Origin of the sequence: Pelagicoccus sp. SDUM812002 (assembly GCF_031127835.1) — a bacterium.
Classification (GTDB): domain Bacteria; phylum Verrucomicrobiota; class Verrucomicrobiia; order Opitutales; family Opitutaceae; genus Pelagicoccus.
This window is the reverse complement of record NZ_JARXHX010000004.1, coordinates 57,672-173,014: the sequence shown is the minus strand read 5'-3', so window position 1 is coordinate 173,014 and position 115,343 is coordinate 57,672. Positions and strand designations below refer to the sequence as shown.

Sequence of the window (115,343 nt, the reverse complement as noted above, 5' to 3'; positions counted from 1 at the left end):
CAATCGTATCCTTGGCAAGGATACGGTAAGCGATTACCTGGTTCGTCTGTCCAATTCGATGGGCTCGATCAATTGCCTGAGCTTCCACCGCCGGATTCCACCATGGGTCTAGCAAAACCACATAGGAGGCAGCCGTGAGCGTGAGGCCAGAACCAGCCGCCTTGAGCGACAGCAAAAAGACCTGTTCGCCACCCTCTTTCTGAAACCGTTCAACCATTTGACCACGGTTCTCGGTTTTACCGGTCAAGCAGAGATTGGCGATACCGCGATCCTCCATCTCGGCCTCGACAATCTCAAGCATGCGAACGAATTGACTGAAAACGAGCACTTTATGCCCTTCCGCTACCAAGGGCTCGAGCAGATCAAACAAGGCCTGCACCTTAGCCGATTCGCAGAGGTCATCAACCTCGCTACCCTTGAGTAATTTGGGATCGCAGCAAATTTGACGGAGTCGCAACAATGCCTGTAGCACATTCAAGCTGCCGCCCTGTCCTTTCGCTGCTTTCAGAACGCTCCGAGCATGTGACAACTCCTCGTCGTAGCGTTCGCGCTGGATGCCTTCAAGTTCGCAATAAATGTCCTTTTCAATCCTTTCCGGCAGTTCCTTGGCGACGTCTTGCTTGAGTCGACGAAGCAAGAATGGCCGCATCCGCTGACGAAGGTCCGCCATTGCTTCGCTGCCGCGAGCGGCGCTGTAATTGGCCTGAAACGACGGTAAAGGACCGAACAGTCGCGGCATCGCGAAACGCATAATACTCCAAAGATCGATGAGAATGTTTTCGATTGGCGTCCCGGTCAGTGCCAACCGATACCGCCCATTGAGGCGGTAGGCGACCTTGCTCGTCTGCGAACTCGGGGACTTAATATACTGCGCCTCGTCCAGCACCACCGCATCCCACTCCTCCGCCAGAAAGTACTCTGCATTGATTCGCAGCTGAGCGTAGTTGACGACAATGACATTCGCCGCTCTAAGGTCATCTCCGGTAGAACGAAACAGAACTGACCGGAGCCCCGTTGCGAATTTCGAGGGCTCCTGTACCCAATTATCTGTTACAGACTTGGGACATACGACAAGTGCGCGAAAGGGTTCCTTTCTGCTTTCCGCGAGCCAAAGCATCCATGCGATAGTTTGCAGCGTTTTCCCCAGACCCATGTCATCTGCCAGAATACCCCCGAATCGCAAACGGCTGAGACGGCAAAGGTAGAGGAAGCCCTCGATCTGGTAGGGACGTAACACCGATTTCAATACTACGGGAACAGACGGTTCGTCTTGCGACCGCAGTTGACTTGCCCGCTTGCGGAGCTCTTTCCAGCTAAGCTCCACCAGCATCTCTTCGGGCAAAAGGTCCTCAACTTGGCAGAGATGGATTCTCTGCGTGTTTCCGCGATCAGGATCGAGACCAAGTGAAGACAAGGCTAGCTTCTCTTCACTCGGCAATTCGCTTTCCAGACGAAGCCACCCCTTCCCTTCTAGTTTAACGAGTCCGCCGTCCGCTTCGCGCAAACGGTTGATCTCTTCCGCTGAATATCCACCGCCCTCGACCTCCCAAACCGCCCGGGCCTGAAACCAGTCGCGATCAGGCGATTCTTCAAGCCGAATTTTCGCCTGAAGCTTCAAGGCTGGCCGATCCCACGACGGGGCTTTCGTAGGTAGCTCGAAACGATCGGCTCCCTTGTTATGTCCAGCCGGGCGTTCGTAACCCTCCATCGGAACGATGCCCTTGAAGGCAAAGTAGTCGAACAAGACTGCTGAGAATTCGTCCAGCGACCTTGGGCTTTCTCTCTGCAACGCGCGTTTTAGTTCGCGAATCGGTTCCCTTCCCGAAATGCCTAGGCTAGGCTTGTCGGCCACAACCTTGTAAAGGTCCTTTGGATACAAGAGATTTCCCGACTGTTTTGCCAATCGCCAAATACGAGCGAGCTCATCTTCGAATGGGCTCAAGGCAGGTTCCATCGGTTTTACGTCTCGCTTCACGGGCGAGCTCAACCCTACCAAACGGTCGCGTGCCACTCTCGCCAAAGCGTATGCATGGGCGCAATTGAAGAAGACGTCACAGGTGCAACTCCCGCTGAAGCCTCCTAGGTCGTTGTCCTCCAAGCGGACTTGAAACGCCCCTTCACGCTTCTCGATCACGCTGCCGCGGATCAGTGACTTACCTAGCGCATCCAGCCGCGCCGCGTGGGACTCGTACAGTTCCGTTCCCTTCGCCAGCGCCGCCGAATCCACTTGTCCCACGAACTTGGCAAACTTCTGGTCGAATACGAAAGGATCCACCCGCCCAATCAGAATTGCCAACACCTCTTTTGCAATAACGAGTACCGATCCGCACGGTTTTCTGACAGAAATAGCCCGATTTCCCACGCTAATATGACCCTTGATTTTTCTCCACCGGGCAGCATCTTTGAAAAAACCAATGACGCACGCCCAACACGCCGACAGTAGCCCTGGCTCCGCCTTTCTCCCATTCGAGGGAGAATTGGATGAGGAGCCTGACTCGCGAAGTTCGAGTCTCTTCCCCTGCCCTATCATCCCCTCACGAGCTCTCGTTAACCGCTCGCAAATTCCCTCGAAGCGCCGCAAATGATCACGCAATTCGTGCTCGCTGTCGTCTTCACTGTAGGCGTCTCATTCGTATGCTCGATGCTGGAAGCCCTCATTCTTAGCACCACCATTGGCGACATCGAGTCCCTCAAGAAGCGGCTGCCACCCAAAGGCGAGCTTCTCGAAGCCCACAAGACTGAGCTTTCCGACACTATTTCGGCGATCCTCACCCTCAACACGATCGCAAACACAGCTGGTTCCACCTTGGTCGGCTCTCTCGCGATTCAGATCTGGGACAGCAACATCATCGGCTGGGTTACCGGCCTGCTCACGCTGAGTATCCTCATTTTCTCGGAAATCATCCCAAAGAACTTGGGAGTCACCTACCGCATTCAGCTCCAGCCCTGGGTGGTAAGCCCACTTCGCTGGATGAAGATCGCTCTCTGGCCCGCTACCACCTTGACCAATATCTCGGTTCGTTTCGTCGTGCGCGAGGAGCAAAACAGCGAGGATTCCTCCTCGAATGAAGAGGAAATCATCCTACTCGCCGAGAAGGGAGCCAAAGACGGGACGCTGACAAGTAGCGAATCCGACATGGTCACCAACGCCCTCAAGCTCGACGACGAAATGGTGAGCGCCATCATGACACCGCGTGTCGTGGTGACAGCCTTGGAAAAAGCCCTCACGATTGGCGATATTTTCAGGACCTATCCTAACATTCCATTCGCCCGCCTCCCGGTCTACGACGAGGAAATTGACCAAATCGTAGGCCTTGTTCGCCGTCGCGACCTTCTAAAATACGTAGCCGAGGACCAGGATAGAATCTGCGTCGGCGAAATCATGAACGAGGTACATTTCGTACCCGAAACCGTAACCGTATCCGCTGCCCTTCAATCCATCCTCAAGACGCACCAGCAGCTCTTGGTGGTCGTGGACGAGTTCGGCTCCATGGCGGGAGTGGTCACCATGGAAGACATAATGGAATATATCCTTGGCCGCGAAATCTTCGAGAAGGACGACGTCGCTATCGATATGCGGGAATTCGCCCGCTCCGAGGCCAAGAGCAAAGGCGCGGAGAAGACCGCAGAAGACGCTGCCGCCGCTGAATCTGAAAGCGAAAATCGGCCCCATTAGGCTTTCTCAATGCACGTCATCGACAAAGCGACCCACGACGGTAGCTGCTTGAGAATACTCGGTTGGTGCTTCAAGCCCTCGACAGAAGTCAAAGCGGTGCACGCGATTTTCGCAGACAGACAAGATTCTATCGAAGGATACGGGCAAGAGAGTCCTGATTTGATTCAGCACTTCGGCGAGGTGGCCAGGGACGCCCGCTTCGCCTTCTCGATCGAAACGACAGAGAGAACCTGCACTTTGGATTTCAAATTTACAGATGGTTCATCCGCTCGCGCGGACATTGACTTAACTAGTCAAGAGCCACCCTTGAAAGCGATCGAGCACCGAATCCAAAACGGCACGTACACAGGGAAGTTTCAGGTATCCAATCCAGATCCAGATCCAGTACAGAGGGTTCACTTCCTCGTAAAAACCGACAACCCCGCTAAACGGGCCGAGCCAATCGATTTCGCAATTACGAACGTCGACCTCGCGGAAATCCATATCGACGAGTATCCAGCCTAACGTTTCATTACCTACTTCCCAAAAATCGAACGATGCTTTTCTCTCCGCCTTGGACCCACGACCTCGATCCCATCATCTACCAGTTCACCGAATCGCTCGCGATCCGCTGGTACGGCCTCGCCTACGTGCTGGGTTTCATGATCGGGGCCTGGCTGCTGCACATTTACTACAAGAAGGGACTGTCTCCACTCGATACCAACCAGCAAAGCGATCTCTTCCTAGGAGTCATTGCCGGAGTCATCGTGGGCGGTCGCCTCGGCTATTTTATCTTCTACTCTCCTGATACTCTACTCGAGGACCCGTTCGCATTCTTCAAGTTCACAGATGGCGGCATGGCCAGTCATGGCGGATTTGCGGGTGTTACGGTGGCTGGTTGGATCATGTCGAAACGCTTCAAGGTTAGCTTTCTTAAAATCGGAGATATCCTTGCGACTCTCGCCCCTCCCGGCCTCCTGCTGGGCCGCCTCGCCAACTTCCAAAACGGGGAGCTCTGGGGCAAGCCTACCGACGGATCATGGGGCGTCATCTTTCCGGGGGGTGGCTTGATGCCGCGACACCCTTCGCAGCTCTACGAAGCAGGCCTCGAGGGCCTTTTGATGCTGGTCTACACCCAAGTCCGGATCTGGACCACACCGGTACTCAAAAACCATCCAGGCCAAGTTGGCGGGGAATTCCTGCTCGGCTACTCCATCGTCCGCATCATCGGAGAGCAATTCCGCGAGCATGACGCAGGCATACTTCCGGTAATGGGCCTCAACCGCGGAGCGATTCTCTCCATCGCCATGGCTGTCGCAGGACTTGCTCTCATCCTTTACGCCCGCAGCAAAAAAGGCGAATCAACAGCACGCTAAATAGTTCTAAGGGCTTAAGGCGAAAACGGAATATTGCCAAAAACTAGGCCGTGTCGCGTCTTCCTTCTCAAGTATCTAAGGCCGATAATTTCAGCGACTAGACCGATACTACATCTCACCGACGTATTCGCTCATCTACTACTGGTAAGAAGACGGCTAACGCCAGAGTTCAAGGAGTGACACGTTTGCCCAGTCCTCGGAATTAGGTGAAGGTGCGAATCGGCGGCCGGGGCTGGCAAGCGTTCCAGGCACCGGCCACGAAAGGCGGCGTGCGCCTCGGAGCCCCCACACTGCGTGTGGGAGGACAGGGATCGGGTGCCCCGTGTCGCCGCTTGCGGCGAAAGCTCGCGGGGTGGGTCCCGGGGAGGAAGGGAGGCAAGCAGCAAGCGTGACCCCGACTTGTCGGGGGCGGGCTGGTTGCTGACACCCTGACCGGTGGGGCACTAGTATTATGTAAGGAGGCGAAGAGCTGGCTCAAGTTGAGACAGCGTGCCGACGAAGCAAAGCACTGGCATGACAGACTCGAAGCGGCTGGCGTGAGTGCGAAGCACCGACGAGCTTGCCGAGGAGCATGTGCCGCAGTGCGGGAGTTGAACGCAAGTTGAGTATCCAGAAGTTGGAGCAAAGGACGCGGATCAAGTATTGAGATTCGACTTTGTTCTGCCTGCACTCTTCTCCCTGCGAAGTTTCCGCTTTCGGATGCCAAAATAGAGGTAAACCAAAAAATAGATGAAGCAAACACAAGAAGCCAAAGTTGACGTCCGGTAGGTTGCTCGCTGCCAGCAAACACAACGAATAGCATGCCTACAGAAAGAAGTAGGAACAGAACAGCCCCGCCAAAACCCTTCAGCATTTATCAGTCGTTGTAAGCATTGGCGAGTCCGTGCAGACCTTGACCAGCGATAACCTCTGGTTCCTGCAGTCCTAAGGCTCTCGTCCAGATTTCCCTAGCACCCGATCCAGCAAATTGCCCTGGAGTTAGCTGCATACTTCCATCCCCTCCAAAGAAGTTAATCACAGCCTCAGCTCCTTGCTCAAATCTGATTGGATTCTTAGCTGCTTGATAGCTGAGAACGCGTCCTATTTCCTTGCCAGTTCTAAAATGCCATACAGCTTCCTTTGCCAGATACCTCGCGCTAGGCTTTGCCTCCAGCAAGAAGGTAAGGCGATCCGTAAGCAATCGCTGGCGGAGCCGCCATTGACACGGCCATAACTTTAAGGCTTTCCTTCGCTTGAGATCCTACATTCAAGTTAGCCTTCGCCGAGTCTGCGTTCGTATACTTCGGGCCAGAAGATGAATTCATCAAGGTGTAGGCTGGGTGGTCGTACGTTTCTGCTAAAGCCGACCGCCTTTTTTCTTCGAAGGTCGCCGTTTGACGTGCTAATCCAGATAAATGCTCCGGACTACGATTAGTACCATGCTCTTCTCTTGGGGCTCTGTAACCAGTTGACATACCTGAGAGTTCGAATACCGGCAACGCCGCATACTCCTGTTGCTCACGATAGAGTGCTTGGATCATGGGATCGTTGAGATATGAATCGACGACTTTGGAGTCAGTTGTCAGATGACCTGCCTTACTAGCTTCCTTATCACAAATACTCTTAGCCGTTTGACTTCCAAACAGCACTGCAAAAGTACCAACTATGAACTTTTCAGTTGGTGCCACATAGCACTTGCCTACAACGTTCTCTGAGCAACAGGTAGCTACCTGAACAGCCCATTTTACCATGGCCTCACCCCAGCCAGAAATGTACGCCGACATTCATAATCACAGCCACGACTAAACCTGCCGCCACGTCGTCGGCCACGACTCCGAACCCGCCGTGGTAGCGCTGGAGCTTCTTGATTCCGAGCGGCTTTAGGATGTCGAAAAAGCGAAACAGCAAAAAGCCCGCGAGCAGGATAAGGAAATAATGCGGGTGATAGTTCACCCCACTTAATCCTAGGAAGCAGATCGGCATCGCCACGAACTCGTCGAGAATGATCTCACCTGGATCCACCTTCTTGAGTCGCTTCTCCGCCTCACCGCAAACACCTATCGCGAAGTAAGACGCTGCCGCTAGGAACAAGACGGCAGCGAAGTCGCTCAGGTGAGCAACGAACACCACGTAGAAGACGATGCCCATGGCCGAGCCCCAAGTTCCCGGAGCCTTGAATTGCCCCAAACTACCTATGGTCGCCAGATTCACGACTGCTCTGTCCGGCCAGAAACGGGCCCATCTTGGATTCTTGATCATCTGAAAATTATCTCAGTCCTTAAAAACAAGCTCGCCGTACTTCCGGAAGTATTTGGCGCCTGAATACAGGGTCATCACCGTGCAAATCCAGAAAAAGCCTCGGCCAATCCACTCCACCCAATAAGCGATATCGGCGGAATATGCTGCTCCCCAACGCACGCAGTCAACGTGGAAAACCATCGCCAAAAGGAATCCTCCCAACGCGATGATTTGCGTGACCGTCTTTTGCTTTCCCGCGCTCTCGGCTGCCATGACGACCCCTTTGGTGGCAGCTACCAGACGCAACCCTGTAATCATGAATTCGCGACAGAGGATCAGCAGGAAAAGAAACATGTGAATGCCTCCCGCATCCGGCCCCTTGTCTACGAGAGCCACCATGATTCCGAGCACCAAGATCTTGTCCGTCAACGCGTCCATCAGGATGCCGAAATTCGACACCTGATTCAACTTACGAGCAGCATAGCCGTCCGCCCAATCAGTAATCCCAGCGATCACGAATAGCACGAATGCCGCCGTCGCCGCACCCGTAAACGACTCACGCATAAGCCACACGATGAGGAACATCATGGGAATCCGCGATAAGGTAAGGACGTTGGGCAAGTTCATTTGCCGCACTCAAGAACCTAAGCCACGCAAAGTAAAGCCCGCTTCGCTCCCAAGTTTGAATCTGGACCGGCAATCGCAAGCGAACGGCTTCGACACCCCGCGGAGCGCTCCCAGACTTCCCTCTGCCGCTTCTCAGGACACGTTTTTACCGCCCGCGAAACGTCCGATTTGCACCTGCAAGACTCATCTCTCCCAGGCCAAACAACGCTCCACCGCTTGACTCCATTTGACCATCCTATGGCTACGTTCATCTTCGCTCATCACAGGCACGTAAAGGCGATCCGGCTCCACGAGTTCGACCAAGGCGTCCCTCGATTTCCAGTATCCTACACCCAGCCCCGCTAGGAATCCTGCTCCTAAAGCCGTGGTTTCCAGGATCTTAGGACAGCTCACGGTCGCACCTGTCACGTCCGACTGGATTTGCATGAGCAAACTATTAGCTGATGCTCCGCCATCCGCTTTGAGCTCCTTGAGCTCGCGGCCAGCGTCGCTGGCCATAGCCCGCACCACGTCGCAGACCTGGTTCGCGATTCCATCCAGAACGGCCCGGGCGATATGCGCGGCTGAGCTTCCCCGCGTCAGTCCCATGATCGCGCCGCGAGCGTGCGGATCCCAGTAAGGAGCGCCCAATCCCGTGAAAGCGGGCACTACCACCACGCCGTCCGCGTCATCCACGCTTGCTGCTAGCTTTTCGATATCGCTGGCGGCCTCGATCACTCCCAGCTGGTCTCGCAACCATTGCACCGCAGAACCACCAACAAATACGCTCCCTTCCAATGCGTACTCTGTCTTTCCCTCGATCCTCCACGCTAAGGTGCTCAGCAGCCGGTTGCGCGATACGGCCGGGCCTCGCCCGACGTTCATCAAAACGAAACAGCCCGTTCCATAGGTGCTCTTCACCATTCCTGGCTCGAAGCAGAGCTGCCCAAACAATGCCGCTTGCTGGTCTCCCGCGATTCCCGAAATCGGCACCTCTAAACCACCGCTTCGCTGCAGTGAAGTTTTGGCCAAATCTCCGCTAGAATCCACAATTTGCGGAAGCATGGATTCATCTACACCAAATAGTTCGCATAGTTGTCTGTCCCATTCGCAAATCCGAAGATCCATCAGCTGGGTCCGCGAAGCGTTTGTGACATCCGTCACATAGCAATTTCCCTCGCTCAATTTCCATACCAACCATGTATCGATCGTGCCAAAACGAAGGCGTCCCTTTTCCGCCAAGGCTTTGGCTTCCTCCCGATTCTCCAGGATCCACTTCATCTTACCAGCAGAGAAGTATGGATCCAATAAAAGTCCTGTCTTCTCCTGTATCCAGGATTCCTTACCCGCGTCTCTTAACTCTGCGCAAAAGTCGGCCGTGCGCCGGTCTTGCCATACAATCGCATTTCCAATCGCTTTCCCCGATTCTGCGTCCCAAGCAACAACCGTTTCACGCTGGTTGGTGATGCCGATCGCCCGAACGGAATCCCATCCACAACTCGCTGCGGACAGAGCTTTCTCGATGGAGCTCCACTGCGAAGACCAGATCGCCTCCGGGTCATGCTCGACCCAACCGGGCTTCGGAAAGATCTGCTGAAACTCCTCCTGACCCGACGCTACAACTTGTCCACGCTCATCGAGCAAAAGCGCTCGCGAACTTGTGGTACCCTGGTCCAACGAAAGTATGAATTTCACAAGGGGAAACTTAGCCCGAGTTCAGCGCGGAGAAAAGATAGAAATCTCAAGCCCTTACCACCGCATTTCTGTGTAACAATAAACGCAGTGACCGCTCACAAGAAGAGTATCCACCTTTTTGGCACCAAAACGGCGACGCAGCCACTGAGCGTGTTGAGCAGCACGTCGAGCTGGCTCGAATCGCGATGCACCTGGTAACTTTGCATCCACTCGATCGTAAAGCTGAGACAAAACGAGGCGATCCCGACCCAAACCAACACAGCGATCACAGACTTCACTCGGCGCCGTGCCGCAGCCGCGAAACAGATTCCTACCGGTATGAAACCGAGCGAGTTTACAACCACATCGTTTCGATAGCCCGGCTTGTCCATGTTGGCAGCATTAACTGGGTTGAGTCTCTTCCGCTTAGCTGGCTCGAAGGATTCAGGAATGTAAAGGCCTGCCGGCGTCGCTCTCGAGCTAAGGTCGAAAGCATAGACAGGCGTAGCGCTAGCGAAGTCACTCGAATTAGTCCTGTGGAAGGCATCGAAGATTTCGACCGTGCGGATTTCTCCCGTGAAAGGGTGTGTGCCATCGGCGCTGTTTCCGATCGCGAGTCGACCCACGAACCTGTTGTCCTCTCCCAGCAGGCTGAAATCGTTGCGCCTCTCCACGACCTGGCCATCGACGTAGACATGCGTCCTTTGCCCTTCCGAACTCACGATGAGCTCCACGAAATCCCCACTCGAGAAAAGCCCTCGATACCCGATTTCCGAATAACCACGTTCGACCTTCGATGTATTCCGTCGGCTCCGCATCGCCAGATGCTCCTGCCACTGGGAAATGAGCAAAGCCGGCAAGCCGTCACCTTCTTCGAAGAACTCTAAGAACGCGCCTAGACCGCTCCCATTCGAGCGGCCCTTTAGGATCACGCGTACTGTAATCCCCGACCAAGCTCGAGTATCAATCTCTGATTCGCAGTACACGATTCCTCTAGCGGAAGTATCCCCCTCTTTGTAACCGCTGTTGAACGCCCAGGCCGCAGTGTTCGCATCGAAGCCCACATCATTGTCCGGCGAGAAAGTAAACGGCCACCAACCAAACGACAAGGTAATCAAAACGAGGAGCAGCATTACGCTACGCCGGAAAGTCGGCTGCAGCTGCATCGCTAAGCAATCGCTCCTCTTCTAGCTGTAATATGGCGTCTCTCTCTCATGAAACGCCGAACAAAAACAGCTCATACTCCTTCGTGCAAGCCTACGACTGCCCCTAACAGATGACGTTCGAGATCACGCCGAATACCGCTTAACCTTTAATGAACTCCCCGATAATTTCAGAAAACGTCCTCCATGAGGCTACGCAGGCAAGGCTTTCCGCTATAGTCGTACTCGTGGTCGGTGCTGTCCTTGTTGACAGGATCATAGACCCAATACCGCCGCATCGGCAGTAAGTCTTTGGCTCGAAGTGCCGTCTCCATGCTGGAACTCGACCAATCGAGACGAGTAACCTGGTCCATATCGACTAAATACTTGCGGGAAGGAATTCCGTGCCGCGTATCCAAAACCAAATACGCAATCTCCCAATTTTCCGCGTCCAAGATTAAATCGCCTACGAGACCTAGCGTCTCTTCCTTACCGACTACATGGTAGCCTATCACTGCCTTGGCGGAATGTAGGTGCTCGCCAGCTAACTCTCCCATGCGATCGAGATGACTGCGGATCTCCTTGTCCGAGTGCTCGTAGGCCGTCACCGGTGGCATGTATCCCGAGATACCGAAACTGCCAAACAGGGGACGCTCATCGTAGATCGCATGCCGGAAGAAACGCCGGAACTCCATTTCATACTTTTCTTCGGCTGACAAATGGGAACCGAACCCCTCGCATTTACTGACCTCGTCGACCGTCAAGTCCGTCGGAATCTCCCGCCGATCGATTCCCAGCTGCGGCAGACCTAGATGCTTCCGCTCAATCAAGCGTCGCGTCACCTGATCATCCTCGGATTCGTCCTTGCTCAGGTACCGAAGGTTCAAGTGCAGTCCTCGGCGCGTCTCCACATCCAGGTAGCGAACTCTCCAGTGTAGGTCGCCAAACAATACATCCTTAACTTTTCCCGCTTTGCCATCTTTCGCCGAAACCGGGTACCCCATCAGATCCTTAATACTCCGTAACATCGCAATCACTCTCCTCCTTTAACGTTAGATGAAGACCGAAACCCCACGGCCCTCGCTTATGCTTAACGGTACAATTGACAGCCGAAACAGCAACTTGCCTGGATGCCTATTCAATCAACTGATAATGCTATAAGATTTTCTAAAGCTCAGCGCCGCTGCCTACCCCAGCTCGCACAAAAGAGCCCCGCTGGGACTTTCGGCAGGTCCAAGCGAGGCTTTGCTGACTATCTCTAATGCGAAATTACTTTTGCCCGTAATACGCGCCGGGGCCGTGCTTTCGATCGTAGTGTTTCTTGAGCAGGTGCGCTGGCGCTCCCGCTGCCGATGGATTAAGCGCCAAGGTTTTGGCTGCCATATCCGCGACGATCTCGAGAGCGAACGCTGTCTCGACCGCCTTTGCCCCATTCTTTCCCCAGACAAACGGTCCGTGGTTGCGCACGAGCGCCGCTGTGATTTCGAGCGGATTTACCTCAGAGAAAAGCTCCACGATCACATTGCCCGTTTCCCACTCATAAGCGCCCTCAACCTCTTCCACCGTCATAGCTCGCGTTACTGGAACTGCTCCACGAAAGTAGTCACAATGCGTTGTACCCAAACACGGGATACTGCGCTCCGCTTGAGCAAAACCAACCGCGTTGCGAGAGTGAGTGTGCACGACTGAGGTGATGCCCTTGTCGCCTAGTTCGATGAAGAGTCGACGGTGCGTTGGCTCGTCGGAAGAAGGACGCAAGTCGCCTTCGACGGTCTTGCCCTCGAGATCGACGATAACCATTTGTTCCGGAGTCAAGGCATCATAGGGAACGCCGCTTGGCTTGATCGCAAAAACCCCCACCGTGGGATCCAACACACTCACGTTTCCGAAGGTGATGTCGATAAGCCCGAGCGACTGCAGCTCCTTGTTCGCTGCGACGCACTCTTCTCTAATGTCTTCGTAATTCATTTTCAATTACAGTCCACGAATTCCGTAGGCAGCATTGTTCCAACGGATCTCATTTTTGAACTCGCGAAGTCTGGTATCCTGATCGATGAGCAAGTACTCGATACCTGCCATGCCAGCAAACATTTCCATATCCTTGGCATTGACCGTATAGCTGAAGCCAGTGTGGTGAGCACCTCCTGCGTAGATCCATGCGGCAGCTCCATCTTCGAGGTTTGGCAACACTTCCCAAAGTACGCGAGCAACCGGTAGGCTCGGTAGGTCCTGCTCTGGAGGCATGGCATTAACCTTGTTGACGAGTAGGCGGAAGCGGTTGCCCATATCTACGACCGACGCGTTGATAGCAGGGCCTGGCTTGCCATTGAATACGAGGCGAACTGGATCTTCCTTGCCCCCGATCCCGAGCGGGTGAATTTCGCAAGACGGCTTCGCGGCTGCGATAGATGGACAGATCTCCAACATGTGAGCGCCGAGGCAGCGATTGCCCGCTGGATTAAAGTGATAGGTGTAGTCTTCCATGAAAGACGTACCTTCGTCTACTCCGCTCGCCATGATCTTCATGGTGCGCACGAGGGCGGACGTCTTCCAGTCCCCTTCGCCACCGAAGCCGTATCCGTCAGCCATCAAGCGCTGAACAGGGAGACCCGGCAACTGCGCCATGCCATGCAGGTCCTCGAAGGTGTCCGTGAATGCGCCAAAACCACCGGCTTCAAGGAAGGAGCGAAGCCCTAACTCGATCTTGGCTGAATCCCGAAGCGATGACCTCATAGAACCTCCTTCGACCAGTTTGGAAGCGAGCTCGTACTCGTCGGCGTATTGCGAACACAGGTTGTCGATCTCCGCGTCGCTGATACCATTGATCACTTCCACGAGATCTCCAATGCCATGCGTGTTGACTGCGTATCCAAAAACGGATTCGGCTTCCACCTTGTCACCGTCCGTGACCGCTACTTGACGCATGTTGTCTCCGAAGCGTACCACCTTGAGCTCTTGGCTAGCGGCCCATGCCCCCGCCACCCGCGTCCAGCGAGCGAACTTGCCTCGAACCGATGGATTTTCCCAATGCCCCACGATCACCGTACGCTCCTTCTCGAGACGAGCGCAGATGTGGCCGAACTCGCGGCCACCATGGGCAGATTGGTGCAAGTTCATGTAATCCATGTCGATGCTAGACCAGGGCAGGTCACGACCGTACTGCGTGTGCAAGTGGCAAATCGGCTTAGTAAGCGCTTTCAAGCCGCGTATCCACATTTTGGATGGAGAGAAGGTGTGCATCCAAAGCGTTACGCCAACACACTGAGTAGCCGCACTTGCTTCGCGACAAACCGCAAGGATTTCGTCCGGTGTCGTAACCAGAGCTTTGAAGATGACCTTAACGGGTACGTTCGAGTCAGAGTCGAGAGAATCGGCCACGACTTGAGAGTCGGCCGCAACTTGCTTAAGGGTCTCTGGACCGTAGAGATGTTGGCTACCTACAACCAACCAGACTTCCTTTGTATCAAATGCAGATTTCATGTATTTTTTCGGGGATATTTTAAATTTAAAACAGAGGGAACAGGGATCGCCTACTTGCCTTCCTTAATGTTGAGAAGCTCTTTCATCACAGGAGCGAGATCGACCGCTTCGACGCCACCAAAGTTGTCATGGACTTTCTTATACAGAGCGAAGAGCCGGTTGTATTGTGCGTGGCGCTCAGGGTCTGGCTGGTAGCGGTCTGGTTTGAGACCTGTCATCGCCTTTTGGGCTGACTCGAAGTCTGCATGACCGCCCTTAGCTTTTCCGGCAACGACTGACGCAGCGATAGCAGCTCCGAGCGCGCAGCTTTGGGAGGAAGCGGAGACCAGCATTTCGCGACCGGTGATGTCCGCATAGATCTGCATGAGCATGGAATTCTTTTCGGCAATGCCACCAGCGCAAACAATGCGATTGACGGCGATGCCGTAGTCGCTGATGCGTTCCAAAATCATACGCGCTCCGAAGGCTGTCGCTTCGATGAGGGCACGGTAGATTTCAGCGCGGCTGGTGTGAAGCGTCTGTCCAAGTACGAGACCAGTTAAGCGCTGGTCAACCAGCACGGTGCGATTTCCATTGTTCCAATCGAGAGCGAGCAACCCGCTTTGGCCGGGAGCAAGCTTAGCCGCTTCCTCAGTTAGTTCGATATGCGTCGAGTCGTTGCCTTTGCAAACGCCTTCGACCCACCACTTGAAAAGGTCGCCGACCGCAGACTGCCCTGCTTCTACGCCGAAGTAGCCAGGAAGAATCGAACCTCTAACGATGCCGCAGATCCCGGGAACGTCCGGGACGTCGCCAGTCGCCTTCACCACAGCGCAGTCGCAGGTGGAAGTTCCGATGACTTTGACAAGCGTTCCTTCTTCGACGCCGCAACCGATAGCTCCGTAGTGAACATCGAACTCGCCCATCGCGAGGGGAATGCCCGCCGGCAAACCAAGACGCTTCGCCCAATCTTCCGAAAGCGTGCCAGCAATTTCGGATGCGTCATAAGCTTTTGAATACAGCCGATCGCGAAGGTCCGCGATCTTGGGATCAAGCATGGAGAGAAATTCCTTGTCGGGAAGTCCGCCCCACTCTTCTGCGTAAAAAGCTTTGTGACCTGCCGCGCAAACGCCGCGCTTGATTTCCCTTGGATCCTTGACGCCAGCGAGCTGAGACGGAATCCAGTCCGCGATCTCAACCCAAGAATACGCAGCGTCGAAGACATCCGGAGCCACCTTCAAGCAATGCCAAATCTTGGACCACCACCACTCGGAGGAGTAAGTGTTGCCGCACTTGGCCACGTATTGAGGGCGTTCCTTGGAGGCGATCTCTGTTATCTTCGTCGCCTCTTCGTAGCTGGTGTGGTCCTTCCAGAGCCAGCACTGAGCAGCGAGATTGTCCTTCCACTTAGGATAGGCCGAGAGGGCTTGGTTCTTCTCGTCGACAGGTAGTGGGCTCGAGCCCGTGGTGTCGACGCCGATGCCTATCACATTGGCCGGGTCGAAATTTGGGTAGCTGTCCTTCGCGATAGCGATCGCATCAGTCGTCGCTTTAGCAAGGGAGTCGAGGTAGTCGGAGGGGCTCTGACGAGCGAGGTGGTGGTCGCTTGGGGAAAGCAAGATACCTTGGTCACCTGAGGGGTAGTTGACGACAGCTGAGGAAACTTCGCCTTCGCCATCTGTTCTCACGATCAGACAACGCACAGAGTTGGTACCAAAATCGAGGCCAATAGAAAACTTCATAAGCAAAGTTGTACTCATTCGTTTTAAGTTGCAAAAGATGACGACTCCTTAACCGTTAAACAAAAGTCAGGTCGACCCAATCGGCCCTTTGAATCTACGTCAAGTCCTTGCCAGAAATGCCCTCTAAAGTCTCTATGAGCACGATCGCCGCGGAAATTGGCGTCTCCAAAGCGACTGTATCGCTCGCTCTCCGCAACAGCCCCGAGGTTTCCACAGCCATGAAGGAGAAAATTCGCAAGACCGCGGATCGACTCGGTTATCAGCTAAATCCGGCTCTCGGCCAACTGCTTTCGCAAATACGCAATCGAGACAGCTACCGAGCTACCATCGCCCTGATCAACGCCCACTCGGATAACAACTCTCTAAAAAAGCACCCCACCATTCCCGAATACGTGGAGGGCATCAACCAACGAGCAGATTCCCTCGGCTACCGTCTCGACTATTTTTGGCTTAACGATCCCGATCTGAAAGCCAGACGTCTCAAGTCCATCATGTTGGCTCGGGGAATCAAAGGAGCACTCGTGGTAGGGTTGATGAACGACTGCAATTTCCCGGAGAAGCTACTGCCGATAGCCGAGGCGTTACCTCTCGTGATCACAGGCGTACGCACGCGCAACCCTACCCTTCCCTACGTCTGCGTGGACCATCACGGGCTCGCCCTGCAAGCTGTCGAAAACGCCTTGAGGCTCGGCTACCAGCGGCCCGGTCTCGTGCTTGACCAAAAGATCGACCGCCTCGTCGAAGGCCGCTTTTCCGCGGGCTATCTCTACGGGCAAATGAGGCTTCCCGGGGATTCGCGACTGCCTCCGCTTTACCAGACTGCAAACGAGGACGCAGACTTCGACAAATTCAAGGTTTGGGTGGAAACGCATAAGCCGGATGTCATTTTCACACTCTACAACGACGTTTCTCATTGGCTGCATCGGCTCGACTTGCACGCCCCAAGAGATATCGGACTCATCCAACTAGAGTGGCGCAAGAGCGCCCCCGACTGGTCTGGCATGCGGCAGCACAACGACCACACCGGAGAAGCCGCAGTCGACACACTCGTCGGCATGGTCCACCGAGGCGAAACAGGCCTGCAAGCCGAACCGCGTGCCCTCCTGATCGCCCCGTCCTGGCAAAGCGGCAAAACCACAGCCATGCAAGCGACTTCGTAGCTCATAGAGCCGCGCAAAAAAAGAGCCGCCTCTCGATTGGAGAAGCGGCCCGAAAAAATCTATTACAGCTCGCGACTAGCTCTCGGCGCGCTCGCCGGCATCGTCGAGGATAGCCTGCTTCAGTTCTTCCAGAGTTTCCTTCGTCTTGCCTTTGGTTGCTTCCAATTCGTCCGCGCTGGCGACATCGCCTTTGGCAAAAATATAGAATTTGATCTTCGGCTCGGTGCCGCTGCCACGTACCGCGTAACGGTATCCATTTTCCAACTCCACGAAGTAGAGGTCTTGCTTAGGCACTTCCTTGCCGTCTGGGTCCAGCACAGTTTCGATGCCAAAGTCAGTAAACTTGGATACCTTGCTACCGAGAAATTCAGTCGGTGGAGTCGAACGGTAAGTCTCGAGGATGCGGGCAATCTTCGCCGCCCCGGCAGCTCCCTCGTAGACAAGCTGGCCAAGTCCTTCGAGAAAGTAGCCATTCTTCAAATAAATAGCATCCAAGTATTCAAGCATCGATGTGCCCTGAGCCTTCAGGCTGGCGCCGATCTCGCAGAAGAGCGCGCACGCCGCATTGGCGTCCTTATCGCGCACCGTATCGTTGGGAAGGTAGCCGTAGCTCTCCTCACCGCCAAAAACGTAGAAGGTGCTGTGCTGCTGCAGGAGCTCCGCGCGCTCCTTGAGAGATAGAGAATCGTAATCGGATACGCCGCTTTTCTCGCATGCTTCGCCCTGGTAGATGCGAAGCTTTTCTCCGATCCACTTGAATCCAGTTAGTGTATTCACTACCTTAATACCGTGACTGGTAGCGATAGCGTCCTGCAGCGGCGAGGTGACGAAGGTTTTGACGAGGGCGCAATTGTCTCCACCCTCCTGAGGGATCCAACCCATCTCCTTGAGCTTGGAGATGCGATACTCAGCCATGATGGATCCAATTTGGTTTCCAGTGAGAAGAACCATCTTCCCATCCGGACCCTTCACTGCCACGCCCATGCGGTCAGCATCAGGATCGGTCGCCATGAGCAGGTCGCAGTCGTTGGCTTCGGCTAGCTTGGTTGCTAGGGCAAGAGCTTCGGAGTTTTCCGGATTTGGAGACTTGACTGTCGGGAAATTCGAATCGAAAGCTCGTTGTTCTTCGACCACCAGCGGATCGAGGCCGAGCTTCTGGAGAGCTGGCAAAGTCGCAACCGCACCGGTACCATGAATCGGAGTGAATACAGCCCTGAGATCCGTCTTTTTGAATACGTCTTGATCGATGACGCAGTTCGCAACGCACTGGTTGTAGGCTTCGTCGAGATCTGCTCCGAGGACGGTAACATTTGATAGGTCGACCTCGATGAACTCCTGTAGGCCTTCGAGCGGAATCGCATTCACTTGATCGATCACACCCGTGTCATTTGGAGGTACCATTTGACCGCCATCCGAGAAGTAGGCTTTGAAGCCGTTGTCGTGAGGCGGATTGTGGCTGGCGGTGATCACTACGCCACAGGTCGCACCGAGGTGTCGGACCGAGAAACTGAGTTGAGGAGTGGAACGAGGCCCTTCGAAAATGAAAGCGTCGCCACCCTTCTTCGCCCAAACCGATGCGGCCAGCTCGCAAAAGAAGCGCGAGAAGTGGCGAACATCGTGAGCGATGACAAATTTTGGGGCAGCTTCGATACCCTCGCGATCATGGTGTGCCTTGGCGTAAGCGAAAAGACCGAGGGTCGCCCGCACCACAGTGTATTCATTGAGCATGTTAGAGCCGACTCCAGGATTCGCGGGCGAACCGCTGGCATCCATATCGCCTTTCTCGAGCTCGGTCGCGGTCAATCCGATGGTGCGCCCACGCATGCCGCCAGTACCAAATGCAATCTCGCGATAGAAACGGTTGTTGAGCTCGTCAGCGTTTCCAGCGTCGAGCAATTCAGCAATGCTCGACAGCGATGTTTCTGACAGGAACCCGCCCTCGAGCCAGGTTTCCATGTTTTTTGCGGCAGATGGCAACAATCCACCGCTTTCCTTCAGAGTTGCTACTTTCGCGATAAGATCCTGATTCATCGGCGCCCAATAGATTAGCTTGCCTGCTCGGCTTCAACCACTTTCGAAACCCGAAACCAACGAAAGCGCAAAATTCTACTTTATCGCGCTTTCAGTCGGTTAAATTAACATTTGGGCATTGAACGAGCTACGTATCGGAGCATCTTATCGCAAGCCCTCTCATCATGCCTAGTCCAACTAAACAGGAAATAACCTACGTTATCGGCCACAAGAACCCGGACGCAGACGCTATCTGCTCCGCCATCGCCTATGCGAATTTCAAAGTGCTGACGGGGCAAAAAGGCTACATACCCGCACGGTGCGGCAACACAAACGCTCGCATCGACACCATCCTTGCGAAGTTCAGCCAACCAACGCCTCTACTCATTGCCGATGTGTCGCCGCGAGTCAGAGACATGATGGTGAGCGACGTCGTCAAGGTACATGAAGACGCCACCATGTCGGAAGCACTCCAGCTGGTCGACGACCACGATGTACGTGTGCTTCCGGTGGTTGACAGCCAAAACATCCTAAAGGGATACCTTTCGATCTTCCAGATGGGAGACTACTTCATACCGAAGTTTAGCGAACCGCGTTCAATGCGCCACGTGTACACGAGCATCAATGACGTGGCCCGAGCGCTCCAGGCTGACGTCAAAAACCTGCGCGACGAAGACGAGCTCGAGGATATGTACGTCAAAATTGGCGCCATGGATATCCGGTCTTTCGGCAAATTCAACGGCTCAGACGCGATCCGAGCAGACCAAACAATCATTATCGTCGGCGACCGCTGGGACATCCAACAACGCTCGATCCAAATCGGCGTTCGGCTTCTCGTCATAACCGGCGGACTCGGCGTGGACTCCGAAGTGCTGGAGCAAGCAAAGGCAAAGGGCGTCTCACTCATCATTAGCCCGTACGACTCAGCGACCACCGCATGGGCGATCCGTACCGCTTCCAAGATCAAGAACATGATCGAGACGAAGTATACGACATTTTCCGCGACAGATCGCCTGTCAGGCGTCAGCCGGCGCATTGCCAGCTCGAACGCTCAAGCCTTTTTCGTGACCGAGGACAACGGCCGCCTCTCGGGAATATTCACCAAAACAGACGTCCTAAAACCCAGCTCTACCAACCTCGTGCTCGTAGACCACAACGAGATGACGCAAGCAGTTCCCGGAGCGAGCGAGGTGAACATCACAGAGGTCATCGACCACCACCGCCTCGGGTCGATGACCACTCAGCAGCCTATCCTGTTCATCAACGAACCCGTGGGCTCTACCTGCACCATCGTGGCAGACCTGTTCCGCCGAAACCAGATCGAGCCCACTTCCGAAATGGCCGGCATCATGATGAGCGGTATCATCACCGACACGCTCAACCTCAAAGGGCCGACCGCTACCGAGAAAGACGCGGACATCGTAGAATGGTTGGAAAAAATCGCTGACCTAAGGGCCGAGGACTTGGCGTTGGAGGTCTTCTCCAGCGGTTCCGTTATCCTCTCCATGAAACCGGAAGAAGTGATCGTGGCGGACCAAAAGTTTTACGAAGAAAACGGCGTACGTTTTTCCGTATCGCAAATCGAGGAGCTCGGATTCCAAAACTTCTGGAAAAAGTCCGAGGAGTTGTCGGAAGCCTTGCGAAAGTTCAGCGACGAGGAATCCGTCTCGTTCGCCTGCATGCTGGTGACCGATATCAATCGTCACAACTCACTCCTGCTGGTTTCCGGCGACAACGAGTTCATCGACCGAATTTCCTACCCCGCCGTCGAAAAGGGGCTGATCTACGACCTCCAAGGAGTCGTCAGCCGCAAAAAGCAACTCATCCCCTTCATCTCCAGCACGCTCAAAGGCGTGCCGATGTCCAACCCGACCGCCTAGGACTTTTCCGCTAAGACGAGGTCAGCTACGATTTCTTCGCCCCTCGAGACGAAGTTGTGGCGGAGGTGCTTCACGACTCCCAAAGTCGATATGTAGAGCTCGTCTCCACTGAGAACGGTGGGTATGGTCAGCACGGAATTGTATCCTAAGTCGGCCAGCGTATTCTTGAATCCGCCCGCAAAGACGTTGGTCATCTCGCCGCAAACGTCGGATACGATCTCGAAATCGACATCCTCGTCATCCAATCCGGTTATGGACTGAGCTGCGGACTCCGCGAAGTTCGACTTCATATAGAGATAGATTACCCCGTTGACGCTCCCCACGAATCCGACCGACCCGACGAAAATCATATTCTTCTCTGCTCCGCCCAAATCAGGGAACGGCGCCTTCTGCCCAGAGTAATCGGCAGCGCTTTTGAAGTGGACGTCGCTGCCAAGCATCGTTTCGAAAACACTCGATAGAGCATTGTGAGTGAGCTTGTTTAGCTCTTTGTCTGAGATGTCAGGGAGACTCATGGGTTTAAAAAGATACAAATCGTCCTAAAGATCAACGAGTTGAGCAAGGAAGGGAGAAGATCAACTCACAATACCTCGATTCCAACTTTTGCCAAATTATTTCAAGTTTCCTTCCGCAATCCCGGCACAGCTACCTTCGTTGAGCCCCCCAAAGACCCCCGAAGCAAACACCGTCTATTTCACCAACCCTTGCCAGTACAAATGCCCAACGCAGACAGTTTCTACGAAACCGACAAAGCGATTTCAGAGTATCTACTCTTCCACTACGGTGCCCCTGACAAATTCAACGGCCCCGCCGAAGCGCTCGACTTTTCTAAACGCTGCGCGGAACTCTCCGCCCGCCACCCGCTTAAGCACGGTCGAGCACTCGATCTGGGTTGTGCAGTGGGACGAAGTTCGTGCGAGCTATCCGCATACTTCGAGGAAACTATCGGCATCGATTTCTCCTACGGACTGATAGAAGCAGGAGAGCGAATACGAGACGGAGCTAGTCTCGAAGCGGAAATTGCCATCGAAGGAGAGCTTACCGAGCGCATTGTCCTCGAACGTCCTGCTTGCACTCGTCCGAACTGCCTGCGCTTCCAGCAGGGAGATGCCATGAACTTGCCAGACTCTCTTGGGCTGTTCGATTTCGTCCTCATGGCAAACCTCATCGACCGTCTGCCCGACCCTAGAAAGTGTCTCGAGAACATCGGAAAGATCCTTAACGCCGGAGGCATCCTTGCCATTACCTCACCCTACACATGGCTCGAGGAATACACGCCAAAAAGCAAATGGCTGGGAGGATTCGAGAAAGACGGTGCGCCCGTCCGCAGCTACCAAACAATCCGAGAAGTCCTCGCCACAGAGTTCGACGAAATCGAGTCTTTGGACATGCCCTTTCTCATCCGAGAGCATGCACGAAAAAACCAATACAGTGTGGCACACGCTACGCTCTGGCGGAAACGCTAGAAAATCGAATCACATGAAACCGCTTCACTTCCTCATCGCTTCTATCTCGCTCCTGCTAGCCTCCTGCAGCAAAGGCCCAGTCGACAACACCCTCGTCGTCGGTATGGAACTCTCCTACCCGCCTTTCGAGATGTCGGACGAAAACAACCAACCATCTGGGGTGAGCGTCGATCTCGCTCTCGCTCTCGGCGAAAGCCTAGGACGTCCGGTTCGGATCGAAAACATCGCCTTCGCTGGACTCATTTCGTCCCTGAAAACGGGAAAGATCGACCTTATCATTTCATCCATGACCGCCACGGAGGAGAGAGCCGGGTCCATCGACTTTTCCGACCCTTACCTAGAAACAGGGCTTTGCCTCCTTGTATCCAATAATTCTGACATCCAAAGCATCGAAGACGCAGACAAGAATGGAAACTCGATTGCCGTCAAGCAAGGGACTACCGGACATCTCTACGCTATCGATAACGTCAGAAACGCTCAGGTTCTCGCTCTAGATAAGGAAACAGCAGCAGTGGTAGAAGTCACCCAAGGCAAGGCCGACGCCTTCATCTACGACCAAATGTCTACCTACCGGAACTGGAAACGCCACCCAGAAACAACCCGCCCCATACTTGCTCCCTTTAAGAAAGAAAGCTGGGCGATTGGCGTTCGCAAAGGAAACGCCGACTTGAAAGATCAAGTAAACAGCTTCCTCTCCTCATTCAAGTCTAGCGGCGGATTTGACCGGATAGCCGAGCGCTACCTCGCCGAAGAAAAGAAAGCTTTCCAAGAAATGGGCTATCCCTTTTTCTTTTAGAGCGTGAGGGCACTCTTGTTCCTAGATACGGAAAACGAATCCACGGGCATCAGTTCGCTGGCCAAAGCCGTTAGCTTCGCGCTCGCCTTTTCGTTTCTATGCCTGCTTGCGATGGCGGCATTCGCCTCGTTGGAGTACGACTGGAACTGGTCGGCGGTCTACAGATACAAGACCAAGTTCATCGACGGTTGGTTAGTAACCATACAAGTCTCAAGCGTGTCCCTAGTCGTCGCCTGCCTCATCGGCGGACTCTCCGCTCTAGCGGCTCGCTCGCCGTTTCTGCCGCTTCGCTACCTTTCAAAAATCTATATTGAAGGAACTCGTGGAACGCCGCTCCTGGTTCAAATACTCCTCATCTTCTACGTCTTCGCCGACGCCGCTCACCTCGACAACCGCTACGTGGTCGGGGTGCTTGTCCTGTCCCTCTTCAGCGGCGCATATGTCTCCGAGATATTCCGAGCGGGTATCGAATCAGTAGGAAGCTCACAACTGCTGTCAGCCAAGGCTATCGGTTTCACTCCGTATCAAACGTTTCGCTACATCGTCTTTCCTCAAGCGCTGCGAAGAAGCTTGCCCGCCCTTGCTGGGCAATTCGCCAACCTAATAAAGGACTCGTCGCTACTTTCAATCATAGCAATCGGGGAATTCACCCTCAACGCTCAAGAGGTAAATACTTCCACTCTGAGCACATTCGAGAGCTTCTTTCCACTAGCCGTCGGTTACTTGATCCTAACTCTCCCTATCTTCTACCTCTCGCGCCACCTCGAGAAAAGGCTCGCATTCGATTTATGAAGCTTAGCCTGGAAAGCATCACTAAAACCTACGGGGCACACCGTGCCCTCAAAGGACTCGACCTTAAACTCGAATCCTCTCGCTGTCTTACCTTGATCGGTCCCTCAGGAGGGGGAAAGTCGACCACCTTGCGTCTCATCGCTGGACTGGAAAAAGCGAGTGGCGGATCCATCCAGGTAAACAACAAGCCCGTTCCCCAAACGGAAGAAGAGCTACGACGCTACCGCAAATCCATCGGAGTCGTATTCCAATCCTACAACCTCTTTCCTCATTTCGACGCCCTTACCAACATAGCCCTTCCTCTCGAAAAGGTGCACGGAGTCTCCCGAGAGGAGTCGCGCGACCGAGCTCAATCACTCCTGAGCCAATTCAAGCTAGCCACCCATGGCCGCAAAAAACCATCTGAACTGTCAGGCGGGCAAAACCAGCGCGTCGCCATCGCTCGCTCCCTCGCCCACAACCCAGACCTCATTCTATTCGATGAACCCACCTCCGCCCTCGACCCAGAAATGAGCGCACAGATACTAGATGTCATTGAAGAGCTGATACAATCGGGCAAAGATTGCGTCATCGTTACCCATCAAATGGGATTCGCAAAACGAGCCAGCGACTACGCTGCGTTCATCTCTCGCGGTAAAGTGGAGGAGTCCGGCAAGTCCCTCGAACTCTTCGACAATCCTCAGTGTCCTGAGCTAGCCCAGTTCCTCGAGCGTGAGCTCAAATACTAGAGCCCTTTAAAGTAACTATCCAGTAGGGAAATCTTCTTCTTTTTCTTCTTGGGAGGCTCCGATTGCTCGCCGAGCTTGGCAGCCGAACTTGCTGCCTTCTTGGGCTCGTCAGAGGGTCTCTGCTCGCTCTGAGCCGGGGTCTTTTCCTCGACAGGATCGGCCGCCTTTGGCTGAGTCGTCTTCGAGAGCACACGCGAAGGTTGCGTTTTCGGAAGGCTCTGAATGTCGACGACTGGTCCGATCCGATTCACTAATTCCTCCGCAGCAAGGATCACTTCCGCATCGGTGATAAGCCCCGGAGCTTCTGCCAATAATTCGTCGCTCTGACCAATCAGGTCTTTCTCCGCAACCGGAGCTGCGTCCTCCTCAGCGACTGGCTCTTCTGAAAGCGGTTCCCCATCCAAATCTGAAGTTCCAGACCCGATTCTAACTTCGGTTTCCTCGGCGGAGAGCGACTCTGGGGATTCCTCCGGCAGTGACGCCTCCTCTTTCAAAGGTATCTCTTCAAGCGAACTAGCTTCAAGCAACGACGGATCTTCCTCCGGTTCGACCGAGGTGATTTCTTTTTCGATCAAAGGTTCTTCATTCATTGGCTCCTCAATCTCTTCAGGCACAGGTTTAGCCTCTTCGAAAACGGGTTCTTCCAAATTCGTAAAGTCTGACACCACTGAAGCGATCTCAGCTTCTGTATCTGCTTCGTCAGGCTGTGCGTCCTCAACAGTTCCTTCACTGCCTACATGATCAGACTCCTCGATCTCAGTCGAAAAATCTTCAGATTCAGCGGCTTCCTTGAGAGGTGCGGAAACCTGTTCAGCGTCCACTTCTTCGAGTTCATCGAAATAGGACGAAGTGGTACCCTCCACTTCGTCGTCAGCACCGGAAACTTGCAAATCACTTTCTGGCAGGGGTTCCGAAAACGGTTCTACCGGAGCAGGGTCTTCCAAATTATCAAAGTAATTATTGCCCGGTTCTACTGGACTATCGAACTCCCTTTTTTCTACTTCGATATCGGTTGGCGCATCCACCTTGTCGATCACAGGTTCCGCAGCCTCGCTCCGTATTTCGATTTCAGATACGTAAGCGGGAGTCAGTTCCTCCATCTCGAAGGCGGGCCTTGACTCTATCTCGATGTCTTCGATATCCAACCCACCAGTGGAAACCATAGGAATACTGACCTCGAGCCCCTGTTCGACAGCCTTTTCATTCAATGTTTCGCAGCGACTTCTCCGCTCTACCATTTCCTGAAAAATTGATCCTTGTTTATCTGCTTCTGACATATGAAATCGGACTCAGCTTAGAGCATCCCAACTCCCTGTAAACAATCGATCGACCTTGTGGGGTTTAAAGAATTGTTAAAGCGCTAGCAACTGGCATTTTATTTTGCGGGCAGACCAACTCTCCGATGCAATCTGTCGAATTGTTAGATAAAAGAAATGGCACAGAAGATCAGCTTCCTGAACATTAAAGGTGGTGTGGGCAAAACCTCGCTACTCGTCAACATGGGGGCATGTCTCGCTTATATGGGACGCCGTGTGCTCATCGTGGACTTCGATGCGCAAAGCAACGCTTCGATTTGGCTAATGCGTTTGGACAGGTGGAATGTTTTGAACAAGACACCCGAGAAATTCCTGCTCAACATCTTCAACGATCCAAGCTCGAAACTCTCAAGTTGTATCCAAAAAAGCCCTATCCGCGACACCGATGGAGATCAAGTGCTTCCTCGCCTAGACCTCGCCCCTGCATCATTTACCTTGATGGACCTTGAGCATGAAGTCCATCAGATCCCCGGCAAAACCTTCTACGAACGTTTTTATGAGGCTCTATTGGAGGTCGAGGACAATTACGACTTCATCCTGTTCGACTGTCCGCCGAACTTCTTCTACACTACTCAATGTGCCCTTTTCTCCTCGGATCATGTGCTGGTGCCTTCAAATCCGGATGCTCTCAGCATCATCGGCTTTCACCTCCTCGTGGACAAGCTGGCGAAGTTCCGCTCGGATACGGCAGAGCGACGCGATGCGGCTGGAGCTCCCAAACCGGAGATTATCGGGATCGCATTAAACGCAGTGAAACCGGGCACGAAAATCCACGTACCTCTCGAACGTTTCAACGCTCAGATCGACCGTTTTAAGACGCAGAGCAAAGTCTCGGCGAAGACGCACATTTACCCAGACCTGGTTCGACACTCAGTAACCGTAGGCCGTGCCGTGATGCTTGGAATTCCAACCGTATTGATGTCGAAGCAAGATGCATCGATCAACTTAGCCGAAGATTATATCAAACTAACCAAGCACCTGCTCGAGCAACTCGGCGACCCGGAACCAAAAACCGAAGACGACGAGAGCTAGGTCTAGGCTAGAGGTAGACTTCCGACGAGAGATCGATCGGGTCTCTTCTTTATAGCCCTGAGTTCATAGAGCACCATTGAGCCAAAGCCTCCCGGAGAGCCTTTAAGGTGGCAAATTCCAGAAGGAAATTTGCAAAATTCGACTACCTTCGCTCGTATGCCTCTTTGTACCTACGTAGTTAACCCAAATTGTTCGAATCCAATGTATCCACTCATTAACGCACGCTCATTCAAAATCCTCGCCAGTGCCTTCGCTGCCACTCTCGCCTCTTCCGCCGTAGCGCAAATGGCGATCCTACCGCAGGCAAGCCCAGCTGCATCCATCACTCAAACCGTAGGAATCACCGAAATCTCAGTCAGCTACAGCCGTCCCAGCGTCAATGGTCGCCAGATCTGGGGAGACCTCGTGCCCTTTGGCCTCACTAACCTTGGTTGGACGGGCGAAGACGAAGCAGCACCTTGGCGAGCTGGTGCAAACGAGAACACCGTCGTCACCTTTGAACACGACGTGAACGTGGAGGGCCAACCGATCGCAGCTGGCAGCTATGGCCTGCACCTGATCATTGAGAAGTCGGGCGAGACTACAGTCATTTTCTCAAACGACTTCCAGGCTTGGGGCAGCTATTTCTACGATCCCACAAAAGACGCCCTACGAGTCAACGTAACCTCGCACGAGCGAGATCACCTCGAGCAGCTCACCTACAATTTCGTAGACGTCAAAAAGTCCAGCGCAGTGTTAACTCTAGATTGGGAGAAAAAGAGCATTCCAATTCATATCGGTGTGGAAACGGACGCCATCGTATTGGCCTCTCTCAAGCAGCAGATGCGGAATGCTCACGGCTTCCGCTACCAGAACATCATGGATGCCGCCAACTATCTGCTCGCAAACGATCTCGAGCTGGAGCTCGCCCTTGAATGGTCGGAAATAGCCATCAGTCGTCCGTGGGTAGGCAGAAAGCTGCCGGAAACCCTCGAGCTGAAAGCGAAGATCTTGGACAAACTCGACAGAGCCGGCGAAGCAGCCGCAGTCAGAGCCGAAATTAGCTCACTTTAGAAAAAAAGGATCAGTACTTCTACCGATCCCTTCTCGTATTGACGAAAATCACTCCTTGGGCGGCTGGCTGGAGACGCGCTTCCAAAAGTCTTCGATCATCTCCACCACTCCCATGAACTTTCGGAGGTCCACAGGTTTCGTGATATAACAATTCGCGTGGAGCTCGTAGCTCTCGAAAATATCTTTCTCCGCCTCGGACGTAGTCAGGATGACAACGGGTAAATTTTCTAGGTTACTGTCGCCTCGGATTTCCTTGAGGACCTCCGAACCATTAACCCGAGGGAGGTTCAAATCGAGTAAAATCAGGTCCGGACGAACCGCGTCCTTGAACTCCCCTTCACGTCTCAGAAACGCCAAAGCTTGTTCACCGTCTCGAACCACATGAAGCCGATTTTCCAACTTTGCCTGTTGGAGAGCAATCTGGGTTAGCCGGATATCCGCCTCGTTGTCTTCAACGAGAAGCATTTCAATGGGACGTCCCTTATCTGTCATACTCCGCTCTTTCTCTTCTCTGCACCGACTAAGTCAAGTCTAGGTGACGGCCTGCTTCACAATAAACCTAAGAACTTCAAAAAGCTAGCTTTGCAAGCGATTAGGAAAAGCGAGGTAAAAGCAACTTCCACGCCCTTCCTCTGACTCCAACCAGACAAACCCTCGATGCTGTTCCAAAATCTTACGCACCATCGACAGGCCAACTCCACTACCCTCGTATTCACCGCTTGGATGCAGCTTCTGGAAGATGGAAAAGATCCGTTGCTGATACTTTTGCCGAATGCCAATTCCATTATCTGCAACGGAAACCACCGTGTAAGCTTCCGCTTTAAATCCCTCCTTCGCAATTTCAGCTGAGGAGACGACCCGACAGCTCACTTTGACCTTAGGCTTACTACTCCGGTTGAACTTGATTGCGTTGGCGATAAGGTTCTGGAAGACCAACGAAATCTGATTAATGTCACCATAAACCTCAGTCAATGGTCCTACCACCTCGACTTCCGTACCACTTTCTTCGATACGAGTTGCGAGGTCCCTCAACCCCATTTCGAGAGGTTCTTTTAGACTGATAAGTGACTCAGCACGCTCCCTCGAGTCCAATCGGCAATAAAGCAACAAGCTTCGAATCATGTTCTGCAAGCGACTCACCGCGACCAAAGTAAAGTCCATATACTCGTTTGCGGACTCATCCAACTGAGAACCGTAATCGTCTTTTAAAAGATTCAGAAAGCTTGAAATAGTCCTCAAAGGTTCTTGCAGGTCGTGTGAACTGAGAAAGGCGAAATTGGAAAGCTCTTCATTCGCTCGCTGCAAATCCGTAACAACGCTCGACAGCTTCTCCTCAGCTACTTTTCGATCATTGATATCCTGTATCGTTCCGGTCATCCGCCGAGGCTTTCCAGATTCGTCGAAAGAGACCATTCCACTTCCCAAAAACCAATTGTATTCACCATTCTTACACAGTAAGCGATAGTCGGCTGCGAACGGAAGTCTCTCTTCGAAACACTTCTGAACCGAGGCAAAGGTAGACTCTAGATCATCGGGATGCAAGAGCGAGCGGAAGGTTTCGAGCGAGGACTCCAAATCGTCCCTATCGTAACCAAGCAACTCATAGAACTTTGGTGACCACCATTCCTGTTTGCTCGCAGTGTCCAGCCAATCCCAAATGCCCACGCTTGCTCCTTCGGCAGCGAGCTGAAAACGCTCTTCACTATCTAGCATCGCCCGTTGCGATTCGATTCTTTCGCTGATGTCGAAAACGGAAACAAGTGCAAAATTGTTTCCTAAAAGTGAATACGGGCTTACAATCACTTCGACTGGTATTTCCAAATCGTCTTTCCGCTTAGCAAATAGATCTCCTTCACTACCTAGCCTCACCTTCTCTTCGATCCGTTCTTCCGCATCGAACAAACAATCCAACGCAGTCAGGACACGACTCCCCAACACATGATCTACCGAGCGCCACAATAGAGCGTCCCGCTCGTATCCAAAAATCCGTTCGACTTCGTAGTTCACTAGTACAACCCGCAATGCCGAGTCGACAATAAGCATCCCCACCGGCGACTCTTCGACTGCCACCCGAAACCGTTCATCAGCCTCCTTAACTGCATTTTGGCTTTCGACGATCTCTGTGATCTCGCTCACAACAGAAACAATCCCCCGCCTACCTTCACCCAAATCAAAAGGCAGTTTATCATACCTAAACCATACCGTACCTCCACTATTTGTAATGCAGGAGCGAATACCTCCTAGAAACGGTTCACCAGTTTCTAAGATGCGCGAGTCCTCGTCTATAATCCTATCGTAGCCATCTGAGAAAAGCTCGCTCGCTAACTTCCCCTCCACTTCTTCGACCGACAGACCAAGCGACGCTGCCGCAGCCTGATTCGCCCTCAATATTCGGTTTTCTTCGTCCCTAAACCAAATTTGGCTCGGAGTCGTATCCAAAATCAAACGCAGCTCTACCTTTTGCCTATTGAGCTGCTCGACTATTTCCTCTTGCCGAATCAATCCTTCGATCCAATTCGAGAGCAACTGCACCGCATCAATCTCGAATTGCGCAAAGGGCTTAGAACGAATCTCAGGAGAGCTGAAATTGATCGTTCCAGTGATCTTACCACCTCGCCTTACGGGCGATGCTACATAGCTCTCAAGGCGGAGGCGTTTGTAGCAATCCATCTCGCCCCAAGTCGATTCCGCTATGTGGTTAGAGGCGATACCACAGCCTGTCATCAATACAAAATTGCAATAGACGTCATCCAACGTGCAGGTAAAGCCAGGAGAGATAAGACCTCTCTCGTCATAAACTTGGCGAACAGTGTATCGGCCGTCGGAAATCTCGGATAATATTCCCGTCTTCATTCCCAACGCCTCGCAGGTATCTTTCAGAGCCGCAGCAATTCGCTCGTCAACCCCTTCTGATTCCCAACTACCGATCTCGACAAGCCGCCGGATCAATCGATCGCTTGCCTCGCGTTCCTTTTGCAGTTCAACCAGCTCACTGATATCCGTAACCAATGCTACAACTCCGGTGACATTCCCATCGCTGTCGACATACGGAATCTTGTCTGTCCGGATTGTCCGAGCCTTTCCGCTGACCGGAGAGTAGCTCTCTGTGTAACCAAGCTTAGGCACGCCACTTTCTATTACTTCCTTATCATCTTTATAGTAGGCCGACGCTTCTTCTGGGAAAATTTCTTCTATAGACTTTCCCTCCAAGGCTTCGATCGAGTAACCAACGGATTCCGCCGCAGATCGGTTCACTCTGACAATATTGTTCTTGTCGTCCTTGTACCAAACATAGGCCGGCAGCGCATCCAGCAAGTGACGCAACTCCTCGCTGCGAACCTTCAATTCGTTACGCTGGCGTCGCGCAACCTCGATTAGCTCGTCATAACGAGTATTCAGCCCCACCATTTCGTCCGAAGCAGTATTATCCGACTGAATGGATCCCGAAATACCTTCGATTTCCTCCGCGATTCGTTCGAATAAATGTGAAAGAGGCCTAAAAAGAATTCGGCGCTGAATATGGAAAACGTATCCAATAAGCGCTACAATCGATAGCACGCTAAGACCAAAAAACGCTCCGTAGCGTTCTAACGCTAAATAGTCGAGGCTCCGCTCTTCGATCCTAATCGCACCGTGCAACAAGTTTCCTCCCTCATCGGGTTCGCTCGTGGCGACCCAATAGTTGTACCCTCCTTTCGATATCGGCCCATCCTTCTTAGCAGACAGGTCGTCCCTCAGCCGAGCCGGTAGAGCGCTACCTGTCGCCTCAATTAGCACTGACTTTCCCGATTCGTTCCATACGAAGACTTCCGGTCGCAATTCAAAGTCCGCCAACTTTTTTCGCAAAACCTCAAGTTCTCGCGGGCCTTCCCCGGGCTGGCCCGCAATTAGTGCGAGCTCTAGCAGCAATTCTGCCCTTCGCCCAAATTCTTCAACCTGAGTCCGACCCAAAAGCCAAACAAATGCACACATGAGACAAAGTGAAACCACAGCTGCTGCGATTCCAAGGCGTACACAGATCCGTTTTTGGGTTTGTCGTGCTGGCATCTTCTATTCTCCCGATCCTATCCAAGAGATACCGTAAAATGTCATCTATAAAACCCATCGACTCAAGCAGGTTCCCATCAAACTCCTCCTCGAAAACCCCGCACAAAAAAGCCGAAACAGGGCAAGATCGCCCCGCTTCGGCCAGAGATTAAATGATCCGCACTCCGTTACTTTAGGACTCGGAAGTACTCGTCAGCATTGCCGAAGCAAATATTCCTGACCATACCGCCGACCAACTCCATATCGCCTGGGATCTCGCCAGAGACTATATCTTGCCCTATCAAATCGCAGAGTATGCGACGGAAGTATTCGTGGCGTGGGTACGATAGGAAAGAGCGAGAGTCTGTCAGCATTCCCACGAACCGTGACAGTAGTCCGAGATTCGACAGCGCGTTCATCTGGGCGATCATCCCTTCCTTTTGGTCCAAGAACCACCACCCGCTGCCGAGTTGAATCTTTCCGGGAATCGTGCCGTCCTGAAAATTGCCCAGCATCGTAGCCATCGCGTAGTTATCAGACCAGTTCAAGTTGTAGATCACCGTTTTTGGCAACTGCCCAGTCGTATCTAAACTGCTAAGGAAGCGGCTCATGGTCTTCACTTGAGGAAAATCCCCGATCGAATCAAAACCCGTATCCGGACCAAGACTTCGAAACAATCGCGCGTTGTTGTTACGGATCGCTCCTACATGCAACTGCATCGTCCAACCGCGTTCCGCATTCCAACGCCCGACTTCCCGCATAACATAGAAAGCAAAGGCCTCCTTCTCGATTTCATTGGCATCTGATCCAGAGCGAGCTTTGTCAAAAATCGCGGAAACCTCACTCTCGTTCGTATCCGCGAAGTAACAGCGCTCTAGCCCATGATCCGATAAACGTCCCCCCATATCATGGAAGTAGCCATGACGCTCTTGGAGGGCGGATAGCAGTTCCGTAAGGCTGGAAATGTCTCGACCTACCACGCTGGCGAGCTTGTCGACCCAAGCGTTGAAATCTACTGCTCTGTCCACATTCAAGGCTTTGTCTGGACGGAAAGTCGGCACGACCCTCGTATCCAGTCCTTGGCCACGAATCGTTTCGTGATGCGCGAGGTCATCTGTCGGGTCGTCTGTCGTGCCCACAACCTTTACCTTGAAGTTCTTCAAGATTCCGTGAGCGCTCAAATCGTCTGACTTGAGCTTTTCGTTGGCCGCATCCCAAATCTCCTTGGCGGTATCCTCGCTGATAAGGACATCGATATCGAAATAGCGCTTCAACTCCAAGTGGCTCCAATGATAGAGCGGGTTGCGAAGCGTCTGCGGAACGGTTCGACACCAAGCTAAAAATTTGTCGTAAGGTTCAGCCTCGCCGGTGCAGTAGGTCTCACTGACGCCGTTGCTACGCATAGCACGCCATTTGTAGTGGTCACCTTCCAGCCATATCTCAGCGAGATCAGAAAAGCGGCGATTGTTCGCCACATCCTGCGGGGGCAAATGGCAATGGTAGTCGTATATTGGCTCGTCCTTCGCGTAGATGTGATAGAGCTCGCGAGCAGCTTCGGACTGGAGAAGAAAATCGTCGTGGATGAATGACATTGTTTGGGAAACCGGAGTTAGCAGGTTAGATTGTCATAGCAGCGTAGCCACCGTCCACCACTACTTCCGTGCCTGTTACAAATGAGCCAGCCGTATCCGATGCAAGCAATAGCGTGGCGCCTACCAATTCCTTAGCTTCTCCAAAACGCTTCATTGGAGTGTGGCCCATTATTTGACCTACGCGTTCTTCGGTCAGGACCTTCTTGTTTTGCTCCGCTGGAAAGAAGCCAGGAACGATCGTGTTGACCCGGATTTTCTGCGTAGCCCACTCGCGGGCAAGATTCTTGGACAGGTTGTGCACCGCAGCCTTCGTAGCCGAATAGGTGAAGACTCGGGAAAGCGGTATCAAGCCGGACATGGAACCAACATTTATGATCGAGCCACCTTGCCCCTTATCGAGAAAATACTTGCCGAAAACTTGGCAGGCCAGAAACACTGCTTTGGTATTGATCTCGAAAAGGCGATCGTACTCGTCCTCCGGGATGTCGAGGAACGGAGTCGGAGAGTTAGCTCCTGCACCATTTACCAAGATATCGACGCTTCCGGACTTTTCGACGACGCGGGACAGCATTTCGGTGATCGACGCCTTGCTGCCAAGATCCGCAGACTCAAAATAGGCGGAGCCGCCCGCTTCTTCGATCCTGGCAATACGGGCCTTGGCCTTCTCCAGACTACGTCCTACGAGTACCGTAGTCGTGCCGGCCTTAGCGAGACCCTCAGCCATGGCTCCGCAAAGTTCGCCAGTGCCGCCTATGATGACGGCGACTTTACCATTCAAGTTGAAAAGAGATTCTAGGAAACTGCTCATAAAAAACGGAACGCGGGGGTTTTCGCCCCGCGTATTCAAATAAGTTATGCTTTAGCGGACGACGCGAGCTCCGCCGCCACCCATGACCTTTTCGACTTCCTTAACCGTAACCATGGAGGTGTCGCCAGGAGTCGTCATTGCGAGAGCACCGTGAGCTGCCCCATAGTTTACAGCCTTGGCCGGATCGCCAGTGGAGAGGAATCCGTAGATGAGGCCAGAGGCGAAGCTGTCACCCCCTCCGACGCGATCCATGATTTCGAGCTCAGGATACTGGTTCGATTCGTAGAACTTCCCATCATGCCAGCAGATCGCGCCCCAGTCATTGACGGTGGCAGTCTTCACTGCGCGAAGCGTAGTCGCAGTCGCTTGAAAATTCGGAAACTCGGAAACCGCCTTTTCGATCATCGACTTGAAGGCGCCGATTTCGATCTTGGAAATGTTCTCGTCCACACCTTCGACCTCGAAACCGAGACAAGCTGTGAAATCCTCTTCGTTACCAATCATCACGTCGACATACTTTGCGATTTCGCGATTCACTTCCTGGCACTTGGCGTGACCGCCGATGCTTTTCCAGAGAGAAGGACGATAGTTCAAGTCGTAGGAAACTATAGTTCCATGCTTCTTGGCGGCCTTGACGGCCTCAATCACAAATGCAGGAGTCGTATCGGAAAGGGCTGCGAAAATTCCACCGGTGTGGAACCAGCGTACCCCGTCCTCGCCGAAAAGCTTTTCCCAATCTACGTCGCCCACCTTCATCTGGCTCGCCGCCGTCAAACCACGGTCAGGTACGCCTACAGCTCCACGGATTCCAAAGCCTCGCTCCGTGAAGTTTAGCCCATTGCGAACTTCACGCCCGAGACCGTCGTAAGGCTTCCACTGTATCCAGGAAGTGTCGACACCGCCCTGCATGATAAAGTCTTCGATCAAGTGGCCCACTTCATTATCGGCAAAAGCAGTGACTACACCAGCGCGGAGGCCAAAGCACTTGCGCATGCCGCGAGCGACGTTGTATTCACCTCCCCCTTCCCAGGCTCGGAAGCTCCGCGCCGTGCGCACGCGGCCTTCGCCGGGATCGAGTCGGAGCATAATTTCGCCTAGGGAGACGATGTCGTATTTGCAGGATTCAGCGGATTTGATTTCGATACTCATTTCTAAATTCTGGTAAGGTTTATGACTTGGCGTTTTGGAAGCTCTCTACTTTCCAAGGTTCTTCGTCGCACTCAACAGCAAGTTCATTGAATGCCTCGATTTCTGCGATCGAGAACAACAAACCACCGTTGGCCTCCGTCTTTGCAGCGGCTCCAGCTTCGATTTGTCCGGGGAGCAGACAGTTTTCGTTTCCGTGCCCCAACACATCGTCTATGACCGCCTTCACGTTGGCTGATTGGTCGCGACCTTTCGCGAAAGCTCCAGAGCTCATGGCGTCCGGGTGGATCACTTGGAAATAGAAGCAAGCGGTATGCTTTTCGTCTTCGATTTCCCAAGAACGATTGCGCACCGTCGGCAAGGATCCACCGATGAAGCCACCTACAATCTCGTTGATGAGGCTCAGGCCGTAGCCCTTGTGCGCTCCAAACGGAATCAGAGCTGCCGCTTCCTTCGGATTAGTAGTCGGATTCCCATCCTTATCCACTGCTGCGTTTGGCGGTAGCGTACCACCTTCGCGAGCGATCTGTTGAACGCGGCCCATGGCGATGACAGAAGTCGCCCAATCGATAACGATCGGGAAGCCAACCGCGTCGGTTGTCGGGAAACCCCAGCTGTGAGGGTTGGTGCCTAGCGTTGGGTATTTGCCCATGAATGGGACCACTTCTGCGAGGGCCGCAGTACAATTTGTGTAGGCAATGTAGCCACGCTTTGCGGCTTCCATCACGTATCCACCTCCCCAGAGGTAGTGGAATGCATTGTCAACCGAGACCTGACCGATACCGTACTTATCGGCGAGTTCGATACAAGTTTCGAGAGCTTCGTAGGCAGTCGCCTGCCCCAGCTTACGATTCGCGTTCCAAGTCTGGCTCGCCTCGAAACGTGTATCCAGTTTTTCGATCTTAGCGTTCGGAACGCAGCCTTGGGATCCGGAACCGAATAGATGATCAAGATGCAACGCCTTCAGAGCATTATGCGTACGAATTCCATGAGTGGAAGCGTAAGCTGAGAACTTGGCCGCATAGGCAGCTTCTTCTTCGTTGTATCCACGATGCTTGTACGCGGCTTCGACGAGGGCATTGTGGGTCGCCTCGGGTACGATCTTAAAAATTTCGCTCATAGGGGGAAAGTGGTAGAGAGTTCTGACTGAGACTAGCGGCGGCCTTTAGGCGGCCACGGTGCCTTGTTCGCTTGAGCTTCCGCAGGCATGTTCTTGAAGAAATTGAGCAAATTGCGCGTGGCCATGCCAGCTTGGCGTTGGACCGACTCGTGCGTGCGGGATCCGATGTGCGGCGTGATGACACAGTTCGGCGCTTTTAGCAGAACATGGTCGGCCGGCGGGGGCTCAACTTCCAGAACATCCGCTCCGTAACCGCCGACTTGGCCAGACTCCAGAGCGGCTGCCATATCCGGAGAGTTCACCAGTTCGCCACGAGCACAGTTCAGAATGACGACGCCCTTTTTCATGGTGGCGATGCTTTCCGCACAAACCATGTTTTCCGTTTCCGGCGATAGGTTGGTGTGCAGGCTGAGGATTTCCGCTTCCTTAAATACGTCTCCAACACTTTCGAAACGTTCGATGCCGTGCTCTAGGGCAAACTCTTCTGGCCAGTAGATATCGTAACCCACCACTCGAAGTCCGAACGCCTTAGCACGGGTGGCGACTTCTCGACCAATGCGGCCAAGACCGACGATCCCAATCGTCTTGCCCATGATTTCGTGTCCAGAAAGTCGCTTCCAGTTTCCGCTGCGAGTATAGTTCGCCTCTTCAACAAGATGGCGGAACAAGGAAAGCATGAGGGCAAAGGTGTGCTCCGCCACGGTGGTATGGTTAACTCCCGGGCAAAATGTGAGCGGCAGGCCAACCTTTTCAGTATGCGCCACATCGATCTTATCGAGGCCGATGCCATACTTGGAAATGATCTTCAACCGAGGAAGCGCCTTGTCGATGACAGCAGCGGTGATCGCGTCATCTCCGCAAATCATCCCGTCTATGTCGCCCACGAGCTCGAGCATACGCGCTTCGCTAAGAGGGCCGCGCTCGCGAATAATTTCGAAGCGGGAATCCTCGAGCATCTTGTGATGCGGGCCTGGAATATCCTGAAAGGATGTAGTTGTGAGAAGGATACGTGTCATATTTGTCTAGTGTAAGAATAAGCAGGGGCTATCGTAAGGTCAGTTTCTCGCCAATGTCCGCCACGAAGGAATCGAAGTCGGTGTAGGCGGCGAGGCGAGCGTTCACCTCATTGTAGTCTTCCTCCTCAACGAGGCCGGTGTCCTTTGCTAGCCCAATGATGTAGAGAGCAACACGGCGTGCAAATGCGAGACGACCTTCGGGACTTATCGAATAGAAACGGGCGCGCTGCTTGTAGCCAGCCGGTGAGTGGTCACCTAAGGAGCTCTTTTCCGAACTGCCGTTGGCAGCGAGGACATAAAGGAAGTTGTACTCGAACCAGTGCATATGGTCTGCGTTCGGCTTTAAGCCTTCAAGTGCCGCTCGGCATTCCTCGGGAGAACCAAATACGTTCGTGGCGAGATTTTCGAAGCGTAACGTAGCTTCGATAAATTCACGGGCCATGGAACGCTCCGAATCGGAATCGCTGAACGCACCTGAGACAGCTAGGTCAACCGTGAACTGGTACCAATCACGCCATAAAGCTTGGTCACCTTCATCGCTCGAGCTGGAGAGAGCTACACCCATCTCGTACGTGTAGCGACCGCTCGTCTTAATCTCAAGGTTGCCACCGGTGACCTCGCCCATGACTTGGTAGTTTTTCGAAGACTTGCCGGAACCAGAGTGAAAGCCGATGCTTACGCCAAACTCCTTGCATACTTGCCATTGACGTTCGATGAGCTCGCGTAGCTCAGCATTATCTGGATACGGCATGTTCTTTTGGAAACCGAAGGCCGGCGCTACGAAGTTGACTGGCATATCCATCGCTTCGCAAAGCGCGAGCATCACCGCTGTCGTTTCTGGAGTCGTCAATCCAGGCAACTCGTCAATGGAAAGCTCACGGAGATATTCGCGTCCCACTTGAGTCGTGAAAGCGGCGGCGCGAGCGGCGGCGTATTTGTCGTCGCGCACCTTCATCTTCAGCATCGAAGGCCAGACGTAACAAAGCAACGAATACAAATCGTGCTCTTCTACCGAAAGCCCCGTATCGGCCACGCGTTTTGCAACTGTACGAACGAGAACGTCTTCGATATTCTCCTCTACATAAGCCTTCTTGGCCTCGAAGCTCTCCGGCACCTCCGTAATCGCCAATTCGGGCGAGAGGTCGAAGGTAATGTAAGACGCGAACAAACAGCCTTGAACCAAGCGATCTTCGCGAACGTCAAACTTACCGCCAATGGGCTGATGATCCGCGTTGAAGCTCCAGTGAATACCATTGGCGTGGAAGCCGGTCTTGAGCTTGGCCATTACGCAGCCATGGCTCATGCCTTCCACAGATTGGCCTTGGTGACCTTCTGGCACGTTCGCGCCGATGAATGGAAACGGTACTGAATCAAGCGTATCGGCCAACATTGCATCCACGTCGAAAACCAACTCACGCGGGATCGAGTTTTGGTTGGCGGTTACGCCGATTCCGAGATTCGCCATAGCCCAGTCCACTCCCGGCCAATGCAAGGTAGTGAAACGGGCTCCTATTCCCAATGTGCTGCTGGATATGGATCCCCGAGCTGTGGGAAAGATCGCGCAATACTCGTCGTGCTCCTGGGCGAGGTTTTTGATACGGATTAGGTTTTCAAAACTAGCAGGGTAGTAAAACGCTCCCTCATACTGCAAACTTGGTTCGAGGGCGCAGTCGCTTACCGCCTGGGCAGTCAGCTTCCAAGCATGATCCCCTGTTGATGACTCCACTAGCAACCAGTCTCCTTGGCTCGTCCTAAAGTGGCTCCTGCTGTGCTCGGTTAACGGCTCGCCCGCAGCGATCGCGGCCGATAGGGCCTCCCAGTCTAGGCAAAAGTCTGGACTGACGCAGGGGTTGTCCTTCAAGCTCAGATCGTGCCGTAAAAGAAATTCGTTGATCGGTTTCATCGTTATTTCCGCTGCCGCCGCACGGTGGTTCCGCTCCCGGCTGCGTATCGCCTCCTAAAGAATGAGCTTCGACTCTAAGATCAAACCAAATCCCACTCGTGTTTGTTTATAATTATTAGTTATGCGTTAAATTTCATTTCGTTCTTCAAATGTCAGCTGGACGCCCTAACGATCAGCTTCGGCTGCACCATGATCGCTGGGCCGACCTCATGCTTTTCCTGTCCTCCGATCAACTTTTCAATCAGTCCAACCGACTTTTCGATCAATTCCGCTACATTCTGACCAACAGTTGTTAGGGTGGGCTCGCACCATTGCCCGATTTCAAGGTTGTCGAATCCAACTACCGAGAAATCCGTTGGAATTTCGTAGCCCCACTCTCGAATAGCCTTCATGGCACCAATCGCGACGCGATCGTTCAGAGCGATCACCCCCCTAGGGGGACTCTCAAGTTGGAGCAGACTTTGAGCGAGGTCGTATCCGTATTCGTAAGACCAGTCCCTGCGATCGTCGATCTTGATAGAGAGAAACGATTTGTCCCAATCCAAGCGGAGGCGTTGAGCTGCTTCCTTAAGACCGTCGATACGCCGGGATCCATAAATCGGATCGCTCTCCAAGCCGAGTAAGGCAAATGATTCATGCCCCCGCTGCTGGAGATGCCTCAGCGTTAGGCCCATTGCAGCATGCCGGTCGACGTCTACGCTGGGAAGAGGGATGTCTTTCAAGGAATCGACGGTTACCACTGGTACCGACTCCCGGACCAGACGCGCCAAGATCGGATCGTCCTGAGCTAGGCCGGATCCGATCAATATAACACCGTCAACCCGAAGGGATAGAAAGTGGTTGATAATATCTCGCTCCGCCTCCGGCAAACCAGAGGTGATTTCCATAACTGCTCGGAGCCCCCTCGAGCGAAGACTCTCCTGCAGAGACGAAATTTTTCGGGCGAGGATGGGCGACTCGATCTCCTGAAAACAGACTCCGATCAAGCCCGTTTTCGCGCCCTTTAGGCTGCGGGCCATCATGTTCGGCTGGAAGCCGAGCCGATGCATTTCGGACATGACTCGCTCCCGCGTGTCTTCATGAACTCCCGAGTGCCCGTTGAGGATTCGTGAAACCGTCCAGCGCGAAAGGCCCAGATACTTGGCGAAATCGCCAACCGAACGGATGTTATTTTCTTCCTCGTTGGGAGCAGGCATTTTTTTCGAGAACTATAGGTCTAGAAGATTAGGCAACCACATGGAAAGCTGCGAAACATAGGTGATCAGCATCAAGCCAACGAACATGGCGATGAAGAACGGGATCATGTAAGGAGTAACCTTCGCGATGGTCGTCTTACCCACTCCACAGCCGAGAAACAGGCATGTGCCGACCGGCGGGGTGCAAAGCCCGATACAAAGGTTTGCGATCAAGATGATGCCGAATTGCACATCATCGATACCTAGCTGGCGAGCGATCGGCAGGAATATGGGCGTAAAGATCAGAACAGCTGGCGTCATGTCCATGAAAGTGCCCACGAACAGCAGCAGCAAGTTGATCATAAGCATGATCACTAGCGGATTGTCGGAAATTCCGAGCAGCGCAGCCGAGACCGTTTGCGGGATGTTGGCGATAGTCATGATCCACGACATGCCGGCGCTCGCCCCAATCAGGAGCATGATAACCGCGGTAGTGACGCCCGACTGCAACAAGATGTCCGGCAAGTCCGCCAGCTTCACTTCCCGATAAACGACAACCGAAAGCAGAAAGGAGTAGGCAACTGCGATTGCCGATGCCTCGGTCGCAGTAAAAACTCCTCCAAGAATACCACCGATGACTATCACTAAGAGCAACATGCTCAGCATCGCTCTTTTGCAGGAAACCAGAATTTCTTTGAAACTCGAGCGATCGCCTGCCTTGAGCTTATTTTTGGTCGCTACGATGTAGCAAACGACCATAAGCAACAGGCCGATCAAGATCCCGGGCAACAATCCCGCCATGAACATGGCAGCAATGGAAACGGATCCCGACGCTACCGCGTAGACGATCATGATGTTGCTCGGAGGAATGAGCAGGCCAGTGGTCGCAGCAGTCGTGGTGATCGCTACGCTGAATTCGTTGTTGTAGCCCTTTTGCTTCATTTCAGGCAGCATAAAACCACCGATCGAAGTCACGGCCGCAGCCGCGGATCCAGAGATCGAGCCAAACAGCATACAGGTGAAGGTATTCACATAACCAAGACCGCCTGGAAAACGTCCCATCAGCGCAGCTGCAAAATCCATAAGCCGACGGGCCATGCCGCCCTTCCCCATCAAGAGGCCTGACAAAATGAAAAACGGGATTGCCAAGAGGGCAAAGCTATCGATGCCGTTTGCCATTTTGGACGCGACCATGAGACTCGGGTCATGGCCGTCAGCAAGCATCGCCAACATAGACGCCAAAGCGATCGCAACCGCGATCGGAACATTCATGAAAAGCAGTACCGCGAAAACGGATACAAGGATGAGGATGACTTCGATCATCGGGCAGCCCCCTCTCCTTCTTTGCCTTCGACCGGAGCAAGACAAGCCTCGAAGAGATGCTCCAACAAGAAGATCACCATAAAGACGCCACTAACTGGCAACGCTGCATATTCCCACCACTTAGCGATAGGCAAAGCAACCATGGTTTGTCCTGATTCCATGGTATTTCGGACAAGAGCCCAGCCTCCCACTCCGAAGACGAGAACCGCAAAGGCCAAAGTTATAAGTGCTCCTACCACCGCGTTCAACCTTCCTGCGGAGGGGTGAAGCTTTCCCGCAAAATAGTCCAAGCCCAGGTGAGCCTTCATGCCAAAAGCCACGCTCGCCCCAAACAAGGATACCCAAACTAATAACAGACGGGCGAGCTCTTCGCTCCACTTCGCTTGCTGCCCCAGAGCATAACGCGAAATGACTCCCCAAAGCACGTCAAACACAAGCAACGCCATGAGGGCGATCACCACCCATTGCAGCACTTTCGTCAGCCCCTTACGAACAGCGATAGCACCTTCCAGTAGTTGATTATTGGATGCGCTCATTACTCTTGGGCCGCTTTGATCTTGTTTAGCCAAGGCTCGACAGGCGTTCCATTCAATGTGGCAGCGATGGGGGCGCAAGCCGCTTGAAACTCCGCTGGATCGCAGTCCACTATTTCCACACCCGCTGCCTGAACCTTTTCCAGAGACTCGACCGTCTTTTCCGCCCAGAGAGCACGCTGGAAGACAGAGGATTCATCCGCAGCAGATTGCAGCCACTCTTGCTCCTGCGGGCTGAGCGAATTCCAAACCTTGTAGCTGATCATCAGCAAATCCGGCACCCGCGTGTGGGCGTCCGGAGTGAAGTACTTGCTCACCTCGAAATGTCGGCTGGAGTCGAAACTAGGCGGATTGTTTTCCGCACCGTCGACCACACCTTGCGCCAGCGCCGAGTAGAGTTCACCCCATGCGATCGGAGTTGGCGATCCACCCATGGCCTCGATCATGGCAATTGCCATGCGGCTGTTCTGCACGCGGATTTTCATTCCCACCAAATCCTTAGGGCTGCGAATCGGCTTATCCGTGCTGTAGAAATTGCGGCTGCCGGAGTCATAATAACATAGCCCATGCAAACCGAGCGAATCTCCCGCGCTCAAGAGGTCCCGACCTATGTCTCCATCGAGTACACCCCAGTAACTCTCATGATCGTTGAAGAGATAGGGAACGCCGAAAACGCCCATTTCCGGAATGAAATTTTCCATAGCAGCCGTCGAGGTCTTGGTCATCGCTAGTACCCCGCCTTGGAGTTGTTCGATACACTGTACTTCGGAACCGAGCACGCCGCTTGGGTATATGTCTATCGTCATGCGTCCGCCTGACAGCACTTCCAGGCGCTCTTTCATGTGCACCATCCCGACGTGAACTGGATGCGTCGTATCGAGCCCGTGTGCGAGCTTTAGCACCCGTCCGCTAGCAGCACCCCCTCGGTCGGAAGCAAGAAAGGAAAAGACCACGCTACTGACGAGTACTCCTAACAGGAGCCCAACAGCGAGGAAGGAGATAGATTTTCTATCCATAAGAAGGTTTTTAGAAGGGGAAAGGGATTCTTGAGAGCTTTCCAAGCTTTGATAGGAGCTCGATTGGGTCGGAGAAAATCACACAGGAGTTAGTAAGCAACGTAAAACTGTTCAGGCCTCTGCGGAGCTAACGAGCTCAGAGCACCTAGCATCCCGTCAGAGTGGATTCCCCCACCTATCCGTCTTAGAGCCCGTGTTCATGAGTACATTGTCCATGCGAAGTCCTTTCACGTACTGCAGGACACTCGGCTTCTCGGCCCCCTCGAACTGACAATCGATCAAATGCACATCGCTGATAGGCGTGTGAGCGTACCCTTTGAAGTAGAGTGGATACTTGCTTTTCCGGCTAACGAGCCGGCGAACGACCACGTTGCGAACGACGGGGGCGAAATCGCCAGCGTCGCCCTCTTCGTAAACGAAGTTCACCTTGATAACGGAGTCTTTCACTACCCCGACCTCCACATCACGAACGAAGATGTTCTCGATGAGGCCGCCTCTGATGGAGTTGGTCTTGATCCTCAAAGCTCGGTCCAGGTTGGGGCTGCTCATTTCGCAGTTCTCTACAAACACGTTGCGAACACCACCGGAAATCTCGCTGCCGATCACTACTCCGCCGTGCCCGTCAACCATGCGGCAGTTACGCACAATTATGTTCTCGGACGGTACATTGACGCGACGACCGTCGTTGTTACGTCCAGACTTAATCGCGATGCAGTCATCTCCCGTATCGAAATGACAATCTTCGATCAGCACGTCCTTACTGCTTTCGGGATTGCAGCCGTCGTTGTTAGAACCGTGGCTGACCACCGTGACGCCGCGAACCGTCACGTTGCGACAAAGGACGGGATGGATCTCCCACATCGGCGAGTTGATAACGGTGACACCCTCGATCAGCACATTCTCGCAGCGGTACGGCTGGATGAAGTTTGGCCGCAAGAAATCTCCCTCGCCGAACACTCGCTCCTCGACCGGCACGTGGTCGCGGCCGTATTCAAAAAGTCGATTACGACCGGGGATTTGCTTGGAGCCTCCGGGAGCCGACTTGACGTTCCACCCCAGCCAGTTTTCCAAGGTCGCCTGACCATCGAGCGTCCCTTTGCCCGTGATCGCGACATTCTTTTGCTCGAAGGCATAAACCAACGGCGAATAATTGTAGAGCTCCACGCCTTCCCAACGGGTGAAAACCGCTGGCAGGTAGTCCGCCGATACAGTGCTGAACTTCAAAGTCGCGCCTTCCTCGAGGTGTAAGTTGACGTCACTCAACAAGTGGATCGGCCCGGTATGGTATGTGCCCGCCGGTACCACGACCCTTCCTCCACCTGCTTTGTTGCAGGCTTTGATTGCCTTGCCGATCGCCTCGCCAGAGCCACCCATGACACCCTCCTTCGCTCCGTACTCTCGTATGTCGAATTCCCGATCCGGAAAGGTAGGTGCTTCAATGCGTCCGAGGATTTCATCCGCGACTAGCCACTCGTAAGCTTCGTCCTGCGATACCTGCAGCCGCTCGGTATCGTCATTAGCGACGCAAGTGATCGCCGCTAGAGCTAAAGCCCAACCAAACAACAACTGACCAATATTCATTCCTCTCATAAGTTAATTCTCCTCAAGCATCTCCGCGATTTGCAACCCAGCCATTAAGAAAGGCCCGATCCCCTTGGGATCGTTGGCGACGACAGGTTCGCTCATGTAATACTCGTAGCTTCCGTCGCGGCCAAAACCGAGACCTGCAACGCGACATAGGTGGTCCAAGCTCGTTGTCCCGTCCGCATGCACGCGAACAAATTCCTTCAACATTCCCGAGAACGCTTTTTCCGCTGCCGCTTCAAAGCTCTGATCTAGCCAACCATGATTGACGCCTTTGGCTAGCATGTAAGTGAACATGCTGCTCGCCGAGGATTCCGGATAGTTTCCAGGAGAGTCCGGACGATCAAGTATCTGGTACCAAACTCCTTTCTCAGGATCCTGCACTTTCACCAACGCTGGCGCCAAGTCATTTAAGATGCGGAGCAACTCTGCGGCCTCTTCAGATTCTGCTGGAAGCATCTCTAGCGTATCCACCAAAGCCATTGCGAACCAACCAAGACCCCGTCCCCAGAAATAAGCTGAGCGCCCCGTTTCCGGATCTGCCCAATCCTGTTGGCGAGACTCGTCCCAAGCATGCCAATACAAGCCAGTCTCTGGGTCGCGTAGTTCATCTTCGCATACAATAAACTCATGCACCGCTTCCGCCACGTGCTCAGAGTTGTTGTAAACCTGCTCGTAACCCACCATGAAAGGAATCCCCATGTAAACGCCATCAAGCCAAACTTGCCAAGGGTAGCGCTTCTTGTGCCAGAAAGCGCCGTTCTTCGTACGCGGATGCTCTTCGAGCTGCTTGCGCAGATGGTCCGCCGCTATACGATAGCGTTCTTCGCCAGTAGCCGCGTGAAGTTCCAGCAACATCTTCCCCGAGTTGATCTGGTCGATGTTGAAGCTATCAAAACTATAAGTCTCCACTTCGCCATCTGCTTTGATATAGGAAGAGATGACTGATTCCGCCCAGTCCAAGTAGCTCTGCTCTCCTGTGGCCTCGCCCAAGTCGTGGACCGCTTTGGAAATGAGTCCTGTGGTGTAAGTCCATCTCGCGAAACGTTCCGCTTCGGGATCGTACTCACCTAACGACAATGTATCGCCCCGACGCTTCAAGATAGAGTCTCCCATTCGCTTGGTCCAATAGAGAGCCTTCTCGGCATCTAACGGTCCTGCCTTTTCAGACATACCCATACTTGAATACACGGTAACCCTTGGAGTAATCGTAAGCTCCCGGGCCGTCTTTTCTAGGTAGGCCACGAACTCGTCTCGAGTCTTTATTCCACCTGGTTCTTTCGACCACGCAGCAAGGAACGCATACTCAATTCCCTTCACTCGCTTTTCGAAAACAGCCAGGTCGTTATGCTCGTCTTCGGCAAACTGATCGAGGTCCTTGTTCCTCAGAAGAATCGCCATACCTAGGTCGCTACCATCCAAAGACTGAGCTCCCCAAGTCGCTAGGTAAGTGAAAGCCTCGCCGGTAATGTCGGTGCTCCCCTTGAGAAGCTCTGTACCCTCGTGCTTGACGAGACCCGCGCAGAGATTGCCAGCTTGGTCCGAGGGGCGCAATCGCACCCAAGTCAATCGACTACCGGCATGTATCGAAAAATCAGCTACAAGATCCATCTTGGGTTGGTTCGAACCCTCCCATCCATGGTAGGTCGCTCGAAACTGGCTAAGGACAGGACCGTTCTCCAAAATCTCGCAACCGAGCTTTTCAGTTTGAGAAATCCGCTCCGCTTTGCCATCGACCCAAAGTCCATAGCCGCCCGATCCCAAGGACGGGCCGACCTTTAAGATATCCATCCCCCAATCGGCTGGTTCGTGGTAAGAATCGAAACCGTCCTGACCGACATCCTGAAGAACCAGCTCATCGGTCAGCTTGCCAAATATGTCGAAGCCGTTTCTCCAATCTAGGTAAAAGCGGTAACCCACCTTATCACTTTCCCATCCCGGCCCCTCGTAGCGAATGAACCACGAGTGGTCCGTGTGCTCGGGGGGCGTCTCCATCGACTGCACATTCTCGAACTGGCCGCCGATGTATTCGCGCCCTTCCCACTGACCTCCCGTTTTACGGGATATTTCCGCCTGAGTACGTTGCTCGAAACCAGTCGGTTTCTCGGAAGCCAGCTCGATTCGCACAGACTTCTGCTCGACGGGTTTGAAATCCAAAAGCACACTGAGCGTATCAGCCGTACCATCTCCGCTCCTGTCCCACGCTTGGGCTGGGACGGGCGCGTCACCTACGAAAGCTTCGAGCCCTTCAGCAGCGTGATCTCCCAGCGTCAAACCGAGGTCGACTAAACGCAAATCGACGACCTCGTCGACGCGGCGCGTCTTCGTGGAGTTTTCCACTTCCACTCGGGCGAGCGGCTCTTGTTTTGCGCAGCCTAAGACGGCTAGGCCTAATCCAATCGAGAGTGTGATAGCTGGTTTCATATAAAGACTAAGGTTCTCATAACCCGTAAGAACAGCGGCTAAACCCGCCTTTTCACCAGGTTTACCGAGCGGTTCATCGATGATCATCACAATTCGAATACTTCAAACCGTATCTCCAAACTGCCCGTCCGAGTAATTGATATTCGTAGGTTAAGGTGTTGGATTGGCGCTCCGAGACGACTCGTTCGTCGATCATGAGCGCCAACCCGACACCAAAAACAAAACGACAGTGTCATTCTAAAATAATACTGAGATAAAAGCGGGAGAGGAACTCCCCTCTCCCGCTGCAAACTAAAAATCGAATATATCGCTCGTATACAACCTGTATAATGCCGTGGCCTTAGAACTTGCCCTTGACTCCGACGGTCCATTGGACGCCGAAACGCTCTTCACGCTCAAGGACAAATTTACGCTCGCCGGCAGCGTTTGCCAGGAAGTACCCCTGACGGTGAGGAGCCTCGTTTAGATTACGGGCGTTCACGAACAAAGCTGCCCTGTCGCTAAACTTGTATCCAAAATCGAAGTCCAGCGACTTGCGCTCTTCGCGGAAGAGACCCGAGGAGACGGTTCTGCCATCAGCAAAGGTGAAGGAGCGAGACGAACCGCCGATTTCATCGCCACGAATGTTCCAACGAAGCTTGATATCAACGGGACCACGTTCGAAAAGGTAGCCGTAATTGATGGTCTTCTTCGCGAAGTCATCGAAGTTATTATCGAAATCAGAGGCCGCCGTACCACCTTCTGCATTGGTGGAAAGGAAGGTACCGTTCGCGTAGATGCTGGATCCTCTCAAGAATTCCGTAAAGAGATCCAAGTCTTGCTTCCAGTTCACTTCGAGGCCTTCGATCGTCGCATCAGCTACGTTCTCAGAAATCTCTAACCGGTAGTTGAATTCACCGTTCAAGGCTTCGTCTTCCAGTCCGTAAGTGTCTATGTCAGACTGTGTAATAGCGGCTCCTGTGACGAACGCCGGCAGCCCCCACTTTTCCGCATCAGCTGCAGTAAGCTCACGATTGATCCGACTAATGAAGTTCTCCATCTTGTTCTGGAAAACCGATACAGAAAAGACGCCAGTATCATCATAATAGTACTCAGCTGTAATATCTATATTGTCCGATTCGCGCGGCAAGAGACCGGGATTAGCGACCTCAACTATGCCGAATGTATTGTCAGGATTGTTAGCTACCCAGTCTGCGTCGTTCGGATTCGAAGTGCTGCCTAACCATGGAGCATCGTATTCGGTTGGAGTATACATAGCTCCGAAATCCGGACGTCCAATAGTATTCGCGTAGCTGAGACGTAGCAGAAACTTGTCATTCACATCATACTTAAGATGTACGCTTGGATGAAATCCGTCGTATCCATCTTGGACCGCTGTCGTTTCGAAACCGTAGTCAAAGCGACTCCTAACATAGTTATTGGCACTGCCAATAACAGGAATTGCACCACTCACCTTGGTATCTTCGTAGCGCGCTCCTGCGAGCACCGAGAGGCGGTTGTCCAGGAATTCGAACTTTGCCATGGCATAGGCCGCATCGATGTCTTCCTCCATTTCAAACCATTGACCATCCGCATGGTTGATCGCGTAGGTTTCATCGTACGTCCAGTCGGACATGTTGTTAGTGAAGATGTCGTAGAGCTTGTTCGCGCTGGGCCAATCGATGCCACCGTAGCCAAACCCGGGAGAATTACCGGAGAAGACCTCATCCTTGAAGTCACTGAGCCAAATGCGCTCTCCGTCAGTATTGTATCCGTTATACACATACTGTAGGCGATGCTCGACTGCTTCACGCTCTTGACGAGAAGTGCGAACGCCGAACTGAAAGTAGCCTTGAGTCTCGCCCAAACTGAAATTGCGACGTGCGTTAAGGCGGAACCCAGAGATCCGGTCTACCGCATCCTTCGGTTGGTCGCGAGTACGGCGAAGCTCGAAGCCGTCCAAGTTGATACCAGCGTTGGGAAGCTCGTTCATGTCGGAGTCGTACACGGTGATGTCGGAATACGCGTTCATGTTTCCGTTACCCTGATCGAACTCGACGTATTGGTTGTCTTGGCGCTCCTGAACTTCCCAAGTAGCCATGAATCCGCGATTCGCGCTGTCGTAGTGGTTGGTCGCCTCAGACATGGTGTATCCATAGTCGATATCCCATTGCCCCTTGTGGTGCTTCATACCCGCATCGATATGATAGGTATTGCCATACTTGCCGCGGAAGGAGCCCCCGTAGTACAAACCATTCGACTGTCCGAAAGTATACGAATTATCGCTTAGATCTTCTGTAGACCCGTTGTATCCAGCGGGCATTTCGTCCGCCTCTAGGTTCGCAGCCCTCCAGCCTACGTTGCGGTTGATGAAGGTAGAGTCGTAATAGTTCACCTGCCCCTTGAGCGTGAACATCGTGTCATCGCTGACCTTGAAGTCCATATTGGCAGAGAACGACTCGCGGGAGGTCTTCTTCGGACCATCCTGCACTTCGAGGCGCTTGAAGTAGATTTCGTCGACATCGCCTTCCGGTGACGTTTCCCACTCTCTCCAACGAAAACGCTGCTGAACGTTAAACATGTTAGACTGCTTGTAAGTTAAAGCCAGACCGAGGCGGTCTTCCATGAATACATCAGAGTAGTTAAGTTCGACACCGGGCAGAACCTTACTACGCTCCGCGTCGGCATTCCAACCCGGCGTTGAGCCGAGCGAAGTTTCTTCACTATTGAAGTTGAGAGAGACCTTGTAGTTGAACTGCTTACCCAACGCGAAGGCGTTCTTGCTGACGAGGTTGACTGAACCTCCGATAGCGTTGGCTGACATGTCTGGTCGGGGAAGCTTGGAGACTTCCAAGTGCTCAACATTGGCGAGAGATACCTGCTCGAGCTCGAAGGCACGAATCTTACTACCCGAACCGGCGCTCGCCATCTGAGAACCGTCAACCGTGACCTGCGTGAACGCAGGGCTCATACCACGCATCTTGATCGAACGAACGTCCGCTGCCACGTAGTTTACAGATACACCCGGCAAATTTTTCAGGTACTCGCCGATGTTGCCTTCCGCTATCTCGCCGAAGGCGTCTGCATGCTGAACCGAGATCAGATTGTCGGAGCGGCGCTGCTCGTTAAGAGCCATAGCGTTGGCGTCGTAGTTTTCACTTCCGTCAATTTCGAAAGCATCCAACTCGAAGACGTTCTCTTCGTCTGTACCCTCCGCGATGCGCCTCGAAACCATTAGAATGTCGCCACTCGAGCTGACACCGGAGTCAACTGAGACGGATACGGATTGCCCCCGCATGCCCACATAATCGGCGGAGATCGTGTACTCACCGTTGGGGACGTTGGAGAATCGGTAGACGCCATATTCGTCCGTTGTAGTTTCTCGACCGGTCTCATCGATCGTAACAACCGCATTGTACACGAGCTTGCCAGTAGTCGCATTCTTTACCTGCCCTCGAATAGAGCCAGTAGACTGCGCAAAGCCGGTCGCGATCATCGCGAACGATAGCAGGAATAGCGGAACGTAGCGAAACGCCGCACGTGAGGCACGGCAAGCAGCCGCACACAGGGTAGGTTTTTGGTGGTTAGACATCATAGGTTTGAGTTCACTTTAGGGTGCCTAACCCAACACGTGTGTGCTTTAAGGGGTAAAAAAAGGCCCGAAGCTGGGCGTGGGGTATAGGCGAGGTAGGATGAAATTTGTGCTAAATCGATAAACCTGTGTCAAACAGTTTTTTTGGTGCCAAATCAACCCAGCATTTTCCTCCTAACACGTGCGTGTTTGTTTAATTTCTAAACAAACTAATTTCTAAATATGGCCCTAACCAACCACCAGATGGTCCATTTCGTTCGAGATTCTGACGATAAGCCAGCAAATCGAAGGTGCTGAGACGCACTTTCACTAGCACGTGTTGTTTGAAGGATGAAGCCCTTGGAAGGGAGCACACTAAAAGGGCGCTTTCGAGGAAGCTTTAAACCGTACAAAACGTTCTCCGAGACGATACTCGAGTTCCGTTCCCACGCAATGGAGGCACAGCCTTTTCAGCCCCTTTTTCGTGACCAGCTTGTTTTTCTGAAAGTCGCCATAAGTGCGATCTCCCACAATAGGAATATGCCGTTTCGAGGTTTGGATACGCAGCTGATGGGTACGACCCGTAACGGGCATCAACGTCAACCGACACATAGGAGGCATCCCCGGAACAGGCTCAACCTTGACCAGCTTCGTTTCCGCGCTCAAGCCACCTCCCGTGGACGCGCGCAAACCGCCTTGGGCTTTCTTTACAGAAATTCGATCCTTCCACAAAGGAGGACCGCTGCGTGGCGAGCCGAACACCAGCGCTTGGTAGGTCTTCTTAACCTTTTTAGACTCGAAGGCTTTTAACACCGCGGTCGCGGTCGTCTCCGCAAGCGAGAGCAGCACGATGCCCGAAGTCGCGGAGTCGAGGCGATTCAGCAAGAAGAGTTCGGTGCGCACTTCCCTTTCTGTATCCAAAATTTGGTAGGCCTGCCGCTTTTCGTCATAAACAGCATTCACAAGAGCCTTCGCCTGGTCCGCTTTCTTATTCGGATGCGAAAGTACTCCCGAAGCCTTTTCGACTGCCAACAAACCGTTTGCGTCACAAGAAAGCAGCGTCACTCCCCTCGCCCACGGCAGCCGTTTTGCAATCGTCGCAAAGTCCATCAAGCCTATCCCTAACTACCGAGAAACCGAGCAAGCCGCCTCTGCACATTTCACTCCATCGAGAGCCGCGGACACGATTCCACCCGCGAAACCTGCGCCTTCCCCGCAAGGATAAAGTCCCGGCACCTCTGGATGCTGCAAGCTTTCATCATCTCGCGGGATACGTACTGGCGAGCTTGTTCTCGTTTCGAACCCGATCAAGCAAGACTCCTCTGTAAGGTATCCTTTCATTGAGGCTCCGAATTGCTCGAGCCCCTCTTTCATACGCCATGCGATGAAACCCGGCATTAGTTCCTGCAGGGGGCAACTTGTTAGCCCCGGAAAGTAGCTCGACTTCGGCAAGCTGGAGGAAATCTTCCCTTTTAAAAAGTCGGTCACTCTCTGCGCTGGAGCCTTCTGCGCACCACCTCCCGACCTCGATGCCAAAATTTCCAATTCCTTTTGGAATGCCAGTCCGGCTAAAATTCCATGCTCCGCCTCGAATTGCTGCGTATCCTCGGGCTCCACGGTGACCACCAAGCCTGAGTTCGCAAAAGGAGAATCGCGGCGAGCCAAGGACATGCCATTGACCACCACTTCATCGTTCTCCGTGGCCGCAGGCACGATGAATCCACCCGGACACATGCAAAACGAATGCACGCCACGCTCTTTGATTTTAGTGGCGAGACGATACTTGGCCGCCGGCAATATCCTCGGACGCTCCGTTCCACGATCGTAGTGGTATTGGATACTGTCTATTAGAGATTGGGGGTGCTCGATACGCACACCCACAGCAAACGGCTTCTGCTCAAGGCGAATATTCTCGCTGTGTAAAAGCCGATAAATATCTCGGGCGCTGTGACCTGTCGCGAGGACCACGCCTTCTCCTTGAAATTCGCGCCCATCTCGCGAGCCCACTCCAACTAGCTTTCCATCCGCTGAACGCAGAAATCGCGTGACCCGCGTGTCGAAATAAACCTCGCCACCCGCAGCTAAAATCGACTCTCGCATCGCCCGCACGACGTTCGGCAATAGGTTCGACCCGATGTGAGGATGGGCATCTGTCAAAATGCGATGCGGAGCCCCGTGGGCCACCAGAGTTTCGTATACGAAACGAACTGGTCCTCGCTTGGTCGCTCGCGTGTAAAGCTTGCCGTCTGAGAACGTTCCCGCCCCGCCTTCGCCGAAGCAGTAGTTGGAGTCCTCTACAACGCGGCCTTCACGCATGATTGGAGCCAGGTCAAAGCGACGTTTGATCGCATCCTTCCCTCGCTCCAGCAGGACAGGCCTCCAGCCGAGCTCGATTGCGCGCAGGGCAGCAAACATACCCGCGGGTCCACTTCCGACAATCACTAACCTGCGAACGTTTTCGCCCAGCTTCGCGTAGCTAGGTTCCAGAACAGGATCTTCCGGGAGAGGACCCGAAACTGAGATTTCGAGCCGCAACTGGATCTTCACGGGAGCCTTGCGGGCGTCGATTGAGTGCTTTCGAAGACGAATGTCCTCGATTGACTTTGGATGAATCTTGAGCTTCCGAGCAGCCTTCTTCTTCCAGATCTCGACGTCCTCCGACTGTTCCAGCGGGAGCACAATGTCTACGGTTTGAATCTGCGGCTTACTCATCTGCAAAAGCCTGATAGCAACAGCCTTCCCCTGTTCAATCGAATAAAAAGCAGGATTGGACAAAGAACTTTGGGCGCTCGCCTTTTTTCGGGAATAAAACAACCTCTGAAAAGCTCACTAGTCGGCAAAGGAACAACTCTCCCGTCTTCAAAGCACTTACACGATGCCGCCTGAACTCCAAACGGTCGTCGACGACCACTATCAAAATCTTTACCGCTTCGCCATGAGCCTAACTCGCTCGAGCGACGATGCCTGGGACCTTACGCAAGAAGCATTCCTTCGCCTCGCAAAAAAGCGCTCTTCGATCCGGTCCACCGCAGCGATCAAGTCGTGGCTATACACCACTCTTTATCGCGAGTTTCTAAGAGTGGCAAAACGCGGCTCTCGATTCGATTCTTGGGAAGAAGCCGCACCCGTCGAGAAAGTTGATAACGGGCCTGCCGACCAAGTTAAAGCGACCGAGGCCCGCGACGTCATGGAGAGCCTGTTGGAATTGAAAGACGGCTACCGCCAAGTCGTATCCCTCTACTATCTAGAATCCTACTCCTACAAAGAAATCGCCAGCATTCTCGAAATCCCAATCGGCACGGTGATGTCCCGGCTAGCGCGAGGGAAGGAAATGCTTCGCGCCCAGCTCACCAAGCCCAAAACAACAGAAACAATCGTCTCCTTCTCAGACGAAAAGAGAAAGACTTTTAATGGATAAGCAGGAAGCAAAACTAATTCTCAGCAGCTATACCCTCGGAGGCGAACCCGCAAACGACGAGCGATTTGACGCAGCAAAAAGTCTTGCCGAGTCGGATAAGGAACTTGCAGCGTGGTGGGAATCCGAAAAGAAAACGGACCGTATCCACAGCCGTTCAATGCGAAGCTTCGAAGTCCCGCCTGACCTCCACTCAGCCTTGAAAATGACCTTGGCTGAGAGAGAACGGAAGCGCATCCGCTTCGCCGTGGCGCGCAAATGGTTCTCTATAGCGGCCGCTTTTGTCCTCTGCTCGTACGTTTTTTTCGAATACGGAATAGACCGAAGCGACGACTACACCGGGCCACTTGCCGAACGCGCTTACAACTACTCGGTTGACGGGCCACGCCTCTCTTACTTCGACCGCGATACCAGCAAGCTTCAGACATGGCTAGTCGACAACGGCTTCGAGCTCCCGTCACAGCTTCCACCTAAGCTTCTGGCCCTGGAAGGCATTGGCTGTCGTCCCCTAGACTGGTCTCAAGAAAAGGTGGCGTTGATGTGCTTCGACGCCGACACCGTCTACCATCTTTTCATCGGCATGAAAGACGATTTCCCAGAGTTCGAAGCGTCCGAGAATATTGGATACGCGCAAAAAGGAAACGGCTGGACAGTAAGCAAATGGAAAGACCAAGACTATCTCTTCGTCCTCACCGCCAAGGCCACAGTCGATGAAATGTCCCAATTCCTCGCGAGCTACGCGCCTGGCACTGGCCCGGCAGCAGCTTTCCAATAACGGACATCAAGCTTCCAAACGTCCTTAAAAGAGCTCACCCTGAGAGTAGCGCTTCAAAGCTTCCGCGTGATGGCTTTTCATTTCCATCTCTTCGAGGATCCTGCAAAGAGCGTCCACATCAAGAGTGCCCGTATCCAGTTCCTCTCCATCATGGTGAGTTAGGTTGAAGCCGATAATCTTACGGTTCAGGTCCATCCGATCCTTCAAAGTTGGCAAAAGCTCACGGAAACGAGGGGGCTTGATTTCTGACACATTCGCGATGACACCATCGATATCACCGTATTCGATTAACCACTTCACCGCCGTTTTGGGGCCACAGCCTGGCACGCCTGGGATATTATCCGAGGTGTCTCCAATCAAAGACAGGTAGTCCACCATCTTGGATGGTGGCAGCCCCCATTTTTCCTCGACCCCCGCTGGGTCAAGCTCGCGCCAGCCAAGTCGAGGATTGGCCGTAGGAGGGGGTAGCAGGAGGTGAATACTCTCCGTTACGGTTTGAGCGAAGTCCTTGTCGGCGCTTACGATTTGCACCTGCGAGTGAGGTTCCTTCGTCACGAGTCGCGTCGCGTAAGCAGCTAACAAATCGTCGGACTCCACTCCATTTAGTTCGACCAGCCCGAAACCCATCGCACGCGTGAGTTGTTTGATGATAGGGATTTGTTTCTCGAACTCCTCCGGCGCCTCACCCCGATTCGCTTTGTAATCCGGCAGAAGGTCCAGTTTCTCCTGGGCTCCGCCGAGATCGAAAAATACCGTTACGTAGTCAGCTTTCTGATCGTCCATGAGTTTCCACATCGAACGTACCCAACCATACAGAGCATTGGTCGGGAAACCGTCAGACCGACGCAATTCCTTCACCGCGTAAAAAGCGCGGAACGCCATGTTGAAGCCATCAATCAAGAGGTATTTCGCCATGTCGCAGCGAATGCCAGTCCCCCCTCCAAATCAAACCCAAAGAGCCTCTTCTCTAAGAGAGGATGAAGGATATTACCCACGCCTAATTTTGTCTCAAAAATCCAGTTAGGTTATCGGGGGACGATGAACAAACGGGGGGAACAGGCCCTCATAACAAGAACCGCCTATGAGAGACTTAAAATCTACCCTTTCCTTCCATTCCGCCATTGCAACGACGGCAACCGCTTCCGGGCTTCTCTTCATGGCCCTACCAGCTTTAGCAACCACTCGCGATAGCTTGAGCTCCAGCCTGGGACTGTCCGGACAGCTGAGCTTGTGGGTTCTCGTTGGCGTTTTGATCGCTGGCATCCACGGCCTCGTTTACTCAATGTCGGTCAAGAGAATCGCCCGTCCGTTCCAGAAGCTGGCTACTAACGCCACTCTCTGCGAGCAAGGCTTTGCCTTCAAGACTCGCAGTAGTTCCAAGGAAGAGGACACTATAAAACACGCCATCGAAACAAATAACCTAAAAGCCCGCGAGGCCGAGCGGCAAGCTGGAGATCTCGAAGGTGAAGTACGTGAACTAAAATCCCAATTGGAGTCCGCCCAATTTAAAATCCAGACAATCAGCACCGAGAACAAGGAAGCCGTGAAAGCGGCGTCGGAACTTCGTTTGGAATGCGAGACGCTCAAAGCGTCGAAAACGGCCCTGGAATTAACCCTCGAGAGCGAGCGCAAGAGTAAGATCGGAGCCGAGGTCGAAAAACGCACCGAAGAAATCTACAGCCAGATGGAGCGCGCCGTGGAAGCTTCATCGCTAAAATCACTTTGGCTTCCCTCGTTCGTGCAGGAGCTCAAAGAACCCGCATCTCTCATTAACGAGATTTCCAGCGGACTGCGCGACAACTGCAACAACACCCCGATCTCCACTATCGCCATTCAGATCGAACAAATCCAACGCCAAGCCGAGAAGCAGCTCTCGACGCTGCAAGCTATTCTAGATCGCCAACCAGCTGACATGAAATTCGACTCACCTGCTCCATTAAAAGCTGAGTCTCCGTCGGAAATGAAGGATGCAAAAACCGAGGTGGAAGCCGAAATCGAAACAATCGATTTGGACGAGGAAATAGAAGAGACCTTCGAGAGCCAACATCGCGAAATCGGCCTCGCCGTCCAAAAAGAAGCGGAAGCAAACACCGTTAAGAAAACCAAAGAGAACCCATTCGCCGTCGAAGCCGTTCTCCAGCGGATCATCGGAGAATTTTCCCCGATCGCCCCAGATGCACACATTTGCTACACGGTCGACGCCGACCTCGGAATCGAAATCGAAGATGAAACTCTGATTTCTCTCATGCGCGATCTCACAAAAGCTGCGGTCAACTCGGTGGAGGAAGGAGAAATTACGCTTGGAATAGAACTTACTACCGAGCACTTGATTTTCGACGTAGCGTGCGAAGGTGACCTCGTTTTTAGCGACCCGGCGTGCGTTGACAATGCAAACCGCCTCGCTGACCAACTCGGTGGCCAAATCGAAATCGACCGTCCTGGCGAGCAAGAGCTTCACTTCAGCTTCGCCTACCCGATTGGCGGCGAAGACTTCGAAGCAGAGGAAATCGACCGTATCGAAGCCAAATCAAACTTGATTGGAAACGAGCCTCTGAACTGAAAAGCTGGAGGGAGCATTCTCGTCAAGCGGCCCCTCCATCCCACCCAATTTTGGAAAACAAAAAAGGCACATCCGAAAATCGGATGTGCCTTTTACTTTCAAAGAATAAGCTTCGGCTTACTGGCTGCGAGACTCGCTCCCTCCAGGTGTCACGATCGTCGGATTCTGGAATAGCGAACCTGGCTGTACCCCGCGAAGCGTCTGACGCTTGGGCGAACCGCCTGGGCTCACCATATTAGCGGTCACGAAGATGAGCAAATTGCGTTTGGCCGAGCTCTCACCTTCCGAGCGGAAGAGACGACCCACGAAGGGGATGTCACCAAGGAACGGGATTTTGTCGCTTACAGTCACGACATCCTCACGGGTCATACCTCCCATAACAACTGTCGCGCCATCCCAGATCGTCACTTTGGTCTCAACCTCGCGAACAGCAAATATCGGCTGATAGAAACCCGAGGGAGTCTTGACCGTGGTGCCACCAGATATCGCTATGCTCGGGCCACCATACTCCACAAAACCTTCGAATTCAGTCACGCGCGGATTGAGGTCGAGAGTGATGCTATAGTCGTCCTCTTCAACAATAGGAGTTACGAAAAGTTCGACGCCCACGTTGCGTGTTTCGAAGTCTTCCGGCGTACCTGGTGTGATTGTAACGCCCGCACTTCCAGAATCACCTCGTGTGCTACCGACATCGCTCTCCGTATCCGAGTACCGTGTCGGATAACGAAACTCTTGGCTCACGTTGATCTTTGCCTGGTTTCCGGAAAGCACAGTCACCTTTGGAGCACTCAGCAAATCGGAACCCGACTTCTGCGAAAGTGCACGGATAGCAACATTCAGATTCACTCCATCGATACTGCCGATCACATTGGTAAATGGGACCGAGCCCGCTCCGAGCAATTTCGTACCCGGCAAACTAGGAGGAGATATGTCATCAACTATCCCTTCGACCTGTCCAGTTTGTGGATTGACCGATGTAATCGTTATTTGATTCGAGTTAGTACCAGGAGCAGCCGCCGAGGCTAGCGTGCGCAACGAAGATCGGTAGACTTCTCCAGTTTCAAAGGCCGGATCCGTCTGTGCTCCACGTTCATCCACCACCCAGTCGAAACCGAGTTCTTCCAAGGCTCCTTCTTGGATCTCCAGGAACTTAGCTTCTATCTCGACCTGTTTCACGTCCGTGTAACGGTTTAACAGATTGCGAATCCGCTCGAGGTTACGTCGCGTCTGGGTAACGATCATGGCCGAGCCATCGTACGCGAGCGTACTGCCCTCCACTCCGACGAAGTCGACACCTGCCTGCTGAAGGAATCCGCGAATGGTTTGAGCGTCGTTAGCTACTCCTTGCTCTCGTACGCGATCCCCCGAGTCCGTGAAAAACGGATCGTTGAAAACACCGCCGCTACCGGCACCGGAACTGCCTCCAGTCATGCGGATGACCGTGGAACGGGAAATGGGAAAGAACTCTGTATCCAGATTCGTACGCTCACCACCCGGGCGAACGACTACAGCGTCGGCCTCGACTTCGTATTGGAAACCCACCGAGTCGACAATAAAATCTAGAATACGCTTCAGAGAAAGATTCCTCAGTGTAATGTTGACCGTAGGGTTAGCTCGCTCTGGATCGATCAAGACAAGATTCACACCTTTGATGCCAAGTCCCGTGCTATCGAATTGCTCAGAAATGGCACTCAATGTGTTAACCACTTTACCGAGCTCTACTTCAGTGAAATTTACGCTGGGGATAATGATGCGATTCAGTTTCTCAGTAAGAGGAAGAGTCACGGTATCCACCACTTCGATACCTGGACGCTCCTCGTAGATGCTGGGACGTTGCCAAGCGTTCGACACCTCCTGCAGCAGCTGTTCGCGAGTCTTAAGCTTGTTGAGGTAACCCATTTCCTGACGTTCGCGTGCGATGCGTATCAGGAAATTCTTTGCCGCGTCATTATTCGGATCCAAGGCTTCGATCTGCTTGAAAGTCGCTTCCGCTCCTTCGATATCGCCAGCAAAGAACTGGCTGCGACCACGCAGGTTCAGGACCTCGATCTGCTGCTGGAGCTTTACGAAGTCCGGGCTCGCCTCGTGAACAGAGATGGAACTGGGAGATCCGTTCGAAGTGGTCGCCGAATATTGGGACTTTTGGCGAAGAAACTCTCTTTCGTCCCGCTTCAACTCTTCAATCAAAACTTGAGTCATCGGATTCGGTTCGATCCCCGAAATGGCTCGCGAAATGGTCCTCAAAGCTGAGTCGTATTCGCCGCGATTAGCCTGCCGGCGTGCCACCTCGCGCATTTCTCGAGAGCTTTGCATCGATTTTTCGATACGTTCGGTCTCGAGACTGGCCAAGTACTCTGCTTCGCGCTGCAAGGCTGCATTTCGATCTTCAGGCGAGGAGGAGTTCGCGGTAGAGCTGGAACCTTGGTTTTCAATCAATCGCTCGACACTGCCAAGGATTCGCTTTACCGAAGCGTCGTTGGGAGCGATCTCGACGAGCTCTTCTAACTTAGCCTTCGCAAGGCTTAGGTTACCTGAATCGCGAGCCTGTAGAGCCTCCGTCATGAGTCGAATTTTCGTCTCCGTGTCGTCTTGCCCGTAAGCGCCTGCGGCAAGCGCCAAAGCAATACCGAGACTGCACAAGCGAACGATGGATCTGAGTGTTGGCGTCTTCTTAGTCATGTGGTTGGTGGATTTGAGTTAGCCTACTTGGCAATCGTCACCCTTCGGTTAATTAGCCTTGGGATCGGGGCCTGATTGCAAAGGGGCTTTGAGGAGAAGTCTCTTGGATACTACCGCGAGGCTGGGTTTTGGAAACTGGAGCTGGGGTCAGGATACGGGATATACGGCGATCACCGTCTTTTGAAATTTTTGTAATCATTGCCTCTTGTGGCTGCGCAGACAAGTCTTCGATGAGATAATCTCCTGACTGGAGTTCAAGGCGGCTTCCCTCTTCGACGTAGCGAACGATGCCCACCGGCAAGAGCCTAACTTTCGCCTCCAGTTCGGAGAACATCTTCGTCTCCATATTGGTGAGACTCATTTGCTGGCCAGTCGCATAATCCGCTATCCGCGCCACACCTACACTCTGCACGATCGGTGTATCCGTTTCGCTGGGAATTTCGATTTGCTGCTCCTGGAAAGAATTCAATCGCACGCCTAGCTCCGCGTCTTCCTGACCTTCCTGCAACAACAAGATGGCTCCTGTAGCACTGTTTTCGAAGTAAGCGACATAGCTCCCCTCTTCCCCGGCATAGCCGACAAGCTGTAACTTGTACGGTCGCAGCCGGACTTCCAAGAGCTCCAAATCGAACACCGTCCAAGAACTGTCTACCGTATCTACAGGTCGCACACTCGGCGGAGTCACAGCAAACTCCCGATAATTCGGATCATAATAGATGACTGGAGGAGTGAAAACGTCGAACACCCAATCTTCCCCGCGGCTCTGACTTTCCGCCGGTATCCAAGCAATGTTTCCGACTGACGGAGCTTTCGCATCGTAAATGGTCGCATTCACTTTGAGCTCTGAGATTAAGGGACGGCTTTGCCCTGCGATGCTGTCGAGCTTGCGCACTTCGAAGATTGCTGTGACGCCAACCCACGTGAAGAACAGCATAGCGATCAGCAGCAGGATCTTGTCCAAGAGCTCAGAGAATTTGAACCTATGCATCGTTGTCCTCCTTCACCGTACTCGCTATGCGTGGTTCCTCGATTTCGACAGCCAGCTGCAAGAATTCGATCGTCACCGCGAAAAGGGATGTGTTGTCAGAAATAATGGGTACAGCTGAGGCGCCAGGTCTAGCAGTCGCACCGCGCTCAGAGAAGGGATTGTCAGCTATCGATTCCAAGCCCTGTTTCTCTCCGCCTTCGCTGGATAGGTCCGCTTCGACGCCGCGCACTACGAACGGCAATGGGGAATTGGTAATCCTGTTGAGGAAACTACGCAATGCGATCGACTGGCCACGAAATGCGATCCTAAAAACGTAACTGTCCAGCGTACCGGGAACCGCGATGCTTTGACCTGGCTCAACCGCGAAAAAATCTCCATCCCCATACAATCGGTTCGATGGGATACGCGAGCCGGTAACCTGTTTTCCCACCTGTGCCTTCAATCCCCTTTGGATCGTTTCGAAAGACTTGATGCCGGAATCGAAGAGCGTCTCCAAAAGCGAAGACATTATAACTATTTGCTGGTGCACGCTTTCCATTTCCTCTGAAGCTGGAGCTCCGTTGGCAAAATCCCTGATGCCAAACGAAGTCTGCGCCGGTAAGGCTATCGCGTTACTCAATGCCACGTAGCGAGCGTTTTCCTTGTATCGGTGCAATTCGAAAGACCAATCCGCTCGAGAAACCGGAGTTTTCCCGAAGAATGTCTCCTCGTCGAACGTATTGAGTTTCAGGGTACGCAAAGCATTCTCATATACTTCGTAGAGCTCATCGTAGTTAGCCTCGATCGCTTCAAGGTTCGAGCGAGTAGGCGACGGTCTCGCCGAAACGTAGCGATCATACTGCGTCGCTTTAGTCTGATAGGAGGCCTTGAGGCCGGATAACTCCGAACTCAGTTGAGCCAGAAACCAAAGACCCGCAAAGCATCCCACTAGCAAAAGCAGAAGCATCGAATAGAAAACGGGGTTTTTCCGATAGAAAGCCATCACAGAAACCTAAAGCGGCACCCCTTCCTTTACGACGAGCGTGAACTTGAACCCCAGAAAGCCCGGTACGGAGTAATCGAAACGCTCGTCCTCCAAATTAGCCACGAAAGAGGCGTCCCCAAAGCTTTCGAGCAAGCTCTTCACTCGCTCGTAGGAGGCGGGGCTGACACTGGATACGGGATTGTAGACATCAATCAAACGACCGCTCAAGTGAACCCGTGTCTTTCCGTCGCTCTTCTGGACCCTAGCGATACCCCTACCGCTATTCGTTCTCGCAGCAGGGCGCTCCAACCTCAACTCGTCCAACCAAACGTCCTCCACGTCTACAAGGCGTTGCTGCAAATCATTCAACACCTCTAGCCAAGCAGAGCGCGCTGAAGTGACGTTCGCCGTTTTCTCAATGACACCTCGGATTCGCTTGATTTGCTCAGTACGGCTGTAGATTTCCTTGTTGATCTGACTCAACGGACGTACTTGGACCTCCAAGTTTTGGATCTCCTGCTCGTAGGCGCGAATTTCCAAGGAAGTATTCAAGATCGGCAAAGCAACCGCTCCACAGGCCACCAATCCGGCAAGTAAATAAAACGGTTGCTGGCGTCGAAACTTGCGATGCCAAACGAGGCTCCTAGGGGTCAGGTCCAGAGATGCTCCATCGGGCATAAACCTGCCGACACCGATTCCGATAGCGTCTGAGAGAAACGGCGCCGCAGCTGCCACCTCCTCACGTAACGAATCATTGGATACAGTAAGATTTCGCAGAGGATCGAGCTGCTGTACGGGACAATTTAGCTTGCTCGACAATACGTCATGAAGTTGCGGCAGGAGGGAGCCTCCGCCCGCTAAGTAGATAGACTTAACATCGAAATTGAACCCTTGGCGTTTCAACACCGCAGACGTCCGTTGCACCTCGGTACCCAATCGAGCTTCAAAGCTCCTCTTCGCGTTCTGGTATGCTGTGTATTCTTCGCTCGCAAGGGTATCTCCTTTCGTAGCGGAGATCTTGATACGCTCTGCTTCGCTTACTGCGACCCCAAGCGATTCCGCTATCTCGGAACTGATTGACTGACCTCCGAATGGAATGTTGCGCGAATGGTATCGGGTGCGGTCCACAAAAACGAGATCCGTGGACTTAGCGCCAATGGATACAATCAGAGCTCCATTCTTCTCTTCTGCGTAATTGTAGCGGTAGGCATTGACCAAGGAGGTCGTGGAAGGTTCGATACCACGCAGATCAATCTCCGAGTCCTTGCTGTAGCGAGCGATCGTCTCCACTATCTCGGTACGGGATGCTCCGATCACGGCATCGAAATCCAAACTGTCCTCTTCTATTACCGCAAATTCCCAAGTCACCTCCTCGATCGGATACGGGATATTTTGCTTTGCCTCGAATGCCACGATCTTGGGACGCTTACCTCGCGAAACCTGAGGTATCTTAAGATACTTGCAAAGAGCGACATGGCCGGGAATCGAAAAGCCAGCCGGCATTTGACTCCGGAAGCGAAGTGCTACTGCATCGAGATGGGACGATGTCGCCTTCAGCCAAAGCAGAGGATCGTTCGAAGAAAAATCGACCGTGTCGATCTGGTAGTCCAACAGCTCACAGCGACCGCTAGGATTCATCTTCAAATGAACCGAGCAGAGATAATTAGCTCCAAGGCTGATCGCTAAAAAGTTTGGACTAGACATAGGAAACCTTCGGAGGGCGAAGATTGTTCATTCTTTTTTAACAAGTAGTCATTACAAGCTAAAACCTTTAGGAGCTAGGCACTTACGTTGGATAAGACAGGTTGGCAGCGGATGCTGGCAGGGTCTTCACCTAGCGACTAGGCTGACGAGCAGTGGGCGTATCCCTCGGGTACGCCCACGCAAATGGCGTCTGGTATTGCGGAAGCAAGACGCTCGAGTCTGATTTGCTAGCTGCTAGCTGCGAATGAAAGCTCTGCAACGCGGCAGGATTATCAAGGTTGTTCGATACCAAGGAGAACTCCAAGCCTTCCGCCGAGAAGACTTCGATCTCGTAGGCAAACGGCTCGCCCCGCACCCGATCTCGCTTAACGATTTCCGGTGGCAAAAAGAAGCGAACTGCGTGTTGACCCACTTCCAAGGCCGGGTACTCCATCCGGTTCGCGTAAAATTCGTAACCCCGACCTCTCCCACGATTAACCTCGGCGGCTAGGGCGACCGATACTGTAACATCGTCCGCAAACCTCGGGTTAGCGTCGGGATCCGATTCGCCCTCTTCCACCGAAACGACGACAGCGATCTCGTACCATGGCTCGCGACCGCCCTCTTGGTTCACAAGTTCAAAATCGACTCGAACCACCCCTATTTCGGAGGCGAATCCGGGAGAGCCCAGGGCCAGGACGAGAGCAACAAGCAAAGAGCGAGGGATTCCAAACATAAGAAAACCTATCGCCCCACTTCACGTGTGGAGCAAGCGAATCTCCTACTCCGCCCCGATTCACTGGCAATTCCGCTTGCCCCTAGGCCTTCACTTGAGCCTACTCCAGCCGTCTAGACCGACCATGCAGTACAAGATCAGCGCTCTAATATTCCTAAAAGACAAAGACGGTCGCTTTCTCATGCTTAACCGAGCGAAGGCCCCCAACCAAGGACTATGGAGCCCTATCGGCGGTAAACTTGAAATGCCACTCGGCGAGTCGCCATTCGAATGCGCCATACGTGAAGCCAAAGAGGAAACAGGAATCGACCTGGAAAACCAGGACCTGCACCTATTTTGCATGGCAGCTGAAAAAGCCTACGAAGGCAATGGCCACTGGCTTATGTTTCTATTCGAATGCAGCAAACCGCTCGAAGCCCTTCCTCCTGCCATCGACGAGGGTGAATTCGCGTTCCACAGCCGAGAGGAAATCAATTCGCTCCCCGTACCGGAAACGGACCGCCAAGGGCTATGGGACATTTACGATAACTACCATGACCGCTTCGTGGCTCTTAAGGTCGACTGCCAGCCAGGGAAGCCACTAAAATTTGAAATCGAGGGACTTGTCCCAGGCCAAAATTCGGCTCATGCAAACCTGCAAAACGATTAATCGAACTGTTGTCACATAAATTAACCAGTACCAATCCACCGCTTTGTTGTTGTCTCAAAGCGGCCAACACCTTGAATCCCGAGTTTCCAAAGAATTTCCTTCTCAAAACCCGAGAACACGAGACAGAAAAGTGAGCGCAAAAACCACGCCAAAGAAACGCGTTAAACCAGAGACTTCAAATCTGGCGAAAGAAGCGAAACTACCTATAAACAAAAGCCTCTCAAAAGAAGAGATGGTAGGATTTTACCGCGAGATGGTACGCATCCGCCGCTTCGAGGAGCGCTCCCTAAGAGTCTACCAGCAAGGCAAGATCGGCGGCTTCCTTCACCTCTACATCGGCCAAGAGTCAATCGCAGTCGCCTGCGCTTCCCTGATGGGAGACCACGACCACATGATCACCGCGTACCGCAACCACGGTCACGCCCTCGCGGTCGGCATGAGCATGAACGAGTGCATGGCCGAACTCCTCGGCAAAGCAACCGGTTGCTCCAAGGGCAAGGGTGGCTCGATGCACTTCTTCGCGCCGGACAAGAATTACTGGGGCGGCCACGGTATCGTGGGTGGCCAAATCCCACTCGGGGTTGGCCTCGCCTATGGCGTAAAGTATAAGGACCAAAAAGGTTCCGCCATGGCCTTCATGGGCGACGGAGCCATTAACCAAGGTGCCGTGCACGAAGCCTACAACCTCGCAGCCCTTTGGGACCTGCCAGCCATTTTCATCATCGAGAATAACGGTTACTCCATGGGCACCTCTCAAGAGCGCTCCTCCTCCCATCCGAAGGAGGGTCTCGCCGCTCGGGCGGAAGGCTACGGGATGGCTTGGGAGATCATCAACGGTGAGTCCCTCTTCGCCATTCGTGACGGTGTAGGACGTGCCATAAAGCGGGCCCACGAAGAATCGAAGCCAACAATCCTCGAGATACACACCTACCGTTATCAAGGCCACTCAGTGGCTGACGCAAATGCCAAGAAATACCGCACCAAGGAGGAGATCGACGACTACCGAAAGAACCATGATCCGCTCAACGTCTACCGTCTCTTTCTCCTAGACCAGAAGATCATGAGCGAGGACGAGATGAAGGAAATCGACGGCGAGGCAAAACAGGAAGCAGAAGTAGCCGCCCAATTCGCCGACGAGAGCGAATTCCCCACCGTCGAATCCATCACCGAGGACGTCTACTGGGAAGCGGACAATCCTGACAAGCGCACCTCCGAAGGCCGCCTCTTCTTCAACGACTAATTTTCAAAACAAACGGACACTAACATGCCAGAGATCTCCTACAGACAGGCAATCAAGGACGCGCTCGCAGAAGAAATCGAGCGCGACGAAAACGTCGTCGTCATCGGCGAAGAAGTCGCCCAGTACAACGGTGCCTACAAGGTCACGGAAGGCCTCCTCGAGCGCTACGGCCCGAAGCGTATCGTCGACGCGCCTATCTCGGAAGCAGGCTTCATCGGAATGGGCATCGGCGCCTCCATGCTGGGCGTCCGCCCGGTTATGGAACTGATGTTCTGGAGCTTCGCATACGTCGCTTGGGACCAGATCATCAACAACGCCAGCAGCGTTCGCTACATGTCTGGTGGCTTGATCAACGTACCGATCGTCATCCGCGGACCTGCCAACGGCGGTACCAATGTTGGCGCTACTCACTCTCACACCCCAGAGAACCTCATTGCTAACATGCCCGGTCTCAAAGTGGTTTGCCCTGCGACCCCATACGACGCCAAGGGCCTAATGAAGTCAGCCATACGCGACAACGATCCGGTTTACGTCATGGAGTCTACCCTTCTTTATGGAACCACCGGCGAAGTGCCAGAAGAGGAATACGTCATTCCACTCGGCAAGGCCGACATCAAGCGCGAAGGTACAGACGTCACAATCGTATGCCACGGTCCATCCGTTTCTGTCGCCATGACTGCCGCGCAGATCCTCAAGGAGGAGCACGATATCGATGCCGAAGTCCTCGACCTCCGATCCATTCGTCCGCTCGACGAAGAAGCGATTATCACTTCCGTTAAGAAGACCAACCGAGCCGTGCTCGTCGAAGAGAATCGCCCTTTCTGCGGTGTTGATGCTCAAATCGCCTACACTATCCAGAACAAGGCCTTCGACTATCTAGATGCGCCAATCCAACGCGTATCGACCATCGACGCACCAGCTATCTATAGCCCAGCGGTCGAGCCGGAACAGCTTCCGAAGGCGGCTAATGTCGTCGAGAAGGTTCTCTCCATAATGTAATCCTCTTCGCCTCAAATCTTACACCAACAAATCTAAACACATGGCAACATTCATAGACATGCCGAAGCTCTCCGACACCATGACTGTCGGAACCGTGGCCAACTGGCTCAAAAACGAAGGCGACGCCATTGAGGCGGGCGACGTAATCGCCGAAATCGAAACCGACAAGGCGACCATGGAACTGGAAGCCTTCGAGGACGGCATCCTGCTCAAGCAGATCGCAAAAGCGGGCGAGCAAGTGGCCATCGGCGCCCCAATCGCAGCCATCGGCGAGGAAGGCGAAGAGGTTGAAGTGCCAGACGCTCCCAAAGCCGACGCCAAAGAGGACAAGAAAGAAGAGAAAAAGAAGGAAGAGAACAACAGCGACGAGAAGAGCGAAAAGGATGACAGCTCTTCCAAAAGCGAGAGCTCTTCCACGTCCTCAAGTGAGAGTGACTCCCGAATCAAAGCCTCGCCGCTGGCGAAGAAGCTCGCGAAGAGCGAAGGCGTCGATCTCGCGTCCATTGAGGGCACTGGCCCCAACGGTCGCATCGTAAAACAAGACGTCCTCGACGCGAAAAAGTCCGGCGGCTCCAAACCCGCTAAGTCAGACTCGAAGCCCGCAGCATCAGTCACCCTACCCGGCCTCGCGATCGCAGAAGACGCAGACCTCCCAGTCTCCGGCATGCGCGGCACCATCGCCAAACGTCTCGTCGAATCCAAGGTCAACGCGCCTCACTTCTACCTGCAGATCGAGGTCAACGCTGCTAATCTTCTTGCAACGCGAGCGAAGATCAACGCGGACCTTGCGAACGTCCCCCCCGAGCACGGCGGCGGCATAAAACTCACGGTTAATGACTTTATCCTGAAGGCATCTGCCGAAGCCCTACGCCGTGTTCCGACCATGAATCGCTCTTGGCAAGGTAGCACTATCCGTCAAAACGGAGCGGTTCACCTCGCTTTCGGAGTCGCGATCGAAGACGGCTTGCTCACGCCCGTTATCCGAAATGCGGAAAGCAAGACCCTCAAGCAAATCGCAACCGAAGCCAAGGAACTCATCGGCAAGGCCCGCAGTAAAAAGCTAAGCCCAGCAGAAATGTCCGACAGCACCTTCACGGTCACCAACCTCGGTATGTTCGGCATCAGCAGCTTCTATGGAATCATAAATACTCCGAATGCAGGTATCCTTTCAGTCGGTGCGACAGAGAAGAAGCCGATCGTGAATGATGCAGGAGAAATCGTAGTCGGCCAGATTATGACGATCGGCGTCAGCTGCGACCACCGTGCGGTCGACGGAGCTGTAGGTGCTCAATACCTACAAGCCCTTAAGACGTTGCTCGAAACGCCAGCCCTTTCGCTCATCTAGGAACGAATTCGTAACGAGTTTTCAAATACAGCCTCACGCTACCAAGCGTGGGGCTTTTTTTGCGTGGCACGGTCGATCTCGATTCCCGAAGCCTCATATTTCTCGCAATACAAATAAAGCTAGGCCCTGACCCTTATCCTTAAGCTCTCTATTGCGAGCTTAAGGTCTGAAATTCCAAACGGCTTGGATAGAAAGCAGCTATGGTCATCAGAGTCGTCAAGCAAGCCGCTCAACTCGTCGCTGGAATCGCCGCTCATGCGAACGATAGGCAGGTCTTCCACCGCTGCCCTAATCGTAGCGACAACTCCATACCCATCGATTTCTGGCATTTGAAGGTCAACTAGCGCTAAATCGAACTCGGAATTGCGCCTGGCGAAGGCATCAATGGCCTCAGCTCCGTCTTCCGCTAGCACGACGTCGTAACCCAAAGATTCGAGCATGGTGCGTATCGCTAGCCTCAATACGCCTTCGTCTTCCGCTAGGAGTACCAGCGGGGGCTTATTTTGCACGTTGGAAGCTTTGGGCTTCGAGACTTCACATCCGAAAGCTATACTTAAAACCGAAAATGCTCCTTCGACTTCAGTCCAGACTCGGACGTGTGGCGTTCGCGATAAAGCGAGTAGCTCAGCTTTTCCCACCGACTCCCCAGTATAACGGTAGCGCAAGACAGGACAGTTTTCATCCTCTGACGGCTTGGAGCCCCTTTCGATCGTCAGATGTATCCGACTTTTGAAGTCTTTCGTTACATGCTCCGATACACAGACCAGCGCCTCAGTTAAGGCAAAGGTCAAACCCCGCTTAGAAAGGCCATATAAACGGATATCCCCTAGAGCTTCAACGTCCAGCTCGACTCGCGGTGGCAACAAGCTCCTCTGTGAGGCATAGAGCGCCCGAACCTCTGCCTCTAGAGCAAGAGCTTCAAGCGCTTGGTTTCCTTTGCCCGCCTCCAACTGTAAAACCTCATTCATACAGGCAAAACTTGAGGACAACCTCTCCAATTCGTGGATGCGTTCGACGATGGCCGAATCACCCCTAAAATTCGTGCGAATCTGAGAGGCCCTCGTCTCGAGTTCCGCGGCTATCCGCTCCATACGGATGCCGAGTTTTTCACTAAGCGATGTCTCGAGGCCGGATTTCCCAACAACAGGGCTACGATCGGTGATGTCGATATGAGAACCTAAAAGGCTAGATAGTTTTCCGTGGTTATCTGGAAATATCTCTGCACGGCACAGCACCCAGCGGTAGCCACCATTCTTATGTCGCATTCGGTACTTTAACTCGATTTCAGAAATCTCACCTCGCAATGCCTGTCCGAAGATCTCCTCGACCTCTTCGACGTCATCTACGAACAAGTGGGATTTGAACGCGTCCATGGTATTCGGGAATTCACTACTATTGTATCCCAGTTGCTTCTTCCATCGGTCACTGAAATGCAATTGGTTGCTACGCAAATCCCAAGACCAAAGACCTATGTTCGAAGCTTTGAGGGTTAAGTCCAAACGGCGCTGACTGGCCTTGTATGCTTCTTCAGCACGCTTACGCTTCGAAATGTTCCTCAACGTTATGAGGGAACAGTCACGTCCCTTCCATTCTACCGCTACGGAGCGCAGCTCAGCATTGGGCACTGCAGAACTTTCTGTCTGGATCTCCAATTCGACTGAATCTGCTTCGAGAACCGCATATTCAAAAAGCTCTCGAACAGTGTCATTCACTCCATCTGGAAACCAAGCTTCCGCGACCTTGTTGTTGAACAGAAGTTCACCATTGGTTCGAGATACCAGAAACAAAGCGATATCGAGACAATGTAATAGCCCTCTAAAGATGCCCTTCCCGTCGACAGAGGTGCTTTGCTGTACAGACTTCAACTCGCTCAAAAGGTCGCGTCGCTCAAAAGCATGCTGAACAGCTTCGATCAAACGGTCGTCGCTTAAATCCTTATAGAAAAGGTAATCGTCTGCCGTCGAATCCGCCGTATCCAAGATCACGGACTTCTCTTCGTCTTCCAACAAGCAGAGAACCAATGGTTCGTATTCGCTTTTCCGATATCTCGCCAAAATATCCAAGTGAGCGACTTCTTCCATTACGCCCTTTGAAATAACCAAATCAACCTTGGCACTGACCAAAGTACGCTTCGCATCCAGAAGATTCTCCGCATGGTAACACAAGAAGTCGTAGCGATCTGACTTCTTGAGTGTCTCGAGTATCTGCTCCGCTCTTTGAGGATCAGACTCAACTACCAAACTGGTAATCGATGATGTAAGCATTCAAGGGGAAAGGATAGAGGGATGAGGAAGGTGGTGTGAACATCATCAAGGGTCGCGACGAATCGCAAGCCGAACCACTGTCTCTAGTAGACATACTTAGATCTAATGCATTTTTTTTAAGCTAATCGATAATGAGAGCACCTACAATAGGAGTTGGCCGTGCGAGAAACTTGCTTCAGAAGCGTTTAAGTTTGAGAATACAACGTTTGCTCCTCTATCCGGCTACGAGCCCGATAGTCGTAATACCCAAAAAAACGCTAACGCTAAATTGAATCCAACCCCTTATACCATGCCTCTCGAAGCACCCCAAAAGCACCTCATCCCCCACGAAGGAACATGGGTCGGCCGCATATGGCTACCCGCTGCGTTTGCGTCCAACGGCATCGCTGGACCTAGAGTAGTGACGGCTCTTGCAGGTAAGGTCTTCGAATTGGGTGATCGCTTCAATACTTTTGCCGACCTCATCAATAATCCGGATCCAGTCGGTCAAATCCGTCAACACTCCAGCCGCGAAATCTGCTCGATCGAAGAACTACAGTCCAACAGCATCTTCACAAATCGAGCGGAGCGCCTTGCCGAAGAGGGCCTGCCCTGCCTTTTGTCACCCAATGATATACTGGCAACCAAGGCCTGTGGCGTAACTTTCATCAAGAGCCTCCTCGAGCGGGTGATCGAGGAAAAAGCAAAAGGCGATCCGCAAATTGCCGCCCAAGTGCGTCAGGTGATACTGAATACGCTCGGGAACGACCTGTCGAAAGTCAAACCTGGCTCCGACGAGACGGTAGCCCTGAAAGCAAAGCTTATCGAAGAAGGTATCTGGTCACAGTATCTCGAAGTGGGAATCGGTCCCGACGCGGAGGTCTTTACCAAGGCCCAGCCGATGTCATCGGTTGGATACGGAGTACAAATCGGAATCCATCCTGAATCGAAGTGGAACAACCCGGAACCAGAAATCGTACTCGCCGTATCGAATACCGGAAAGATTGTGGGAGCGACCCTCGGCAACGACGTCAACCTGCGCGACTTCGAAGGGCGCAGTGCCCTCCTACTCGGCGAAGCCAAAGATCAAAACGGTTCGTGCTCGATCGGCCCCTTCGTCCGTCTTTTTGACGAGAGCTTCAGCATTGACGACGTGAAGAGCTGTGAGGTCAGCTTGGAAATATCCGGAGAGGACGGCTTCTACGCCAGTGGAAGCAATAAGATGATAGAGATCAGCCGTTCTCCCGAGGAGCTCGTCAATCAAGCCATCGGCGAGAACCACCAGTACCCAGATGGATTCATGCTTTTCCTAGGAACCATGTTCGCTCCCACCGAGGATAGGGATCACAAGGGAGAAGGGTTTACCCACCACGTCGGCGACAGAGTAACGATCTCTAGCCCAAACTTGGGTCAACTAGTGAACTGGGTTAACTATGCTAACAAGATTCCTCGCTGGGAATTCGGCCTCAGCCAGCTAATCGACTACATTTTGAAGTCCAGAGTATCCTAGAACAGGATACTGCCCAGAACTGGACAAAAAAATAGAGAGCGGAGCAACCGACTCTCTCGGCAAGAAGATAGCAAATTAGCCGACGTAAATTTCGCTGGAGAAATCGAGTTCCTGCGGCTTTTTGCTCCAAGCTTCAACGAATGCATCCTCAGTGTAAGCGAAAAGGGCTGAAACTTCGATAGCCTTATCATAATCGGACGGGATCTCGATGCCAGCTGCAGTGAACCACTCGCGAAATAACTTTATCTGATCCGCCTTACAAGTTTCCGGAGAATCAGTCCCCTCCGCGTTCTTCACTGGGCTAAAATCGTTAAGACGCGTCGTCTCGATAACGATGGGATTGCTGGCAAATGGAATTGAGTCGAAAACGAACATCTCGAACTTGACGCCATTAGGTGTATCCGTTTTTTGGACTTCTCCAGCCTCGTTCACAAAAGGTATCTTTTTATCGGCACGATGGAAAGGCAGCGAAACCGTGCTTTCCGGAGCAACTAACGAGCGGGCGAACTTAACATCGATGACGTGGATCGCAATACTCCCCGCTCGAAAAGAAAGCTGGCCGTCAGGATCACGCAGAGCACAAAGCTCATCCGGCATGTCGCTGTACTCCACCACTTGGCTGACTCCGTTGAGGACGCAAAAGTGTCCTAGCTTCTCTTTCTCGTAGGCTTTCGGCAGCATTTTACTGGAGAGCGTCGACCCAGATTTTAGATGAAAGCCGATGAAGTAAGGATCAGCGGGTTGGACTAATGGGTTGTCCACTTGGAAGTAGCTGAGAATCTCAATGCCGTCATCTTCCATAGCCTGGAACGAGCCGCTGCGATCTAGAGCACGCAGGGCACCACCGTGACCATCAGGACTCATGGCTATGCTACCCTTGGACTCCAAAATGATTTTTCCGTCGTGATCGACTGCTGGCATTCGACCTTGGCGGAAGAAAACGACCGAGTCCTCAGCTAAACCGAAGTTCTTGTTCTCCTCAAAGAACGCCACGGTCGCGGCATGATTGACGTCACTGGTCATAATGAACCAAGGGAGTTTGCAACCATAGCGAACGCGGGCTGCTTGAATCTTTTCAGCGAAAACTTGAAAGAGTGTTTTCTGCTTAACCGGGGTGACTGGGTAAGTTCCTTTCGGACCATCGTAGCCAAGCCGTGTTCCTTGTCCTCCCGCTACCGTGAACGCGGCGACCTTGCCAGACTCGAGAGCTTCCTCGCCGAGCCGCTTGGCTTCCTGCCAATCAGGATCTGTATCCACATTTTCTGGAATCGAAATGTAAGGAGCGGGCTCAAGAGCACTGAAGTCCACGCTCGCTTGTCCGCTTCCCCCCTTCACCAATGTGGCGACGAGTTTGTCCAGTTCCTCCAAGTCAATTTCGGCAGCCTGCGAATTGAGATTCGCTCGCTCCTCTTCACTCAGTTCTCCCCAAAAGCGAAAGACTTGTTTCTGACCACGGGATTCGAAAAGCTCTTTTTTGTCCATATTTCTCTAAGAATGTGGGTGCATACCTTTCAATCGCGGAGCCTCATGGCAACAAACTTCTCTGCACAAAGAGGCGCCGATTGACCACTAAATGCCGAGCTATCGCTCGAAACGGAAGACCAATTCACCTTCCTTCGCGTAGTTAAGCTTGGTTCGGATAACTGATTCGACGTATTCGGGATTGGCTTGGAGGTCATCCAACTGCGCTTCACGTTTAGTAGCTTCATCTACGACAGCAGCATGTCGCTTGGACAAAATCGTATTTTCCGAACGCAAATTATCGAGGTGTTGATAATCTCGATACAAAAATGCGGCCGCGAAAACGCCTGCTCCGATAAACAGAACAGCAAAGAAAAGATTGGTGAAACGACGAGCGGTCATGCGGAAAGGATCCCTTAACAAGATGCAGCTATCCAAATATTGCAAAAAAATAATTGTAAGCTCTGGGCAATTCGCGGACATTTCGGCCCGATGTACCAAAGTTTCTACGGTCTTAGGGAGATGCCGTTCAACATTACTCCCGATCCTAACTTTCTGTACCTTAGCCCTACCCACCAGGAAGCTCTGCAACACCTCAAATATGGGGTAGCCGAAAAAAAGGGCTTTATCGTTCTGACAGGTGAAGTGGGCTGCGGCAAAACGACACTCTGCCGCCACTTCATCAACGAGATAGACGAAGAGAAGTATGAGATAGCTCTCATCCTCAATCCTCGCATCACCGAGACGCAGCTTCTGAAGACAATTCTCACGGAACTGGGATCCACCGGTAGCATGAGCCGCAGCCGTGGCGGACTCGTGCAGCAGGTGAACGACTTGCTGCTCGAGAAAATTCAAGCAGGGAAAGACATCCTCTTAATCATTGACGAAGCCCAAAACCTGACTTTCGAGCTTCTTGAACAACTTCGGCTCTTATCCAACCTCGAAACCGACAAGCAGAAGCTACTCCAGATCATCCTGATGGGGCAGCCCGAATTCAAAGAGATACTGGCGGAGGAACGGCTTCGACAGTTACGCCAACGCATACTCGTCCATACTGAGCTTCGCTCCCTCAACCGACTTCAAATCGAGCAGTATATCCATCACCGAATCGCTATGGCCGGAGGACAGGGTATCCCATTCTTCACCAGCTGGGCAGTGCGTTTGATCAGCTGGAAGTCACGCGGCATACCAAGAATCGTGAACAATATCTGCGACAAGGCCCTCCTTTCCTCCTATATTAGAAGTAGCGAAGTGGTAACTTGGAAGGATGTTCGGGCGGCACTGAAGGAGATTAAGACCCTCGACTTCAAGTAAAGGGAGCTCGCTACCTCCTTATCCCAGAGGCCCTTTTCGCACGACGAACCCTCTGGACCGCTAAATATAGTCGGCGGAAAGCCGTTTCTTACCTAGGGCTGGGTCCACTTCAGCTCCAAACCAACAAGAAACGGAAATGAGCCTCATCAACCAAGCACTCAAGCTAGAGCAACAAAAACGCCAGATCGCCACCGGCCCAGTAGCTCCTATGGTACACCGAATGCCCCACGGAAGATCTAGCAATAAGATGCCAGCGCTTCTCTTCGCGTTTACCGGTTTGGGCCTGCTTTTCGCCGCTTCCATAACCGCCATTTTCTATTTCGGCGCCGACTACTTAGAATCCGAAAACTCGCTCGCCGCCTCAGCTCCCACTGCGATTGCTGATAATGCGACCCAATCAACTGACTCGACCGATCCGCGTTCAGACGGCACCTCTCCAAAAATAGTGGAACTACTCGGCTCACTTTCCAAAGATCAGCTGTCCACTGTCCAACAGATGTTGATCGAGCGAAAAGCTGGTGCAACGGCCGCAGAAACTCTCGATACAAGCACCTCAAATTCGACCGAAGCAACGGTGGATCTTAGCGAACGCTCCCGCCTTCAAACTATAATCGATTCCTACTCCGTCCAGGGAATCAGGAAGTCTGGCCGAGAAACCCGTGTTTTTATGAATGGCAAGATTCGTAAAATCGGCGACGTCATAGACATAGAAAATAGGCTCCGACTAATCGGCTTTTCAGAAACCGCGCTCATTTTCGCGGACTCGGACGGTAATCGCTTCGAAAAGACCCTTTAAGCTCCCGATGGGCAGCTTAGAGCCCTGCCCGCAGCGTCCTTGATGGAAGCGGTGCATCCTAAAAAGAGGATAAGGAGTAACAAAATGCACCAAACTCAGGGTCATGATCTGCCCTTGAGCGTACAATACCACGACTCTTATCAGGCTAAAGCTGAGCAAATGCTAGGGTACCCCATGCTCCCGTAGGTAGCGGGCTCATTTTCATTTGCGCTTGTACCTAAGTTTGGCGACCTTCATTACGTCTTTTTTACGCCAGATCTTCCAATGCTCAAGAACCGCCAAGAAGGAATTCTCAATCTGCACGGCCTGTGGCAAGCAGCTTGTCTCCTCATTCTATTCCTCGTCATTCGCTATGTATTCGAAATATCCGGATACCGATTGAAGGTGGAAAACCTCAACCTTTACATGGCAGGAGTCGCTATCGGCTCGGTAGCCAATGTACGGCTTCTGAAGCGATATGCCGACCAATTCGTAAACCTAGGTTGGTACCGGACCTTTCGTCTGACATTCCAGCAACTGATTCGCATCATGCTCCTGCAGCTAGCCGTCGTATTCGCCTTAAAGGATACGGACATCAGCCGCATATTTCTGACCACTTATTTTGCTGCCTCCTTCGCTGTCCTGTTCGCGATGAACAAGATCCTGCCGAAGCACCTTTGCCGCCTTAGCTTCAAGACACAAGTCATCCCAACCATCATCGTGGGTTCGACCGAATCCCTCGCCAGCCTAGAGGAGTGGATCAACAACAAAGCCAGTTACGGAATCGAAATCGTCGGATACTGCGGGGAAAAAGATTGTCCTCCAGTCGGCAAGCAGCCCATTCCCTGCCTAGGCACCATCGACGATCTCGCTCGCAACATCGAAGCACGGCGTATCTCGCAAGTAGTCGTTATCGAGAAAGCCCTTTCTCCAGAGGGTGCGAAACGCGCCATGTCAATCGCCCAACGGGCAGGCTGCCGCGTTCGAATCTACAACAACTGGCAAGCTGACTTCCAGCAGCGTATCATGGTCGAGCACGAAGGAAATTACACCTTTCTCACCTACGAAGACGAGCCACTAGAGAACCCTATCAACCGCATGATCAAGCGCGGCTTCGACATCGCCATTTCATTGCCAATCGTGGCTTTCGTTTTGCCGCCACTCACACTGTTCGTTTGGGCGTTCCAGCGAAAGCAGTCTCTCGGCCCCATCTTCTACGCTCAACCCCGCACCGGCATGACAAAGCGTACGTTCCACATCATAAAGTACCGCACCATGCATGTCTCCGATGCTAATACCCAAAACGTGGCTAAACAAGCGACTAAGGGTGACTCTCGCATATACCCATTCGGAGCATTACTCAGGAAGACCAGCCTCGACGAACTCCCACAATTTATCAACGTTCTGCTAGGCGAAATGAGCGTGTCCGGACCACGTCCTCACCTCATCGACCACGACCGCGAATTCTCCGAAAGGCTTCAGGTATACTACACACGCCATTTCGTGAAGCCAGGCATCACCGGGCTTGCACAATCTCTCGGCCTACGCGGTGAGATCAACGAACCGGAGCACCTGACCAAGCGAATTGCCTACGATATCACTTACATCAATACTTGGTCTTTCTGGCTCGATTTAAAGATCATGCTACGCACTGCAAAAGCAGTGGTATTCCCGCCCAAAAGCGCCTACTAATCGCTGGCATAGAATGGTTTGCTTCCTTGACGAACAGGGGGCAAGAATAATGCCACCGTGGACGAAGCCCTACTCGATAGCCCGCTTGGCACTTGCCGTATTCTCGCTAATGCCGAGGGGCTGGTCAGCGTGGCTTTTGTAGACAAACGAGTGGCAAGCAAAGAACCAACGAGCTTTCGCCCGAATCGTCACATCGAGCAATCGCTCGAAGAACTGGACGCTTACTTTTCCGGTCAACTGACGCGATTCAATTGCCGGACGGCACCCATCGGAACCCAGTTTCAAAAACGAGTGTGGCAACGATTGATCGCCATACCATTCGGCGCAACTAAATCTTACGGACAAATTGCGGCGGAACTGGGGCAACCTACGGCAGCGAGAGCAGTCGGCGGAGCCAATAACCGAAATCCACTACCAATCATCATACCTTGCCACCGAGTGATCGGCTCCGGAAAAACCCTCATAGGATATGCTTGCGGATTATGGCGAAAACAATGGATGCTCGAACACGAAGGCATAGCCCTTCCCCTTGGCTGAGCCAAGACCCTATTAATGGCTCCCGACTTCCTCATCGAAAGTATCCTTCCCCATCTTGGCGCGATTATCGGTCTCGGCCTCGGTGTTATCTTGATTGCCCGTCTTATGCGGGAGAAAAGGCGACCGAGCAATACTTTCGCGTGGCTGCTTATCATCATCCTCGCCCCCTACATAGGCGTGCCCCTATTTCTCCTAATCGGTGGCCGGAAAATCAAAAAGCTCACTAGCGACAAACGATCCCTCAGTCTCCATCCCAACGAGTACGACCAAGACTTTATCGAAAATTCCCCATTTGGCTTACTGGCGCATGGCAACACAACACGTTTCCTTCCCGATGCGACCGACGCCTATGATGTATTGATAGAATCAATACAAAATGCCAAAACGTCGATCGACATCACCACTTTCATCCTAAGTCACGACGCAGTGGGCAGACGTGTAGTTAAAGAGCTGTCACGTAAGGCTATAGAAGGCATCGCAGTGCGACTGCTCCTCGACGCGATCGGATCGTTCGGTAAAAAGACCCTGTACATACTGGAACTAGAGAAAGCGGGCGGAAAGATAGAGCGATTCATGCCAGTTTTTCCGATCGCATTTCCTGGTGCAACCAACCTACGAAACCACCGCAAGATCGCCATATTCGATAAAGAGTCCGCCATTGTCGGCGGACGCAATATCGGTCGAGAGTACATGGGCCCGAACCGATCCAAAAGCCGATGGACAGATTTTGGCGTCAAGATCGCAGGACCCGCTGTTTCAGCCCTCAATACCATATTCGAAGAAGACTGGGCCTTCGCGTCACGTAAACGTGGATACAAAGCAATCCCCCAATCTGTCGTAAATCCCGTCGAGGGTGGCGAATCGACGATCGAAATCATGGCGAGCGGTCCCGACACCCCTGATGACCCACTCTACGAAAAAGTGCTCGCAAGCGTTCAGGACGCCGAGCGTTCCGTAACTATCGTGACTCCCTACTTTATTCCAGACGAAGTTCTGCAACGCACCCTCAGCGTCAAGGCTCGCACAGGAAAAGAGGTTACGATCATCGTTCCCCGACGATCCAATCATCGGATCACAGACCTTGCCCGTCGCCAATTTCTGCGCGAGCTGCAGGATTCTGGAGTCAAGGTGCTAGCCTACCAACGAGAAATGATGCATGGAAAAGCCATGCTCATCGACGAGAAGCTGGCGATGACCGGCTCCGCCAACATGGACCTGCGTAGCCTTTTCGTTAACTTCGAGGTCGCCGCCTTCTTCTACTCTCCAAACGACATCACCGAAGTGCGAAACTGGATACAAGATATAACCACGCGCTGCATTGAACTTCAACCTGAGGACCTAGAACGCAAGCGCTACATCAAAGGCTTAATCGAAGACCTTAGCCGACTCATCGCCCCCCTCCTCTAGCGTACGTTCGCCACATCAAAAAAAACGTTCGCCATCCCCTCGGAAGCTCGCAACTTCCCTCATTCCACAAGCTAAGAAACGATGGATAAACTCACAGAGATCATGAACTGGAAGGCTCAAGAGATTGCGGATTGCATCCGCGATGTGGCCGACCACGAACTGGCAGTTTTCGCTGCGGAAGCCGAGCAACGTGGATCCTTTCTCCAGGCACTCAAAGCTCCCACTGGCCTCGCAGTCATCTCCGAAATCAAACGTCGTTCCCCTTCCGCTGGTCAAATCAAAGACCTTGGCCCCTCTGTCGAACAAGCTGATAAGTACCTCTCCGCCGGAGGCGACTGCCTTTCGATCCTCACCGACAACAAATATTTCGGTGGCGAATTGAAGGATCTCAGTTCTGTCACCACAAAATTTCGCGCGGAGAAGAGAGGTATTCCATGCCTGCGCAAAGACTTCATGATCCACCCGATCCAAGTCCTCGAAGCTGCTCAAGCAGGTGCCTCCGCTATCCTCATTATCGTGAGAGCCCTCACAGACGAGCAAATGACGACTCTGCGGCGGGCAGCGGATCTCGCCGGCCTCGATTCGCTCTACGAAATCCACACCGAGTCCGAGCTCGAACGCGCCGTCGCTCAGGACGCCAAGATTGTCGGCGTAAACAACCGCGACCTCGCAAAGTTCACCACCGACCTAGCCTTTTCCGAGCGTCTTATTCCACAATTCCCCAAAGACGTCGTCGCCATCTCCGAATCTGGAATCTGGACCGGTGTAGACGCAGCACGCGTGCGGGCCTGCGGAGCGAAAGCCATACTCGTCGGTGAGGCTCTCATGAAGGCGCCAGACACCGCACGGCTAATGGCAGATTTCCACAATGCCTGAATTCGAATTCAGTAATCGAATCAGCCTCTACACATGCCGCTCTCTCCCTCTCAAACTCGCGTTCTGCTCGAGCAGCTCGGACACCGCCCAAAAAAACAATTGGGCCAGAATTTCCTCATCGACGGAAATATTGTCCGCAAGTCCCTCGAACTCGCAGAGGTTAAAGAGGGTGACCACGTTGTCGAAATCGGCCCTGGTCTCGGAACGCTCACCCAGGCTCTTCTCGACGCAGGAGCTATCGTTCACGCAGTCGAAAAAGATCCTGTTCTCGGCTCCCATGTTGAAGCGATCGCGAACAACGAATCGCGCCTTCACCTCATCAAAGGCGATGCCCTAGTCCACCCACTCGGCGATTTGCCAGCCGATGTCTCTGACTACAAGATAGTAGCTAACCTGCCCTACGCCATTTCCACGCCTTGGATGGCCACGGTCCTCGAGGACCGACTTCCGTGCGTCATGACCCTGATGCTACAAAAAGAAGCTGCCCAACGCTACGCCGCGAAAGCCGGGACCAAGCAATTTGGAGCAATCAGTATTTTCCTACACGCCGCTTTCGACGTACTTCCCGGGCATGACGTCTCCGGATCCTGCTTCTATCCAAAACCAGACGTCGGATCTACCCTTCTTCATTTAAGACGAAAAGCTGCCCCGTTCCGCTTTCGCCCCCAGAGTACGCAGCTCATCCGAGAAATCTTCCAGCAGCGCCGCAAGCAAATCTCGTCGCTGCTCCGTAAGTCAAATTCGGATACAGCCTCTCACTGGCTAGAGAGCCTTCAATCCATCGGCATCGATCCCTCTGCCCGGCCAGAGCAAATCGATGCCGAAAAGTGGATTTCACTAGAAAAGCTGATTTGCTAAGAAACCCAGTCTGTCGCTTTTACCAAGCAACCGCTCGATCCGAGTAACAGGCGACGCTGACGTCTCTCCCGTATCCACCGAGGAATGACAAGGAGACGGCGCATCATGTTCTGGCTGCGACTGTCAATTGATAGAATGCTTCTGTCTTCGCTACTCATTGCTAGCAATCTCCACGCTGAGGGCTTCCAAAAAGCGTACCAAGTTTGCTCGGTTCGCAGCTTCGCTCTCTACCCGAGCATCCACCGGACTTTGCCGGTTGAGTACCTCGCCTTGTGCCAAAGCCCAGGCATTCGGACGCTTGGACAATTGTTCAGAGAATTCACCTTCGCTCGCGCCGAAGGAAAATCCAAATTCATCTTGCAGGCCTAGGTCCCACTGAGGGGTCCAAGTTTCTTCGAATCGATTGATGGAGTTCATGCAAGGAATTTACCATCGTGCATAGGACATCCCCTGTCTTACCCTTTAAACAAATTCACTTTTCCTTAAAAATAAAACGACGCTTGAAAAAGCAAACCCCACGGGCTAGCTTGAGCATAGTTTCAAAATTTCCCACCCACACACCACCCTGCCAGGTCGTCCCCCTCGACGGCCTGGCAACTTTTTAGGCCTGATCACAGGGAAAATGGACGGATTCTCGCTTGCTCCTCCACAGGGAAAGCAAAAGCATCACGTCAGATATGAAATTCCCGGCCGTTCCTTTACTTGCGTTTCTCTCACTCGTCGCCTCAACTTTGCTCACTGGCTGCTCTCAGGAAGAAAGCGTTAGTCAAGCGGGACCCGTCGAAATTTCTCTCGGTGACAAGAGCTTGACCATCGAGTTCGCTATCACGCAGAGCGAACAACGTATGGGGTTAATGGGACGTGAGGGGATTGCCGACAACCACGGCATGCTTTTCGTATACCAAGAACCGCAACGCATGTCCTACTGGATGAAGAACGTCGATTTCCCGATCGACATCGGCTTCTTCACTGCTGATGGGGTTCTTCGAGAAGTCTATCCGATGTACCCACGAGACACCCTAGCTCGAAAGTCCATCCGCGAAGACATGCTTTACGCTTTGGAAACCCGCCACCGCTGGTACAGCGAGAACAACATTCGCCCCGGTGCCCAAATCGACCTGAAGGCTGTCCGAGCCGCTTTATCGAAACGATAATTAGAACGGTATCAATCCGCTAAACGTTGAGACTTTGCATGATCGACATAAAGGGCAGGAAGAGGGCCAAGACGATCAACACAACCGCAACCGCGAGAATAACGATCATCAACGGCTGCACCATAGCAGTCAGGCTGGAAATTGAATTGTCGACCTCCTCGTCGTAAATGTCCGCGATCTGTCCCAGCATTTCCGGCAAGTCTCCAGTCTCCTCGCCGACCTCTACCATGGAGGTCACCATAGTGGGAAAAATTTTTGTACCCAACAAAGTCGACGCGATTCCTTCGCCATCCTTTACCCTGTTACGAACCGTTTCTACCGCATTCATCACATGCTTGTTGCCGCAAGCGTCGCGAGTAATTCGAAGCGCTTCCAAAATCGGCACGCTGCTCTCGATCAACGTTCCCAAAGTTCTAGAAAACCGGATCACGTAAATCTTGGTACAAAGATCGCCAATTCCGACAAACTTGAGCTTCAACCAATCATAGAAGCTTCTACCCATACTGGTAGCTCCAAATAGTCGCTTGGAGACGAAAAGTCCGATTAGCCCTCCAAAAATGGCATACCAATAAGCCACGATGAACTTGCTCACTGCCAGCACATAAACCGTCAGCACCGGCATCTTATCTTCTCCGATTTCCTCGATGAAGATTTGCTCGAATTTCGGAACGACGAAAATGAGCAAAAACATCACGATCACGAATGAGATACACATGACCACAGTGGGATATGTCATCGCCGAGGCCAATCTCGACTTCATCCGCTCCGTCTTCTCCAAATAAGTTGCCAGCCTAGCAAGCGACACCTCCAACATGCCACTGGCCTCACCCGCTCGGGCCATGTTTACATAAAGAAAATCGAATTCCTTGGGGAAACCTGCCAAGGCATCTGAAAACGTGCTACCTGACTGAATACTCTCGATAATAGAGTTTTGTATCCAACGAAATATGACGTTCTTCTCTTGATCTTTCAAGACCTCAAGCGATCGTACCAAGGTCAAGCCCGCTTGCAGGAGCGTGGCCAACTTTCGAGTAAACTCGGACAACGCCTTCTTCTTGACCGCGGAACCGAAATACATCGGCTTCTTGCTCGCCTTCGCCAGCCTTTCGCCAGTCATGCTCGCAGAGGTATCGTTCGCGCCTGTCGGCTTTACCACGGAAACGCGAGCCGGAGTCAGGCCGTAGCTGCGGATCTGCTTAACCGCCTGTTGGCGAGACGCCCCTTCGACAATGCCCTTCCGCTCCTTGCCTTCCGAATCTATCGCGATGAACCTAAATTTCGACATATCAGTTGAGACCCCCTACAGACGAGCGGTCAGGAGTAACGTATCACCTCTTCCACAGAAGTGACACCGGTGAAAATGTTACGGAGGCCATCTTCTCTCAAAGTACGCATCCCTTCGTTAAGAGCTTGTTCGCGGATGGCTGCAGCCGGACGGCCCTCACTAATGAGTTCGCGCACGGATTCCGATACAGAAAGCATCTCAAAGATCCCCTGCCGACCTGTGTAGCCGGTATTCGCACATGCTCCGCAACCGCTTCCTTGGAAGAACTCCTTCTGCTGAAGGACCCCCGCATCCAAGTTTAATTGTTGCAGCATGGCCGCATCCGGTAAGTAGGAGCGGCGGCAGTTCGGGCATATCTTCCGCAGTAGTCGCTGGGCCAATACGGCTTCGAGCGAGGAGGAGATGAGAAATGGTTCTACTCCCATATCCATGAGTCGCGTTATCGCGCCAGCCGCGTCATTGGTATGCAGCGTGCTCAACACCAAGTGTCCCGTAAGCGATGCTTGGATCGCTATTTGCGCCGTATCCAAATCTCGGATTTCACCAACCATGATGATGTCCGGGTCTTGACGCAAAAAAGACTTCAGGGTGCTCGCAAATGTGAGCCCAATATGAGGGTTAACGCCTACCTGCATGATCCCGTCTATCTCATACTCGATAGGATCCTCCGCGGTCATGAGCTTTGCTTCCACTTGGTTCAAGCGCTTCAAGCAACTGTAAAGCGTGGTCGTCTTGCCGGAGCCGGTCGGACCAGTAGAGATGAAAATTCCATTGGGCCGGGCAATCGCCTTCTCGACGGCGACCAACACGTCCTCGGGCATTCCCAACGAGCTCAACTCTAATTGAGTAGTGCCTTGGTCCAGCACGCGAAGCACCACGCTCTCTCCAAATTGTGTCGGAAGCGTGGATACACGTAAATCGACGTGCCGACCAGTGACCACTAAGCGCACCTTTCCGTCCTGAGGAACACGGCGCTCGGCAATGTTCAGATTACCCAGCACCTTCACACGCGAGATGATCGGCACCGCGAGTTCTCGAGGAGGTGGCGACATTTCGTAGAGAGCGCCATCGATGCGGTAGCGGATCTTAAATTCCTTCTCAAAGGGCTCGAAGTGGATATCCGATGCCTTGTCCTTGATGGCTTGAGCGAGTACTAGATTAACGAACCGGATTATTGGAGTTTCACCCGCCATGCCGAGCAGATCGTCCGGACTCATCTGGTCCTCGTCCGCTACATCCCTTAGATCCAGTTCTTCGAGAATACCCGTATAGTCTACATTCTTAGGACGATAATATACGTCCAATAGCTCGTTCACCACCTTTGGATCAAGGAGAAGCAACCGAACATCTCTATTCACAGCGAAAGCGACATCATCCACTACGCTGGTGTTGAAAGGATCCGACGTCACGATCGTCAACTGCCGCTCCGTGCACTCGATCGGCACCACTCCGTGCATACGAGCAAGCGACGGCTCGATCAACTCGACGAGCTCTAGCGGTATATCGTAAGGAGCGTCCTTGAGTCGAGGAATACCCAAATAACTCGCCACCGTATCCAAAAACACAGAACGGTTCACCTTCGACTCCTCTACCACCAGCGTCGCTAAAGAACGCTGTTTTACCCCAACCTGAGCCTGGAGACCGTCGAGAGTGGCACGGTCAAGGAGGCCATGTATCTGGCAAAGGTCGTAAACCGCCTGATTATGAGATTCGTACATAGAGAGCGAGAGAGCCGAAAACCTATCCGCACCGCTATGGCCTTGTCCAGCGACATTCGCGCCCGCGAAAACTTAGATTTCCTCCATCAAATCGAATATCGCACGCTTTATCTCATCCGGATGCGACCAAGGAATAAAGTGGTTCACGCCCTCCAATATCCGCAATTCAACTACGCCTTCCGGAAATTGGCGCTCCACGTAGTCCGCATTTCCTACTGGCACTAACTGGTCCAGATCCCCCTGCAAAACGATTGTGGGAGCTTGCATTACTCCAAGCTCCTTCTCTAGCTCGATCAACTCACCCTTGAGCGGCCAAATCTCATCGTTGCTGTTACGCCACTCCCGCGACAAGCCCCAGCGTACCAGCGGGAACTTCCCAGCCCAATTGAACCACTTTCGCTTTTCCAGCTCTGGATCCATGGACGGAGCCACCAGCACCATCCCCGAAACGTCCGCAGGAAAGTCCACCGCCAAACGAGCCACCACTGGCCCACCGAGAGAGTGACCCACCCAGATAGCCGGCAAGCCAGCCCCTGACGCCGCTAATGCGTCTCGAATCCGCCGCGCCTGCGTTTTGATCGATGTCTCCGCACCCTTGGGGCGGGTTTTGCCAAAGCCGGGCCTATCCACCGATAGCACGGTAAATTGGGAATTAAGCTGCTTGTCCGAAAGCATGTGCACAAAATTGTCCCAACTTCCAGGCGAACCGTGCACGAACACAACCGTTGGCCCCTGGCCTGCACGAACTAGAAAAATGCTCCCCTCCTCGTCTTTGAGTTCTGAATAAACCGGTAGCTCCTGCGAGCGTTCCTCGAAATGAGCCTCTACCTCTGACTCCTTCATCTGCAAACTCATACAACCCGAAAAACTCACCGCCACCCAAAAGCTCAAGAACAGCAAGCAAAGCATTCCCAACGCTGCTTTGCTCCAAGATTTTATTCGGGTAGCCATCTCAGCAAAACGAAGCCAGCTAGAACTGGAAGGCCACAAAAAACCAAGTTAAGAAAACGCAACATTCAAAAACGACAAAGCATCGTTAGTTGAACTAGCTCGTCTATTTTTTGAACTTCACAAAAGACGTACCTAGGTTCATACAACGACTCAGAATGTTTGGCATCAAGTTCACGGCTATCCTACTCATCACAGCGATTTTTAATCCGCTGTGCTGCTGCCTGGATCTCTCTGCCATGGAACCCCAGCCCGAGCACAGCTGCTGCTCCGCGACCCCGGATGCTGCGAACTCGGAAACCGAACATCACACCCAAGCCGAGTGTCCGCACGAGTCCGAGAAAAACTCTCAGATAAGCGAACCTGCGAGCGCTCACGACAGCATCGTCAAGTCGCAGATTTCTCAGGCCGCCTTACTTTTCGCCCTAGAGTTCCTTCAGCGGGATAGCGGACGCGAAACGACTCCACTTTTTACTCTAGATAGAACCTCTTTGCCGCCGACATCGCCGGATCTCGAGGAATACTGCGTCTACATCCTTTGATGCGAGGAGCCGGTCGATCGATCCACAGGGTCGATACGCCCATGACAAAGCTCCTACCAAGCTGCCCGCCACGGTGGCTGTTTATCCCCTGCCGCCTTTGGGCATGCGGGCTTAACTCGGTTTCCATAGCCGAACCCTTCGCATCAAATGAAAACACGTTCTACCTTTATATCGCTAGCGACTCTCGCAGCGTTCTGCACCCTTTCCGCTAAAAACGAGCCGATACTCCCACAAGGAGCGGCCGAACTCATGCAGCATGGAATTGCCGGGCCTTTCATAACGGAGGCGCTCGCCAATAGCCCTGCGCTCGTCGTGGCAGAAAACCGCTACCAAGCAGCCAGAGCTTCGATCGACTCATCGAGTATGCTCCCAAATCCAAGAGTTCAGATCACCCACTTTGTCGAGTCCATCCAGACACGGACCGGACCGCAGCGCCAAGCGCTCTCCCTGCAGCAACCCATTCCTTGGCTCGGAAGCCTTCGCAGCAAAAAGGAGATCGCTCAGTCTCAAGCGCAAGCCCTCTGGCACGCTTACGCCAGCCTGCAATTCGAAACCGTCGACCAAGTTACGACCGCTGCCATCGAAAACGCATACCTAAGCAAGAGCATCACTATCGCCGAGCAAAATCTGCAACTGCTCGAGCGTCTCGAGAGCATCGCCGGTGACAAAATCAAATCCGGCGGTCTGCTAAGCGACCTGCTTAGAATTCAGCTAGAAACCGAAAAACAACGCGACGCCCTCGCCCGCCAAAGAACACTGCTACTTGCCAACTCCGCCCATCTGGAGGGCATTATCGGACGCTCTCCGAGCGGCAATCCACTTCCGATCGAATGGTCCGCGCCTATGCCTTTACAGACGAATCCAGAACAATGGATCGCAGCTATTCGCCAAAACTCGCCCCAAATTGCCACCCTTCAGGCTCTGCTCGCCAGCCAAGAAAGCCGCGAGCGACTCGCCCGGTTGGCCAACCGTCCAGAATTCACCCTAGGCATCAACTACGTCCGCACCGGTGACGCCCTCAACCCCGAGATGGCAGACAGCGGCAAGGATCCTTGGGCCCTTATGGTCGGTGTATCTCTCCCCATCTGGGGCAAGGCTAACAATGCAATTGCCCGCCAAGCGAGCTTCGAACGCGACGCAGTCAGTGCCCAGATCGAAGAGCTACAGTTTTCCCTACTCGCCGAAGGCCAAGCTTGGATCGCTCGTTTGAACGATGCTCAAACCCGCGTCCAACGTTACCAAGAAAAACTCATCCCTCTTGCTCAACAAGCCCACGAGGTCACCGAATCCGCCTATCGATCAGACCAAGCTTCCGTCCTCGACCTGATCGATACCGATCGTGCACTTTTAAATCTAGAAACTGAATACTGGCGAGCTGCCTCCGACGCCTGGATTGCCCGCTGGAAACTCACCACACTTTCTGGCGGCCTTTGGCTCGACTAAGAATCCTCTTAAACCACTTACGAAAATGAAAACGAAAACGTATTCGATAATAGGATTCATCGTCCTAATAATCCTCACATTTCTTCTCGGACGCTGCAGTGCCCCAGACTCTCCTTCATCCCCGGAGCACTCCACCGAAATCAACGTCGAAAATCAAAAGTGGACCTGCTCCATGCACCCACAGATTCAGCAAGCGGCAGCGGGCACATGTCCCATCTGCGGCATGGATCTCATTCCCGTATCCAAAGATTCTGACGCAGATCTAGGACCGCGAGCGATGAGCATGAGCGCGAGCTCTAAATCCTTAGCCGATATCCAAACCACCCCTGTCATTCGACGATTCCCCGAAGCCGAAATTCGGCTCGTCGGTAAGCTCGACTATGACGAGACAAAAGTAAAATCCCTCACCGCCCGCTTCCCAGCCCGCATCGATGATCTCTTTGTCAACTTCATCGGCGTGCCCGTGCAAAAAGGCGACCACCTTGCCATCGTATACAGTCCCGAACTCCTTACTGCCCAGTCCGAACTGCTCACCGCCCACCGGTACGATCCTGACAGCTCCGCCGCCCGAGCCGCCCGTGAAAAGCTACGCCTTTGGGATCTCTTGCCCGAGCAAATCGAATCTATCCTCGCAAGTGGCCAAGCGACTGACCGCTTCGAACTGAAAGCGCCGATCAACGGCATCGTCGTGCAGAAAAACGTCGACGCGGGCGACTATGTGAAAACCGGACAACCTCTTTTCAAAATCGTAGACATGAGCGAGCTTTGGTTGCAGCTGGAGGCCTACGAGTCCGATCTCGCATGGCTTAGATTCGGCCAAACCGTGACCTTCTCCGTAGAAGCCTACCCTGGACAAACGTTCACCGGCAAGGTCGCCTTTATCGAGCCAGAGCTCGATCGAGCTACCCGCACAGTATCGGTTCGGGTCAATGTGAAAAATAACGACAGAAAGCTAAAGCCCGGCATGTTCGCCAAGGCGATTGCCCACTCCAAGCTCGCGGCTTCCGGCACTGTCTTTTCGCCCGAGTACGCTGGCAAGTGGATCAGCCCCATGCACCCGGAGATCGTTAAGGATCATCCGGGGCAGTGCGACGTCTGCGGCATGGACCTCGTGCCAGCGGAAGAGCTCGGCTACATCGAAGATCCCAATACCCAAGCTCCTCTCGTAATCCCTGCATCCTCCGTCCTTCGCACGGGCAAGCGCGCCGTAGTCTATATCGAAAAACCCAATACAAGCCGCCCAACCTTCGAAGGACGCGAGATCGAACTTGGACCACGAGCGGGCGACGTCTTCCTCGTCTCTTCGGGTCTAAACGAGGGTGATCGAGTCGTCACCCAAGGAGCTTTCAAGATCGACAGTGCCTTACAAATACAAGCCAAACCCAGCATGATGAACCCGATTCCAGCGAGCGTAAATGCAGAACCCGCCGATATAGATACCCTCGCAGCCGAGTCAGTTGCAGCAGCCCTGCCTTCTTACCTCGAACTGCAAACTGCCCTCGCCGCCGATGACCTGCGAGCAGCCAAAGTTGCAGTGGATGGCCTCCATCACTCCTTAGGGCACGGAAGCCCCATCGATTCGACCCTCCACGCCCTCGTCGAGTCGCAGACGCTGGACGAGATACGTCGGCCCCACTTCGAGACGCTTTCGAGAGCCTTTCTCGAAGCCGTATCCGAAAATCCTGACATTTTCTCGCAGGAGCTCTATCGGATGCACTGTCCTATGGTGTATCCCGATCGTGGGGCAGATTGGCTGCAGTCCAGCGGAGACCTTCGAAATCCTTACTTCGGCGCATCTATGCTCACCTGCGGCGAGGTAATCGAAAGCTACTGAGAAACGAGCGATGATCAACTCACTCATACGCTACTGCCTCGAAAATAAGATCGTCGTCGTCCTCTTCACAGCGGCGATGATTACTTGGGGTATCATGGTCGCTCCCTTCGACTGGGAAAGCGGTAGACTCCCACGGGATCCAGTCCCCGTCGATGCCATTCCAGACATCGGAGAGAACCAGCAAATTGTATTCACGGAATGGATGGGGCGCTCTCCTCAGGATATAGAGGACCAAATAACCTACCCTCTCACCACCGCCTTGCTAGGACTTCCCGAGGTCAAGACGATCCGTAGTTATTCCATGTTCGGCTTCTCCTCCATCTATGTTATCTTCAAGGAAGACGCCGAGTTCTATTGGACCCGTAGCCGCATTCTAGAGAAGCTAAACAGCCTCCCTTCCGAAATCTTGCCCCAAGGCGTTTCACCTCAGCTTGGGCCCGACGCTACCGCCCTCGGCCAAGTCTTTTGGTACACGCTGGAGGGCATGGATCCGGACGGAAAGCCTACCGGCGGATGGGATCTCTCCGAATTGCGTAGCGCCCAAGACTGGTACGTGCGCTACGCTCTACAAGGTGTAGACGGCGTGGCGGAGGTAGCCTCAATTGGCGGGTACGTAAAGGAGTACCAGGTTGATGTAGATCCCGACGCTCTACGTGCTTACGAAATTAGCCTGAGCGAGGTTTTCGAAGCAGTCCGCGGCAGCAACCTCGATGTGGGAGCCCGTACCATCGAAATAAACTCAGCCGAATACGTTATCCGCGGACTAGGTTACATCCAAAGCCTCGACGATCTCCGCAAGGCAGTTATCACTCAGCGTAACAACATTCCCATTACGCTCGACGAGGTAGCGGAAATAGAATTCGGTCCCGCTCTCCGCAGGGGAGCTTTGGACAAAGCTGGATCCGAAGCGGTTGGTGGAGTGGTCGTCACGCGCTACGGTGAAAATCCGCTTGAGGTGATCAAACGGGTCAAAGAACGGATCAATGAAATCTCTCCCGGACTTCCATCGAAAACCTTGGAGGATGGCACAACCAGTCAAATAGAAATCGTACCGTTCTACGATCGAACGGGCTTGATCTACGAGACGCTCGGCACCTTAGAAGAAGCCGTCAGTCTCGAGATTTTGGTTACAATCATTGTGGTCATCCTGCTGGTGATGCACCTCCGAAGCGCCGCACTCATCTCGGGCATACTACCTCTCGCTGTACTCTTCGCTTTCATCGGCATGAAGCTGTTTAAGGTGGATGCGAACGTAGTCGCCCTTTCTGGGATCGCTATCGCGATCGGCACTATCGTCGATATGGGCATCGTGGTTACAGAAAATATTCTCAAACACCTCGACAAAGCTGATCCCCAAGAGAGCCGCCTCGAGGTGGTCTACCGCGGTAGCGCGGAAGTGGGCGGAGCCGTATTAACCGCAGTTGCCACTACCGTGATTAGCTTCCTGCCAGTCTTCACAATGGAGGCCGCCGAAGGCCGACTTTTCCGGCCGCTCGCCTACACCAAGACCTTCGCATTGCTCGGTTCCATCCTAGTCGCTCTCGCTATAATTCCACCGCTAGCCCACTGGCTCATCGCTGGTAGGACAAAGCCAGGATGGTCGCGTAACCTGCTATGGGGCTTGGTTGGTCTGGGAGGAATCATCCTTCCGTTCATTTGGCCAGCTCTCCCTTGGACCGTGGGACTCTTGCTCCTGAGCGTCGGCATCTATAACGTCTTTTCAGAGCGCTTCTCTTCAGAACTGCAAAGCCGAATCCAACACGGATTCAACTTCGTTGTCGCTATCGCGGTAGCCATCATTCTCGCCCAAACTTGGAAACCGCTCGGACCCGAGCACGACGTATCCAATACCCTATTCGTCCTGCTATCCATCGCTGGACTCCTGCTGCCGATGCTGGCCTTCATCTGGCTTTACCCGCGAATCCTTAGAGCGCTTCTGCGAGCGAAGCTTCTTTTCGTCAGCCTTTCCCTTTGCATCGTCGCCTTTGGCTTTACCGCTTGGCTGGGCGTGCCACGCGTCTTCGCATGGACTCCCGAGTTTGTGCAATCTTCAAACCTCTTCAGCAAAGCAGCCCACGCGGTTCCGGGCTTTGGCAAGGAATTCATGCCGCCTCTCGATGAAGGGTCCTATCTCTTCATGCCAACGACCATGCCTCACGCATCCATCGGCGAAGCCATGGACGTGTTGAAAAAGCAAGACATGGCGATCAACGCCATTCCGGAAGTGGAGATTGCCGTAGGCAAACTGGGGCGTGCAGAGAGTCCACTTGATCCCGCTCCGATCTCCATGATCGAAACCATCATCACCTATAAGCCGGAATACATCATAGACGCAGACGGACAGGTACGCACCTTTGCCTTCGACGAAAAGGACGAAGATTTTCCACGAGACGTGAACAACCAGCTTATACCCGACGAAGACGGACGCCCCTATCGTCAATGGCGAGATGAGATAAAATCGCCTGACGACATCTGGGACGAAATTGTCCAGGCTGCGACCATTCCGGGAGCCACTTCCGCTCCCAAGCTCCAACCCATTGCTGCGCGCATCGTCATGCTGCAAAGCGGAATGCGAGCCCCCATGGGGCTAAAGGTCTTCGGGCCCGATTTGCAAACGCTGGAAAACGTGGCGCTCGACATCGAAGAGCTCTTGAAGCAAGTACCGTCCATCAAGGCAGAAGCGGTCTTCGCAGACCGCATCGTAGGCAAGCCGTACCTCGAAATCGATATCGACCGCGACGCCATCGCCCGCTACGGCATTCGCATTAAAACGGTGCAGGATGTCATCGAGGTAGCGATCGGCGGCAAACCCATCACGCAAACTGTCGAAGGCCGCGAACGATACCCCGTGCGAGTCCGCTACATGCGCGAGCTCCGCGATACGATTGAATCCATAGAACAAATACTGGTCGCCTCGCCAAATGGGACCCAAGTTCCACTGCGCGAGCTCGCTTCCATAAACTACCTGCGAGGTCCGCAGGTTATCAAAAGCGAAAACACATTCCTAGTGGGATACGTCATTTTCGACAAGAGAGACGGATTCGCGGAGATTGACGTCGTCGAGCAAGCCCAAGAGTACCTGCAAGAGATGCGAGAGAGCGGCGAACTGATCATTCCTGCGGGAGTTAGCTATCAGTTCACCGGCAGCTACGAAAACCAGGTGCGGGCAGAGAAGCGACTGACCATCGTACTCCCGCTTGCCCTTTTCGCCATCTTTCTGATCCTCTATTTTCAGTTCAAGAAGGTGCCCGTCACCCTTCTAGTATTCAGCGGCATCGCCTTTGCGTGGTCCGGCGGCTTCGTTCTCATCTGGCTTTACGGACAGGATTGGTTCCTTAACGTCTCACTCTTCGGACACGACTTGCGAGAGCTCTTCCAAGTGCAGACCATTAATCTCAGCGTCGCCGTTTGGGTTGGCTTCCTCGCCCTCTTCGGTATCGCCACAGACGATGGCGTCATTATGGCAACCTATCTCGAGCAGCGCTTCAAAGAAGCACCTCCGCGCAATCGCCAACAGATGCACGAGCGTATCGTCGAAGCCGCCACCAAGCGCGTGCGCCCCGCCATGATGACCATCGCCACCACAATTCTCGCCCTGCTTCCCGTTTTGACCTCTACTGGACGCGGCTCGGATGTCATGGTACCTATGGCTATTCCGACGTTCGGCGGCATGATGTTCGCCATCGTCACCATTTTCGTCGTCCCCGTGCTTTATTGCGGGGTCGAGGAACTCAAATCGAATTTAGCTTCCAAATAAGCAAAGATGAAAAAACTCGCATCCTTCCTAATCTCGCTGGCTCTGGCCGCTAACCTGTTCGCCCAAGAACATCCAAAATCATCGTCGCCTTTCACAAGGAGCCTGACCGATTCCTACCTCGCCTTGCAGGCTGGCTTGGCTAGCGACGACCTCAATACCGCTCGCGAAGCCGCGCTGGCCTATATCGCTGCCTTCGACATATCGACCGCCAGCCTCAACACCGAGGCTCTGACCCTCCATGCTAACGAAATCGCCTCCGCGGCCGACCTCCACACAGCACGTTACGCCTTCCGGGAGCTGAGCGAGCAGGCCAAGATGCTCTTCGACTATCTGGCGACGCCGGACAGCGAGCCACTCTACCTCATCCATTGCAGCATGGCCTTCGCGGGTGAAGGCGCCGACTGGATCCAGGCCAGCCCGAACATTTCCAACCCTTACTACGGAGCTCGCATGTTTACTTGCGGTTCCGTGACCCGCTCTCTCGGCTCGGCTGCGAGCGCTGTGCCTGACGCACATTCGGACTCGTGCTGTACCTCAGGGGTCGACCCCAGCGAATGCGAAAGTCATGCCGCCGGTGCTTGTTGCCAAAAATAGAAAAGTACCTCTCATAACACTTCACTAACACCAGCTACCCGTACTATGAAAACGCTCATCCTATCACTCAGCATAGCCACCGCGACCGTATCCAATCTCCAAGCGCATTGCGGAACCTGCAGTATCGACGAAGGAGCCGAAAGCCATCATGGCGACGCCCACGCTACCTGCCACGAGGCCACCCTCGCTAGCTACTTCGCAATCCAAAAGGCACTCGCCAGCGACGATCTGGCAAACGCCAAGACCTCCGCTAGCGAACTGGCCGAGTCCGTCGCGAATTCACAATGCTCCATCGATGGCGAAGATTGCTGTGCCGAAGTCGAGGGAGCCGCTGAAAGCATCGCCGGAGCATCAGAGATCGCCGTGGCCCGCAAGGCTTTCCTCGGTTTTTCAGAAGCAATGATCGAAATGCTCGACTCACACCCCAGCGAGACAACCGCCTACAAGATGTACTGTCCAATGGCTTTCAACAACAAGGGCGGGGCCTGGCTTCAAGACAACGCCGAGCTTCGAAATCCCTACTTCGGCTCCATGATGCTCACTTGTGGCATACAGCAAGCTAGCTATGGCAATGATTCCTCGGAAAAGGACGGCAATAACAAGCAGCACGGCCACTAAACGGCGCGGTCATGGATGCTACGCCTGAAACGGCCGCAGCACTAACCTAATATCGCGATCGAGGCAAAGAGCGCGATAAAAACCAATAGTATGAACGCCAATCCCGCACCCAATGGAGCTCGTTCCAAATCCGGATCGAAACGGTCACTAGGCCCCTTGTTGACGCCGAACCAAGCCCGTGGATTACCAAAGGAACTGGCTAAGTATGCGGCTATGCCGTCGCGTACCTTCGCGCCTGCACCGAAAAACGCATTGACGGGCTTCACTATGACGGCCTGCGCCACCGGAGCTCCACGGCGGTAGAACCAATCTGTGTCGAGGGCCAAGTAGGGCTCGCCTGCTAGCTTTGCACGCAACACCCAGAACCCGATGAAGGTAAAGGTCAGAATCTGCGTGGCCTCTACCAAATGGTACGCCGTATACGGGTGGTATTCGGCATCAAAAGGTAGCATTGCGTAGAGTGCCTGCGGATACACGCCGAAGAACGTGCAGCCAAAAGCCACTAAGCCCATGGCGACATACATGTTTCCAGGGATAGGTTTTACCTCAAGCTTTTGATCCTTCCCCCAAAAAGTGAACACGGGAATCTTTAAGCCCGTATGTAAAAAGGTACCGACTGAAGCCAATAGCAGCCCAAGCATAATCCCGTAGTAGTGCGCCTCACCAGCAGCCGAAACAATCATCGACTTGCTAATAAAGCCGTTGAACAACGGAAAGCCGGAGATGGAAAATGCTCCGATCATGAATAACCAAACCACCCCTTTCATCTTGGGAGCGAGTCCGCCGAGATCGCTCAGTTTACTCACTCCAGTAGCTTGGATTACCGCGCCCGCGCCCATGAAGAGCAAGGCCTTGTAGAGGATGTGACTAAACGCGTGAGCCGCTGTGCCATTCATCGAAAGTGCTGTTCCGATTCCGACGCCTGCCACCATGTAGCCGACTTGGCTGATAATGTGATACGCGAGGATCTGACGTATGTCATTGGCCAATACAGCGTAGACCACCCCGTAGAGCGCCATAAACAGCCCCATATAAATCAGGAGATCCCAGCCGGGAAAAAGCACCAACAAAACGTAAACAGCCGACTTCGTAGTGAGAGCGCTCATGAAGATAGCGCCGGTAATTGTAGCTCTCGGGTAGGCGTCAGGCAGCCAGGCATGCAAAGGGGGCAGAGCTACATTTAGCGCCACTCCGGCCAATATCAGCCATGCCGACGCACCCATTTCAGGAGACAAAGCCTGCAAGCTCAAGGTGCCCGTCTGACCGTAAAACAAAATGATACCGCCGAAAAGCAGTGATCCGCCGGCCACATGGACCAAGAGGTAACGAACTCCGGCTCGGATAGAAGATTCCTCCCGACGAGCGAACACTAGCCAAGCGGAAGCCACCGCCATCAACTCCCAAAAAAGGAGCAGCGTCAGAAAATCTCCAGCGAGCGTAACGCCCAAGGCACCGGAAGCGTAAGACAAAGCCGCCACCTGCTGGCCACGGTCACTGACGTGCCAAGCGTACACTCCGGCGATGGACGAAATAAGAAGGAAGATGACGGCGAAAACGAAGTTGACCTTTGTAACTGAATACAGGGTCAGCTCGAATCCCGCTAAGCTGGCATGGGATGAGGCCCCAATCCCCATCGACCACAGTTGCCAAAGGCCTACCAAGGGCATTAACACGCAAAGTGCTGCGCGAACAGCCTTGAAAGGCAAGATCGCCGCCAACGCAGCCGCCGATAGAAGCCAAAACGCTGGAGCGAGCTCAAACATCGTTATCCCCCTCGTAGTAATCTTCCTTCTTTTGCAGCCATACTTTCCCGAGGAACTTCGAGACCACGATGATCAACACGCAGCTGACGAAACCGAAAATACAGTAAAACAGCGGGACCGAGTCCCAAGCGTGCGGGTGCGGATGCGGTGGCCCGAAATACTGCAGCGCCAGCGACGCGAGCGTGACCATTCCTAGAAGTATCCAATGTATCTTTTTCATGGCGCCAATCCGATATCCTTAGCGTTTAATGCCTGCGGCAACTCGCCCATTACTGATTCAACCACTTGCTTGGCTATCTCGAAGAAGGGCAATGGGAAATCGGGAAAAATCCCGAATACAACAGCCAGCGTTGCCGTGATGCAAAGCGGCGCGACCATCCAAGGGCTCGCTTCGCCTTTTGGAAAATGAGCATCTGGCGCAGGGGGGCGAAAGAAGCCGCGAATCACGATAGGGAAAAAATAGCCGGCGTTGAGCAAGCCGCTCACTAGGAAAACCCCCAAAGCCAAGGAGTAGCCCGAGTCGAGGCTACCCATACTGAGCCACCATTTGCTCAGAAATCCGTACACCGGTGGAATGCCCGCTAAACCAAGCGCTCCAATCGCGAAGGCCCCAAAGGTCCACGGCATGCGCCGTCCCAACCCGTCGAGCTGAGAAATCTCAGTTTTGTGCGAATGCACGATAATAGCTCCCGCACAGAAAAACAGTGTGATTTTCATGACAGCATGGGCCGACAAATGCATCAAGCTACCCGTCAGAGCAGCTGGCGAAGCTAAAGCCGCCCCCATCACGATGTATGACAAGTGCCCAATCGTTGAATACGCTAGCCGTTTCTTAAGATTGTCCTGACGCAGGGCGATCAACGAAGCCAAGAGAATGGTCGCTCCAGCGAAAAGCGCCAGCAGCACGTCCAAGCCGTGTTCTCTCATCATTTCAGGACCGAATACGAAACCCGTAACCCGAAGCACGCCAAACGCACCAGACTTGACCACCGCAACCGCGTGCAGCAATGAGCTAACCGGAGTCGGAGCCACCATAGCGGCCGGAAGCCAACTGTGCAGCGGCATCACGCCAGCCTTCACTCCCACGCCGACCATGAAGAGGCCGAAGAGCAATTTGAGCTCCCCCTCCCCAAATGCGCCTTCCGGTATGAACCCGCCTGCGGCAAAGCTCACGTCGCCTACCCGCACATTGACCCAAACTGCCGCTGCAAGAAACAGCAGGCCAGCTGTCAGTGCGTAGCCAAGGTACATACGGCCGGAACGCAGCGCTTCCGGAGATTCCTTATGCACCACTAGAGGATAAGTCGCCAACGTTAGCAATTCGTAGAAAATCAGGAACGTGATCAGGTTATCCGAAAATGCGATGCCTAGAGTTGCCGAAAGGCTTAGGGCAAAGCTAGCGAAAAAGCGGGTCTGCTTCTTTTCGTGATGTCCTCGCATGTATCCAAGAGCATAGGCAGTCGTCACGATCCATAAGCCAGAAGCAACCAGCGCAAAAAGCACACCGAGAGGGTCTGCTACTAATCTCAGGCTAATCCCTGGGGCGATTTCGAGCAAAGTGATACCTACCGACTCCCCACGCAAAGCGCCGGGCACGAGTGAAAGCACCAAGGCAAACTTTAACCCAGCCGCTAGAAAACTCCACGACTCGCGCAAGTTCGGTTTTCGCGAGCTGAGAAGGATTGCCGGTATCGCCGTCATGGATACCAAGATGGCGAGTAAGGGAACCGTTGAGATTTGCGAAACTACGTCAGTCGTCATGGAATCAGAATCCGGGCAACATAGGGCTAATGAACTTAGAAACGATGAATACGTTACCGAAACCAAGGGCGAGTAGAGAGAGGGCGAGAACGAGGGTGGAGAAGCTCATCACCGTGGGAAGGCGGGATGGGCTAGCCCCTTCGGCTTCCCCTTCGTCCTTGCCAAGGTAGAGCCTCTCTAGCACGCGAAAGAAGTAAACCGCGTTGAGCAAGCTGCTGACCACGATGACAACCACCAAAATCCAGCTCCCCTGCTCGTAGCTACCAAGCAACAAATACCACTTACTGAAGAAACCCGCCATCGGAGGTAGCCCGATCATGGAAATCGCCGCCATTGCGAAACAGGCGCAAGTGACCGGCATCTTGCGGCGCAGCGAGGCATTCAGTCCCTTGATAGAAACGCCCTCCCCTCGATGCTCCAAATTTGCGGTTACCAAGAAAAGGCACGCTTTCATGACCGCATGGTTGATGACGTGCAACACGGCTCCTATGTAACCGTAGGGAGTCGCAAGGCCAAAGCCCACCGCAATGTAGCCAATCTGGGCCACGCTGCTGTACGCTAGCATGCGCTTGATATTGTCCTGAGCGATGGCCATCACCGACCCCCAGATGATACCAACTGCTCCGAGCGCCAACACCACGTCAAACACTCGCAAGTCCAAGGCCAAAGCTTCGTATGGCAGCACCTCATATCCGATTCGCAGCAAGGCATATGCTGCAACCTTAGTACCCAGCGGAGCCACCAAGGCCGTGCTCGTGGCCGGAGCGTTGGTGTACACGTCGGGTAGCCAATAGTGCAGCGGCATCAAAGCCATCTTGATGCCAAGCCCCACCAAAATAAACACCACTGCTAAAGTCGTCGCCGGACTCAATCCCTCCAAATGCAGGATGGCAGTCACGTCGGCCATGTTCAGCGAACCGGTCTTCGCCAGTAGCAATCCCACTCCTATCAAGTAAAAGGAAGCTCCAATTGTTCCTATTATCAGATAGCGAAACGAGGAAAGCGACGCCTTGGCACTACCGCAGCCTAGCACCGCGTAGCCCGCTAAGGCGCTGATTTCTAAAAAGACGTACAAGTTGAACAAGTCGCCCGTGCCCACGATCCCGCTGAATCCGGCCAACAAGAGCAAAGCAGACGCGTAATAAGTCATCGTGTTACTCGCTCCGCAGTCCCGCTCCACAGACTCGCGAGAGTGCAGCAGGACGAAGGCGGAAACGGCCCCAATGGCGAACGTGAAAAAGCACGACAGCGGATCGGCAACTAGCTCGATGCCGACGGGCGGCGCCCATGAACCCATGGCGTAACGGATCGGTCCCTCAGTAGAGGTATGCCAAAGCCCCCAAGCCCCGAGAGCCGCCACCGCCAAACTGCCCAGCCAGGAGATCGCCCAAGGCAAACCACGTCCCAGCTTGGCCGCCAACGGCATCAGCAAGGCGAGAAATAGGTACAGCAAGATCGGCAAAGCCGGTAGGTGTTCGCCGATCATTTAGAAGCCTCCTGCTGGATCTTATCCTCGTCCAAGCTGCCGTATGCCCCGTAAACTCGGATCAACAACGAAAGGGCCACGCCTACGGTGGCGACTCCGACTACGATTGCGGTAAGCATCAAGGCATGCGGCAAGGGATTGATGTAGGCGTCGGCTTGATCCAATGGGAGCGTAGGATCCTTCACTGGCACCGTGCCACCTTCCTTGTAAGCCGTCAGAATGAAGAACAGGATGATAGCTGCTTGGAAGATAGTCATTCCAATCACCTTCTTCACGTAGTTTCGCTTGAGCAACATCCCGTACAAGCCCACTGTCAAAAGCAGGAAGCACATGATGTAGGCCGAATAATCCTCAAAAAAACCGTTCATCCTTCGCTCTCATCGTCCTCCGTCAAAACATCGAAAATTGAGACCAGTATCGCCATGACCGCTAGGGCAACCCCCAGCTCGATCACCAAAATACCCCAATAATGAAGGCCTACTGGCGAAAGCCCAAAAGAGGGAAGCGCGTCGTACTGCAAGAAATTTCCGCCTCCAAGTAGAGCCAGCAGGCCGACCCCGCCAAATAACAGTGCGCCAAAAGAACCTATCCCCAAAGTGGCGCTGGATGACAATTCGACCTGGCTCACAGGGCGTCCCTCGCCGATGCGAATTAAGATAACAGCTGCCGCTAGCAACGCTCCGCCTTGAAATCCCCCTCCGGGACTGTAGTGCCCGTGAAAAATGACATAAAGGGCAAATATCTGGATCAATCGCGCCATGCAGCGGCAGGCTAGGCGGACGATTGGGCTCACTCCTACGGACTTCATGACCTACGCCTTCCCCGCAAGATCAGCAAGCATGCTGCTCCAGCCGCAAAAACCACCACCGTCTCTCCAAACGTGTCGAAGCCGCGGTAATCTGCCAAAACCACGGTCACGATATTATCGGTACCTGCGTCTTTGTAAGAACTCTCGATGTAATAAGTGCCAGCAGCCGGGCTGCCGACTTCGCTAGATTTAGCATGCAAGGGCGCTTCTACATCACCCCGGGGCGGCAGGTCGCGCACCACGTAGAGCATTGATAAAAAGAACCCCGCCAGAATAGCAAACTGTAACGCCTTCAATCCTCTGTCCTCCTAGTCGTACGCAAAATCATCATTATAAAATAGACCCCAAGCACACCGGCCCCGACGACTGCTTCGGTGAAACCCACGTCAACCGCACCCATCTCAATGAAGAGAATAGCGATCACGAAGCTGAAAACAGAGGTCGTAACGGCCGCTGCCAACAGATCCTTTACGTTGATGGCCACCAATGCGGAAGCGATGAGGAGCAGGTAAAGTAGCAGCTCTATGACGGAACTCATTTCGTGGAATCCTCCTCTTCTTGCTTCCCGGAGGGAGCTTGCCACGGCTTGACTCCACTCTTCCAAGCCGCCCTCCCCAAAGCGTGAGCCGCTACCGGGTTGGTCAGCATGATGAAGAGTCCAGCGACAACAACCTTGGCCGCATCAAGCGTGGGACCACAAAGGAATGCTACCCCAATCGAGGCAACTAAAACGCCGACTGTGTCTACCTTGCTAGCCGCATGCGTGCGGGCAAAAAAATCAGGCAAGCGCACCAGCCCAACGCTTCCCACTAACATCATAAGCAAGCCCAACAGGATCAGGCCGAAGCCTAGAATTTCGCCTACGCTCACCCCTCCTCCTTTCTCAGGCGAAAGTACTCCGCCATGGCTATACCACCAATAAAGTTCAAGATTGCGTAACCGAGCGCGATGTCGACGAACATCGAGATGCGGTCGAAATGCAATCCGATCAAAAGAATCAAAATGATTGCCTTGCCCCCGATCGCTCCGATGGAAAGCAAGCGGTCAAAAACGGTCGGCCCCTTGATCAGTCGGTAGAAGGGAATCGACACTGCCACGATAAACAGCAGGATAATCACATTCGAAAAAGTGGTCATGTCTCGGCCGTAAGTCCCTCCTCAACAGGCATCCGTTCTATGGATACATTAGCCTCTTTGTCGCTCAGGCGAGCGACGCGTCTCGCCATATCCCCACCGAGAACGTCCTTCTCGGTATCCGAGGTGATGGCGTGCACTAAAAAGAAGTCACCCTCCAGATCAACAGATAGAGTACCCGGAGTGAGCGTAATCGAGTTTGCAAATATGACCGCGTCCACTTGACTTGGCATCGGACAACGAAACCGGAACAGCTTAGGCTGTATCCGCGACTGCGGTCCCAAAATACAACGGGCCACATACCATGCCGAAACGAGCATTTGATAGAACAGCCAGAAAAGGTACGCTGTCGCTGGAAGTAATCGCAGCCCCTTCTCCCCAGGTTTCCTGATAGCGGGTAAACGAGACTGAAGCCAATAAAGCAAGCCCACGGAAAGAGCCCCAACGCTGAGATGGAACACGTCAAACTTTCCACTCAGGAGTGCCCAGAGGAAAAAAAGCCCCCCAGCGACACTCAAGGGCATCTTGCTCGGCCTTTCCGCACCGCTACCAGTGGATCCACTCATGTCGACAGCCACATCTCGCCTCCGCTAGGCCGAAGCCTTGTTTCACAAGAGCAACAGCAATCATCGAAAATAAACTGATATCTACTTTTCATAAAACGACCAACAATCTGTTGCCCCGTGCTGAACTTGACTGCACTTCGGAACGGTGGCTTTTCTTAGGCCCAACGTTCCCATGTCAACCAAAACAGGTTCTTTTCCGATAAAACGCGAAGACAAGGCGCGGCTTTCTAGCAATTGCCGCGCCTAGGCACCTGCCTTTGGAAGTGTGCTTAAATATAAGATGACTGAACCAAGGGATTGCGCACCGAGAAGCCGATCCTATGCTGAACTAGCAATCCAATCACCGCTAAATGTACCTGACAAGCCTACTGCCCCTCGCCGCGTCCGCCCACTCGTCTCCCATCCTAGTCGACCTCGCTTGGATCATGCTTGGAGCTGCCGTAGCCGCCCTGATTTGCACCCGTATCAAGGTGCCTCCACTTCTTGGATACCTATTTGCTGGCTTCTTCCTTGGCCCCAACCTCGGGCTTTGGCCACCCTTGGTAACGCTGTCCAACGTTCAAGACTTAAGCGAGTTGGGGGTGGTTTTCCTGATGTTCTACATCGGCCTCGAATTCAACTTGGAAAAGGTTCGAAAGGTCTTCGCTCCAGCCGGTACCGCGTTGATTCTGCAGACTCTTCTCATGGTCTTCATTGGACGTCAGGCTAGCGAATGGCTGGGCCTCTCCACCATGGATGGATGGTTCCTAGGCGGATTGCTCTCCATAAGTTCCTCAATGGTATCCGTAAAGCTGATGCGCGAAAACGGATCCTTTAACCGACAACATGGACAACAAGCTGTCGGTATTCTCGTCTTCGAAGACATCCTCGCCATCCTTCTCCTAGTGCTGCTAAACGGTATGGCAGCCTCGGGTTCCTTCGACTACGCCAAGCTGGGCCAAACTGCATTTTTTATTGGACTTTTCATAGTCGCCGTATTCCTGATCGGCACGCTAGGCGCCAAGCGTCTTGTGCGAGTTCTGGAAACCCGGGGCACTACCGAAATGATTACGATGGCCACCCTCGGCCTGATTTTCGGCGTTAGCCTCATAGCCGAACAGTTCCAATTTTCGTGGGCCCTCGGAGGTTTCCTGGCAGGCGCAATCCTTCCCACCGCAGGCCTTGGGCATCGCATCGAAAGCCTCACCGAACCTTTGCGAGACCTCTTCTGCGCCCTCTTTTTCGTCACGGTCGGCATGCTAATCGAACCCGCCGCGCTTTGGCAAAACGCTCCCGCCATCCTAATTCTCTCAGCTGTCGTCGTAATCGGGAAGTTCGCCGCTTGCTGGCTAGGCCTTTTCATCGCAGGTCAGCACGCAGACGTCGCAGGGCGAGCCGCCATAATAAAGTCGCAGATCGGAGAGTTCAGCTTCGTCATCACCGCCATCGGAGCTAAGTACGGTGCCACTAGCCCGGAGCTTCAATCCATCGCATCAGGCGTCGCATTCGTGACCATTATGCTCACGCCTCTACTAATCAATAGCGAGGGCCCAATTCTGAATGCTATCGAACGGGCCTCGCCAAAAGCGCTCAAGGAGTTTACCCAACTCTACGCCAAATGGCAGGACACCCTCGAGCTCTCCTTCAACCGCAGTGTCCTCAATGTCGCTCGAGGTCCGATCCTGCGAATCGTTCTCTATTTCTTGGTCATTAATGCCATCATAATCGGGGCCGCCATCGTATCCACACACGTCGCGAAACCAGAGTTCGTACCAATCAGCCAAGAGCACTTCAGCCAAGCCCTCTTCCTCTCCTCCCTAATCTTCAGCCTTCCGTTTTTCGTGGACACTGTCCGCAACTTCAACGTGCTCGTGCTTCTCTTTTCAGATGCGGCCTTGAGCAAGAAGCTATTCCAACAGTTTTCCAAAGGAGCATTCAGAAACGTATTCAATGGTTTGATACTTCTCATCCTGCTTTTCGTATACGGAACCGTTTTCCTCATTGTGGCAGCTCCTTTCTTCCCGACCGGGGCCATCTTCTTAGTCTTCGTAGGCGCGGCCCTTCTATTGGGATTCACGTTCTGGAAAAGGCTGGTTCACATGCACAACAACTGGGAAATGGCATTTGTCGAATCGATGGAGGACGAGTCTCGCAGCCAGATCGAAAAACGTATCGAGCACAACCTAGCCCAGCTGCAGAGGGAGAACCCGTGGCAAGTACAAGTGGAGGCAGTCGATATTCACAAAAACTCGAAATGGACCGGCAAGGAAATCAAGGAGATTGACCTCCGGCGCCAAACGGGAACGACCATAGCAGGCATCGAACGCGGCGGCTTTGACCTGACCGACATTAAGCCCTACTCCCGTATCTTCCCGCACGACAAACTCTTTCTCCTTGGAGAGCCTGAACAAATAATCGCCGCGCGAGCATACCTCAACCAGCCTCAAACCGGCAATGAGGCCACCCTTTCTCCCTTCCGTTTTTCCAAGGAGATAGTCCCCCCGATGAGCACATGGGACGGGCTTTCCATCAAGGACACGCGACTTCGCTCCGATCACGGAGTCACTATCGTCGGTATTCAAAGGTCCGGCCAACGCATCGTAAGCCCGAGGCCGGACGAAGTCCTGCATGAGGGCGACTTATTGCTGATGATGGGCTGCGAAGACCGCCTCTCCAACGTGAGTAAGTTACTCGTCCTCGAAGAGGAAAAAGCCAACGCTAGCTAGAAGGTACCTCAGCTTCCGGACAAGGCTACGATCTCGAGTACTAAGCCTTTTATTAACTCCATCTCGACTCCATTCATAGCCGTGATGGTAAGCTTCTCTGGCCCTACGTAAACAGATCCCACACGGACGACCTGGCCTTCGTCATCTCTGGGATCTTCGAGGTCTTCCTCCCCTTCGAGGGACTGTACTGGAGGACTTGATACGGGAAGTACATGGATATCGAACACGGTCTCTCCCAATGGGTCGAAACCAAATTCCAAAGGATCCACTTCTGAGAAGAAAGGGTGGCGCTGCAGCGCCGCGACGGCATCGTGCTTCTCCGCATCGAGATAGAAACTCACCCGACAAGGATCTTCCGCAGGTTTGCCCCCACCCTCGGGTCCACCCAATTCCCCCACTCCGTCATGGTCATCCTGGATTGATGTACAGAGATTCCATACTTCGGGGAGTGCGCCTTGCAGCACCTCGTTGATACCCTCAACTTCAGTATCCAAAAAATCTACAATCGACTCCACGACAGTCCCCAGCACCTCCGCTGTTCCCACGAAGACACCGGGTATGACGTAAATGCAATTTTCATGGACGAGAAACCGCCCAAACATCAATGCCCCACGTTCCAAGGGTTCTTGGTCTCCAAAATCTACATACAAGTACTCATCGCCTGGACTGAAGATGTCCCGCACCGTATAGTAAGGTAGCGACGGGTTTGAATCGGTCACTTGCACCAGCAAAGCTTGGCTCTGCGCCAATTTCTCGAATACCAGACGAGCGTCGTTCTTCAGGCTCTGTTCCTCCTCATCCTCTAACGCTTCCTTGACCTCAGGAAAAGCATGTCCCTTAAGGGCAAGGCTCATAATCGTCCACTGCGTCTCATATGCGATCAAGGGTAAATCCCGCTCAGGGGCGAAGCGTCGATCCATAGCGTCGAAACGCCGCGCCCATTCGCTCGGGCCTACTATTTTCTCCAGCCACCGCGAGGCCGCTGCTAAGCCCTTTCCAACAATCGCATCGAAAGCCTTGGGGGCGTCCGGATTGAAAGGGTTGAATGGGCAGGTCATGGGGCATTGTAGCTCGACCACCCTCTCGGCGACACATCGCTGCACTGTGATTGAAGAGCCCAGAGCAGGACAAAATCTTCGATCTGGAGTTGAAATAGGAGAAACCATAGCGTTTCCCTAGGTCTAGGCCCCGCTCCCCATAAATCGAGCACCAAACACCGGTCTATAATTGCACAAATCTGTAAGCGCACAGAAGCCGGTATTTCCCTTCACATATCACACGATATTCAACAGAACACACCCCTATGAAACTAAGAAAAATAGCGACAACCCTCGCCCTCGCGGCGGCATTTTCTGCGACATCGTGCTTCGCTGAACAATTCAAGGTCCTCCTCTTTTCGAAGACCGACGGCTGGCACCATGACTCCATTAACGCCGGTGTCACCGCTATCCAAGAACTCTCTAAGCTTCACGACTTCGAAGTCTTCTGGACCGAGGACTCAAACCGCGTGATGAACGACAACACGCTCAAGAACTATGACGTCGTCATATTCCTGCTCACGTCCGGCAATATCCTCAACGACGAACAGCAGGCAGCTTTCGAGCGGTACATCAACAACGGTGGCGGTTTCGTCGGAATCCACAGCGCTTCCGACACCGAATACGATTGGGATTGGTATACCAAAATGGTTGGCCATATGTTCCACATCCACCCAGCCGTGCAAACTGGAGTCATAAAGGTCGAAGACCCGAACTTCCCAGGCATGGATCGCTTCGCTCCCAAATTCATCTTCACCGAAGAGTGGTACGAATTTGACGCGCCTCGCACCGACGACCTGAAGTACCTGCTCAGCGTCGACGAGAAAACCTACAAGCCTGACGCCAACTGGGGCGTGAAAAGTGGCGACGGCATGGGCGACTTCCATCCAGTTAGCTGGTACAAGGAATACGAGGGTGGACGCTCTTTCTACACCGCACTCGGGCACCTCCCTGCTACCTACAAGGATGCGGACTTCATGCATCACATCTACGGCGGCATCTACTGGGCTGCCACCGGGAACAGCTTCACCGCGGGCGAATAATACCCTTTTAGGCGAAGGGCGGGCTGGATAGCGTTCCAGCACGCCCTACATTAACGCAAGAAGGAATCTCGCAATCCGAGGACTCGGCGGACTAACTCCTAAGCTAGATTTCAGCGCTAATACATAGACCGCACCAAATCTCAATCCTTCCGTATTCAGTTCTCCGATACATTTTACCACCTCACATTAGAACCCCATCTACAAACGCCCTGCCGCCCTACAAAGGGCCCAGCATAGCATTTAGGCAGTCTCGGGACCGCTACAGCTCGCTTCTCGGGCAGGCTCAGCGCGGGAAGCCAGTTTTCTCGATTGGAGTCCAGCGGGATTAGAATCAACGAATTTGTCACCCTTGCGCATGGCATGACCTTTTTCCCGAGCTACTTTGTCACAATTTTGTCAATACAAAGAAGTACGCGTTCCAAAACGCCGATTTTCTTACTTTTTGACACATCCCTACTTGGCAAGACCACCCAGCTGCGTAGATTAGCTCGTCAATGATTCCGGATTCGGACAATCACGCCTACCCCAAATCGCTCTCCACCACTTTCCTAGGTGAGTCACACTCGAACCCCGATCAAGAGGGTACGTACACCCCTGCCCAACTGAAGAAGGCCCTCGAATTGGCATACTTGGCAGGAACAAAACAACGCATACGTCAAGGGAAGCACACCGCCGACCCCGATATGCTATTCTGGCAATTGATGGACAACCTGCCGGACAACGTCTATTTCAAGGATACCCGAAGCCGCTTTACCTGCGTCAACCGGGCCCAAGCGAGGTTTCTAGGCCTGGAGGAACCCAACGACGCGATCGGCATGTCCGATTTCGACTTTTTCCCGGAAACCATGGCAAAAGTCCAATTCCATGAGGAACAGGACATCATTGCCACCGGAAAGGGCTACAGCCTTCACGAGGAGAAACACGTTAAGGACGACGTTCTCCAGCGCTTCGTCATCTCCAGCAAACTGCCGCTTAAAGACAAAGACGGCAATATCTGCGGCACTTTCGGTATTTCCCGAGACGTTACGGACCGCTACCTAGCGGAGAGAGAAGTAAAGCGGCAGCGCAACCTACTCAAAGCGATCATCGACATTCTCCCCTGCCGAATCTTCGTCAGAGACCTCGAGGATCGATTCCTCCTCGCAAACAACACCTATAAGAACGCCCTCGGAATCAAATCTTCCCAAGACCTCATTGGTCACAGTCTATCGGAATTTAGCGACGAAGAAAGAGTCGCCAAAATACGAGCAGAAGACCGACGCGTCTGCGAAAAGGGAGAGCCCATACTAAATCAAATCGATTTTGACCTCAGCGTATTCAAGAAAGACAGTTGGATCGTTACTTCAAAGGTTCCTCTCAGGGGACGCGACGGAGCGATAGAGGGCATCGTAGGCATGACCTACGATATCACAGAGCAAAAGAAAGCGGAGGAGGAAGCCCGCATGCTCTCCGAAGAGCTGCGCGACAAAAACACCCATTTCGAAGCGGAGCTGCTGGTAGCCAGACAATTGCAGGAAACCTTGATGTCCATCGGCTTCGACAAAGACAGACAGTATTCAAAATCTGGATCGAAATGGACCTTGAGCTCCAGCTACTTCTATAAGCCAAGCCACCATCTCGCAGGGGATTTCTTCGACCTCATCCAGATATCCGAAAGCAAAATCGGAATCCTCGTCTGCGACGTCATGGGCCACGGCGTAAAAGCTGCCCTTGTGACTATGCTGCTGCGCGGCCTTATTTCCGAATTCGCCGACATTCTCGACCAGCCCGGCAGAGTGCTCGGGCAATTGAACAAACGCCTTTGTTCACTAGCTGAAGACCAAGAATTCCCCCGATTCACCACCGCAGTCTACCTCACGCTCGACCTAGACACCGGAGAGGCCCGAGTAGCGAACGCGGGACATCCTGGCCCTCTTTGGAAAACCAGAAACGCCTCCGACCGCGAGATTTTCGAGCCTTGCCCCTGCGGCGAAATTGGCCCGGCGCTTGGCCTAATCCCCGAGCAAGAGTTTCTCCGCTACGAGTTTACATGCCAGGAAACCACCGAATTCCTCCTCTACACCGATGGAATTATTGAACAGAAAGACGCCATGGGAGAAGAATTCGGTATCCAAAAGCTGGAGGAAATCCTACTCAACAACCGAGGCGACGACCTAGCGGAACAAATCAAAACCATCAGGTCTGCTCTCAAGCTCACCGCCGGGACGGAAGATTTCGACGACGACATCTGCCTCGTCGCTGTTAAGATGAAGCCTAACGCTTGATCTTCACAATGAGGATCCCGCCTAGAACAGACAACGCTGGACTCTTTATCCTAAGACCTTCTTCACCTCGCTCGAGGCGAGCTTCATGTCGAGCGCCGGGCCGATGTCAGCCTTGAGTTTAGCCATCACTGCGCCCATATCGCGCATGGAGGAGGCTCCAGTTGCCTCGACCGCGTCTGCCACCAGCTTTGGATAGGCATCCGCATCAAGCTTTTCCGGCAACAGAGCTTCTAATAACTCAGCACGAGCGGCGATTTCCGCTGCCTTGTCCTCGCGCCCCGCCTTCTCAAAAGCAGCAGCAGACTCGGCGAACTTGCCCGCTTCCTTCTCGACTATAGCCAAGACCTTCGAATCCGAAAAGTTTTCGTTGGCTCTCACTTCGCCCTCCTGAATAGCTGCCAGTGCAGCTCCATAGGCCTCAGTCGCTGCAGGGTCACGAGCGATTCGGGCTTTTTGATGAAGTTCCTTGAGCTTGTCTTTCATTTCGCCGCCATTGTCGGATCCGAACCCAGCTTGGCAACGGTTAACTTTCGCATCCCAGATCGATCCTCAGATTAGTTCGCCTCTAGTTTACCTCGCATCCCAGCCCATATTTCGATCGTATTTTGCACACGCAACCTCCTCCTCAAGATGCCCGACAAAAAGAAATCCTGGATCAAATACCTCACCGTCGCAGTAGCCATCGCAGCTGCCTACTTCATCAACACCGAGGTGCAGACCCGCCTCGGACAAAGCGTCCTAGACGAAATGCAGCTCGAACGACACAGCCTCCCCGAGGCCCTCGCCAAAGCCAAAGTCGAGAACAAGCTCGTCCTCGCCGACATGTCCGCCATCTGGTGCCCGACGTGCCGCAGCCTCGACAAAAACGTGTTCTCCAACCCCAAGGTCCAGGCCAAGATCAACGAGAATTACGTCTTCGCCCGCATCGAATACGAATCGGAAGAAGGAGAATCCTTCATGGACACCTATGACGTTCGCGCTTTCCCCACCATCCTGATCCTCGATCCAACCGGCAAAAGGCTAAAGAAGATCGAATATACTTCCTCCCCTGAAGAGTTTAACAGCTTCCTCTAGGGTCGGAGATAGCAGTCACCCCATCGAACCAAACGCGACCGAAACTCGTCTTGACAAATCGTATTTTCAGTATTTTCTGAAAATTAAATCAGATGAGCGAACTGGCAGAAATAAAGGACAACTTCGTCACACAGTGGGGCGCCCTCGGCAGCCAGTGGGGCATCAACCGGACCATGGCCATGATCCATGCCCTCCTTCTCGTATCTCCCAACCCTCTCACGACCGACGAGATCATGGCCGAGCTCTCTGTCAGCCGCGGCAATGCCAACACCAATCTGCGCGATCTCGCGAGCTGGGGGCTAATTCGCCAAGTCATCGTCAAAGGCGAACGAAAGGACCACTACGAAGCCGAAAAAGACACTTGGAAGATCTTCTGCATAGTTGCCCGCGAGCGTAAACGCCGCGAGACCGAGCCGGCTAGCCAAGTTCTGAAGGACTGCATTAACCGCTCCAAGGACCTGAAAACCGCCGAAGCCAAAGAGCTGCATAAACAACTCACAGCCCTCAACGACTTCGTCATGCTCGCGAACTCCATCATGGAGAAGGTCGCCTCCAAGGAGCAAAGCACCCTCCTGCCCAAGATTCTAAAGGTCCTCAGCTAGCCCAACCACAACTAATAGCTTAACAGGTGCTGTTTTTATTTTCATTTTTTCCTGAAACTTCGAATACTTAAATCCGAAAAACTAAGTCATCATGAACTATACGCTACTGGCCACCCTCGCCTACATTACCGCAGCCATCGGCATGACTATCTACGTCGGCCGCGTACTGCGCATCCACGGCATGCCTTTCCTTGAGGAAGCGTTCCAAGACAAGCCGGCCTTAGCCGACGCCATAAACGTCTTGCTGAACACGGGCTTCTACCTGCTCAACCTCGGGATCATCGGAGCCAGCTTAAAGTTCACGGTGGCGGCCAACACCCTAGTAGAAGCCATCCAGGCAGCCGGCTATCGCCTCGGAATCGAACTGCTGATCCTCGGGTTCATCCACTTCTTCAATATGCGGATGATCAACAAAGTCCGCAAAGGCGAACCCAAGTATCGCCCCACCCCGCCGCCCGCAACCGCGGCCACCTGAATTCAAACCAAGAGTGGCATGGCCGCTGATTAAGTGGCCACGCCCTCCTTCTCTCCAACACTCGCAACATCATGAAAAAGCTAGTCATTGCCGGAGGCACCGGCTTCCTGGGCCAAGTACTCGCCCGCCACTTCACCCGCAAGAACTGGCAGGTCATCATCCTCACTCGCGATCCGCACCCCCCGACCTTCGTTGGGCAGCCACTCAATTGGAACGGGGAAACACTCGGCTCGTGGACCGCCGCCCTCGAAGGCGCCCACGCCATCGTGAACCTTTGCGGTAAATCGGTCGACTGCCGTTACCACCCCAGCAATCGAAAGCAAATCCTCGACAGTCGCATAGCGCCCACTCGCGTATTGGCCCAAGCGATACAAAAACTGGAACGACCCCCAGCCGTTTGGCTCAACGCCGCTAGCGCCACCATCTATCGCCACAGCCTCGAAACGCCAATGGACGAAAATCATGGCGAGCTCGGCGACGGTTTCTCTGTCGACATCTGCCGCGCTTGGGAGGCTGCATTCTTTGAAGACAATCTTACACAAACCCGCCGCGTCGCTCTCCGAACCAGCATGGTGCTGGGCCACGGAAAAAACAGCGTCTATCCCATCCTTGCGCGAATCGCTCGCTGCGGGATGGGAGGCAAGCTGGGAAGCGGCGAACAGATGGTCAGCTGGATCCATGAAGCCGATTTCGCCCGAGCAGTTGAGTTCGCCATCGATGACGAAGAGATTTCCGGAACTCTCAATGTAACTGCACCCGCTCCCTTAAGAAACAGCGTATTCATGCGAGCCATACGTGGAGCCGTCCGTATCCCTTTCGGACTCCCCCACTACAGACCAATGCTTGAAGTCGCCGCATGGCTCCTGCGTACTGAAACCGAGCTCACCTTGAAAAGCCGCTTCGCGGTGCCCGCCAAGCTTCTCAAGCGCCGCTTCGTCTTCTACTATCCTTTCGTCGACGAGGCCTTGGGAGACCTTGCCAGGAATCGTCCATTGGGACTAGCTCCTCTCGGTCCTCAAATTGCCCACAACTTCAAGCCATGAAGGCAGTTCTAAAACGCTTTTTGTTCAGTATCTTGGTGCCGCCCATGGTCGGTAGTACCTACTTTTTCGCCATAACGCTGATCGGCGCCATTGGAGTTGAGAACGTTACCCAATCGCTGCTCTTCCTGCCTATCATCTACCTTTACGCCTTCGCATACTGCTTCCTTCCGGGCAGCGCGTACTTCGCCATTCATGAGCTTGCCCGCGTCAAAGGGTTCGCCCCTCTGGAGAACCTACCGCGGTTCTTGGCAATCGGCGCCATAACAGGGACTGTAAGCGGGCTCGCCATCACCTCAGTGCTGGGGTTCCAGAGCTGGGTTTACTTCCTTCCGATCGGTATTTTAGCTGGGACCATCACCTCGTTCTTGAAAATCCTCGTCCATCGGGCGAAGCCTGATTGATCAATTCTAAGCCAAGCATCGCGGGTCTCCGTGAGCAAATTGAGGCTATTTCGTAGGATTGCCCTCGCAGGGCGGGGATGGCGCGAGCGATGCTCAACGCTGAGCATAATCGTAATACGTTTACTCTAATTCGTATTACCACCTACAGAACCTGAACGACCAAAGCCATATGAAGTTCGCCCGTCTTGCAAAACGCTCCCTCTCTGCTATTGCCCTCCTCGCCGCCCTGCCTTTCACTCAGGCTGAACCTTTAAAAATCGGGTATTCCGACTGGCCAGGCTGGGTTGCCTGGGAAATCGGGATCCAAAAAGGCTGGTTCGCCGAAGAAGGCGTCGAAGTCGACTTCCAATGGATGGACTACGTCGCATCCATGGACGCTTATGCAGCTGGCTTGCTGGATGCGGTGACGATGACCAATGGCGACGCTCTAGTAACCGGCGGCACCGGTAAGCCTTCCGTAGGCATCATTATCAATGACTTTTCCAACGGAAACGACATGATCGTAGCCGCACCTGGTTTCGACTCGCTGGCTGACCTCAAGGGCAAAAAGATCGGCCTCGAAGAAGGTTTCGTCATCCACCTGCTTCTTATGAAGGGTGCCGAGGCGGCGGGCATCGACCCGTCTGAATTCACGATCGTAAACACGCCGACCAACGAGACACCTCAGGTGCTCGCTTCCGGAGCAGTCGACGCGGTTGGCGCTTGGCAACCAAACTCGGGTCAAGCCCTCAAGACCGTCGCCAACTCCAAGCCAGTGCTTACTTCCGCGGACGTGCCCGGAGTTATTTACGACCTCCTGAGCGTCGATCCTGAAAGCCTCGAAAAGCGTCGTGACGACTGGATGAAGGTCGTGAAAGTCTGGTACCGCATCGTAGATTTTATAAAGGACGAGGACAACATAGACGAAGCCCTCGAAATTCTTGCCGGGCGCGTTGCCATTTCTCCTGAAGAGTACGAGCCATTCCTCGGAGGCACCTACATCCTGACCCTTGAAGAAGCGCTCCCCATCTGGGAAGAAGCCGAAGGTCTCAAGTCCGTCTATGGTTCAACCGCGATTTCGGACGAGTTCAACGTCTCCATGGGAGTATACGACGAACCGCTTAAGACAAACCAGTACCTCGACCCTAGCCTCACGCTAGAGTACGCAAAGTCAGTCGAATAGAGCGGGAGCCTCACTCCCTCGACACACCCCATTTCAAGAAGGCGGGCCGTGCCCGGTCCGCCTTTTTTGTGCCCGTTCCCTACCTCCTCCTCATCCACCTA

General features: G+C 53.4%; 99 protein-coding genes (1 of these 99 only partly in view). 42 read left to right on the top strand and 57 right to left on the bottom strand.

What is annotated here, in order from left to right:
- A protein-coding gene (locus tag QEH53_RS08275; RefSeq protein WP_309022700.1) for a DEAD/DEAH box helicase crosses the window boundary here: on the bottom strand, positions 1-2,275 show its 5' portion. It extends 119 nt beyond the left edge of the window; 2,275 of the gene's 2,394 nt are visible here — the first part of the coding sequence; the start codon lies at positions 2,273-2,275; its stop codon lies off the left edge, out of view.
- Between the two features lie 306 nt (positions 2,276-2,581).
- On the opposite strand from QEH53_RS08275, the gene QEH53_RS08270 reads away from it, so the two are divergent.
- From QEH53_RS08270 to lgt, 3 genes are read left to right on the top strand one after another with little or no spacing between them, the layout of a single operon-like run.
- Positions 2,582-3,676, top strand: a complete 1,095-nt coding sequence (locus QEH53_RS08270) for a hemolysin family protein (RefSeq protein WP_309022699.1) — start codon at positions 2,582-2,584, stop codon at positions 3,674-3,676.
- A 9-nt stretch (positions 3,677-3,685) separates the two neighbouring features.
- Positions 3,686-4,180 (top strand): hypothetical protein, encoded by a 495-nt coding sequence (locus QEH53_RS08265; protein ID WP_309022698.1) that lies wholly within the window; start codon positions 3,686-3,688, stop codon positions 4,178-4,180.
- Between the two features lie 32 nt (positions 4,181-4,212).
- Positions 4,213-5,031, top strand: a complete 819-nt coding sequence (gene lgt, locus QEH53_RS08260; protein ID WP_309022697.1) for a prolipoprotein diacylglyceryl transferase — start codon at positions 4,213-4,215, stop codon at positions 5,029-5,031.
- An 856-nt stretch (positions 5,032-5,887) separates the two neighbouring features.
- Here the strand turns inward: lgt and QEH53_RS08255 are convergent.
- The 10 genes from QEH53_RS08255 to QEH53_RS08210 form a co-directional block, all read right to left on the bottom strand.
- Positions 5,888-6,019, bottom strand: coding sequence for a hypothetical protein (locus tag QEH53_RS08255; protein WP_309022696.1), 132 nt, complete (start codon positions 6,017-6,019; stop codon positions 5,888-5,890).
- A 148-nt stretch (positions 6,020-6,167) separates the two neighbouring features.
- Positions 6,168-6,761 carry a hypothetical protein gene (locus QEH53_RS08250; RefSeq protein ID WP_309022695.1) on the bottom strand — a complete coding sequence of 198 codons (594 nt, stop codon included), beginning with the start codon at positions 6,759-6,761 and terminating at the stop codon, positions 6,168-6,170.
- 4 nt (positions 6,762-6,765) lie between these two features.
- The gene (locus QEH53_RS08245; protein ID WP_309022694.1) at positions 6,766-7,269 is read right to left on the bottom strand and encodes a phosphatidylglycerophosphatase A; all 504 of its coding nucleotides are present in this window, start codon (positions 7,267-7,269) and stop codon (positions 6,766-6,768) included.
- A gap of 12 nt (positions 7,270-7,281) precedes the next feature.
- Positions 7,282-7,875: a CDP-diacylglycerol--glycerol-3-phosphate 3-phosphatidyltransferase gene (pgsA, locus tag QEH53_RS08240; RefSeq protein ID WP_309022693.1), complete on the bottom strand. Its 594-nt coding sequence runs from the start codon at positions 7,873-7,875 to the stop codon at positions 7,282-7,284.
- A gap of 183 nt (positions 7,876-8,058) precedes the next feature.
- Positions 8,059-9,549, bottom strand: coding sequence for a glycerol kinase GlpK (gene glpK / locus QEH53_RS08235; protein ID WP_309022692.1), 1,491 nt, complete (start codon positions 9,547-9,549; stop codon positions 8,059-8,061).
- 95 nt (positions 9,550-9,644) lie between these two features.
- Entirely contained in the window at positions 9,645-10,694 is a 1,050-nt protein-coding gene (locus QEH53_RS08230; RefSeq protein ID WP_309022691.1) for a VanZ family protein, read from the bottom strand.
- Positions 10,695-10,861: 167 nt separating this feature from the next.
- On the bottom strand, positions 10,862-11,698 hold the full coding sequence (locus QEH53_RS08225; RefSeq protein ID WP_309022690.1) for a hypothetical protein: 837 nt from the start codon (positions 11,696-11,698) through the stop codon (positions 10,862-10,864).
- Between the two features lie 241 nt (positions 11,699-11,939).
- Positions 11,940-12,638 carry an L-ribulose-5-phosphate 4-epimerase AraD gene (araD, locus tag QEH53_RS08220; RefSeq protein WP_309022689.1) on the bottom strand — a complete coding sequence of 233 codons (699 nt, stop codon included), beginning with the start codon at positions 12,636-12,638 and terminating at the stop codon, positions 11,940-11,942.
- 6 nt (positions 12,639-12,644) lie between these two features.
- A complete protein-coding gene (araA, locus tag QEH53_RS08215; protein ID WP_309022688.1) occupies positions 12,645-14,150 on the bottom strand; it encodes an L-arabinose isomerase in 1,506 nt (501 codons plus the stop codon).
- A gap of 50 nt (positions 14,151-14,200) precedes the next feature.
- On the bottom strand, positions 14,201-15,889 hold the full coding sequence (locus QEH53_RS08210; RefSeq protein ID WP_309022687.1) for a ribulokinase: 1,689 nt from the start codon (positions 15,887-15,889) through the stop codon (positions 14,201-14,203).
- 98 nt (positions 15,890-15,987) lie between these two features.
- Between QEH53_RS08210 and QEH53_RS08205 the strand changes: the two genes are divergently transcribed.
- Positions 15,988-17,031 carry a LacI family DNA-binding transcriptional regulator gene (locus tag QEH53_RS08205; RefSeq protein ID WP_309022685.1) on the top strand — a complete coding sequence of 348 codons (1,044 nt, stop codon included), beginning with the start codon at positions 15,988-15,990 and terminating at the stop codon, positions 17,029-17,031.
- A 75-nt stretch (positions 17,032-17,106) separates the two neighbouring features.
- On the opposite strand, the gene QEH53_RS08200 is transcribed toward QEH53_RS08205, so the two are convergent.
- Entirely contained in the window at positions 17,107-19,062 is a 1,956-nt protein-coding gene (locus QEH53_RS08200; RefSeq protein ID WP_309022684.1) for a phospho-sugar mutase, read from the bottom strand.
- 164 nt (positions 19,063-19,226) lie between these two features.
- Here QEH53_RS08200 and QEH53_RS08195 point away from each other — a divergent pair, with 164 nt between their 5' ends.
- Entirely contained in the window at positions 19,227-20,921 is a 1,695-nt protein-coding gene (locus tag QEH53_RS08195) for a putative manganese-dependent inorganic diphosphatase (protein ID WP_309022683.1), read from the top strand.
- Here QEH53_RS08195 and QEH53_RS08190 read toward each other — a convergent pair.
- A complete protein-coding gene (locus QEH53_RS08190; protein ID WP_309022681.1) occupies positions 20,918-21,436 on the bottom strand; it encodes a chemotaxis protein CheX in 519 nt (172 codons plus the stop codon). The genes QEH53_RS08195 and QEH53_RS08190 overlap by 4 nt on opposite strands.
- Positions 21,437-21,637: 201 nt before the next feature.
- Here QEH53_RS08190 and QEH53_RS08185 point away from each other — a divergent pair, with 201 nt between their 5' ends.
- From QEH53_RS08185 to QEH53_RS08170, 4 genes are read left to right on the top strand one after another with little or no spacing between them, the layout of a single operon-like run.
- Positions 21,638-22,387: a putative 4-mercaptohistidine N1-methyltransferase gene (locus QEH53_RS08185; protein ID WP_309022680.1), complete on the top strand. Its 750-nt coding sequence runs from the start codon at positions 21,638-21,640 to the stop codon at positions 22,385-22,387.
- Positions 22,388-22,400: 13 nt separating this feature from the next.
- The gene (locus QEH53_RS08180) at positions 22,401-23,183 is read left to right on the top strand and encodes a transporter substrate-binding domain-containing protein (protein ID WP_309022679.1); all 783 of its coding nucleotides are present in this window, start codon (positions 22,401-22,403) and stop codon (positions 23,181-23,183) included.
- A 3-nt stretch (positions 23,184-23,186) separates the two neighbouring features.
- On the top strand, positions 23,187-23,975 hold the full coding sequence (locus QEH53_RS08175) for an amino acid ABC transporter permease (RefSeq protein ID WP_309022678.1): 789 nt from the start codon (positions 23,187-23,189) through the stop codon (positions 23,973-23,975).
- Positions 23,972-24,703 carry an amino acid ABC transporter ATP-binding protein gene (locus tag QEH53_RS08170; RefSeq protein WP_309022677.1) on the top strand — a complete coding sequence of 244 codons (732 nt, stop codon included), beginning with the start codon at positions 23,972-23,974 and terminating at the stop codon, positions 24,701-24,703. The genes QEH53_RS08175 and QEH53_RS08170 overlap by 4 nt, the downstream gene beginning before the upstream one ends.
- Here the strand turns inward: QEH53_RS08170 and QEH53_RS08165 are convergent.
- On the bottom strand, positions 24,700-25,980 hold the full coding sequence (locus tag QEH53_RS08165) for a hypothetical protein (protein ID WP_309022676.1): 1,281 nt from the start codon (positions 25,978-25,980) through the stop codon (positions 24,700-24,702). The two genes, QEH53_RS08170 and QEH53_RS08165, sit on opposite strands and share 4 nt — an antisense overlap.
- A 156-nt stretch (positions 25,981-26,136) precedes the next feature.
- Here QEH53_RS08165 and QEH53_RS08160 point away from each other — a divergent pair, with 156 nt between their 5' ends.
- Together QEH53_RS08160 and QEH53_RS08155 are read left to right on the top strand one after the other, a co-directional pair.
- On the top strand, positions 26,137-27,051 hold the full coding sequence (locus QEH53_RS08160; protein WP_309022675.1) for an AAA family ATPase: 915 nt from the start codon (positions 26,137-26,139) through the stop codon (positions 27,049-27,051).
- A 201-nt stretch (positions 27,052-27,252) separates the two neighbouring features.
- Positions 27,253-28,104 (top strand): DUF2911 domain-containing protein, encoded by an 852-nt coding sequence (locus tag QEH53_RS08155; protein WP_309022674.1) that lies wholly within the window; start codon positions 27,253-27,255, stop codon positions 28,102-28,104.
- A gap of 48 nt (positions 28,105-28,152) precedes the next feature.
- Here the strand turns inward: QEH53_RS08155 and QEH53_RS08150 are convergent, their stop codons facing one another.
- From QEH53_RS08150 to QEH53_RS08070, 17 genes are all read right to left on the bottom strand, one after another.
- Positions 28,153-28,596, bottom strand: a complete 444-nt coding sequence (locus tag QEH53_RS08150; protein WP_309022673.1) for a response regulator — start codon at positions 28,594-28,596, stop codon at positions 28,153-28,155.
- Positions 28,597-28,680: 84 nt separating this feature from the next.
- Positions 28,681-32,151 carry a PAS domain S-box protein gene (locus tag QEH53_RS08145; RefSeq protein ID WP_309022672.1) on the bottom strand — a complete coding sequence of 1,157 codons (3,471 nt, stop codon included), beginning with the start codon at positions 32,149-32,151 and terminating at the stop codon, positions 28,681-28,683.
- 167 nt (positions 32,152-32,318) lie between these two features.
- Positions 32,319-33,722 carry a glucuronate isomerase gene (gene uxaC, locus QEH53_RS08140; RefSeq protein WP_309022671.1) on the bottom strand — a complete coding sequence of 468 codons (1,404 nt, stop codon included), beginning with the start codon at positions 33,720-33,722 and terminating at the stop codon, positions 32,319-32,321.
- Positions 33,723-33,747: 25 nt separating this feature from the next.
- Complete coding sequence (locus tag QEH53_RS08135; protein WP_309022670.1) at positions 33,748-34,530, bottom strand: SDR family NAD(P)-dependent oxidoreductase; 783 nt, start codon at positions 34,528-34,530, stop codon at positions 33,748-33,750.
- A 51-nt stretch (positions 34,531-34,581) separates the two neighbouring features.
- Positions 34,582-35,679, bottom strand: coding sequence for a sugar kinase (locus QEH53_RS08130; RefSeq protein WP_309022669.1), 1,098 nt, complete (start codon positions 35,677-35,679; stop codon positions 34,582-34,584).
- 19 nt (positions 35,680-35,698) lie between these two features.
- Entirely contained in the window at positions 35,699-36,796 is a 1,098-nt protein-coding gene (locus QEH53_RS08125) for an Ldh family oxidoreductase (RefSeq protein WP_309022668.1), read from the bottom strand.
- A 32-nt stretch (positions 36,797-36,828) separates the two neighbouring features.
- Positions 36,829-37,812, bottom strand: a complete 984-nt coding sequence (locus QEH53_RS08120; protein WP_309022667.1) for a phosphoglycerate dehydrogenase — start codon at positions 37,810-37,812, stop codon at positions 36,829-36,831.
- 28 nt (positions 37,813-37,840) lie between these two features.
- Positions 37,841-39,715, bottom strand: coding sequence for a tagaturonate epimerase family protein (locus QEH53_RS08115; RefSeq protein ID WP_309022666.1), 1,875 nt, complete (start codon positions 39,713-39,715; stop codon positions 37,841-37,843).
- 152 nt (positions 39,716-39,867) lie between these two features.
- Positions 39,868-40,911 carry a LacI family DNA-binding transcriptional regulator gene (locus QEH53_RS08110; protein WP_309022665.1) on the bottom strand — a complete coding sequence of 348 codons (1,044 nt, stop codon included), beginning with the start codon at positions 40,909-40,911 and terminating at the stop codon, positions 39,868-39,870.
- 12 nt (positions 40,912-40,923) lie between these two features.
- Entirely contained in the window at positions 40,924-42,213 is a 1,290-nt protein-coding gene (locus QEH53_RS08105) for a TRAP transporter large permease (protein ID WP_309022664.1), read from the bottom strand.
- Complete coding sequence (locus QEH53_RS08100) at positions 42,210-42,749, bottom strand: TRAP transporter small permease (protein ID WP_309022663.1); 540 nt, start codon at positions 42,747-42,749, stop codon at positions 42,210-42,212. The genes QEH53_RS08105 and QEH53_RS08100 overlap by 4 nt, the downstream gene beginning before the upstream one ends.
- Complete coding sequence (locus tag QEH53_RS08095) at positions 42,749-43,762, bottom strand: TRAP transporter substrate-binding protein (RefSeq protein WP_309022662.1); 1,014 nt, start codon at positions 43,760-43,762, stop codon at positions 42,749-42,751. Before QEH53_RS08095 ends, QEH53_RS08100 begins: the two co-directional genes overlap by 1 nt.
- Before the next feature lie 156 nt (positions 43,763-43,918).
- Positions 43,919-45,352 carry a glycoside hydrolase family 28 protein gene (locus QEH53_RS08090; RefSeq protein WP_309022661.1) on the bottom strand — a complete coding sequence of 478 codons (1,434 nt, stop codon included), beginning with the start codon at positions 45,350-45,352 and terminating at the stop codon, positions 43,919-43,921.
- A 3-nt stretch (positions 45,353-45,355) separates the two neighbouring features.
- Positions 45,356-47,770: a glycoside hydrolase family 88 protein gene (locus tag QEH53_RS08085; RefSeq protein ID WP_309022660.1), complete on the bottom strand. Its 2,415-nt coding sequence runs from the start codon at positions 47,768-47,770 to the stop codon at positions 45,356-45,358.
- Between the two features lie 340 nt (positions 47,771-48,110).
- The gene (locus QEH53_RS08080; protein ID WP_309022659.1) at positions 48,111-51,344 is read right to left on the bottom strand and encodes a TonB-dependent receptor; all 3,234 of its coding nucleotides are present in this window, start codon (positions 51,342-51,344) and stop codon (positions 48,111-48,113) included.
- 351 nt (positions 51,345-51,695) lie between these two features.
- Positions 51,696-52,430: a pseudouridine synthase gene (locus QEH53_RS08075; protein ID WP_309022658.1), complete on the bottom strand. Its 735-nt coding sequence runs from the start codon at positions 52,428-52,430 to the stop codon at positions 51,696-51,698.
- Between the two features lie 15 nt (positions 52,431-52,445).
- Entirely contained in the window at positions 52,446-54,032 is a 1,587-nt protein-coding gene (locus tag QEH53_RS08070; RefSeq protein WP_309022657.1) for an FAD-dependent oxidoreductase, read from the bottom strand.
- A gap of 163 nt (positions 54,033-54,195) precedes the next feature.
- Here QEH53_RS08070 and QEH53_RS08065 point away from each other — a divergent pair, with 163 nt between their 5' ends.
- Positions 54,196-54,738, top strand: a complete 543-nt coding sequence (locus QEH53_RS08065; RefSeq protein WP_309022656.1) for an RNA polymerase sigma factor — start codon at positions 54,196-54,198, stop codon at positions 54,736-54,738.
- Positions 54,731-55,510: a hypothetical protein gene (locus QEH53_RS08060; protein ID WP_309022655.1), complete on the top strand. Its 780-nt coding sequence runs from the start codon at positions 54,731-54,733 to the stop codon at positions 55,508-55,510. The genes QEH53_RS08065 and QEH53_RS08060 overlap by 8 nt, the downstream gene beginning before the upstream one ends.
- A gap of 24 nt (positions 55,511-55,534) precedes the next feature.
- On the opposite strand, the gene QEH53_RS08055 is transcribed toward QEH53_RS08060, so the two are convergent.
- Positions 55,535-56,425, bottom strand: coding sequence for a 5'-3' exonuclease H3TH domain-containing protein (locus tag QEH53_RS08055; protein ID WP_309022654.1), 891 nt, complete (start codon positions 56,423-56,425; stop codon positions 55,535-55,537).
- Between the two features lie 166 nt (positions 56,426-56,591).
- Between QEH53_RS08055 and QEH53_RS08050 the strand changes: the two genes are divergently transcribed.
- Complete coding sequence (locus tag QEH53_RS08050) at positions 56,592-58,070, top strand: hypothetical protein (protein WP_309022653.1); 1,479 nt, start codon at positions 56,592-56,594, stop codon at positions 58,068-58,070.
- Positions 58,071-58,187: 117 nt separating this feature from the next.
- On the opposite strand, the gene QEH53_RS08045 is transcribed toward QEH53_RS08050, so the two are convergent.
- From QEH53_RS08045 to QEH53_RS08025, 5 genes are all read right to left on the bottom strand, one after another.
- Entirely contained in the window at positions 58,188-60,749 is a 2,562-nt protein-coding gene (locus QEH53_RS08045) for a hypothetical protein (RefSeq protein WP_309022652.1), read from the bottom strand.
- Positions 60,750-60,801: 52 nt separating this feature from the next.
- Positions 60,802-61,737: a hypothetical protein gene (locus QEH53_RS08040; protein ID WP_309022651.1), complete on the bottom strand. Its 936-nt coding sequence runs from the start codon at positions 61,735-61,737 to the stop codon at positions 60,802-60,804.
- Positions 61,730-62,683, bottom strand: a complete 954-nt coding sequence (locus tag QEH53_RS08035) for a hypothetical protein (protein ID WP_345785711.1) — start codon at positions 62,681-62,683, stop codon at positions 61,730-61,732. Before QEH53_RS08035 ends, QEH53_RS08040 begins: the two co-directional genes overlap by 8 nt.
- Before the next feature lie 45 nt (positions 62,684-62,728).
- Positions 62,729-64,405: a pilus assembly protein PilM gene (gene pilM / locus QEH53_RS08030; RefSeq protein ID WP_309022649.1), complete on the bottom strand. Its 1,677-nt coding sequence runs from the start codon at positions 64,403-64,405 to the stop codon at positions 62,729-62,731.
- 130 nt (positions 64,406-64,535) lie between these two features.
- Positions 64,536-65,120 (bottom strand): hypothetical protein, encoded by a 585-nt coding sequence (locus QEH53_RS08025; protein ID WP_309022648.1) that lies wholly within the window; start codon positions 65,118-65,120, stop codon positions 64,536-64,538.
- A gap of 124 nt (positions 65,121-65,244) precedes the next feature.
- On the opposite strand from QEH53_RS08025, the gene QEH53_RS08020 reads away from it, so the two are divergent.
- From QEH53_RS08020 to QEH53_RS08005, 4 genes are all read left to right on the top strand, one after another.
- On the top strand, positions 65,245-65,769 hold the full coding sequence (locus QEH53_RS08020) for an NUDIX hydrolase (protein ID WP_309022647.1): 525 nt from the start codon (positions 65,245-65,247) through the stop codon (positions 65,767-65,769).
- Between the two features lie 130 nt (positions 65,770-65,899).
- The gene (gene pdhA / locus QEH53_RS08015) at positions 65,900-67,009 is read left to right on the top strand and encodes a pyruvate dehydrogenase (acetyl-transferring) E1 component subunit alpha (protein WP_309022646.1); all 1,110 of its coding nucleotides are present in this window, start codon (positions 65,900-65,902) and stop codon (positions 67,007-67,009) included.
- Between the two features lie 24 nt (positions 67,010-67,033).
- On the top strand, positions 67,034-68,008 hold the full coding sequence (locus tag QEH53_RS08010) for an alpha-ketoacid dehydrogenase subunit beta (RefSeq protein WP_309022645.1): 975 nt from the start codon (positions 67,034-67,036) through the stop codon (positions 68,006-68,008).
- A 40-nt stretch (positions 68,009-68,048) separates the two neighbouring features.
- Positions 68,049-69,353 carry a dihydrolipoamide acetyltransferase family protein gene (locus tag QEH53_RS08005; RefSeq protein WP_309022644.1) on the top strand — a complete coding sequence of 435 codons (1,305 nt, stop codon included), beginning with the start codon at positions 68,049-68,051 and terminating at the stop codon, positions 69,351-69,353.
- A 119-nt stretch (positions 69,354-69,472) separates the two neighbouring features.
- Here QEH53_RS08005 and QEH53_RS08000 read toward each other — a convergent pair whose 3' ends face one another.
- Positions 69,473-71,617 carry a response regulator gene (locus tag QEH53_RS08000; protein WP_309022643.1) on the bottom strand — a complete coding sequence of 715 codons (2,145 nt, stop codon included), beginning with the start codon at positions 71,615-71,617 and terminating at the stop codon, positions 69,473-69,475.
- A 289-nt stretch (positions 71,618-71,906) separates the two neighbouring features.
- Here QEH53_RS08000 and QEH53_RS07995 point away from each other — a divergent pair, with 289 nt between their 5' ends.
- On the top strand, positions 71,907-73,106 hold the full coding sequence (locus QEH53_RS07995; protein ID WP_309022642.1) for a fumarylacetoacetate hydrolase family protein: 1,200 nt from the start codon (positions 71,907-71,909) through the stop codon (positions 73,104-73,106).
- 75 nt (positions 73,107-73,181) lie between these two features.
- On the opposite strand, the gene QEH53_RS07990 is transcribed toward QEH53_RS07995, so the two are convergent.
- Together QEH53_RS07990 and QEH53_RS07985 are read right to left on the bottom strand one after the other, a co-directional pair.
- Positions 73,182-74,588, bottom strand: a complete 1,407-nt coding sequence (locus tag QEH53_RS07990; RefSeq protein ID WP_309022641.1) for a UDPGP type 1 family protein — start codon at positions 74,586-74,588, stop codon at positions 73,182-73,184.
- Between the two features lie 99 nt (positions 74,589-74,687).
- Positions 74,688-74,969 carry a septum formation initiator family protein gene (locus QEH53_RS07985; RefSeq protein ID WP_309022640.1) on the bottom strand — a complete coding sequence of 94 codons (282 nt, stop codon included), beginning with the start codon at positions 74,967-74,969 and terminating at the stop codon, positions 74,688-74,690.
- A gap of 90 nt (positions 74,970-75,059) precedes the next feature.
- On the opposite strand from QEH53_RS07985, the gene QEH53_RS07980 reads away from it, so the two are divergent.
- The 7 genes from QEH53_RS07980 to rsmA all read left to right on the top strand — a co-directional run bounded on the left by QEH53_RS07980 (position 75,060) and on the right by rsmA (position 82,026).
- Positions 75,060-75,881, top strand: coding sequence for an AAA family ATPase (locus QEH53_RS07980; protein WP_309022639.1), 822 nt, complete (start codon positions 75,060-75,062; stop codon positions 75,879-75,881).
- Between the two features lie 136 nt (positions 75,882-76,017).
- Positions 76,018-76,677, top strand: a complete 660-nt coding sequence (locus QEH53_RS07975) for a hypothetical protein (protein ID WP_309022638.1) — start codon at positions 76,018-76,020, stop codon at positions 76,675-76,677.
- 264 nt (positions 76,678-76,941) lie between these two features.
- On the top strand, positions 76,942-78,348 hold the full coding sequence (locus QEH53_RS07970) for a sugar transferase (protein ID WP_309022637.1): 1,407 nt from the start codon (positions 76,942-76,944) through the stop codon (positions 78,346-78,348).
- Between the two features lie 57 nt (positions 78,349-78,405).
- Positions 78,406-78,885: a methylated-DNA--[protein]-cysteine S-methyltransferase gene (locus tag QEH53_RS07965; protein WP_309022636.1), complete on the top strand. Its 480-nt coding sequence runs from the start codon at positions 78,406-78,408 to the stop codon at positions 78,883-78,885.
- Positions 78,886-78,900: 15 nt separating this feature from the next.
- Positions 78,901-80,292, top strand: coding sequence for a phospholipase D-like domain-containing protein (locus QEH53_RS07960; protein ID WP_309022635.1), 1,392 nt, complete (start codon positions 78,901-78,903; stop codon positions 80,290-80,292).
- Between the two features lie 81 nt (positions 80,293-80,373).
- Complete coding sequence (locus QEH53_RS07955) at positions 80,374-81,168, top strand: indole-3-glycerol phosphate synthase TrpC (protein ID WP_309022634.1); 795 nt, start codon at positions 80,374-80,376, stop codon at positions 81,166-81,168.
- Positions 81,169-81,201: 33 nt separating this feature from the next.
- On the top strand, positions 81,202-82,026 hold the full coding sequence (gene rsmA / locus QEH53_RS07950; RefSeq protein ID WP_309022633.1) for a 16S rRNA (adenine(1518)-N(6)/adenine(1519)-N(6))-dimethyltransferase RsmA: 825 nt from the start codon (positions 81,202-81,204) through the stop codon (positions 82,024-82,026).
- 150 nt (positions 82,027-82,176) lie between these two features.
- On the opposite strand, the gene QEH53_RS07945 is transcribed toward rsmA, so the two are convergent.
- Entirely contained in the window at positions 82,177-82,443 is a 267-nt protein-coding gene (locus QEH53_RS07945) for a hypothetical protein (protein WP_309022632.1), read from the bottom strand.
- Between the two features lie 260 nt (positions 82,444-82,703).
- On the opposite strand from QEH53_RS07945, the gene QEH53_RS07940 reads away from it, so the two are divergent.
- Positions 82,704-83,180 carry a DUF192 domain-containing protein gene (locus QEH53_RS07940; protein ID WP_309022631.1) on the top strand — a complete coding sequence of 159 codons (477 nt, stop codon included), beginning with the start codon at positions 82,704-82,706 and terminating at the stop codon, positions 83,178-83,180.
- Between the two features lie 19 nt (positions 83,181-83,199).
- Here QEH53_RS07940 and QEH53_RS07935 read toward each other — a convergent pair whose 3' ends face one another.
- From QEH53_RS07935 to QEH53_RS07925, 3 genes are all read right to left on the bottom strand, one after another.
- The gene (locus tag QEH53_RS07935) at positions 83,200-84,465 is read right to left on the bottom strand and encodes a type II secretion system F family protein (RefSeq protein WP_309022630.1); all 1,266 of its coding nucleotides are present in this window, start codon (positions 84,463-84,465) and stop codon (positions 83,200-83,202) included.
- Positions 84,466-84,494: 29 nt separating this feature from the next.
- Positions 84,495-86,183, bottom strand: coding sequence for a GspE/PulE family protein (locus QEH53_RS07930; RefSeq protein WP_309022629.1), 1,689 nt, complete (start codon positions 86,181-86,183; stop codon positions 84,495-84,497).
- A gap of 72 nt (positions 86,184-86,255) precedes the next feature.
- Positions 86,256-87,134, bottom strand: coding sequence for an alpha/beta hydrolase (locus tag QEH53_RS07925; RefSeq protein ID WP_309022628.1), 879 nt, complete (start codon positions 87,132-87,134; stop codon positions 86,256-86,258).
- Positions 87,135-87,289: 155 nt separating this feature from the next.
- On the opposite strand from QEH53_RS07925, the gene QEH53_RS07920 reads away from it, so the two are divergent.
- The 6 genes from QEH53_RS07920 to QEH53_RS07895 all read left to right on the top strand — a co-directional run bounded on the left by QEH53_RS07920 (position 87,290) and on the right by QEH53_RS07895 (position 95,919).
- Complete coding sequence (locus QEH53_RS07920; protein ID WP_309022627.1) at positions 87,290-87,673, top strand: hypothetical protein; 384 nt, start codon at positions 87,290-87,292, stop codon at positions 87,671-87,673.
- A 147-nt stretch (positions 87,674-87,820) separates the two neighbouring features.
- On the top strand, positions 87,821-89,116 hold the full coding sequence (locus tag QEH53_RS07915; RefSeq protein WP_309022626.1) for a TolC family protein: 1,296 nt from the start codon (positions 87,821-87,823) through the stop codon (positions 89,114-89,116).
- 25 nt (positions 89,117-89,141) lie between these two features.
- Entirely contained in the window at positions 89,142-90,950 is a 1,809-nt protein-coding gene (locus QEH53_RS07910) for an efflux RND transporter periplasmic adaptor subunit (RefSeq protein WP_309022624.1), read from the top strand.
- Positions 90,951-90,960: 10 nt separating this feature from the next.
- On the top strand, positions 90,961-94,707 hold the full coding sequence (locus QEH53_RS07905) for an efflux RND transporter permease subunit (protein WP_309022623.1): 3,747 nt from the start codon (positions 90,961-90,963) through the stop codon (positions 94,705-94,707).
- Between the two features lie 6 nt (positions 94,708-94,713).
- Positions 94,714-95,301, top strand: coding sequence for a hypothetical protein (locus QEH53_RS07900; protein ID WP_309022622.1), 588 nt, complete (start codon positions 94,714-94,716; stop codon positions 95,299-95,301).
- A gap of 45 nt (positions 95,302-95,346) precedes the next feature.
- The gene (locus QEH53_RS07895) at positions 95,347-95,919 is read left to right on the top strand and encodes a DUF3347 domain-containing protein (protein ID WP_309022621.1); all 573 of its coding nucleotides are present in this window, start codon (positions 95,347-95,349) and stop codon (positions 95,917-95,919) included.
- Positions 95,920-95,960: 41 nt separating this feature from the next.
- On the opposite strand, the gene QEH53_RS07890 is transcribed toward QEH53_RS07895, so the two are convergent.
- Genes QEH53_RS07890 through QEH53_RS07840 form a run of 11 tightly spaced genes read right to left on the bottom strand, consistent with a single transcriptional unit; the run spans position 95,961 to position 103,394 of the window.
- Complete coding sequence (locus tag QEH53_RS07890; protein ID WP_309022620.1) at positions 95,961-97,682, bottom strand: Na(+)/H(+) antiporter subunit D; 1,722 nt, start codon at positions 97,680-97,682, stop codon at positions 95,961-95,963.
- Positions 97,675-97,902: a hypothetical protein gene (locus tag QEH53_RS07885; RefSeq protein ID WP_309022619.1), complete on the bottom strand. Its 228-nt coding sequence runs from the start codon at positions 97,900-97,902 to the stop codon at positions 97,675-97,677. The genes QEH53_RS07890 and QEH53_RS07885 overlap by 8 nt, the downstream gene beginning before the upstream one ends.
- The gene (locus QEH53_RS07880) at positions 97,899-99,443 is read right to left on the bottom strand and encodes a monovalent cation/H+ antiporter subunit D family protein (protein ID WP_309022618.1); all 1,545 of its coding nucleotides are present in this window, start codon (positions 99,441-99,443) and stop codon (positions 97,899-97,901) included. Before QEH53_RS07880 ends, QEH53_RS07885 begins: the two co-directional genes overlap by 4 nt.
- Before the next feature lie 4 nt (positions 99,444-99,447).
- Positions 99,448-100,929, bottom strand: coding sequence for a proton-conducting transporter membrane subunit (locus tag QEH53_RS07875; RefSeq protein ID WP_309022617.1), 1,482 nt, complete (start codon positions 100,927-100,929; stop codon positions 99,448-99,450).
- A complete protein-coding gene (locus tag QEH53_RS07870) occupies positions 100,926-101,297 on the bottom strand; it encodes a cation:proton antiporter subunit C (RefSeq protein ID WP_309022616.1) in 372 nt (123 codons plus the stop codon). The genes QEH53_RS07875 and QEH53_RS07870 overlap by 4 nt, the downstream gene beginning before the upstream one ends.
- Positions 101,294-101,737 carry an MnhB domain-containing protein gene (locus QEH53_RS07865; protein ID WP_309022615.1) on the bottom strand — a complete coding sequence of 148 codons (444 nt, stop codon included), beginning with the start codon at positions 101,735-101,737 and terminating at the stop codon, positions 101,294-101,296. Before QEH53_RS07865 ends, QEH53_RS07870 begins: the two co-directional genes overlap by 4 nt.
- Positions 101,734-101,988, bottom strand: coding sequence for a hydrogen gas-evolving membrane-bound hydrogenase subunit E (mbhE, locus tag QEH53_RS07860; RefSeq protein ID WP_309022614.1), 255 nt, complete (start codon positions 101,986-101,988; stop codon positions 101,734-101,736). The genes QEH53_RS07865 and mbhE overlap by 4 nt, the downstream gene beginning before the upstream one ends.
- 41 nt (positions 101,989-102,029) lie before the next feature.
- The gene (locus tag QEH53_RS07855) at positions 102,030-102,275 is read right to left on the bottom strand and encodes a hydrogenase subunit MbhD domain-containing protein (RefSeq protein ID WP_309022613.1); all 246 of its coding nucleotides are present in this window, start codon (positions 102,273-102,275) and stop codon (positions 102,030-102,032) included.
- Positions 102,272-102,607: a monovalent cation/H(+) antiporter subunit G gene (gene mnhG, locus QEH53_RS07850; protein WP_309022612.1), complete on the bottom strand. Its 336-nt coding sequence runs from the start codon at positions 102,605-102,607 to the stop codon at positions 102,272-102,274. The genes QEH53_RS07855 and mnhG overlap by 4 nt, the downstream gene beginning before the upstream one ends.
- Entirely contained in the window at positions 102,604-102,873 is a 270-nt protein-coding gene (locus tag QEH53_RS07845; protein ID WP_309022611.1) for a monovalent cation/H+ antiporter complex subunit F, read from the bottom strand. Before QEH53_RS07845 ends, mnhG begins: the two co-directional genes overlap by 4 nt.
- Positions 102,870-103,394: a Na+/H+ antiporter subunit E gene (locus tag QEH53_RS07840; protein WP_309022861.1), complete on the bottom strand. Its 525-nt coding sequence runs from the start codon at positions 103,392-103,394 to the stop codon at positions 102,870-102,872. The genes QEH53_RS07845 and QEH53_RS07840 overlap by 4 nt, the downstream gene beginning before the upstream one ends.
- Before the next feature lie 392 nt (positions 103,395-103,786).
- Here QEH53_RS07840 and QEH53_RS07835 point away from each other — a divergent pair, with 392 nt between their 5' ends.
- The gene (locus QEH53_RS07835) at positions 103,787-106,141 is read left to right on the top strand and encodes a cation:proton antiporter (RefSeq protein WP_309022610.1); all 2,355 of its coding nucleotides are present in this window, start codon (positions 103,787-103,789) and stop codon (positions 106,139-106,141) included.
- A gap of 8 nt (positions 106,142-106,149) precedes the next feature.
- Here the strand turns inward: QEH53_RS07835 and QEH53_RS07830 are convergent, their stop codons facing one another.
- Positions 106,150-107,199: a hypothetical protein gene (locus QEH53_RS07830; RefSeq protein ID WP_309022609.1), complete on the bottom strand. Its 1,050-nt coding sequence runs from the start codon at positions 107,197-107,199 to the stop codon at positions 106,150-106,152.
- Between the two features lie 245 nt (positions 107,200-107,444).
- Between QEH53_RS07830 and QEH53_RS07825 the strand changes: the two genes are divergently transcribed.
- Together QEH53_RS07825 and QEH53_RS07820 are read left to right on the top strand one after the other, a co-directional pair.
- Positions 107,445-108,221 (top strand): ThuA domain-containing protein, encoded by a 777-nt coding sequence (locus tag QEH53_RS07825; RefSeq protein ID WP_309022608.1) that lies wholly within the window; start codon positions 107,445-107,447, stop codon positions 108,219-108,221.
- Between the two features lie 494 nt (positions 108,222-108,715).
- On the top strand, positions 108,716-110,485 hold the full coding sequence (locus tag QEH53_RS07820) for a SpoIIE family protein phosphatase (RefSeq protein WP_309022607.1): 1,770 nt from the start codon (positions 108,716-108,718) through the stop codon (positions 110,483-110,485).
- 45 nt (positions 110,486-110,530) lie between these two features.
- Here the strand turns inward: QEH53_RS07820 and QEH53_RS07815 are convergent, their stop codons facing one another.
- Positions 110,531-110,968 (bottom strand): GatB/YqeY domain-containing protein, encoded by a 438-nt coding sequence (locus QEH53_RS07815; protein WP_309022606.1) that lies wholly within the window; start codon positions 110,966-110,968, stop codon positions 110,531-110,533.
- A gap of 147 nt (positions 110,969-111,115) precedes the next feature.
- Between QEH53_RS07815 and QEH53_RS07810 the strand changes: the two genes are divergently transcribed.
- From QEH53_RS07810 to QEH53_RS07785, 6 genes are all read left to right on the top strand, one after another.
- Complete coding sequence (locus QEH53_RS07810; protein WP_309022605.1) at positions 111,116-111,559, top strand: thioredoxin family protein; 444 nt, start codon at positions 111,116-111,118, stop codon at positions 111,557-111,559.
- Positions 111,560-111,651: 92 nt separating this feature from the next.
- A complete protein-coding gene (locus QEH53_RS07805) occupies positions 111,652-112,161 on the top strand; it encodes a hypothetical protein (RefSeq protein WP_309022604.1) in 510 nt (169 codons plus the stop codon).
- A gap of 91 nt (positions 112,162-112,252) precedes the next feature.
- Positions 112,253-112,636 carry a hypothetical protein gene (locus QEH53_RS07800; protein ID WP_309022603.1) on the top strand — a complete coding sequence of 128 codons (384 nt, stop codon included), beginning with the start codon at positions 112,253-112,255 and terminating at the stop codon, positions 112,634-112,636.
- A gap of 71 nt (positions 112,637-112,707) precedes the next feature.
- Positions 112,708-113,679 carry a TIGR01777 family oxidoreductase gene (locus QEH53_RS07795; protein WP_309022602.1) on the top strand — a complete coding sequence of 324 codons (972 nt, stop codon included), beginning with the start codon at positions 112,708-112,710 and terminating at the stop codon, positions 113,677-113,679.
- Positions 113,676-114,080, top strand: a complete 405-nt coding sequence (locus QEH53_RS07790) for a hypothetical protein (protein ID WP_309022601.1) — start codon at positions 113,676-113,678, stop codon at positions 114,078-114,080. Before QEH53_RS07795 ends, QEH53_RS07790 begins: the two co-directional genes overlap by 4 nt.
- Before the next feature lie 169 nt (positions 114,081-114,249).
- The gene (locus QEH53_RS07785; RefSeq protein WP_309022600.1) at positions 114,250-115,242 is read left to right on the top strand and encodes an ABC transporter substrate-binding protein; all 993 of its coding nucleotides are present in this window, start codon (positions 114,250-114,252) and stop codon (positions 115,240-115,242) included.
- Positions 115,243-115,343 lie beyond the last annotated feature (101 nt).

Excerpts from the sequence above, each read along its gene's own strand:
- QEH53_RS08270 (WP_309022699.1), top strand. The coding sequence starts at position 2,582 with ATGATCACGCAATTCGTGCTCGCTGTCGTCTTCACTGTAGGCGTCTCA.
- QEH53_RS08265 (WP_309022698.1), top strand. The coding sequence starts at position 3,686 with ATGCACGTCATCGACAAAGCGACCCACGACGGTAGCTGCTTGAGAATA.
- lgt (WP_309022697.1), top strand. The coding sequence starts at position 4,213 with ATGCTTTTCTCTCCGCCTTGGACCCACGACCTCGATCCCATCATCTAC.
- QEH53_RS08255 (WP_309022696.1), bottom strand. The coding sequence starts at position 6,019 with ATGCAGCTAACTCCAGGGCAATTTGCTGGATCGGGTGCTAGGGAAATC.
- QEH53_RS08250 (WP_309022695.1), bottom strand. The coding sequence starts at position 6,761 with ATGGTAAAATGGGCTGTTCAGGTAGCTACCTGTTGCTCAGAGAACGTT.
- QEH53_RS08245 (WP_309022694.1), bottom strand. The coding sequence starts at position 7,269 with ATGATCAAGAATCCAAGATGGGCCCGTTTCTGGCCGGACAGAGCAGTC.
- pgsA (WP_309022693.1), bottom strand. The coding sequence starts at position 7,875 with ATGAACTTGCCCAACGTCCTTACCTTATCGCGGATTCCCATGATGTTC.
- QEH53_RS08230 (WP_309022691.1), bottom strand. The coding sequence starts at position 10,694 with ATGCAGCTGCAGCCGACTTTCCGGCGTAGCGTAATGCTGCTCCTCGTT.
- QEH53_RS08225 (WP_309022690.1), bottom strand. The coding sequence starts at position 11,698 with ATGTTACGGAGTATTAAGGATCTGATGGGGTACCCGGTTTCGGCGAAA.
- araD (WP_309022689.1), bottom strand. The coding sequence starts at position 12,638 with ATGAATTACGAAGACATTAGAGAAGAGTGCGTCGCAGCGAACAAGGAG.
- araA (WP_309022688.1), bottom strand. The coding sequence starts at position 14,150 with ATGAAATCTGCATTTGATACAAAGGAAGTCTGGTTGGTTGTAGGTAGC.
- QEH53_RS08210 (WP_309022687.1), bottom strand. The coding sequence starts at position 15,889 with ATGAGTACAACTTTGCTTATGAAGTTTTCTATTGGCCTCGATTTTGGT.
- QEH53_RS08205 (WP_309022685.1), top strand. The coding sequence starts at position 15,988 with ATGCCCTCTAAAGTCTCTATGAGCACGATCGCCGCGGAAATTGGCGTC.
- QEH53_RS08200 (WP_309022684.1), bottom strand. The coding sequence starts at position 19,062 with ATGAATCAGGATCTTATCGCGAAAGTAGCAACTCTGAAGGAAAGCGGT.
- QEH53_RS08195 (WP_309022683.1), top strand. The coding sequence starts at position 19,227 with ATGCCTAGTCCAACTAAACAGGAAATAACCTACGTTATCGGCCACAAG.
- QEH53_RS08190 (WP_309022681.1), bottom strand. The coding sequence starts at position 21,436 with ATGAGTCTCCCTGACATCTCAGACAAAGAGCTAAACAAGCTCACTCAC.
- QEH53_RS08185 (WP_309022680.1), top strand. The coding sequence starts at position 21,638 with ATGCCCAACGCAGACAGTTTCTACGAAACCGACAAAGCGATTTCAGAG.
- QEH53_RS08180 (WP_309022679.1), top strand. The coding sequence starts at position 22,401 with ATGAAACCGCTTCACTTCCTCATCGCTTCTATCTCGCTCCTGCTAGCC.
- QEH53_RS08170 (WP_309022677.1), top strand. The coding sequence starts at position 23,972 with ATGAAGCTTAGCCTGGAAAGCATCACTAAAACCTACGGGGCACACCGT.
- QEH53_RS08165 (WP_309022676.1), bottom strand. The coding sequence starts at position 25,980 with ATGTCAGAAGCAGATAAACAAGGATCAATTTTTCAGGAAATGGTAGAG.
- QEH53_RS08160 (WP_309022675.1), top strand. The coding sequence starts at position 26,137 with ATGGCACAGAAGATCAGCTTCCTGAACATTAAAGGTGGTGTGGGCAAA.
- QEH53_RS08155 (WP_309022674.1), top strand. The coding sequence starts at position 27,253 with ATGTATCCACTCATTAACGCACGCTCATTCAAAATCCTCGCCAGTGCC.
- QEH53_RS08150 (WP_309022673.1), bottom strand. The coding sequence starts at position 28,596 with ATGACAGATAAGGGACGTCCCATTGAAATGCTTCTCGTTGAAGACAAC.
- QEH53_RS08145 (WP_309022672.1), bottom strand. The coding sequence starts at position 32,151 with ATGCCAGCACGACAAACCCAAAAACGGATCTGTGTACGCCTTGGAATC.
- uxaC (WP_309022671.1), bottom strand. The coding sequence starts at position 33,722 with ATGTCATTCATCCACGACGATTTTCTTCTCCAGTCCGAAGCTGCTCGC.
- QEH53_RS08135 (WP_309022670.1), bottom strand. The coding sequence starts at position 34,530 with ATGAGCAGTTTCCTAGAATCTCTTTTCAACTTGAATGGTAAAGTCGCC.
- QEH53_RS08130 (WP_309022669.1), bottom strand. The coding sequence starts at position 35,679 with ATGAGTATCGAAATCAAATCCGCTGAATCCTGCAAATACGACATCGTC.
- QEH53_RS08125 (WP_309022668.1), bottom strand. The coding sequence starts at position 36,796 with ATGAGCGAAATTTTTAAGATCGTACCCGAGGCGACCCACAATGCCCTC.
- QEH53_RS08120 (WP_309022667.1), bottom strand. The coding sequence starts at position 37,812 with ATGACACGTATCCTTCTCACAACTACATCCTTTCAGGATATTCCAGGC.
- QEH53_RS08115 (WP_309022666.1), bottom strand. The coding sequence starts at position 39,715 with ATGAAACCGATCAACGAATTTCTTTTACGGCACGATCTGAGCTTGAAG.
- QEH53_RS08110 (WP_309022665.1), bottom strand. The coding sequence starts at position 40,911 with ATGCCTGCTCCCAACGAGGAAGAAAATAACATCCGTTCGGTTGGCGAT.
- QEH53_RS08105 (WP_309022664.1), bottom strand. The coding sequence starts at position 42,213 with ATGATCGAAGTCATCCTCATCCTTGTATCCGTTTTCGCGGTACTGCTT.
- QEH53_RS08100 (WP_309022663.1), bottom strand. The coding sequence starts at position 42,749 with ATGAGCGCATCCAATAATCAACTACTGGAAGGTGCTATCGCTGTTCGT.
- QEH53_RS08095 (WP_309022662.1), bottom strand. The coding sequence starts at position 43,762 with ATGGATAGAAAATCTATCTCCTTCCTCGCTGTTGGGCTCCTGTTAGGA.
- QEH53_RS08090 (WP_309022661.1), bottom strand. The coding sequence starts at position 45,352 with ATGAGAGGAATGAATATTGGTCAGTTGTTGTTTGGTTGGGCTTTAGCT.
- QEH53_RS08085 (WP_309022660.1), bottom strand. The coding sequence starts at position 47,770 with ATGAAACCAGCTATCACACTCTCGATTGGATTAGGCCTAGCCGTCTTA.
- QEH53_RS08080 (WP_309022659.1), bottom strand. The coding sequence starts at position 51,344 with ATGATGTCTAACCACCAAAAACCTACCCTGTGTGCGGCTGCTTGCCGT.
- QEH53_RS08075 (WP_309022658.1), bottom strand. The coding sequence starts at position 52,430 with ATGGACTTTGCGACGATTGCAAAACGGCTGCCGTGGGCGAGGGGAGTG.
- QEH53_RS08070 (WP_309022657.1), bottom strand. The coding sequence starts at position 54,032 with ATGAGTAAGCCGCAGATTCAAACCGTAGACATTGTGCTCCCGCTGGAA.
- QEH53_RS08065 (WP_309022656.1), top strand. The coding sequence starts at position 54,196 with ATGCCGCCTGAACTCCAAACGGTCGTCGACGACCACTATCAAAATCTT.
- QEH53_RS08060 (WP_309022655.1), top strand. The coding sequence starts at position 54,731 with ATGGATAAGCAGGAAGCAAAACTAATTCTCAGCAGCTATACCCTCGGA.
- QEH53_RS08055 (WP_309022654.1), bottom strand. The coding sequence starts at position 56,425 with ATGGCGAAATACCTCTTGATTGATGGCTTCAACATGGCGTTCCGCGCT.
- QEH53_RS08050 (WP_309022653.1), top strand. The coding sequence starts at position 56,592 with ATGAGAGACTTAAAATCTACCCTTTCCTTCCATTCCGCCATTGCAACG.
- QEH53_RS08045 (WP_309022652.1), bottom strand. The coding sequence starts at position 60,749 with ATGACTAAGAAGACGCCAACACTCAGATCCATCGTTCGCTTGTGCAGT.
- QEH53_RS08040 (WP_309022651.1), bottom strand. The coding sequence starts at position 61,737 with ATGCATAGGTTCAAATTCTCTGAGCTCTTGGACAAGATCCTGCTGCTG.
- QEH53_RS08035 (WP_345785711.1), bottom strand. The coding sequence starts at position 62,683 with ATGCTTCTGCTTTTGCTAGTGGGATGCTTTGCGGGTCTTTGGTTTCTG.
- pilM (WP_309022649.1), bottom strand. The coding sequence starts at position 64,405 with ATGTCTAGTCCAAACTTTTTAGCGATCAGCCTTGGAGCTAATTATCTC.
- QEH53_RS08025 (WP_309022648.1), bottom strand. The coding sequence starts at position 65,120 with ATGTTTGGAATCCCTCGCTCTTTGCTTGTTGCTCTCGTCCTGGCCCTG.
- QEH53_RS08020 (WP_309022647.1), top strand. The coding sequence starts at position 65,245 with ATGCAGTACAAGATCAGCGCTCTAATATTCCTAAAAGACAAAGACGGT.
- QEH53_RS08010 (WP_309022645.1), top strand. The coding sequence starts at position 67,034 with ATGCCAGAGATCTCCTACAGACAGGCAATCAAGGACGCGCTCGCAGAA.
- QEH53_RS08005 (WP_309022644.1), top strand. The coding sequence starts at position 68,049 with ATGGCAACATTCATAGACATGCCGAAGCTCTCCGACACCATGACTGTC.
- QEH53_RS08000 (WP_309022643.1), bottom strand. The coding sequence starts at position 71,617 with ATGCTTACATCATCGATTACCAGTTTGGTAGTTGAGTCTGATCCTCAA.
- QEH53_RS07995 (WP_309022642.1), top strand. The coding sequence starts at position 71,907 with ATGCCTCTCGAAGCACCCCAAAAGCACCTCATCCCCCACGAAGGAACA.
- QEH53_RS07990 (WP_309022641.1), bottom strand. The coding sequence starts at position 74,588 with ATGGACAAAAAAGAGCTTTTCGAATCCCGTGGTCAGAAACAAGTCTTT.
- QEH53_RS07985 (WP_309022640.1), bottom strand. The coding sequence starts at position 74,969 with ATGACCGCTCGTCGTTTCACCAATCTTTTCTTTGCTGTTCTGTTTATC.
- QEH53_RS07980 (WP_309022639.1), top strand. The coding sequence starts at position 75,060 with ATGTACCAAAGTTTCTACGGTCTTAGGGAGATGCCGTTCAACATTACT.
- QEH53_RS07975 (WP_309022638.1), top strand. The coding sequence starts at position 76,018 with ATGAGCCTCATCAACCAAGCACTCAAGCTAGAGCAACAAAAACGCCAG.
- QEH53_RS07970 (WP_309022637.1), top strand. The coding sequence starts at position 76,942 with ATGCTCAAGAACCGCCAAGAAGGAATTCTCAATCTGCACGGCCTGTGG.
- QEH53_RS07960 (WP_309022635.1), top strand. The coding sequence starts at position 78,901 with ATGGCTCCCGACTTCCTCATCGAAAGTATCCTTCCCCATCTTGGCGCG.
- QEH53_RS07955 (WP_309022634.1), top strand. The coding sequence starts at position 80,374 with ATGGATAAACTCACAGAGATCATGAACTGGAAGGCTCAAGAGATTGCG.
- rsmA (WP_309022633.1), top strand. The coding sequence starts at position 81,202 with ATGCCGCTCTCTCCCTCTCAAACTCGCGTTCTGCTCGAGCAGCTCGGA.
- QEH53_RS07945 (WP_309022632.1), bottom strand. The coding sequence starts at position 82,443 with ATGAACTCCATCAATCGATTCGAAGAAACTTGGACCCCTCAGTGGGAC.
- QEH53_RS07940 (WP_309022631.1), top strand. The coding sequence starts at position 82,704 with ATGAAATTCCCGGCCGTTCCTTTACTTGCGTTTCTCTCACTCGTCGCC.
- QEH53_RS07935 (WP_309022630.1), bottom strand. The coding sequence starts at position 84,465 with ATGTCGAAATTTAGGTTCATCGCGATAGATTCGGAAGGCAAGGAGCGG.
- QEH53_RS07930 (WP_309022629.1), bottom strand. The coding sequence starts at position 86,183 with ATGTACGAATCTCATAATCAGGCGGTTTACGACCTTTGCCAGATACAT.
- QEH53_RS07925 (WP_309022628.1), bottom strand. The coding sequence starts at position 87,134 with ATGGCTACCCGAATAAAATCTTGGAGCAAAGCAGCGTTGGGAATGCTT.
- QEH53_RS07920 (WP_309022627.1), top strand. The coding sequence starts at position 87,290 with ATGTTTGGCATCAAGTTCACGGCTATCCTACTCATCACAGCGATTTTT.
- QEH53_RS07915 (WP_309022626.1), top strand. The coding sequence starts at position 87,821 with ATGAAAACACGTTCTACCTTTATATCGCTAGCGACTCTCGCAGCGTTC.
- QEH53_RS07910 (WP_309022624.1), top strand. The coding sequence starts at position 89,142 with ATGAAAACGAAAACGTATTCGATAATAGGATTCATCGTCCTAATAATC.
- QEH53_RS07905 (WP_309022623.1), top strand. The coding sequence starts at position 90,961 with ATGATCAACTCACTCATACGCTACTGCCTCGAAAATAAGATCGTCGTC.
- QEH53_RS07900 (WP_309022622.1), top strand. The coding sequence starts at position 94,714 with ATGAAAAAACTCGCATCCTTCCTAATCTCGCTGGCTCTGGCCGCTAAC.
- QEH53_RS07895 (WP_309022621.1), top strand. The coding sequence starts at position 95,347 with ATGAAAACGCTCATCCTATCACTCAGCATAGCCACCGCGACCGTATCC.
- QEH53_RS07890 (WP_309022620.1), bottom strand. The coding sequence starts at position 97,682 with ATGTTTGAGCTCGCTCCAGCGTTTTGGCTTCTATCGGCGGCTGCGTTG.
- QEH53_RS07885 (WP_309022619.1), bottom strand. The coding sequence starts at position 97,902 with ATGAAAAAGATACATTGGATACTTCTAGGAATGGTCACGCTCGCGTCG.
- QEH53_RS07880 (WP_309022618.1), bottom strand. The coding sequence starts at position 99,443 with ATGACGACTGACGTAGTTTCGCAAATCTCAACGGTTCCCTTACTCGCC.
- QEH53_RS07875 (WP_309022617.1), bottom strand. The coding sequence starts at position 100,929 with ATGATCGGCGAACACCTACCGGCTTTGCCGATCTTGCTGTACCTATTT.
- QEH53_RS07870 (WP_309022616.1), bottom strand. The coding sequence starts at position 101,297 with ATGAACGGTTTTTTTGAGGATTATTCGGCCTACATCATGTGCTTCCTG.
- QEH53_RS07865 (WP_309022615.1), bottom strand. The coding sequence starts at position 101,737 with ATGAAGTCCGTAGGAGTGAGCCCAATCGTCCGCCTAGCCTGCCGCTGC.
- mbhE (WP_309022614.1), bottom strand. The coding sequence starts at position 101,988 with ATGCTCTACGTGGTGCGCGACCTGCCGCCCCGGGGTGATGTAGAAGCG.
- QEH53_RS07855 (WP_309022613.1), bottom strand. The coding sequence starts at position 102,275 with ATGAGTTCCGTCATAGAGCTGCTACTTTACCTGCTCCTCATCGCTTCC.
- QEH53_RS07845 (WP_309022611.1), bottom strand. The coding sequence starts at position 102,873 with ATGACCACTTTTTCGAATGTGATTATCCTGCTGTTTATCGTGGCAGTG.
- QEH53_RS07840 (WP_309022861.1), bottom strand. The coding sequence starts at position 103,394 with ATGCCCTTGAGTGTCGCTGGGGGGCTTTTTTTCCTCTGGGCACTCCTG.
- QEH53_RS07835 (WP_309022610.1), top strand. The coding sequence starts at position 103,787 with ATGTACCTGACAAGCCTACTGCCCCTCGCCGCGTCCGCCCACTCGTCT.
- QEH53_RS07830 (WP_309022609.1), bottom strand. The coding sequence starts at position 107,199 with ATGACCTGCCCATTCAACCCTTTCAATCCGGACGCCCCCAAGGCTTTC.
- QEH53_RS07825 (WP_309022608.1), top strand. The coding sequence starts at position 107,445 with ATGAAACTAAGAAAAATAGCGACAACCCTCGCCCTCGCGGCGGCATTT.
- QEH53_RS07820 (WP_309022607.1), top strand. The coding sequence starts at position 108,716 with ATGATTCCGGATTCGGACAATCACGCCTACCCCAAATCGCTCTCCACC.
- QEH53_RS07815 (WP_309022606.1), bottom strand. The coding sequence starts at position 110,968 with ATGAAAGACAAGCTCAAGGAACTTCATCAAAAAGCCCGAATCGCTCGT.
- QEH53_RS07810 (WP_309022605.1), top strand. The coding sequence starts at position 111,116 with ATGCCCGACAAAAAGAAATCCTGGATCAAATACCTCACCGTCGCAGTA.
- QEH53_RS07805 (WP_309022604.1), top strand. The coding sequence starts at position 111,652 with ATGAGCGAACTGGCAGAAATAAAGGACAACTTCGTCACACAGTGGGGC.
- QEH53_RS07800 (WP_309022603.1), top strand. The coding sequence starts at position 112,253 with ATGAACTATACGCTACTGGCCACCCTCGCCTACATTACCGCAGCCATC.
- QEH53_RS07795 (WP_309022602.1), top strand. The coding sequence starts at position 112,708 with ATGAAAAAGCTAGTCATTGCCGGAGGCACCGGCTTCCTGGGCCAAGTA.
- QEH53_RS07790 (WP_309022601.1), top strand. The coding sequence starts at position 113,676 with ATGAAGGCAGTTCTAAAACGCTTTTTGTTCAGTATCTTGGTGCCGCCC.
- QEH53_RS07785 (WP_309022600.1), top strand. The coding sequence starts at position 114,250 with ATGAAGTTCGCCCGTCTTGCAAAACGCTCCCTCTCTGCTATTGCCCTC.